At 58.7% G+C, this 92,583-nt stretch carries 86 protein-coding genes and 1 tRNA gene (1 of these 87 running past the window's edge); 41 read left to right on the top strand and 46 right to left on the bottom strand.

Annotation, left to right across the window (positions count from 1 at the left end):
• Window positions 1-586 precede the first annotated feature (586 nt).
• The 3 genes from rpsT to mutM form a co-directional block, all read right to left on the bottom strand.
• Window positions 587-850, bottom strand: coding sequence for a 30S ribosomal protein S20 (gene rpsT / locus ACPF9B_RS14680; protein ID WP_040482918.1), 264 nt, complete (start codon window positions 848-850; stop codon window positions 587-589).
• Window positions 851-998: 148 nt separating this feature from the next.
• Window positions 999-1,775 (bottom strand): enoyl-CoA hydratase, encoded by a 777-nt coding sequence (locus ACPF9B_RS14675; RefSeq protein ID WP_424178343.1) that lies wholly within the window; start codon window positions 1,773-1,775, stop codon window positions 999-1,001.
• Window positions 1,776-1,836: 61 nt separating this feature from the next.
• The gene (gene mutM, locus ACPF9B_RS14670; protein ID WP_424178341.1) at window positions 1,837-2,688 is read right to left on the bottom strand and encodes a bifunctional DNA-formamidopyrimidine glycosylase/DNA-(apurinic or apyrimidinic site) lyase; all 852 of its coding nucleotides are present in this window, start codon (window positions 2,686-2,688) and stop codon (window positions 1,837-1,839) included.
• 85 nt (window positions 2,689-2,773) lie between these two features.
• On the opposite strand from mutM, the gene ubiE reads away from it, so the two are divergent.
• Together ubiE and ubiB are read left to right on the top strand one after the other, a co-directional pair.
• Window positions 2,774-3,526: a bifunctional demethylmenaquinone methyltransferase/2-methoxy-6-polyprenyl-1,4-benzoquinol methylase UbiE gene (ubiE, locus tag ACPF9B_RS14665; protein ID WP_007206063.1), complete on the top strand. Its 753-nt coding sequence runs from the start codon at window positions 2,774-2,776 to the stop codon at window positions 3,524-3,526.
• A gap of 1 nt (window position 3,527) precedes the next feature.
• Window positions 3,528-5,057, top strand: a complete 1,530-nt coding sequence (gene ubiB, locus ACPF9B_RS14660) for a 2-polyprenylphenol 6-hydroxylase (protein ID WP_424178339.1) — start codon at window positions 3,528-3,530, stop codon at window positions 5,055-5,057.
• A 113-nt stretch (window positions 5,058-5,170) separates the two neighbouring features.
• Here ubiB and ACPF9B_RS14655 read toward each other — a convergent pair whose 3' ends face one another.
• Window positions 5,171-5,827, bottom strand: coding sequence for a flagellar hook capping FlgD N-terminal domain-containing protein (locus ACPF9B_RS14655; RefSeq protein WP_081440131.1), 657 nt, complete (start codon window positions 5,825-5,827; stop codon window positions 5,171-5,173).
• A gap of 6 nt (window positions 5,828-5,833) precedes the next feature.
• Window positions 5,834-7,102 (bottom strand): flagellar hook-length control protein FliK, encoded by a 1,269-nt coding sequence (locus ACPF9B_RS14650; RefSeq protein WP_424178336.1) that lies wholly within the window; start codon window positions 7,100-7,102, stop codon window positions 5,834-5,836.
• Window positions 7,103-7,205: 103 nt separating this feature from the next.
• Between ACPF9B_RS14650 and ACPF9B_RS14645 the strand changes: the two genes are divergently transcribed.
• Complete coding sequence (locus ACPF9B_RS14645) at window positions 7,206-7,499, top strand: rod-binding protein (protein ID WP_007206067.1); 294 nt, start codon at window positions 7,206-7,208, stop codon at window positions 7,497-7,499.
• Window positions 7,492-7,833, top strand: coding sequence for a flagellar protein FlgN (locus tag ACPF9B_RS14640; RefSeq protein WP_424178334.1), 342 nt, complete (start codon window positions 7,492-7,494; stop codon window positions 7,831-7,833). The genes ACPF9B_RS14645 and ACPF9B_RS14640 overlap by 8 nt, the downstream gene beginning before the upstream one ends.
• A 384-nt stretch (window positions 7,834-8,217) precedes the next feature.
• On the opposite strand, the gene ACPF9B_RS14635 is transcribed toward ACPF9B_RS14640, so the two are convergent.
• Complete coding sequence (locus ACPF9B_RS14635) at window positions 8,218-8,613, bottom strand: hypothetical protein (protein WP_424178332.1); 396 nt, start codon at window positions 8,611-8,613, stop codon at window positions 8,218-8,220.
• 251 nt (window positions 8,614-8,864) lie between these two features.
• Here ACPF9B_RS14635 and chlG point away from each other — a divergent pair, with 251 nt between their 5' ends.
• The 7 genes from chlG to ACPF9B_RS14600 all read left to right on the top strand — a co-directional run bounded on the left by chlG (window position 8,865) and on the right by ACPF9B_RS14600 (window position 16,193).
• Window positions 8,865-9,776, top strand: coding sequence for a chlorophyll synthase ChlG (gene chlG / locus ACPF9B_RS14630; RefSeq protein WP_007206070.1), 912 nt, complete (start codon window positions 8,865-8,867; stop codon window positions 9,774-9,776).
• Window positions 9,773-11,053, top strand: a complete 1,281-nt coding sequence (locus ACPF9B_RS14625; protein ID WP_424178329.1) for a BCD family MFS transporter — start codon at window positions 9,773-9,775, stop codon at window positions 11,051-11,053. The genes chlG and ACPF9B_RS14625 overlap by 4 nt, the downstream gene beginning before the upstream one ends.
• Before the next feature lie 3 nt (window positions 11,054-11,056).
• The gene (locus ACPF9B_RS14620) at window positions 11,057-12,238 is read left to right on the top strand and encodes a geranylgeranyl diphosphate reductase (RefSeq protein WP_007206072.1); all 1,182 of its coding nucleotides are present in this window, start codon (window positions 11,057-11,059) and stop codon (window positions 12,236-12,238) included.
• Window positions 12,235-12,768 (top strand): isopentenyl-diphosphate Delta-isomerase, encoded by a 534-nt coding sequence (gene idi, locus ACPF9B_RS14615; RefSeq protein ID WP_040482922.1) that lies wholly within the window; start codon window positions 12,235-12,237, stop codon window positions 12,766-12,768. The genes ACPF9B_RS14620 and idi overlap by 4 nt, the downstream gene beginning before the upstream one ends.
• A gap of 57 nt (window positions 12,769-12,825) precedes the next feature.
• Window positions 12,826-13,350, top strand: coding sequence for a gamma-glutamylcyclotransferase (locus tag ACPF9B_RS14610; protein ID WP_242601256.1), 525 nt, complete (start codon window positions 12,826-12,828; stop codon window positions 13,348-13,350).
• Between the two features lie 155 nt (window positions 13,351-13,505).
• Window positions 13,506-14,588: a hypothetical protein gene (locus ACPF9B_RS14605; protein ID WP_007206075.1), complete on the top strand. Its 1,083-nt coding sequence runs from the start codon at window positions 13,506-13,508 to the stop codon at window positions 14,586-14,588.
• Between the two features lie 3 nt (window positions 14,589-14,591).
• Window positions 14,592-16,193, top strand: a complete 1,602-nt coding sequence (locus tag ACPF9B_RS14600) for a peptidoglycan -binding protein (RefSeq protein WP_424178326.1) — start codon at window positions 14,592-14,594, stop codon at window positions 16,191-16,193.
• 190 nt (window positions 16,194-16,383) lie between these two features.
• Here ACPF9B_RS14600 and ACPF9B_RS14595 read toward each other — a convergent pair whose 3' ends face one another.
• The 8 genes from ACPF9B_RS14595 to ACPF9B_RS14560 all read right to left on the bottom strand — a co-directional run bounded on the left by ACPF9B_RS14595 (window position 16,384) and on the right by ACPF9B_RS14560 (window position 24,621).
• Window positions 16,384-17,568, bottom strand: coding sequence for a Hint domain-containing protein (locus ACPF9B_RS14595; protein ID WP_424180446.1), 1,185 nt, complete (start codon window positions 17,566-17,568; stop codon window positions 16,384-16,386).
• A 248-nt stretch (window positions 17,569-17,816) separates the two neighbouring features.
• Window positions 17,817-18,803 carry an ABC transporter substrate-binding protein gene (locus ACPF9B_RS14590; protein ID WP_424178324.1) on the bottom strand — a complete coding sequence of 329 codons (987 nt, stop codon included), beginning with the start codon at window positions 18,801-18,803 and terminating at the stop codon, window positions 17,817-17,819.
• A gap of 42 nt (window positions 18,804-18,845) precedes the next feature.
• Window positions 18,846-19,697 carry an ABC transporter permease gene (locus ACPF9B_RS14585; RefSeq protein WP_424178322.1) on the bottom strand — a complete coding sequence of 284 codons (852 nt, stop codon included), beginning with the start codon at window positions 19,695-19,697 and terminating at the stop codon, window positions 18,846-18,848.
• The gene (locus ACPF9B_RS14580; RefSeq protein WP_424178320.1) at window positions 19,694-20,614 is read right to left on the bottom strand and encodes an ABC transporter permease; all 921 of its coding nucleotides are present in this window, start codon (window positions 20,612-20,614) and stop codon (window positions 19,694-19,696) included. The genes ACPF9B_RS14585 and ACPF9B_RS14580 overlap by 4 nt, the downstream gene beginning before the upstream one ends.
• Before the next feature lie 48 nt (window positions 20,615-20,662).
• Window positions 20,663-21,445 (bottom strand): ABC transporter ATP-binding protein, encoded by a 783-nt coding sequence (locus ACPF9B_RS14575; RefSeq protein WP_424178318.1) that lies wholly within the window; start codon window positions 21,443-21,445, stop codon window positions 20,663-20,665.
• A complete protein-coding gene (gene hydA / locus ACPF9B_RS14570; RefSeq protein ID WP_424178316.1) occupies window positions 21,445-22,899 on the bottom strand; it encodes a dihydropyrimidinase in 1,455 nt (484 codons plus the stop codon). Before hydA ends, ACPF9B_RS14575 begins: the two co-directional genes overlap by 1 nt.
• 54 nt (window positions 22,900-22,953) lie before the next feature.
• On the bottom strand, window positions 22,954-23,238 hold the full coding sequence (locus tag ACPF9B_RS14565) for a GIY-YIG nuclease family protein (RefSeq protein WP_424178314.1): 285 nt from the start codon (window positions 23,236-23,238) through the stop codon (window positions 22,954-22,956).
• Window positions 23,239-23,370: 132 nt separating this feature from the next.
• Window positions 23,371-24,621, bottom strand: coding sequence for a Zn-dependent hydrolase (locus ACPF9B_RS14560; protein WP_424178312.1), 1,251 nt, complete (start codon window positions 24,619-24,621; stop codon window positions 23,371-23,373).
• Window positions 24,622-24,783: 162 nt separating this feature from the next.
• Between ACPF9B_RS14560 and ACPF9B_RS14555 the strand changes: the two genes are divergently transcribed.
• Entirely contained in the window at window positions 24,784-25,386 is a 603-nt protein-coding gene (locus tag ACPF9B_RS14555; protein ID WP_007206085.1) for a TetR family transcriptional regulator C-terminal domain-containing protein, read from the top strand.
• Here the strand turns inward: ACPF9B_RS14555 and preA are convergent, their stop codons facing one another.
• The 4 genes from preA to araD all read right to left on the bottom strand — a co-directional run bounded on the left by preA (window position 25,387) and on the right by araD (window position 30,929).
• On the bottom strand, window positions 25,387-26,691 hold the full coding sequence (gene preA / locus ACPF9B_RS14550) for an NAD-dependent dihydropyrimidine dehydrogenase subunit PreA (protein ID WP_007206086.1): 1,305 nt from the start codon (window positions 26,689-26,691) through the stop codon (window positions 25,387-25,389).
• 97 nt (window positions 26,692-26,788) lie between these two features.
• On the bottom strand, window positions 26,789-28,117 hold the full coding sequence (locus ACPF9B_RS14545; RefSeq protein WP_424178310.1) for an NAD(P)-dependent oxidoreductase: 1,329 nt from the start codon (window positions 28,115-28,117) through the stop codon (window positions 26,789-26,791).
• A gap of 149 nt (window positions 28,118-28,266) precedes the next feature.
• Window positions 28,267-29,172: a Gfo/Idh/MocA family protein gene (locus ACPF9B_RS14540; protein ID WP_424178308.1), complete on the bottom strand. Its 906-nt coding sequence runs from the start codon at window positions 29,170-29,172 to the stop codon at window positions 28,267-28,269.
• Complete coding sequence (gene araD / locus ACPF9B_RS14535) at window positions 29,172-30,929, bottom strand: L-arabinonate dehydratase (RefSeq protein WP_424178306.1); 1,758 nt, start codon at window positions 30,927-30,929, stop codon at window positions 29,172-29,174. Before araD ends, ACPF9B_RS14540 begins: the two co-directional genes overlap by 1 nt.
• Before the next feature lie 247 nt (window positions 30,930-31,176).
• On the opposite strand from araD, the gene acs reads away from it, so the two are divergent.
• The 9 genes from acs to ACPF9B_RS14490 all read left to right on the top strand — a co-directional run bounded on the left by acs (window position 31,177) and on the right by ACPF9B_RS14490 (window position 41,832).
• The gene (acs, locus tag ACPF9B_RS14530; RefSeq protein ID WP_424178304.1) at window positions 31,177-33,141 is read left to right on the top strand and encodes an acetate--CoA ligase; all 1,965 of its coding nucleotides are present in this window, start codon (window positions 31,177-31,179) and stop codon (window positions 33,139-33,141) included.
• Window positions 33,138-33,824, top strand: coding sequence for an adenylate kinase (locus tag ACPF9B_RS14525; protein ID WP_424178302.1), 687 nt, complete (start codon window positions 33,138-33,140; stop codon window positions 33,822-33,824). Before acs ends, ACPF9B_RS14525 begins: the two co-directional genes overlap by 4 nt.
• A 68-nt stretch (window positions 33,825-33,892) precedes the next feature.
• Window positions 33,893-34,153, top strand: coding sequence for a DUF4212 domain-containing protein (locus ACPF9B_RS14520; RefSeq protein ID WP_007206092.1), 261 nt, complete (start codon window positions 33,893-33,895; stop codon window positions 34,151-34,153).
• A 22-nt stretch (window positions 34,154-34,175) separates the two neighbouring features.
• Window positions 34,176-35,993 (top strand): sodium:solute symporter family protein, encoded by a 1,818-nt coding sequence (locus tag ACPF9B_RS14515; protein WP_007206093.1) that lies wholly within the window; start codon window positions 34,176-34,178, stop codon window positions 35,991-35,993.
• Window positions 35,994-36,082: 89 nt separating this feature from the next.
• Window positions 36,083-37,918, top strand: coding sequence for a DUF294 nucleotidyltransferase-like domain-containing protein (locus ACPF9B_RS14510; protein ID WP_424178299.1), 1,836 nt, complete (start codon window positions 36,083-36,085; stop codon window positions 37,916-37,918).
• 26 nt (window positions 37,919-37,944) lie between these two features.
• Window positions 37,945-38,469, top strand: coding sequence for a hypothetical protein (locus ACPF9B_RS14505; RefSeq protein WP_007206095.1), 525 nt, complete (start codon window positions 37,945-37,947; stop codon window positions 38,467-38,469).
• Window positions 38,469-39,878, top strand: a complete 1,410-nt coding sequence (locus ACPF9B_RS14500) for an exonuclease domain-containing protein (RefSeq protein WP_424178297.1) — start codon at window positions 38,469-38,471, stop codon at window positions 39,876-39,878. The genes ACPF9B_RS14505 and ACPF9B_RS14500 overlap by 1 nt, the downstream gene beginning before the upstream one ends.
• Before the next feature lie 109 nt (window positions 39,879-39,987).
• Window positions 39,988-40,848: an SDR family oxidoreductase gene (locus ACPF9B_RS14495; RefSeq protein ID WP_424178295.1), complete on the top strand. Its 861-nt coding sequence runs from the start codon at window positions 39,988-39,990 to the stop codon at window positions 40,846-40,848.
• 207 nt (window positions 40,849-41,055) lie between these two features.
• Window positions 41,056-41,832, top strand: a complete 777-nt coding sequence (locus tag ACPF9B_RS14490; RefSeq protein WP_424178293.1) for an ion transporter — start codon at window positions 41,056-41,058, stop codon at window positions 41,830-41,832.
• Window positions 41,833-41,933: 101 nt separating this feature from the next.
• Here ACPF9B_RS14490 and ACPF9B_RS14485 read toward each other — a convergent pair whose 3' ends face one another.
• From ACPF9B_RS14485 to ACPF9B_RS14455, 7 genes are all read right to left on the bottom strand, one after another.
• Window positions 41,934-43,346, bottom strand: coding sequence for a methyl-accepting chemotaxis protein (locus tag ACPF9B_RS14485; protein WP_424178291.1), 1,413 nt, complete (start codon window positions 43,344-43,346; stop codon window positions 41,934-41,936).
• A gap of 70 nt (window positions 43,347-43,416) precedes the next feature.
• The gene (gene dxs, locus ACPF9B_RS14480) at window positions 43,417-45,330 is read right to left on the bottom strand and encodes a 1-deoxy-D-xylulose-5-phosphate synthase (protein WP_424178289.1); all 1,914 of its coding nucleotides are present in this window, start codon (window positions 45,328-45,330) and stop codon (window positions 43,417-43,419) included.
• 11 nt (window positions 45,331-45,341) lie between these two features.
• A complete protein-coding gene (locus ACPF9B_RS14475; RefSeq protein WP_007206101.1) occupies window positions 45,342-46,226 on the bottom strand; it encodes a polyprenyl synthetase family protein in 885 nt (294 codons plus the stop codon).
• Entirely contained in the window at window positions 46,219-46,452 is a 234-nt protein-coding gene (locus tag ACPF9B_RS14470; protein ID WP_007206102.1) for an exodeoxyribonuclease VII small subunit, read from the bottom strand. The genes ACPF9B_RS14475 and ACPF9B_RS14470 overlap by 8 nt, the downstream gene beginning before the upstream one ends.
• A complete protein-coding gene (locus tag ACPF9B_RS14465; RefSeq protein ID WP_424178286.1) occupies window positions 46,449-47,372 on the bottom strand; it encodes a histone deacetylase family protein in 924 nt (307 codons plus the stop codon). The genes ACPF9B_RS14470 and ACPF9B_RS14465 overlap by 4 nt, the downstream gene beginning before the upstream one ends.
• An 83-nt stretch (window positions 47,373-47,455) precedes the next feature.
• Entirely contained in the window at window positions 47,456-48,157 is a 702-nt protein-coding gene (locus ACPF9B_RS14460) for a response regulator (RefSeq protein ID WP_007206104.1), read from the bottom strand.
• The gene (locus ACPF9B_RS14455; protein WP_007206105.1) at window positions 48,154-48,660 is read right to left on the bottom strand and encodes a MarR family winged helix-turn-helix transcriptional regulator; all 507 of its coding nucleotides are present in this window, start codon (window positions 48,658-48,660) and stop codon (window positions 48,154-48,156) included. The genes ACPF9B_RS14460 and ACPF9B_RS14455 overlap by 4 nt, the downstream gene beginning before the upstream one ends.
• Before the next feature lie 143 nt (window positions 48,661-48,803).
• Here ACPF9B_RS14455 and ACPF9B_RS14450 point away from each other — a divergent pair, with 143 nt between their 5' ends.
• The gene (locus ACPF9B_RS14450; protein ID WP_007206106.1) at window positions 48,804-49,673 is read left to right on the top strand and encodes a branched-chain amino acid aminotransferase; all 870 of its coding nucleotides are present in this window, start codon (window positions 48,804-48,806) and stop codon (window positions 49,671-49,673) included.
• 42 nt (window positions 49,674-49,715) lie between these two features.
• Here the strand turns inward: ACPF9B_RS14450 and ACPF9B_RS14445 are convergent, their stop codons facing one another.
• Both ACPF9B_RS14445 and ACPF9B_RS14440 read right to left on the bottom strand, forming a co-directional pair.
• Window positions 49,716-49,913, bottom strand: a complete 198-nt coding sequence (locus ACPF9B_RS14445; protein WP_007206107.1) for a hypothetical protein — start codon at window positions 49,911-49,913, stop codon at window positions 49,716-49,718.
• 75 nt (window positions 49,914-49,988) lie between these two features.
• Entirely contained in the window at window positions 49,989-50,909 is a 921-nt protein-coding gene (locus tag ACPF9B_RS14440; protein WP_007206108.1) for a DMT family transporter, read from the bottom strand.
• A gap of 115 nt (window positions 50,910-51,024) precedes the next feature.
• Here ACPF9B_RS14440 and ACPF9B_RS14435 point away from each other — a divergent pair, with 115 nt between their 5' ends.
• Window positions 51,025-52,050, top strand: coding sequence for a fatty acid desaturase (locus ACPF9B_RS14435; protein ID WP_040482924.1), 1,026 nt, complete (start codon window positions 51,025-51,027; stop codon window positions 52,048-52,050).
• Between the two features lie 41 nt (window positions 52,051-52,091).
• Here ACPF9B_RS14435 and queG read toward each other — a convergent pair whose 3' ends face one another.
• From queG to ACPF9B_RS14405, 6 genes are all read right to left on the bottom strand, one after another.
• A complete protein-coding gene (gene queG / locus ACPF9B_RS14430; protein ID WP_424178282.1) occupies window positions 52,092-53,123 on the bottom strand; it encodes a tRNA epoxyqueuosine(34) reductase QueG in 1,032 nt (343 codons plus the stop codon).
• Between the two features lie 66 nt (window positions 53,124-53,189).
• Window positions 53,190-53,855, bottom strand: a complete 666-nt coding sequence (locus ACPF9B_RS14425) for a glutathione S-transferase family protein (protein WP_040483265.1) — start codon at window positions 53,853-53,855, stop codon at window positions 53,190-53,192.
• A 64-nt stretch (window positions 53,856-53,919) separates the two neighbouring features.
• Entirely contained in the window at window positions 53,920-54,672 is a 753-nt protein-coding gene (gene mtgA, locus ACPF9B_RS14420; protein ID WP_424178279.1) for a monofunctional biosynthetic peptidoglycan transglycosylase, read from the bottom strand.
• Between the two features lie 81 nt (window positions 54,673-54,753).
• Complete coding sequence (gltB, locus tag ACPF9B_RS14415; RefSeq protein WP_424180444.1) at window positions 54,754-59,286, bottom strand: glutamate synthase large subunit; 4,533 nt, start codon at window positions 59,284-59,286, stop codon at window positions 54,754-54,756.
• 64 nt (window positions 59,287-59,350) lie between these two features.
• The gene (locus ACPF9B_RS14410; RefSeq protein ID WP_424178277.1) at window positions 59,351-60,022 is read right to left on the bottom strand and encodes a hypothetical protein; all 672 of its coding nucleotides are present in this window, start codon (window positions 60,020-60,022) and stop codon (window positions 59,351-59,353) included.
• Window positions 60,022-61,449 (bottom strand): NAD(P)-dependent oxidoreductase, encoded by a 1,428-nt coding sequence (locus ACPF9B_RS14405; RefSeq protein ID WP_007206115.1) that lies wholly within the window; start codon window positions 61,447-61,449, stop codon window positions 60,022-60,024. Before ACPF9B_RS14405 ends, ACPF9B_RS14410 begins: the two co-directional genes overlap by 1 nt.
• A gap of 215 nt (window positions 61,450-61,664) precedes the next feature.
• On the opposite strand from ACPF9B_RS14405, the gene ACPF9B_RS14400 reads away from it, so the two are divergent.
• Window positions 61,665-62,468 carry an undecaprenyl-diphosphate phosphatase gene (locus tag ACPF9B_RS14400; RefSeq protein WP_007206116.1) on the top strand — a complete coding sequence of 268 codons (804 nt, stop codon included), beginning with the start codon at window positions 61,665-61,667 and terminating at the stop codon, window positions 62,466-62,468.
• Here the strand turns inward: ACPF9B_RS14400 and ACPF9B_RS14395 are convergent.
• Window positions 62,465-63,445, bottom strand: coding sequence for a complex I NDUFA9 subunit family protein (locus ACPF9B_RS14395; RefSeq protein WP_424178274.1), 981 nt, complete (start codon window positions 63,443-63,445; stop codon window positions 62,465-62,467). The two genes, ACPF9B_RS14400 and ACPF9B_RS14395, sit on opposite strands and share 4 nt — an antisense overlap.
• 150 nt (window positions 63,446-63,595) lie before the next feature.
• Between ACPF9B_RS14395 and ACPF9B_RS14390 the strand changes: the two genes are divergently transcribed.
• From ACPF9B_RS14390 to ACPF9B_RS14340, 11 genes are all read left to right on the top strand, one after another.
• Window positions 63,596-63,682, top strand: a tRNA-Leu gene (locus ACPF9B_RS14390).
• A 164-nt stretch (window positions 63,683-63,846) separates the two neighbouring features.
• On the top strand, window positions 63,847-65,034 hold the full coding sequence (locus tag ACPF9B_RS14385) for a tyrosine-type recombinase/integrase (RefSeq protein WP_424178272.1): 1,188 nt from the start codon (window positions 63,847-63,849) through the stop codon (window positions 65,032-65,034).
• Between the two features lie 311 nt (window positions 65,035-65,345).
• A complete protein-coding gene (locus ACPF9B_RS14380; protein WP_424178270.1) occupies window positions 65,346-65,513 on the top strand; it encodes an AAA family ATPase in 168 nt (55 codons plus the stop codon).
• Between the two features lie 57 nt (window positions 65,514-65,570).
• Window positions 65,571-66,328 (top strand): IS5 family transposase gene (locus ACPF9B_RS14375; protein WP_424177528.1). Its coding sequence is split into 2 segments (ribosomal slippage): window positions 65,571-65,895 and window positions 65,895-66,328, totalling 759 coding nucleotides; the frame shifts between segments, so codons are not numbered across the junction.
• A 118-nt stretch (window positions 66,329-66,446) separates the two neighbouring features.
• On the top strand, window positions 66,447-67,478 hold the full coding sequence (locus tag ACPF9B_RS14370; protein WP_424178269.1) for a LacI family DNA-binding transcriptional regulator: 1,032 nt from the start codon (window positions 66,447-66,449) through the stop codon (window positions 67,476-67,478).
• A 120-nt stretch (window positions 67,479-67,598) separates the two neighbouring features.
• Window positions 67,599-68,888: an ABC transporter substrate-binding protein gene (locus tag ACPF9B_RS14365; RefSeq protein ID WP_424180442.1), complete on the top strand. Its 1,290-nt coding sequence runs from the start codon at window positions 67,599-67,601 to the stop codon at window positions 68,886-68,888.
• A gap of 167 nt (window positions 68,889-69,055) precedes the next feature.
• Window positions 69,056-69,994 carry a carbohydrate ABC transporter permease gene (locus ACPF9B_RS14360; protein ID WP_424178267.1) on the top strand — a complete coding sequence of 313 codons (939 nt, stop codon included), beginning with the start codon at window positions 69,056-69,058 and terminating at the stop codon, window positions 69,992-69,994.
• Between the two features lie 11 nt (window positions 69,995-70,005).
• Window positions 70,006-70,839, top strand: a complete 834-nt coding sequence (locus ACPF9B_RS14355; protein ID WP_007206164.1) for a carbohydrate ABC transporter permease — start codon at window positions 70,006-70,008, stop codon at window positions 70,837-70,839.
• A gap of 8 nt (window positions 70,840-70,847) precedes the next feature.
• Entirely contained in the window at window positions 70,848-71,852 is a 1,005-nt protein-coding gene (locus tag ACPF9B_RS14350; RefSeq protein ID WP_007206165.1) for an ABC transporter ATP-binding protein, read from the top strand.
• Window positions 71,849-72,622 (top strand): L-iditol 2-dehydrogenase, encoded by a 774-nt coding sequence (locus tag ACPF9B_RS14345; RefSeq protein ID WP_007206166.1) that lies wholly within the window; start codon window positions 71,849-71,851, stop codon window positions 72,620-72,622. The genes ACPF9B_RS14350 and ACPF9B_RS14345 overlap by 4 nt, the downstream gene beginning before the upstream one ends.
• Window positions 72,622-74,118 (top strand): mannitol dehydrogenase family protein, encoded by a 1,497-nt coding sequence (locus ACPF9B_RS14340; RefSeq protein WP_424178264.1) that lies wholly within the window; start codon window positions 72,622-72,624, stop codon window positions 74,116-74,118. The genes ACPF9B_RS14345 and ACPF9B_RS14340 overlap by 1 nt, the downstream gene beginning before the upstream one ends.
• A gap of 933 nt (window positions 74,119-75,051) precedes the next feature.
• Here ACPF9B_RS14340 and clpA read toward each other — a convergent pair.
• On the bottom strand, window positions 75,052-77,370 hold the full coding sequence (gene clpA / locus ACPF9B_RS14335; protein WP_424178262.1) for an ATP-dependent Clp protease ATP-binding subunit ClpA: 2,319 nt from the start codon (window positions 77,368-77,370) through the stop codon (window positions 75,052-75,054).
• A gap of 176 nt (window positions 77,371-77,546) precedes the next feature.
• Complete coding sequence (gene gloB, locus ACPF9B_RS14330; protein ID WP_424178260.1) at window positions 77,547-78,323, bottom strand: hydroxyacylglutathione hydrolase; 777 nt, start codon at window positions 78,321-78,323, stop codon at window positions 77,547-77,549.
• 61 nt (window positions 78,324-78,384) lie between these two features.
• Here gloB and ACPF9B_RS14325 point away from each other — a divergent pair, with 61 nt between their 5' ends.
• Genes ACPF9B_RS14325 through ACPF9B_RS14315 form a run of 3 tightly spaced genes read left to right on the top strand, consistent with a single transcriptional unit; the run spans window position 78,385 to window position 81,194 of the window.
• Window positions 78,385-79,149, top strand: a complete 765-nt coding sequence (locus tag ACPF9B_RS14325) for a class I SAM-dependent methyltransferase (protein WP_007206171.1) — start codon at window positions 78,385-78,387, stop codon at window positions 79,147-79,149.
• 43 nt (window positions 79,150-79,192) lie between these two features.
• Window positions 79,193-80,293, top strand: coding sequence for a THUMP domain-containing class I SAM-dependent RNA methyltransferase (locus ACPF9B_RS14320; protein WP_424178257.1), 1,101 nt, complete (start codon window positions 79,193-79,195; stop codon window positions 80,291-80,293).
• A gap of 10 nt (window positions 80,294-80,303) precedes the next feature.
• Window positions 80,304-81,194 carry a dihydrodipicolinate synthase family protein gene (locus ACPF9B_RS14315; RefSeq protein WP_424178255.1) on the top strand — a complete coding sequence of 297 codons (891 nt, stop codon included), beginning with the start codon at window positions 80,304-80,306 and terminating at the stop codon, window positions 81,192-81,194.
• Between the two features lie 7 nt (window positions 81,195-81,201).
• Here ACPF9B_RS14315 and ACPF9B_RS14310 read toward each other — a convergent pair whose 3' ends face one another.
• The 3 genes from ACPF9B_RS14310 to ACPF9B_RS14300 form a co-directional block, all read right to left on the bottom strand.
• Window positions 81,202-82,527 carry a UDP-glucose dehydrogenase family protein gene (locus tag ACPF9B_RS14310; protein ID WP_040482934.1) on the bottom strand — a complete coding sequence of 442 codons (1,326 nt, stop codon included), beginning with the start codon at window positions 82,525-82,527 and terminating at the stop codon, window positions 81,202-81,204.
• A gap of 282 nt (window positions 82,528-82,809) precedes the next feature.
• The gene (locus ACPF9B_RS14305) at window positions 82,810-83,211 is read right to left on the bottom strand and encodes a hypothetical protein (RefSeq protein WP_424178253.1); all 402 of its coding nucleotides are present in this window, start codon (window positions 83,209-83,211) and stop codon (window positions 82,810-82,812) included.
• A 63-nt stretch (window positions 83,212-83,274) separates the two neighbouring features.
• The gene (locus ACPF9B_RS14300) at window positions 83,275-84,846 is read right to left on the bottom strand and encodes a flagellin (RefSeq protein ID WP_424178251.1); all 1,572 of its coding nucleotides are present in this window, start codon (window positions 84,844-84,846) and stop codon (window positions 83,275-83,277) included.
• A 216-nt stretch (window positions 84,847-85,062) separates the two neighbouring features.
• On the opposite strand from ACPF9B_RS14300, the gene ACPF9B_RS14295 reads away from it, so the two are divergent.
• Window positions 85,063-85,740 carry a hypothetical protein gene (locus tag ACPF9B_RS14295; RefSeq protein WP_424178249.1) on the top strand — a complete coding sequence of 226 codons (678 nt, stop codon included), beginning with the start codon at window positions 85,063-85,065 and terminating at the stop codon, window positions 85,738-85,740.
• Here the strand turns inward: ACPF9B_RS14295 and ACPF9B_RS14290 are convergent.
• The 7 genes from ACPF9B_RS14290 to ACPF9B_RS14260 form a co-directional block, all read right to left on the bottom strand.
• Window positions 85,692-86,018, bottom strand: coding sequence for a hypothetical protein (locus ACPF9B_RS14290; protein WP_424178247.1), 327 nt, complete (start codon window positions 86,016-86,018; stop codon window positions 85,692-85,694). The two genes, ACPF9B_RS14295 and ACPF9B_RS14290, sit on opposite strands and share 49 nt — an antisense overlap.
• Window positions 86,019-86,138: 120 nt before the next feature.
• Complete coding sequence (locus ACPF9B_RS14285) at window positions 86,139-86,408, bottom strand: hypothetical protein (RefSeq protein ID WP_424178245.1); 270 nt, start codon at window positions 86,406-86,408, stop codon at window positions 86,139-86,141.
• Window positions 86,408-86,746: a flagellar biosynthesis anti-sigma factor FlgM gene (locus ACPF9B_RS14280; RefSeq protein ID WP_007206181.1), complete on the bottom strand. Its 339-nt coding sequence runs from the start codon at window positions 86,744-86,746 to the stop codon at window positions 86,408-86,410. Before ACPF9B_RS14280 ends, ACPF9B_RS14285 begins: the two co-directional genes overlap by 1 nt.
• A gap of 35 nt (window positions 86,747-86,781) precedes the next feature.
• Window positions 86,782-87,495, bottom strand: a complete 714-nt coding sequence (flgA, locus tag ACPF9B_RS14275; RefSeq protein WP_424178243.1) for a flagellar basal body P-ring formation chaperone FlgA — start codon at window positions 87,493-87,495, stop codon at window positions 86,782-86,784.
• 1 nt (window position 87,496) lies between these two features.
• A complete protein-coding gene (locus ACPF9B_RS14270; protein WP_007206183.1) occupies window positions 87,497-87,838 on the bottom strand; it encodes a type IV pilus assembly protein FimV in 342 nt (113 codons plus the stop codon).
• A 5-nt stretch (window positions 87,839-87,843) separates the two neighbouring features.
• Window positions 87,844-88,962, bottom strand: a complete 1,119-nt coding sequence (locus tag ACPF9B_RS14265) for a flagellar assembly protein T N-terminal domain-containing protein (RefSeq protein WP_424178240.1) — start codon at window positions 88,960-88,962, stop codon at window positions 87,844-87,846.
• A 50-nt stretch (window positions 88,963-89,012) separates the two neighbouring features.
• Window positions 89,013-89,261, bottom strand: coding sequence for an LPP20 family lipoprotein (locus tag ACPF9B_RS14260; protein WP_424178238.1), 249 nt, complete (start codon window positions 89,259-89,261; stop codon window positions 89,013-89,015).
• 429 nt (window positions 89,262-89,690) lie between these two features.
• Here ACPF9B_RS14260 and flhA point away from each other — a divergent pair, with 429 nt between their 5' ends.
• Entirely contained in the window at window positions 89,691-91,796 is a 2,106-nt protein-coding gene (gene flhA / locus ACPF9B_RS14255; protein WP_424178236.1) for a flagellar biosynthesis protein FlhA, read from the top strand.
• Between the two features lie 40 nt (window positions 91,797-91,836).
• Window positions 91,837-92,583: the 5' portion of a hypothetical protein gene (locus ACPF9B_RS14250; protein WP_424178234.1), read on the top strand. 675 nt of this gene lie beyond the right edge of the window; 747 of the gene's 1,422 nt are visible here — the first part of the coding sequence; the start codon lies at window positions 91,837-91,839; its stop codon lies off the right edge, out of view.

The following is a 92,583-nucleotide window of genomic DNA, read 5'->3' as shown; positions in this document are numbered from 1 at the left end:
TCTTTTCTTTACCCTAACCCCGCACAACCCCACAGCAGAGCCGCACCCATCCTCGCGATGTCACATCAGCGCCGAAAACGGCAATCTCTTCGCCCGAGGTCCCCACCCCAACCGAAATGCCATTTGTCAAACTAAGGTCCATTCAGGGCACACGACGAAAAGTCGCGCACCAAAACGGCAGACGAATGGTGACACAGCAGCACAGAACATCAAAGAGCAGCCCTTGATGTCCACACAGACACAAATGTCGGGACCCTACGTTGTCGCAGTGTACCCCCGTCACATTTGCATGAAGGCCGACCCTTTTATTCTGACAGCAGCCGCCACAGCAATGGGCGCACGGATGTCAAACTGGATCGATCCCCCCATGTCCCCCCGGAACGATGTGAATCGCTGGGTCAAGCTAGCAAGGGGTTTGGGGCTGCTTCAACACAACAACGTGCTTGACTCTGACTTTACCTAAAAAGAATCTCTGGCCTCTGGGTTTTGCGTCAAAATCTTGGCCAGCCTGCAACACCTGCACAAAAAAAGACGCGCCCCAAAAAAGGACGCGTCTTGTCAAATCTCGCCGATAGTCGCCGGTGGTTCAGCCGATCGCTTTGACACGGGCCGACAGGCGCGACATTTTCCGCGCTGCGGTGTTCTTGTGAACAACGCCTTTGGTCACGCCGCGCATCAGCTCTGGCTGGGCAGCGCGCAATGCTGCGATTGCGACGGTCTGATCGCCAGTTGCGATTGCCTCTTCGACTTTGCGCAGGAATGTGCGGATGCGCGAACGGCGCATTTTGTTAACCTGGAAACGAGCGTCGTTCTGACGGGCCCGTTTTTTGGACTGTGGTGAGTTTGCCATGGGTCTTTCCCTTCGTCGGGTCAAATTAAAACTGTTAAGCGCAAAAAGCCCCGACCGGGTTCAGTACCGGTGATTCTGGCCTAAGCGGGCCTCTCGCGCATGTGGTGTCGGCATTAGTGCAGTTTTCCCGCAAAGGAAACCCGAAATATCAACGATCGCGGAACTGCGCCTCGCGCTTTTCCAGAAAGGCGGTCATGCCTTCGGTCTGGTCATCAGTGGCGAACATCGACTGGAACAGCCGGCGTTCGTACTGCAGCCCTTCGGCCAGCGTGGTCTCGAAAGCCCGGTTCACCGCATCCTTGGCCGCCATTGCCGCAATCTGCGACTTTGCAGCGATCTTGACCGCAGCTTTGCGCGCCTCGGCAAGCAGATCCTTGGCGGGGACAACGCGGCTCACCAGCCCGCTGCGCTCCGCCTCGGCTGCATCCATGAAACGGCCTGTCAGATGCATGTCCATGGATTTTGATTTGCCGACGAAACGGGTCAGGCGCTGGGTACCACCCAGCCCCGCAATGACACCAAGGTTGATCTCGGGCTGGCCGAATTTCGCGGTATCGGCGGCGATGATGAAATCGCACATCATCGCCAGTTCGCATCCGCCGCCCAGCGCATAGCCTGCGACAGCAGCGATAATCGGCTTGCGGGTGCGGTTGAAACGGTCGGTTTCATTCTCAAAGAACCGTGTTGTGTAAAGATCGACGAATGTCTTGTCCGCCATCTCGGCAATATCCGCACCTGCGGCGAATGCCTTTTCCGATCCGGTGATGATGATGCAGCGCACCTTGTCGCTGGTGTCGGCCTCTTCCAGCGCGGTGCATAATTCGCGCAGCAGATCGCCGTTGAGCGCATTCAGCGCGTCGGGCCGGTTCAGCGTGATGGTCGCCACGTCGTCGCGCGTATCCACGATGATGTTCTCGTAAGCCATGCTGCCGTCCTTTGCTGATGGTCAGGCCTTTGTGCTTAACAAAGGCTGCGGCTGGTTCAAGTTATCTTTGGCATTGCGCACAAAAGAAAGATGACCGGCCCGATTGTACGATTCGGCTGATCGGGCGGGCACAGTCTGGGGTGACACAGGGCGCGCCTTCACGGTCATAAACCTGAAACCCGTGCTGGAAATAACCCAACTCACCATCACTTTGCCGGTAGTCGCGCAGGCTTGATCCGCCCGCGGCGATCGCCTCGTTCAGCACATCGCGGATCAGCGGCACCAATGACGCCACCCGGCGCGCGGCGATTTGACCCGCCTTGCGCCGTGGGTCTATACCCGCGCGGAACAGCACCTCGCAAACATAGATATTGCCCAGACCTGCCACGATCCGCTGGTCGAGCAAGGCCGATTTGATCGGCGTGTTGCGCCCTTTCAGCCGGGCGACCAGGTAGGTTTCGTCGAACGCATTGCCCAAGGGTTCCGGCCCCAGATCGCGGATCAGCCAGTGATCGTCCTGCGCTGCTGTCGGCATCAGGTCCATCGCGCCGAAACGGCGGGCGTCGTTAAACGTGATCCGGGCGCCACCATCCATATGCAGGACAACGTGGTCATGTTTGGCGGGTGCCGGATGCGGGTGGTAGAACGCGCCCTGTGCCGCCCCAGACACCAGCATCCGGCCCGACATGCCCAGATGGATCAACAATGTCTCGGCACTGTCCAGATCGACCAGTATGTATTTCGACCGCCGCCGCAGGCCCAGAACGCGCCGCCCGGTCAGACGATCTGCCATGTTTTCAGGGAAAGGCCAACGCAGGTCGGGGCGGTTCACCTCGGCCTTTGCGATCAACTGCCCTGTCATGACGGGGGCTATTCCGGCCTTGACGGTTTCGACCTCGGGCAATTCGGGCATGGCGGACTTTCTATCGGCAGGTCGGCGTTGTAAGCCTTTGTCTGCGCCCTATAGTTGGGACGAGCGCAAAGGACCACAAGCACCGATGACCGACGATACAGAAAAGACCACCCATTTCGGTTTCGACACCGTCCGCGAAGATGAAAAGGCAGGCCGCGTGCAGGGCGTGTTTTCCTCTGTCGCCAGCAAATATGACATCATGAACGACGTGATGTCCGGCGGTATCCACCGGATCTGGAAAGATGCCATGATGGATTGGCTTGCCCCACGACCCGGGCAGCGGTTGCTGGATGTCGCAGGCGGCACCGGCGATGTGTCGTTTCGGTTTCTCAAACGCGCGGGGCGCGGCCATGCGACCGTGCTGGACCTAACCGAATCCATGCTGGTCGCCGGGCGCAAACGCGCCGAAGCGGCACAGATGTCCGACAGCCTCGACTGGGTCGTGGGCGATGCGATGGCCCTGCCATTCGAGGCGAACACCTTTGACGTCTATACGATTTCTTTCGGGATCAGAAACGTGACCCGTCCCCAAGACGCGCTGGCCGAGGCGTTTCGCGTGCTCAAGCCCGGCGGGCGCTTGATGGTACTGGAATTCAGCCAGATCCCGAACCCGATGTTGCAGGCCGCCTATGACGCCTATTCGTTCAACGTGATCCCTCGCATGGGCCAGATCATCGCAGGCGACCGTGATAGTTACCAATATCTTGTCGAATCGATCCGGCAATTCCCCGATCAGGACACTTTCCTTGGCATGGTCCGCGATGCAGGATTCGGGAATGCGAAGTACCGCAACCTGACCATGGGTGTCGCCGCCCTGCACTCAGGGTGGAAGATTTAGGGTGCGCGGACCTCACAACATCATCCGGCTGATCCGGACCGGGGCGACGCTGGAGCGTACCGGTGCAATGAAGGTGATCCTTGACGCCTTTGATGTCGGGTTGTTGCTGCGCATCACGCTACGATCCTTGGTCTGGCCGTTCCAATGGCTGGGCTACAAGGGCGATCCGTTGATGCCGCCCGCGCCCCGCGCGCTGACGGCACTTGGCCCTGCTTACATCAAATTCGGGCAGATCCTGTCGACACGCCCCGACGTCGTCGGTGAGGACATGGCCGTGCAGCTGCGCGTGCTGCAGGACAAGCTGCCGCCCTTTTCCATGGCCGAGGCCAAGGCCGAAATCCACCGCGAGCTGGGGATGCCCGTGGAAAAGCTGTTTTCCACCTTTTCTGCCCCCGTCGCCGCCGCATCACTGGCGCAGGTCCACAAGGCCCATCTGGCCGACACGGGCGAAGCTGTCGCCGTCAAGATCCTGCGCCCCGGCATCGAAAAGGCATTTCGCCGCGACATTGACGCGTTTTATTTTGCGGCCCGCACGATCGAGGTGCTGTCACCCTCGTCGCGCCGCCTGCGCCCGATGGATGTGATCACCCATTTCGAAGGCGTGGTAATGGGCGAACTTGATCTGCGGCTGGAAAGCTCTGCCGCAGCCGAATTCGCCGCAAATACCAAGGATGATCTGGGTTTCACCGTGCCACAGGTGCGCTGGCATCTGTCAGGGCGGCGGGTGATGACGCTGGACTGGGCCGAAGGAATCGGGATCGGGGATAATGCAGCACTAGATGCCGCCGGACACGACCGGCGGGCGCTGGCAGACCGTGTGCTGGGGTTGTTTTTGAATCATGCGCTGCGCGACGGCTATTTCCACGGCGACATGCACCAGGGGAATCTCAAGGTCAGCGCGACCGGAGAGATCATCGCCTATGATTTCGGGATCATGGGGCGGATCGACGAATATACCCGCCGCGTTTATGCCGAAATCCTGTTCGGGTTTATCCGCAAGGATTACCAGCGCGTGGCCGAAGTGCATTTCGAGGCGGGTTATGTCCCTGCCAACCGCGACGTCGATGAATTCGCCCGCGCCCTGCGCGCAGTGGGCGAACCGATATTTGGCATGGATGCCAGCCGCATTTCGATGGCGCGGCTTTTGGCCTATCTGTTCGAGGTGACCGAGCGTTTCGGCATGGAAACCCGCACCGAGCTGATCCATTTGCAGCGCACAATGGTCGTGGTCGAAGGCGTGGCCCGTTCGCTCGACCCGCGGATGAATATCTGGGAAGTCGCGAAACCTGTGGTCGAAGACTATATCAAGCAAAGCATTGGGCCAAAGGCCCTGCTGCGCGACCTTGGCCGCACGGCAATGATCCTTTCGCGGTTCGGCCCACAGCTACCGCGTCTTGCCGAACAGGCGTTGATCCGCCTGAACAACCCCGCGCCCGAACCCAAACCACAACGCCGGATCGCGCGCCTGTCGTGGATGGCGCTGGGGGGCGTGTTGGTTGGCGGTGCAATGTGGCTTGGCCAGATGATGTAGCGTGTTGGATTATGTCGTGTGTGTGTCCGTCCGCCAGTGCCTTGGTTGGCGATTTGCGCGCCATAATCTGCGGTGATTTGTCCATGAGGACCGCAGACACGCATCGTCACTGATCATGACGGACTGCGCAGAGCCGTCACGTCGCCTACTCGAATCATGATACCGCCATGTGCGACAAGGCTGGTTTGACCGGCAAAAGACTGGACCTCTGTTACCGTGTTATAGGTCTCGACCGGGTTTTCACCCAAAACCTCACCATCGCTCAGGCTCGCAAAGGCGAAGCTGTACACACCATCTGGCACGACCACCCCGTTGCGGCCGACACCGTCCCATTGCACAGGATCGGTCGTGGCGGGTGACGCAAAACGGTGCACCACTGCTCCGCTGGCATCGCGAACGACAATTTCGCCTGCGGTCGCAGCCGCCATAGGGTTGGGATGCAACGTGACAGGCGCGCCATCAAAATAGACGGGCGCAGGGGCGCGCACCTCCTTGCCGACCCAGGAAGCCAATCCGGAAACTCCGATTTGCAACGAAAGCCCCCGCAACAGATCGTTCGTCAGTACGGCCTGTTCAACACCTGAAAATGTCGCCAACTGCGTCGCGAAATCCGCTGATTCAACTGGATTGAGCGGATCTTGATTTTTCATTTGCGCGGTCAGCATTCGCAAGAAGGTTTCAAAATCCGAACTGATCGCAGATTGGGACTCCGCTACCGACGGCGAGCGATTCGTTGTAATGGCGCTGCTAGATTGGGGGATTTCCATCATTTCTCCTTAAAGGCGCAGGTCAAGGCCGCCACGCGGCTGCCGCATGCCCGTTTGTTCAGGCGCCTGTGTTTCGGTGGTATCCTCGGCATTTTCGGTCAACGGACTGGCGTCATGGCGCGCCTCGTCCTGTGTGCGTCCGTCGCCGAAATCGAAGGAAATATCGTTATATCCAAGGCTGCGAAATTCCTGTGCCAAGGTATCAATGTGACGCCGCAGCAAATCGGCCGTTTCTGGCCGTTCGGCGTTGATATGCAACATAAGGGTACCATCGGTCAGCGACATGCTCATCCGGACCCGCCCCAATTCTTCGGGGTTGAGCGCGATTTCGGTCGGTTGCCCCGCGGTCTGCGTGATGGTGACGGCCAGCTGCTGCGCAACATGACGGGCAATACCAGGCGCAGATTGCGCTTCCGACGCCTTGGCCACGCCCGAAGCCGTGTCGCCAGCCGGGGCAAAGGGCAAGGTGGATTCGTCACCACCCAAAGCAGCGTCCACCTTGGGGTCCAGCCCTTTGACAATCGGGATCACAAGTTCAGGCCGCTTGATCGCTGTGGCAACAGGCGGCATTGGCACTGTCCGATCCATGACGGTTGCTGGCGGCAAAGGCTCGGGGATGTCGCGCGTCGCCAGCGGCGCAGACGAGGGCATCTGCGCCGCAACAGGCGACGGCGCAATTGTTGGCTGAGCCGCAACAGTACTCGCGATACGCGCAACTGGTGCGCCCTCCTTGATGGCGGTCTCGCGCTTGGTCGGACCAGCATCTGTATCAGCCAAACCGGCCCGGGCAATTTCCTCTGCGGATACGGGCTGACGCGCACCGGGCAGCACCGTCACTAGCGCTGCTACATCAGCCGCATCGGCAGGCGGCGGTGCTGCGGGCGCGGCTGGCTGATCGAACATCATCTGGATCAGTGCATGTTGGGTGATTTTAACCGGCAGGCGGGGGTCACCCGCAGGCAAGAAGGGAACGGCACCTTTCTGGTCAGGGCTGCCAGCAATCTTCACAGGCTCCGCCGTTGTAAGCGGCACCACATCAGCACCCATTTCCCCCGTCACGTCATCGGCAAGCATCAGCATGTCCGGATCAGAGCCCACAGATACTGTCTGGTCAGGGGGCATGATCACCACCTCGATCAAAGGCTGTGGGTCAACCGCTGCCAATCCGGCAGCGGCATCATAGGTCAGTTGAAAATCGTTCTGCCCTGCCAGCGCGACAGCCCCTGCAGGGGCCACAGGCAGCGCCGACGCGGCGGGGATCAAATGGGGCACAAGCATGCAAAGTCCTGTCAAATAAAGTTCGACAGCTTGTGACATAAGAAAATTACTGAATGTTTACGGCTTTATCGCAGGATGAAAAAAATCACTGACGGAGCCGGACATGACCATCATCCCCGTATTGTCACCCCCACGGGGGCCGATCGCCATACCCGAATCGCTGCGCGGCGATACCAAACTGCGCGAAGCCGCTCAAAAACTCGAAGCAACGTTTCTGGCGGAAATGCTGAAATCGGCAGGGCTCGGGACCAGCCGACCAGCTTTCGGCGGCGGCATCGGAGAGGATCAGTTTTCATCCTTCCTACGCGATGCACAGTCGATCGAGCTGGCAAAATCAGGTGGAATCGGGCTTGCCGAATCGCTGTTCAACGCAATGAAGCGCAGCATTGATGCGTGACACTACGGTATCCGAATTGCGCAGCGTGTTAGCGGCAGAAACTGCAGCGATCCTTGCCGGGCAATATGCACAGCTTGACGATCTGGCCGCGCGCAAGGACCAGCTGTTCAACGCATTGCAACAGGCACCGCGCGCGGCTGCGGATCTGCGCACGATAGCGCGGATGCTTGCGCGAAACCAGGCGCTGCTCGCGGCAGCGTTGAAAGGCATCAGCGCGGCGCGCCTGCGGCTGACGGCGCTCAAGGCGGTGCGTGACGGCTTGCAGGTCTACGATCAGTCAGGGCGCTTTGCAGCCAGCCCTATCACACGGCCTGATCTGGTCAGGAAGGCCTGATTTGACTCGAATTGGCTGAATCAGCGTTCTGGAGATTAATCCGTTGTTCAGAATCCGACGATTAAGTCACAGCACTGCCCGAATGGCAGGATGACAGGCACCAAGGTGCCCGGATCAACGTCAGAATGGCGCGACAACCTGCATATCCGCAGCTTTATGAACCAACCCGGCGCAAAGCGCCTTATGAAGGACCTACAATCATAGCGACCTTCCAAGCGCCACCGTGGTGACCGCCGCCAGAGATCACCTTTTTACGTTTTATGATCGTCGGCGTGTTTTTATCTTTTGTCATCCCGCACCTCTGCCACCCGGTGCCACGTTTAGCTTCACGGGTGTGAAGAGGAAATTAATGCCGCAATACGATTAAAATATCAGGAAATACGCTCAGGAATCGCGCAATACCCCTGTCGCCGATCCTGCGACGTGGCGCGCATAGCATTGGTTGATGCCTGTGCGCGCCTCGGCCGCCGACGCGATGGTCGCCAGCAAGGCCTGCGACAAAGCAACGAAAGCGATGCCATATTCCTTACTGGCGTCGCAATTCTGAAGATCCTTGATCAGCGTCATCTGATCCCGGCGCGCATCGCCAAGTTGCTGGATCAGGTCTGCCAATACATCATCGGGCGGCATGATCCGGTCGGCAAGACGCGAGAGCAGCCCATGCTGGCGGCGAAGTTCTGTTTGCAGCACCGGATCGTCCGCAGCATCCAGTCGCAGTTGCAGGTCAACAATCCGGTCGATCAGGTCGGCAGGGTCGGCCGGGACAAGAATATCGTTCATTTGAACTGTTCCACTTCGGGTCACGTCAGAAGGCCGGTCGTGCGGTTGCAGGCCGCGCCATGCGACAAGACCGTAAACGGAAATCCTTGTCAAAAGACCCACCGTACGGTGGTATTGACACAGCACTTGATCGGTTAGGGATTTTATGGCAACCGCCGCGCGCCACGGCCATCCGCAACGCGACCGATTGGCGCAGTGTAAGCTTTAGTTTACACTTGCCCTGACCACTACTGTCATCTTAGACTGACAGTATGAGCGTCATGTCCGATCTTCCGCTAAACCGTACCACGCGCCGCTGGCCAGAGCCGCGGGCGATGGTGTGGTTGATAAAGCCTGTCACGTGGTTCCCGCCAATGTGGGCGCTGCTCTGCGGGATCGTATCCTCGGGCGCAGCCTTCACTGGCAATTGGACCCTGATTCTGCTGGGCGTGCTGTTGGCTGGCCCGATTGTCTGCGGCATGAGCCAGGCCGCCAACGATTGGTGCGACCGGCATGTGGACGCGATCAACGAACCTGACCGGCCGATCCCGTCAGGGCGGATACCGGGGCGCTGGGGCTTGTGGATCGCGCTGGCGATGACGGGGCTGGGGCTGGGTGTCGGCTATACCTTGGGGCCTTGGGTTTTTGGCGCGACGGTTCTGGCTGTGCTAGCGGCTTGGGCCTATTCGGCCGAACCGGTGCGCGCCAAGAAATCGGGAATCTGGGGGCCAGCGCTTTGCGGGCTGGCATACGAGACGCTGCCATGGATCACGGGGGCGGCTATCCTGACATCGGGTGCGCCATCTGTGCCTGTCATCATGATTGCCGTCCTTTACGGGCTGGGCGCGCATGGGATCATGACGCTGAACGATTTCAAGGCGGTCGAGGGCGACCGCGCCATGGGCCTGCGGTCCTTGCCCGTCACGCTGGGGGCTGACCGCGCGGCGCGTGTCGCCTGCTGGGTCATGGCGGTGCCGCAGATCGCGGTTATCGGGTTGCTGGTCACTTGGGGCTATCCCTTCCACGCGCTGGGCATCGGCGCGATGCTTGCCGTGCAACTGGCCGCGATGCGGGTGCTGTTGCGCGATCCATTGGGCAAGGCGCAATGGTATCAAGGCATGGGCATCCTGTTCTATATCAGCGGCATGATGATCGCTTCCTTCGCATTGGGGGCGATGGCATGAACCTGACTTGGGTCCAAATTATCCGGCTGGGTCTGGTACAGATGGCGCTGGGCGCGATTGTTGTACTCATGACATCAACGCTGAACCGCCTGATGGTCGTGGAACTCGCCCTGCCTGCGGTGATCCCCGGCATGCTGGTGGCGCTGCATTACGGCGTCCAGATGTCGCGGCCCAAATGGGGCCATGCGTCTGATGCCGGTGGGCAGCGCACGCGCTGGATCATCGGCGGGATGGTGGCGCTGGGGGCAGGTGCCATGGCCGCAACTGTCGGGCTGGTGGTGCTGGAAGCCTCTTTTACATGGGGCATGGTTCTCTCCATCGCCGCCTATGGGCTGATTGGCGTCGGCGTCGGCGCGTCGGGTACATCATTGCTGGCGCTACTGGCGACCACGACTGCGCCACACCGGCGCGCGGCGGCGGCGACGATCACTTGGCTGATGATGATCTTCGGGATCGCCATGACGGCTGGCATCGTCGGCACGCTGATCGACCCTTACACCCCGCTGCGCCTGATCGAGATCGTGGCCGCTGTTGTCCTGATCGCCATCGGCGTCACCACCCTTGCCGTCTGGGGCGTCGAACGGGGCCTGAAAGTCACCCGCGAGCCCGACCCTACCCCGTTCCGCGAAGGGCTGGCCGAGGTTTGGGCCGAACCAAAGGCGCGCAATTTCACCATGTTCGTGTTTTTGGCGATGACCGCCTATTTCATGCAGGAACTGATCCTAGAACCCTATGCAGGGCTGGTTTTCGGCCTGACGCCGGGACAGACCACGTCGCTGTCGGGCGCGCAGAACGGCGGCGTGTTTATCGGCATGCTGACCGTGGGCATCATGGCAACGGGGCTGAAAATCGGGGCGCTGCGCAACTGGGTCATGGCGGGCTGTCTGGGCTCGGCGGGCGCGCTGGCCATCATCACGCTGCTGGGGCCATTGGGACCGGGTGCACCGATCCTGCCAGCTGTCATGACGTTGGGTTTTTTCAACGGCATGTTCGCCGTCGCGGCGATCGGGTCGATGATGGCGCTGGCAGGCGAAGGCCGCGAACGCCGCGAAGGAACGCGGATGGGCCTTTGGGGCGCGGCGCAGGCCATCGCTGCCGGTTTCGGCGGACTGGTCGGGGCTGCGATGGCCGATATCCTGCGCCTGACGCTGACCGATACCCAAGCCTTTGGCGCGGTGTTCCTGTTCGAAGCCAGCCTTTTCATTGCTGCCGCAGTCGTGGCCGCCAAAATCATGGACCGCAAGATGCCGTCCGCAACACTCGTTCCGGGAGAATAGCCAATGCAATATGATGTCGTCGTCGTAGGTGCGGGGCCTTCCGGGGCCACTGCCGCCGAAGATCTCGCCCGTTCCGGCCACAAGGTCGCGTTTATCGACCGCGAAGGCCGGATCAAACCCTGTGGCGGCGCAATCCCGCCCCGCCTGATCGCGGATTTCTTTATCCCCGATGACCAGATCGTCGCCAAGGTGAACACCGCGCGGATGATCTCGCCTACCGGGCGGCAGGTCGATATCCCGATCGAGAACGGCTATGTCGGCATGGTGGACCGCGAACATTTCGACTCATTCCTGCGGCAACGCGCGCAGGATGCGGGCGCGCACCGTTATGCCGGTACGTTTACCAAGATCACCCGCGACGCGGATGGCACCCATGTCGTCTATCGCGACAAGATCAGCGGCAATGACATGCGGCTGACGACGAAACTGGTGATCGGCGCCGATGGCGCGCGGTCCAATGTCGCGCGCGCGGAAATCAAGGATGGCGACAAGATTCCCTATGTGATCGCCTACCATGAGATTATCGAGGCCCCCGCCGCCAATGCGACCTATGATCCGCTGCGCTGTGATGTGGTCTATGACGGGCGCATCTCGCCCGATTTTTATGGCTGGGTTTTCCCGCATGGGGCGCAGGCGAGCGTCGGCATGGGATCGATGCTGAAATCTGTCGATGTCAAACAGGCAACCGCCGATCTGCGCGCGGCATCTGGCCTGACCGATTGCAAGACGATCCGCCGCGAAGGCGCGCCGATCCCTCTCAAACCACTGGATTGTTGGGACAATGGTCGCGATGTCGTGCTGGCCGGTGATGCGGCGGGTGTCGTCGCGCCGTCGTCTGGCGAAGGCATCTATTACGCGATGGTCGGCGGGCGTGTGGCGGCGACGGCTGCGGCGGCCTGCCTTGCATCCGGCAGGGTCAAGGATTTGCAATTGGCGCGCAAATTGTTCATGCGCGAACACAAGCAGGTGTTCCGCGTTCTGGGGGCCATGCAGAACGCCTATTACCGCAGCGATGAACGGCGCGAACGGTTTGTGTCCCTGTGTCATGATGTCGACGTGCAAAAACTGACGTTCGAGGCATATATGAACAAGAAACTGGTAAAGGCCCGCCCCATGGCGCATTTGAAAATTGGGATCAAGAATCTCGCGCATCTGACGCGGCTAGTGTCGCCGCTGCGGACGTGACAATCATGATCCCGGCCTGGGTGAACGGCAAACTGCAACCGGTGGAAAAGCTGGACGCGCATCAGCGCGGGCTAAAACACAAGGCCGTCAGCGTCTTTGTGATGAACCGCGGGCGGGTGCTGATTCAGCAACGCGCGCTGGAAAAATACCACACCCCGGGGTTGTGGGCGAATACCTGTTGCACCCATCCGGAATGGAACGAAGACCCCGCCGCATGCGCGCTGCGCCGTCTGGACGAGGAATTGGGCATCACCGGGTTGTATCCGACGCACCGCGACCAGATCGAATATCGTGCCGATGTTGGCAACGACCTGATCGAACATGAACTGGTCGAGGTCTATGTCGCCGATGCGCCGAACAATCTGCGCATCACCCCTAACCCATCAGAGGTGATGGCGACGCGCTGGGTCGACTTCTATGACCTGTCCGCAGATGTGACGCGCCACCCCGAGCATTATACCCCATGGCTGCAAATCTATCTGCGTGATTATCAGGATGCGATCTTTGGCGATCTGATGCGCGCGGTCTGACCCCTTTCCGTCAGCGCCTAAACGGTGTTTATGGGCATGACAGGAAAGGGCAGTTTTATGTGGGTTTTCGGATATGGGTCGCTGTTGTGGAACCCAGGCTTTACGCCGGTGCGGCGCGTCACTGCACGCCTGCCCGATTATCACCGCAGCTTCTGCATGCTGTCGATCCATCATCGCGGCACACCCGACCATCCGGGCCTTGTGCTGGCGCTAGACCATCAGCCCGGCGGGCAATGCACCGGCGTCGCGTTTCAAGTAGCACCGCAGGATCAGGACGAAGTGCTGGCGATGCTGCGCGAACGCGAATTGGTATCATCGGCCTACGTCGAACAAGAGGTTCCGCTGATCTGCGACACGGGTGACCAGGTCACGGCACTGGCCTATGTCGTGGACCGCACCCATATCCAATATTGCCAGTTCGATCTGGAACAACAGGCGCAGATGATTGCCCATGCGACAGGCGGCCGTGGGCCGAATACGGAATATCTTTACAACACTGTCACCCATCTGGCCGAGATCGGGATCAAGGATGCCGACATGGCATGGCTGGCAGACAGGGTCCGTGCCTTGACGGCAACATAAGATCACTACGATTTTGTTTGGGTTGGTCCCTCTGCCGCCATATGCTGCTATGGGTGCAGTGACCGACCCCCAGATAAGGATGAACCTGCGTGTCAGACAAACGGGCAGCCAAGGCAGCGCCGCAGTTTTCCCAGCCGATCCGCCAGCTTTTGTTCATGTTGATCGTGATTGGGCTGCTGGGCGCGGGGATCTACCTTGGGCTTGAACAGATCACCGCGATTTACCTGTCAAACCCCTATCTGAACGGGGTGATCCTGGGCGTTTTCGTGCTGGGGGTGCTGTCATGTTTCAATCAGGTGTTTCTGCTGATGAACTCGGTCCGCTGGATCGAGCTGTTCGCGCGCGAAACCGGCGGGCATAGTTTTACCGCAGCACCGTCCTTGCTGGCGCCATTGGCCACATTGCTGCGGTCGCGCGGCGCGCGGACGCAGGTTTCGTCAAGTTCCGGCCGGTCGATCCTCGATTCTGTCGCCCAGCGCATCGACGAAGACCGCGAGATAACGCGCTACATCGGGAATTTGCTAATCTTTCTGGGGCTTCTGGGCACATTCTATGGGTTGGCAACCACCGTTCCTGCATTGGTGGAAACCATCAAATCGTTGAACCCTGGTGACGGCGAATCCGGTGCTGACATCTTTGGTCGGCTGCAGGTCGGTCTGGAAAACCAGTTGGGTGGGATGGGCACCGCCTTTTCCAGCTCTTTGTTGGGGTTGGCGGGGTCTTTGGTGGTTGGCTTGCTGGAACTTTTCGCAGGACATGGACAAAATCGGTTCTACCGCGAACTGGAAGAATGGATGTCCACCATCACCCGCGTCGGTATTGACGGCGACGACAGCGCTGGCACGGGCGGGGCTGCAACCACGGCCATGGTCGAACAGATGGGCGAAGTGATGGACACGATCCAGCTGCTTTTGGCACAGAACGAGGCAGACCGCGCCGCGACTGACAACCGCTTCCAAGCGCTGGCCGAGGCGATCACGACGCTGATGCAGGTCACAACCACGCAAGACACATCCGCCTCTCTGGCCCGTGTGGCCGACGGACAGGCCACGCTGATCCAGAAACTGGACGACAGCGGGATGGACGGGATCGATGCCGAAAGCCGGATGCGGCTGCGGTCGATCGACGTGCAATTGCTGCGGATACTTGAAGAGCTTTCCGCAGGTCGGCAGGAAAGCATCGGCGCGCTGCGGCATGATCTGGCCACCCTTGCCAGCGCGATACGGGACAGAGGCTGATTCATGGCGCTGAGCCGCAGATCATCCAACCGTTTTCAAAACGCGATCTGGCCGGGCTTCGTGGACGCAATGACCGGCATCCTGCTGGTGCTGATGTTCGTGCTGAGCATTTTCATGGTGATCCAGTTCACGCTGCGCGAAACCATCACCGGGCAGGAATCGGAACTTGATCTGCTGTCAGGCGAAATGACTGCGCTTGCCGCAACGCTGGGGCTGGAACGCGCACGGACAGCGACACTGAGCACCGATCTCGACGCCGCCAATGCGCAGGCGGCACGGCAGGCCAACCAGATCGCCAGCCTGATCGCGCAGCGCGCGGCACAGGATCAGGCGCTGGCACAGGCGCAGAACCAGATTACCAGTTTCGAGGCGCAGGTCGCAGGGCTGCTGTCGGACCAGCGGCAAGCGCGCGATACAATTTCGGGACTGGAGGCGGCGCAGGACCAGCTGCTGTCAGACCAAGAGGCGCTCAACCTTGCCCTTGCGCAGGCGCGTGATGAAATCGACGCAGGTGCCGAGACCGCGCGCCTAGCAGCCGCAAGGCGTGAAGCGTTGGAAGCCTTGATCGTCGATCTTGAAACCGCGCGGGACGAAAACGCAGCGCGGATCAGCACGTTTGAGGCAGAACGCCTTGCCGATGCCGCCGCGGCCGCAGCCCTGCGCGCACGACTGGAAAACGCGGATGCGGAACTGACCGCGATGACCCTGAACCTGGAACGCCAGCGCCGCGAAGCCGAGGAGACACTGACGCTTCTGGCCGCCGCCCGAACCGCGCAGGCCACACTTGCCGCAGACCGCACCGAGGCCCTGACAGAGGCCGAACGCCAAGCCGCCCTGCTGGCCACAGCGACTGCTGCGCTGTCCGAACAAAAAGCGCAGTCCGATGCCAGCCAGCGGCAGGTTGCCGTTTTGAACGAACAGATCCTTGCGCTGCGCAATCAGGTGGGCAATCTGCAAAGCCTGCTGAACATTGCCGAAGATTCAGACCGTGCAGCACAGGTGCAAATCGAAACGCTCGGCGCGCAGTTGAACACCGCCCTCGCGCGGGTGGTGTCCGAGGAAAGGCAGCGCATTGCGCTGGAAGAAGCCGAACGCTCTAGGCTAGAGGCCGAAGCCGCCCGCCTGCAGGCCGAGGCTGAAAACCTTGAAAGGTTCCGGTCGGATTTCTTTGGTCAGCTGCGGCAGGTGCTGGAAGGTCAGGACCGGATCAGGATCGAAGGTGACCGTTTCGTGTTCTCCTCCGAAGTCCTGTTCGAAGTCGGGCGCGCCGACCTTTCACCGCAGGGGCGCGACGAAATCGCAAATGTCGCGGGTATTCTGAACGACATCGCCGACGATATTCCCGCTGGGATCGACTGGATCATCCGCGTGGACGGGCATACCGACGACAACCCGATCGCCGCTGGCGGCCGCTTTGCGGACAACTGGGAATTAAGCCAGGCGCGTGCGCTGTCCGTAGTGCGGTTCATGGTCGATGATCTGGGCATCCCACCAATGCGGCTGGCCGCCAATGGTTTTGGCGAATACCAGCCGCTGAACACAGCGGATACGGCACAAGCGCGCGCCCAGAACCGCCGGATCGAGCTGAAGCTGACCGAAAGGTAGGGGCGGGGCGTTCCGCTTGGTCAACTTGCACCAGCGGCTTGGAGTGCTGGTCCGGCATCACCAAATCGGCAGAGCAAGACACCAAGAAACATCCTTTGAGTTTCGGGAAAAAAAATCCGCTGTTCACTGCCGCTCGTTGCGCTCGAACGTCAAAAGCGGCAATCGGTTTTCCACTATTTCCCGAAACGTGCTATGCAAAAACCAATGGCTGCGCATTGCGTTGATGGCGCGAGACCAGATTGCGCGCGGGCCCACCAGTGACGACGGGGCGGGCGAAAGCAGCCGTTTCATTTTCCATGTCTGGAAACAGTTCAAGAAGTTCGTTGCGCGTCGCTATATCCAGGCTGCGCAGCACCATAGGTCCAAGATAGAAACTTTCCATCGGCGCGCCTTCGGCCAGAACGATCCGGTGCGCATCAAACATCAAATGGATGTAATCTACGTCAGTAATGTCGTCTGCGCGCGCGATACCTTCCAGACCGACAAGGTCTTTGGCCGCAACCAGCACCTCGTCAGCGTCGAACATCCGCTGGGCGATACGCGAACGGATCAAGACCCGATGCTGAGGCGACACCATCATATCCCGCTTTGGCAAACCAACGCCAAGCGCGCCGGCGCTGATGCGAACGGGGCACCATTTCGGCATGCGAGACAAGACGTCCGAACTGATATGGCGGCGACCGACCCATCGCAATTCCTGCAGCCCCGCATCGCAGGTCAGGATGCGATCACCCGGCAATAATTCCTCGATTAGGCGTGGGCCGGTCTCGGTTTCGATCAGGGTTCCCGCAGCAAAGCAGAACGGGAAAAAGCCGGTTTTCAGGACAGGTGCGGCAACGCCAGACCCAAGGCGCACATCGTTGGAATACGGGTTAAATCCAGTCGGCCCCTCGCGCAGGCCGCCGCCACCGCGTTGCCAGGGATTGAAGCCCCCGGGATAGTCGTTGCCAACCGAAATCAGGGTAAAGGTTGTTCCGATCGGCGGTGGCCCAACCCATTCCTGGGTAACCGGATTCCAGCCTTCGGACATGACACTGCCGTTATACAGGGAATCTGCCAGAACGCTGACCTTTACCTTGCCGACAAAATAATCGATGCCGTTACTGTCACGGACGATAAACCCATAATCCATTTCGACCGACGAGCCGGCACCAAAGCTGCGCCCGCTGATCGTATAGGTCTGGGATAGTCCCCTTGCCGCAGAAGGACTGTCTGCGAGCCCGTCGCCACGGACAGTCACGACCTGCCCCGATTCAGGGTTCCTGAGCGTTATCTGGTCGCCCGTTCTTGCTCTTCCCAGGTTGTCACTTTGGTTGAGCATGCTACGCGGATCATCCCATGCATCACGGTTGAACAAATAAAAACTGTAAGACATCACGCGCCTCCTACAGCTATCCCTAAGAGCAAAAACTTAAAAAACTCTTTCGATGCGAAAGCACGTCCATTTCGAAAGAAATTTTGTTTAGTTTTGATTCACACAGGAACGTCATGTCGCCATGCAGAGGTCGCCTGCCTTTGGCGATTAGCGGCCCGATCAGAACTTGCGCCATGCAGTCAGTTGCCCAACAAAAACGGGCGCCAGCATCACGCCAGCGCCCGCATTGCTCGTCATGACAGGTCAGATCAGTTCAGCGCCTGATCCGTGATCAGATGCGTCCATGCGCCTGTGGGTGCAGCCGAGATCACGGGGTCGGACCCGCCACCCAGCAACGTCGCGACCGTACGTTCGTAATCGGCCGGGTCCAGCGCGCCGTTCGATCCAGCGGTCAGTTTGGCGACTTCCTGCATCATGCGGACCTGTGCGGCCTCTGACTGGGCGCCAGTTTCGTCATACTCGATGATGATGGCGCCTGCCGCTTCGGGGTTTTCCTCGGCCCATTTCCAGCCCTTCATCGAAGCGCGCACGAAACGGACCATCTTGTCCACGAATACGGGGTCTTCAAGGTTCTGTTCCAGCACATAAATGCCGTCTTCCAATGTGGCAACGCCCTGATCTTCGTACATAAAGGTGATCAGTTCGTCCGGATTGACGCCCGCATCCAGCACCTGACCATATTCGTTATAGGTCATGGTGGAAATGCAATCGGCCTGCCGCTGCAACAACGGGTCAACGTTGAAACCCTGCCGCAGCACGGTCACACCATCCGGGCCGCCATCGGTCGGGATACCGGCCTGCGCCATCCAGCTCAGGAACGGGTATTCGTTGCCAAAGAACCACACCCCGATGGTGCGTCCGCGGAAATCCTCGACCGATTCAATGCCGGTGTCTTTCCAGCAGGTCAGCATCAGGCCCGATGTCTTGAACGGCTGCGCAATGTTGACCACCGGCAGACCGCGTTCGCGCGCGGCAAGGGCGGATGGCATCCAGTTCAGCATCGCATCGGCACCACCACCGGCCAGCACCTGCGGCGGCGCGATATCGGGACCACCGGGCAGGATGGTGACGTTCAGCCCTTCGTCTTCGTAATATCCCTGATCGAGGGCAACGTAATAGCCCGCAAACTGGGACTGCGTGACCCACTGCAATTGCAGCGACACGTCATTGTCTTGCGCCTGGGCCACGCCGCCCAGACCGGCAGCAAGAGCCGCCGCAATCATCGTCTTTTTCATTTTGACCTCCTAGTCAGTGTGATGCCCTCTTGGCGGGGCTTGTTATTTGCGTTGCGATGGGTGCCAGAAAGTCACCCGCCCCTCGATCCATGCGACAGCACCATAAAGCGTGCTGCCCGCAATCGCTGCGACAACAATTTCGGCCCAGACCATATCCAGCGCAAGCCGTCCAACGGATGTGGATATCCGAAAGCCCATACCCACCGTGGGAGAGCCGAAAAATTCAGCAACAATCGCCCCGATCAGCGCCAAAGTCGTCGCAATTTTCAGCCCGTTGAAAATGAACGGCATCGCCGCAGGCAGGCGCAACTTGAATAAGGTCTGCCAATAGCCCGCGCCATAGGTGCGCATCAGGTCGCGCTGCATCGCGGATGTATCGCGCAGCCCCGCGACGATATTCACAAGGATCGGGAAAAACACCATCACCGCAACAACCGCCGCCTTGGACTCCCAATCGCTGCCCAGCCATTTTACGAAAATCGGGGCGATCCCGACAATGGGCAACGCCGCCATGAACCCACCCACCGGCAAGATGCCACGTGTCAGGAAATCCGACCTGTCCGCGAGTACCGCTACGGCAAAGGCGCCGATCATCCCGATGACATAGCCGGTCATCGCACCCTTGACGATCGTCTGTTCGAAATCCACCCAAAGTATCGGCAGCGAATTCGCAAAACGTTCTGCGATCATACTGGGCGGCGGCAGGACAATGGGGCTGACACCTGTCATGCGGACAAGAAGCTCCCAGATCAAAAGCAAGGTCAGCCCGAAAATCACCGGCACCAGCACGCGTATGATGCGCGCATCAGACATACGGCTGACTGCCAGCCGCGCATTAATGAACCAGCCCACCGCCCAGACCGCCAGAACAGAGATCAGCGCCGGTCCCGTCATGCCGCTGCCATCCCCATCCGGCGCAGCGTCAACCGCTCCATTGCGGTGAAGATAGCGACAAGTGCCGCCGCCGTGATCGCCGCGGCAAACAGCGCCGCCCACGTCACCAGCGGATTGCCATATTGATCCCCCACCAGCATCCGCGCGCCAAAACCGGCCCGCGCACCTGTAGGCAATTCGGCCACGATCGCCCCCACCAGCGCCGCCGAAATCCCGATCTTGAACGACGCGAACAGATACGGCACCGAGGCGGGCAACCGCAGCTTCCAGAATCCCTGCGAAGAACTGGCATAATAGGTACGCAGCAAGTCCATTTGCATCGCATCGGGACTGCGCAAGCCTTTGACCATGCCGACGACAACAGGAAAGAAACTCAGATAGGCGCTGATCACGGCCTTGGGCAGCAGACCTTGAATGCCAAACTGGCCCATCATGACGATAATCATCGGCGCCAGCGCCAGAATCGGAATGGTCTGGCTGGCAATTGCCCAAGGCATCACGCTCATGTCCATGGCGCGGTTATGCACAATCCCCACCGCCAGCAGAATGCCCAGCGTGGTGCCAATGGCAAAACCCACCAGCGTCGCCGACAATGTTACCCAGCCATGATAAACCAGCGACTGGCGCGAGGTGACATTGCGCAGTGCAATCGTCTCCCACATCTCGCCTGCCACCTGATGCGGCGAGGGCAGGCGCGGACGGTCCAGCGTATAGGTCAGCGGGATCAGACCTGCATTGGCGAAACTCAGCCCCAGCCCCGAATAGCTCTGCCGTTCCGCAGGCGTTTGGGGCATCACCATCAGACCATCCCGCTGCGCCTGATCGGCGGTCAGATGCATGTTCATCGGCACCACGGCCAGCACCCAGATCACGAGGATCGCAGCAACAATAGTGAGGATCGGCAACAGCGATTTCACAACGCCCCTCCCTCGCTTTGGTCAAAATACTCCCGCCGGAGGCAGCGCCTAGTCATCCACATGCCCCGCCCGCAATCCTTCACGCACACGGTGCGCGATGTCGATGAATTCCTTGCTGTCACGAATATCCAGCGGGCGTTCCTTGGGCAGCGGGCTGTCGATCACATCGGTAATCCGGCCGGGACGCGGTGACATGACGACAATTTTGGTGGACAGATAGACCGCCTCGGGGATCGAATGGGTGACAAAACCGATGGTCTTTTCTGTGCGCGCCCAAAGGGCAAGAAGTTGCTCGTTCAGATGGTCGCGCACGATTTCATCCAGCGCGCCAAAAGGTTCGTCCATCAGCAGGATATCCGCATCAAAGGCCAGCGCGCGGGCGATACTGGCGCGCTGCTGCATCCCGCCAGACAATTGCCAAGGAAACTTCTTCTCGAACCCCGCCAAGTCGACCAGCGCCAGCACACGCGCCACGCGCTCGGCCTGTTCGGATTTAGAAAACCCCATGATCTCCAACGGCAGTTTCACATTGCCGCCGATAGTGCGCCACGGATACAGCCCCGCCGCCTGAAACACATAGCCATAGGCCCGCGCGCGCCGCGCCTGATCAGGCGTCATGCCGTTGACGGACAAGGTACCGTCCGTGGGCGTCTCCAACCCTGCGATACAACGCAGAAACGTCGTCTTGCCACAGCCGGACGGACCGATAAAGCTGACGAATTCGCCTTTGCGGATATCCAGATTGACGTCTTTCAGCGCATGCACTGGGCCATCATTGGTCTGGAACGTCAGGTTCAGCCCTTGCGCGCTGATTACAGTATCGGCAGTCATCAAACCCCCGTCGCGGGAATGCCCGTCCGTTCAACCGGGCGGGGTGCGGTCAGTTCTTTCCACTTGGACAAGGCCGTATTGGTCGGCGTATTGGGCGCGCGCTTGACGAATTGGCCGTGGCCTTCGCGCGTGCGCATCTCGCCATCATGCACCGCGACATGGCCACGCGTCAGGGTAAAGCGCGGCAAGCCCGTCACTTCCTTGCCCTCGAAAACATTGTAGTCGATGGCGGATTGCTGGGATTTCGCCATGATCGTCTTGGACTTTTCAGGGTCCCAGACCACCAGATCGGCATCGGCACCGACCAGCACCGCGCCTTTGCGCGGATAGCAGTTCAGGATCTTGGCGATATTGGTGGATGTCACGGCAACAAATTCGTTCATCGTCAGCCGCCCCGTGCGCACACCATGCGTCCAAAGCATCGGCATCCGGTCCTCCAGCCCGCCCGTGCCGTTCGGGATCTTGGTGAAATCTCCCACGCCATAACGTTTCTGCGCCGTGGTAAAGGCGCAATGATCCGTCGCCACCACCGACAGGCTGCCCGATTGCAAACCGGCCCACAGGCTGTCTTGATGCATCTTGTTGCGAAACGGCGGCGACATTACGCGCCGCGCGGCATGGTCCCAGTCCTGATTGAAATATTCGCTTTCGTCCAAGGTCAGATGCTGGATCAGCGGTTCACCCCAAACGCGTTTGCCCTGCATCCGCGCGCGCCGGATCGCCTCATGCGCCTCCTCGCAGGACACGTGGACGATATAAAGCGGCACACCGGTCATGTCGGCGATCATGATCGCGCGGTTGGCGGCCTCGCCCTCGACCTGCGGGGGGCGGGAATAGGCATGGGCCTCTGGCCCAGTGTTGCCTTCGGCCAGTAGCTTGGCAGACAGTTCCGCAACCACATCGCCGTTTTCGGCATGGACCATCGCGATGGCACCCAAGGATGCGAGACGGGCGAAGGAGGCATACATCTCGTCATCATTGACCATCAGCGCGCCTTTATAGGCCATGAAATGCTTGAAGGTGTTGATACCACGGTCGCGCACGACGCTTTCCATTTCATTGAAAACCTGTTCGCCCCACCATGTCACCGCCATGTGGAAGGAATAGTCGCAAGACGCGCGGCCCGATTTGTTGTCCCACATCTGGAGCGCATCATGCAGGCCCTGACCGGGGGCAGGCAGCGCGAAATCGACGACCATCGTGGTGCCGCCCGAAAGGGCCGCACGCGTGCCGGATTCGAAATCATCCGCCGAATAGGTGCCCATGAAGGGCATTTCCAGATGCGTATGCGGGTCGATCCCGCCCGGCATGACATAGCAGCCCGTGGCATCGAGCTTTTCGTCGCCCGACAGGTTCTGCCCGATCTCGATGATCTTGCCCCCGTCGATCAGGACATCCGCCTTATAGGTCAGGTCCGCCGTGACGATGGTGCCGTTCTTGATGACTGTTGTCATTGGTCTCTCCCTGTCTTCACCCGTCCCGGCCAAAAGCCGGGACCTGTGCCCGGATCAGACAGGTATATGGATGGTGATGTCCTGCCAATGCGGATTGGCCGTGTGGATCAATTGGTTTTTCCATGCGCGCCGCCACCGCTTGATCGCGCGTTCGCGCTGCACGCTGGTGTCGAAATCGTCGTGCGTTTCGAACCAGACCAGCGTCTTGATCTTGTATTTCGCCGTATGCACGGATCGGCCGTCGCGGTGGTGTTGCACGCGGGAATGCAGATCGCGGGTACGACCGATGTAGATCGCACCATTCGGGCGAGAGGCCATGATATAGACGAAATGGGTCATGTCGCAGTTTTGGCTGGATCTGATGACCAAGTGGTAAATGCTCATCGCACCCCGGACTTGATCCGGGGTCTCGGGCAAAGGTTGGCGAGAGGCCCCGGATCAAGTCCGGGGCGCAGAGGTGTGCACCGACGCTCACCCGACAATCTCCGCCGTTTCGACCACGGCATGGAACAACACATCCGTCCCTGCGGCGGCCCATTTCGGCGTGATTTCTTCAGCCTCGTTATGGCTCAACCCGTCTACACAAGGGCACATGATCATCGCTGTCGGATAAATATCATTGATCCAGCAGGCGTCATGGCCCGCACCCGACACGATATCCATGTGGCTATAGCCCAGCCGTTCGGCCGCCTTGCGCACGGCGGCCACGCAGGTTTCATCAAAGGCGGGCGGGTCGAACTGGCCCACGATCTCGGCCTCGAATTCGACGCCGATATCGGCGCATATTTGCGGCGCGCGCTCCATCAGTTCGGTCACCATCGCGCTCAGCTTGTCCAGCAAATGGCTCCGCATATCGACGGTAAACACCACCTTGCCCGGAATGATGTTGCGGCTGTTGGGATAGACATCGATATGGCCGATCGCCCCCACCGCATTGGGCTGGTGCTTCATCGCGATCTCGTGGACGAGTTCGGTAATCAGCGCCAATCCGCGCCCAGCGTTCTTGCGCATATGCATGGGCGTCGATCCGGTGTGGCTTTCCTTGCCGGTCACCGTGCATTGCACCCAGCGCAGACCCTGCCCATGCGTGACAACGCCGATCTGCTTGCCTTCAGCCTCCAAAATCGGGCCCTGCTCGATATGCAGTTCAAAGAAGGCGTGCATCTTGCGATCGCCCACCTTTTCCGGGCCTTTCCAGCCGATGCGTTCCAGCTCGTCTCCGAACCGTTTGCCTTTGGCGTCCACGCGGTCGAGCGCCCAGTCCAACGCATGTTTGCCAGCAAACACACCCGACGCCAGCATCGCAGGCGCATAGCGTGTGCCTTCCTCATTGGTCCAGTTGGTCACGACGATGGGGTGTTTGGTCTTGATATCAAGATCGTTCAGCGTGCGGATGACTTCTAGCCCACCCAAGACCCCCAGCACTCCGTCGTATCTGCCACCCGTGGGCTGTGTATCAAGATGCGACCCGACATAAACCGGCAGCGCGTCAGGGTCGGTGCCGTCGCGGCGGGCAAACATATTGCCCATCTCGTCCACGCCCATCGTGCAGCCTGCGGCGTCACACCAGCGCTGGAACAGATGCCGGCCTGCGCTGTCTTCATCGGTCAGGGTCTGTCGGTTGTTGCCGCCCGCCACGCCGGGGCCGATCTTGGCCATCTCCATCAAACTGTCCCAGAGGCGTTCGCCGTTGATCTTGAGGTTCTCACCGGGGGATGGCATCACGCTTTCCTTTTTCTTGGTTTGACCAGATGGTCAAAACAACGCTAACAGAGGAATAGTACCAGTCAAGTTTTCTGCGCGAACCTTTGGCAGCTGCCTATTTTGCCAGCAAGACAGACCCTCCACCGGCGGCACCGCCTGAAAATTGAGCGTTGTGTGATCATGACCAAACCACCAACCAGAATCCAAAAACGCAATCAGGCGGCGATCATGTCTGCGGGGTTGGATATCTTTTCGCAATTCGGGTTTCGCGGGACAACCCTGGACCAGATCGCCGATGCGGCCGGGCTGTCGAAACCCAACCTTTTGTATTATTTTCCGTCGAAAGAGGCGATCCATACCGCCTTGCTGGAACGGTTGCTGGAAAACTGGCTTGACCCGTTGAAGGCGCTGAACAGCGGTGGCGATCCGGTGCAGGAAATCATCGCTTATGCCCATCGAAAGCTGGCATTGAGCAAAGATTACCCGCGAGAAAGCCGCCTGTTTGCCAATGAAATCCTGCAAGGCGCACCACGGATCGAAAACATCCTGCATACTGACCTCAAGCAGCTGGTTGATGAAAAGGCCGCCGTGATCAAAGGCTGGGCCGATAAAGGCAAAATCGCGCCTGTCGATCCGTATCATCTGATTTTTTCGATCTGGGCGCTGACACAACATTACGCTGATTTCGATGTGCAGGTGCAAGCGGTGATGCCGGGCAGCGACCCCTATGCCGGGGCCGCCACCTATCTGGATCATGTGATCAGCAGGATATTGCAGCCCTGATCATTCTGCCGCGACAGCACCGGGATTGTTCGGATGTGTTGTCCAGTTGGCGTATTCTTTCTGCACAACCTTGCCAGTGCGCGGATCAACCTGACCAGGTTGCATCGCCTCCATCGTGATGCAGTTTTCCACCGGACAGACATCGACACACAGGTTACAGGCAACACATTCCGCATCGATCACGGTAAACGTCCGGTCGGCAGACATCGCAATCGCCTGATGGCTGGTATCTTCGCAGGCAGCATAGCAGCGGCCGCATTTGATACAATCGTCCTGATTGATCTTGGCTTTTGCGACGTAATTCAGGTTCAGGTATTTCCAATCGGTGACATTAGGGATGGCACGCCCGACCACCTGTTCGACCGAAGTGTAGCCTTTTTCATCCATCCATCCGGACAGGCCGCTGATCATTTCCTGCACGATCTTAAAGCCATAGGTCATCACCGCGGTGCAGACCTGCACGTTGCCGCAACCAAGGCTGATATATTCCGCTGCATCGCGCCACGTCGTGACACCGCCAATGCCGCTGATCGCCAAACCGCGTGTTTCGGGATGGCGCGCGATTTCGGACACCATCGACAGCGCGATGGGTTTCACCGCAGGCCCGCAATAGCCACCATGCGATCCTTTGCCGTCGATCGATGGTTCGGGCGACATGGTGTCAAGGTTCACAGATGTGATCGAATTGATCGTGTTGATCAGGCTGACCGCATCCGCCCCCCCGCGCATCGCAGCAGCGGCAGGCTGGCGGATGTCGGTAATATTGGGCGTCAGTTTCACGATCACCGGCTTGTCGTAATATTGTTTGCACCAGCGCGTGACCATTTCGATATATTCAGGCACCTGCCCCACGGCAGCCCCCATGCCGCGTTCGGACATGCCATGTGGACAACCGAAATTCAGCTCGATCCCGTCGGCACCGGTTTCCTGCACACGCGGCAGGATGTCTTTCCACGCCTGTTCCTCGCAGGGGACCATGATCGACACGATCATCGCACGGTCGGGATAGTCGGCCTTGACGCGCTTGATCTCGTCAAGGTTCGTTTGCAAAGGCCGGTCTGTGATCAACTCGATATTGTTCAGCCCCAACAGACGCCGGTCCGCCCCATAGATCGCGCCATAGCGCGGGCCGTTGACGTTGACGACAGGCGGCCCTTCGGACCCCAGCGTTTTCCAGACGACACCGCCCCAGCCTGCATCAAAGGCGCGGCGGACGTTATATTCCTTATCCGTAGGTGGCGCAGAGGCCAGCCAGAACGGGTTGGGGGATTTGATCCCCAGAAAATTCGTTGTCAGATCAGCCATGGCTTTATCCTTTGCTGTCCGCCGCGTCCCGGGCGTGACCCGGGAACTCGTGCGGTAATGTTAGAGGTCCCGGGGCGGGCCCGGGACGCCGCCTTGTTCATGCGGTCAGGGCCGCGTGTATATCCATTGCCGCATCGCGCCCTTCGGCCACGGCGGTCACGGTCAGATCGTCGCCACCGCTGGCGCAATCGCCACCGGCCCAGACACCTGCGCGGCTGGTGCGGCCTGCTGCGGTGACCGCGATCTTGCGCCCGTCGAGCGCCAGCCCTGCGCCTGTTTCCAGCGTCTGGCCGATAGCCTTGAACAGCTGGTCGACGCGCAGGCGGATGGTTTCACCTGTCCCTTGCAGCCCAGCGCCGGTGTCGGCGGTATATTCCAGTTCCACCTCGCGTACGGACCCATTACCGTGGATCGCAACAGGCTGGACGTTGAACATCAGCCGCACGCCGTGAGATGCGGCAAGGTCCTGCTCATAACGACTCGCGCTCATCGCCGCGCGGCTGCGGCGATAGGCGATGGTGACGTTCTGGGCGCCAAGCAGTTTGGATTGCACGGCGGCATCCACCGCCGTCATGCCACCGCCTATGACGACGACATCGCGGCCAACGGGCAGGCTGGTCAGGTCGTTGGCCTGGCGGAGTTCGGCAATGAAATCGACAGCGTTGCGCACGCCATCCTTATCCTCGCCTGCCGCCTGCAGCGCGTTTACACCGCCAAGCCCGACAGCAAGAAACACCGCGTCGAAATCACCAGCCAGCGCATCCAGCGACAGATCGCGGCCCAGCGCCTTGCCGGTCTGCAGGGTTATGCCGCCGATGCCCATCAGCCAATCAACCTCACGGGCGGCAAAATCATCGGTGGATTTATAGGCGGCGATGCCGAATTCGTTCAGCCCGCCGGGTTTGGTCTGGGCATCGAAAATGGTGACATCGTGGCCGTACATCGCCAGACGGTGCGCACAGGCGAGACCGGCAGGGCCAGCGCCGACGACAGCAACCGTCTTGCCGGTGGGTGCTGCGCGGTCATAAGGATGGCTTTGCTTGGCCATCAGCGTATCGGTGGCATAGCGTTGCAGGCGGCCGATTTCGACAGGTTTGCCTTCGGCGGCTTCGCGCACGCAGGCCTGTTCGCACAGATCCTCGGTCGGGCAGACGCGGGCGCACATGCCGCCGAGGATGTTCTGATCAAAGATTGTTTTCGCCGCAGCATCTGGTGTGCCGGTGCTGATCTGGCGGATGAACAGCGGGATGTCGATGCTGGTCGGGCAGGCCGTCACGCAGGGCGCGTCATAGCAGAAATAGCAGCGGTCCGCCGCGACGCGGGCTTCGTGCCGGTCAAGGGGGGCGTGCAGGTCGGCAAAGTTCTGGGCAAGTGTTTCAGCGGGCAAGCGGGCCGCTGCAATTCCGGGAGTCATCGGGTTGGACATGGCTGGATCCTGTCTGGCGTGTTACCATCAGCCTGCCACAGTTTTATTTTTTATCAAACGGTAAATTTTTGGCAGTTTGTGAACGACGATTTCTTCGCCGAGGGCGCGCCGCACGAGGATATTTTTACTCTGAAGAAGCAAGGGTTTGGTCAGAAATCGAAAGCGTCGACCACGTGTCTTTTACCCAGGGTGAGCGCATCTGCGACATGGATCATCGGGGTGATATCAACCTCTGACGCCGCTGTTTTGACCAGTTCCGCCATCCGGTCATAGAGGGCGGGATATTCACGGTCGGCGCCAGATTCGACGTCTTTCCCATCAATCACAAGCCGCGCACCGCCGTCGTGCAAGGCCAGCGTGCCATTGTCGGTCTGCACCACGATATCCCAGCTTTGCGGGCCGGTTTGCCGCCAGTCGAAGCTGCCGGTGACATTGCCTGTCCATGTCAATTCGGCCGCAATCGGCGTGTCGCGGTTGGCGGGGAAATAGAGGTCGGCATGGCGCAGATGCACGGGCTGCGGCAGGATCTCTGTCATGATCGACAGCGCATTGCTGCCCGGATCGAACACGCCCATGCCACCGGGCGCAAAGACCCAGTCCTGACCGGGATGCCAGCGGCGCACATCTTCTTTCCAGGTGATGTGGGCGGCGGTGACTATCTTGTCCGCCAGCCACGCCTTGGCGGGGGCGACGCCTTTCGCCATCCGACTATGCCATGTCGTATAGAGCGTCACACCTGCATCCTGCGCCATCCGCGCCAGCGCCTGCACCTCGGCCAAGGTGGCACCGGGGGGTTTTTCCAGCATCACATGGCGGCCTGCGGCGATGGCCGCGGCGGCGTAATCATAGCGCGGCACCGGCGGCAGGCAGAGCGAGACCGTGTCTATATCAGGCCGTTCCGCCAGCATGCGCGCAAAATCCGCATAGGCTGGCACGCCGTCCACCGCGCCCGCGCGGCTAACGGTCGCCGCAAGCATCCAATCGGGGCTGGCGATGGCGGGGATGTGTTGATCAACAGCGATCTTGCCGATACCCACAAGGCAGATGGCGCGCATCAATGCGCCTCTTTGCCGACGGCATTGCCGCGATGTCCGACAAGGAAATCGAAATCCGCACCCGTGTCAGCCCCCATCACGCGGTCATGATACAGCATCGCGTATCCGCTGGCAGGGCGCGGGTTGGCACCTGATGTCTCTGCCGACCATGCCGCCAGACGCGCCTGCAATTCGGCATCCGTGATATCCAGATGCAGGCGGCGACCGGCGACATCCAATTCGATCATGTCGCCGTTCTGCACGACAGCCAGCGGGCCGCCCATCGCCGCCTCGGGCGAAGTGTGCAGCACCACGGTGCCGAATGCCGTGCCTGACATGCGAGCATCCGAGATGCGCACCATATCGGTGATGCCTTTTTTCAGGATCTTGGGCGGCAGGCCCATATTGCCAACCTCGGCCATGCCGGGATAGCCGCGCGGGCCGCAGTTTTTCAGAACCATGACGCAGGTTTCGTCGATATCGAGATCATCATCGTTGATGCGCGCCTTGTAATCGTCGATATCCTCGAACACCACAGCACGCCCGCGATGCTGCATCAGGGTTGCGGTCGCCGCAGAGGGTTTCAGCACTGCGCCACCGGGGGCCAAGTTGCCGCGCAGCACCGCGATGCCGCCCGAGGCCGTCAGCGCCTTGTCTACCGGAAGGATCACATCCTCGTTCCAGTTGCGTACATCCTTGACCTCGTCCCAGATCGTGCCGCCCGACACGGTCAGCGCGTCGCGGTGCAGCAGCCCTGCCTCGCCCAGTCGTTTGATGACGACGGGCAGGCCCCCGGCGTAGAAAAATTCCTCCATCAGGTATTTGCCCGATGGCATCAGGTTCACAATCGTCGGCACGTCGCGGCCCAGCCTGTCCCAATCATCCAGCGTCAGGGTCACGTCCTTGGTGCGTCCTGCCATTGCCAAAAGGTGGATCACCGCATTTGTCGATCCGCCAATCGCGGCATTGGTGCGGATCGCATTTTCGAACGCCGATTTGGTCATGATATCGGAGGGTTTGAGATCATCCTTGACCATCTGCACGATACGCCGTCCGGTCAGATGCGCCATCACGCGGCGGCGGCTGTCAACGGCAGGAATCGCAGCATTGCCAGACAGGGCCATACCCAAAGCCTCGGCCATGCTGGCCATCGTGCTGGCCGTACCCATCGTGTTGCAGGACCCGGGCGAACGAGACATCGACGCCTCGGCCTCGACAAATTCTTCTTCGGTCATTTCACCCGCGCGCACCGCTTCGGAAAATTTCCACAAATGCGTGCCGGACCCGACCCGTTCACCGCGAAAATGGCCGTTAAGCATCGGCCCGCCCGAGACCATGATCGCGGGCAAATCGACCGAAGCTGCGCCCATCAACAGCGCAGGCGTGGTTTTATCGCAGCCTGCCAGCAACACGACGCCATCGATGCATTTTCCGCGCAGCGCCTCTTCGACATCCATGGCGCAAAGGTTGCGATACATCATCGCCGTCGGGCGCAGGGTGCTTTCCGAAGGGCTGAAAACAGGGAATTCCACCGGGAAACCGCCGGCTTCGTAGACACCGAATTTCACACGCTCGGCCAGATCGCGCAGATGGGCGTTACAAGGCGTCAGTTCCGACCACGTATTGCAGATGCCGATCACAGGACGCCCATCCAGCAGATCGGCGGGCAGACCCTGATTTTTCATCCATGACCGGTGGTAAATCGCGTCTTTTGACGAGCCGCCGAACCATTCCTGCGACCGTAGTTTGCGTGGCCATGTTGCGGGTATGAAGGTCATGATGAATTCCTGCTATGATTGCGCTACCATTACAATGGGCCAAAGGGGAATCCAAGCGGTGCGCGCGCCTGCTGGTTTACAATGAGGTCAATTGGTTGCAAATTTATTTACAACAGAAAAACTCCAAATCCTTATCTTATTTGAAACTTCTGCCAATATGCTAACCTGACGGCGGAGGAGATGGCACGCGTTCACCTTGGTGAACCGCGCCATCGGCTAAAAAGCCGGGATGATAAACGGAGGTTCCATGACACACGCACCCAGCGCCGACGATCGGTTTGCGCCTTCTGCGGCATTTGCCGCCAAGGCCCATGTCACCGCAGACCAATATCAGGCGATGTATAACGCGTCGATCCAAGACCCAGAGCGTTTCTGGGCCGAGCATGGCAAGAGAATCGACTGGATCAAGCCTTTCACCAAGGTGAAAAGTACCAGCTTTGTTCCCGGCAAAATCGACATCAAATGGTTCGAAGATGGCACGTTGAACGTCAGCGCCAATTGCATCGACCGGCATCTGGAAACCCGTGGCGACCAGACCGCAATCATCTGGGAACCCGATGATCCAAAGGACGCCGCACAGCACATTACCTATAAAGAACTGCACCGCCGCACCTGCCGGATGGCCAACATTCTGGAAACCATGGGCGTGCGCCGCGGCGACCGCGTGGTGATTTATCTGCCGATGATTCCCGAGGCTGCCTATGCCATGTTGGCCTGCGCGCGGATCGGCGCGGTCCATTCGATCGTTTTTGCCGGCTTCTCGCCCGATGCTTTGGGTGCGCGCATCAATGGCTGCGACGCCAAGGTCGTGATCACGGCTGATCACGCACCGCGCGGCGGCCGGTCCACACCGCTGAAATCGAACACAGATGCGGCCCTGCTGCATTGCAAGGACAGTGTGAAATGCCTCGTCGTGCGTCGCACCGGCGGGCAGACCAGCTGGGCGGACGGACGCGATTTCGACTATAACGAAATGGCGATGGAGGCCGATGATTACTGCGCCCCCGCCGAGATGGGCGCCGAAGACCCGCTGTTCATTCTGTACACTTCAGGGTCCACCGGGCAGCCCAAGGGGGTCGTGCATACATCTGGCGGCTATCTTGCCTATGCCGCGATGACGCATCAATATACGTTTGATTATCATGACGGCGACATCTTTTGGTGTACCGCCGATGTGGGTTGGGTGACGGGCCACAGCTATATCGTCTATGGCCCGCTGGCCAATGGCGCCACCACAATCATGTTCGAAGGCGTGCCAACCTATCCCGATGCCGGCCGGTTCTGGGAAGTCTGCCAGAAACACAAGGTCAACCAGTTTTACACCGCCCCCACCGCGCTGCGCGCGCTGATGGCGCATGGTAACGGACCGGTGGAAAAATACGATCTGTCCAGCATCAAGGTGCTAGGCACCGTGGGTGAACCTATCAACCCCGAGGCATGGAACTGGTACAACGATGTTATCGGCAAGGGCAAATGCCCCATCGTCGATACCTGGTGGCAGACCGAAACCGGTGGCCACCTGCTGACGCCGCTACCCGGTGCAATTGCGACCAAACCCGGATCGGCCACGCTGCCGTTCTTTGGCGTGCTGCCTGTCATTCTTGACCCGCAGACAGGTGTCGAAATCACCACGACTGCTGCCGAAGGTGTGCTGTGTATCAAGGACAGCTGGCCCGGCCAGATGCGCACCGTTTACGGCGATCATGAACGGTTCGAAAAGACATACTTTTCCGACTACAAAAATTACTATTTCACCGGTGACGGGTGCCGCCGCGATGAAGACGGGTATTACTGGATCACCGGTCGCGTTGATGATGTGATCAACGTATCCGGGCACCGCATGGGCACCGCCGAAGTCGAAAGCGCGCTTGTCGCGCATGCAGATGTCGCCGAGGCTGCTGTCGTCGGCTATCCCCACGCGATCAAGGGTCAGGGCATCTATGCCTATGTCACGCTGATGAACGGGGTCGAACCGTCAGAGGATCTGCGCAAGGACCTGGTGAAATGGGTCCGATCCGAAATTGGGCCAATCGCCAGCCCCGATCTGATCCAATGGGCGCCCGGCCTGCCGAAAACGCGATCGGGCAAGATCATGCGCCGCATCCTGCGTAAGATAGCGGAAAACGATCATACCACTTTGGGCGATATCTCGACCCTTGCTGATCCGTCCGTGGTCGATCATCTGATCGAACACCGGATGAACAAGGTATGAGCGGTGCAGAAACCATAACCGGGCCCGCCGTCCTGATTCTTTTGGGGCCTCCAGGTGCGGGCAAGGGTACACAGGCGCGGATGTTGCAGGATCGTTTCGGCCTCGTGCAATTGTCCACCGGCGATCTGTTGCGTGCAGCCGTCGCCGCAGGGACCGAGGCTGGTCTTGCCGCGAGATCGGTGATGGCGGCAGGCGGTCTGGTGAGCGATGATATCGTGCTGGCGATCCTCAAGGACAGGCTGGCGGCGGCCGACACTCAAAAAGGCGTAATACTGGACGGGTTTCCGCGCACCACGGTGCAGGCTGAAGCGCTCGATACATTGCTTGCCCAAAGCGGACAGCGGATCAATGCGGCCATCTCTCTTGACGTGGATGATGCCGAAATGGTGACGCGTATTGCCGGGCGTTATACCTGCGGCGGCTGCGGCGAAGGGTATCACGACAGCTTCAAGACGCCGGCCGTTGCGGGTGTTTGCGACAAATGCAGCGGCACCGACATGCAGCGCCGCCCCGATGACAATACGGCAACGGTTGGCCAGCGGCTGGCGGCCTATCACGCCCAGACCGCGCCGCTGATCACCTATTATGAGAACAAAGGCACTCTGCAACGGATTAACGCCATGGGCGCAATCGGGCAGATCGCCGAAGAGTTGGGCACGATCGTCAAACAAGCGGTCGTGTAGCAGGGAGGGGAAGAGGGCGCAAAAATCGGTGCGCCTTCAGTTAAGTGCAACAAGAGAGGATGCCAAAAATGGCAGAGGAACCACAAAACAACAACGCCTACTGGGCCGCGAACGTGCGGATCATTCTGATCAGTCTTACCATCTGGGCAAGTGTATCATTCGGCTTTGGCATCATTTTGCGGCCAGCGCTGATGGGTATCTCGGTCGGCGGTGCTGATCTGGGATTCTGGTTCGCGCAGCAAGGCTCGATCCTGACATTCCTCGGGCTGATCTTTTTCTATGCCTGGCGGATGAACAAGCTCGACGCTGAACACGGCGTCGAAGAATAAGTTTCAGGGACAGGAAAAACCAATGGATCAGTATACACTCAACCTGCTGGTGGTTGGCGCGACTTTTGCGCTTTACATCGGCATCGCGATTTGGGCCCGTGCGGGTTCGACCGCAGAATTCTATGCAGCCGGTCAGGGCGTTCCGCCCGTGATGAACGGCATGGCGACGGCGGCAGACTGGATGTCGGCGGCGTCGTTCATTTCAATGGCAGGCATCATCGCGCTGGCACCTGCTGGCGGCTATACCCAATCGTCCTTCCTGATGGGCTGGACCGGTGGATATGTGCTTTTGGCTCTGCTGCTGGCACCTTACCTGCGCAAGTTCGGCAAATTCACTGTGCCGGAATTCGTCGGTGACCGGTTCTATTCCAACGGGGCACGGGTCGTTGCCGTTATCTGTCTGATCGTCATCTCGGTGACATACGTGATCGGGCAAATGCGCGGCGTCGGCGTCACCTTTGCCCGCTTCCTCGAAGTGTCGACAGATACCGGCCTTTACATCGGTGCGGCGATCGTTTTCGCCTATGCGGTGTTCGGCGGGATGAAGGGCATCACCTACACGCAGGTCGCACAATATTGCGTTCTGATCGTGGCTTATACCATTCCTGCGATCTTCATCTCTTTGCAGATCACCGGAAACTTCTTGCCACAATTGGGGCTGCTGGGGGGCTACGCACCCACAGGCGGCGACGTTGCATTCCTCGCGAAACTTGACCAGGTCGTGACCGAACTGGGGTTCACGCAATACACGTCGCATACGACATCGACGCTGAACATGGTGTTCTTCACGATGTCGCTGATGATCGGCACCGCCGGTCTGCCACATGTCATCATCCGCTTCTTCACCGTGCCAAAGGTTTCTGACGCACGTTGGTCTGCGGGCTGGGCGCTGGTTTTCATCGCACTGCTTTACACCGTGGCACCAGCCGTGGGGTCGATGGCGCGCTTGAACATCTCGACCACATTCTGGCCAAACGCCGTGGAAGGCAACGCGCTGGATGGTGAAGCTCTCTCGCTGGAGCAGATCAATACCAATCCGGAGCTTGCCTGGATCAACACGTGGAAAAACACCGGCCTGTTGAACTTTGAAGATAAGAACGGTGACGGGTTCATCCAGTATTACAACGAAAACAACGCAGGCATGCAGGCGATCGCAGCCGAACGTGGCTGGACCGGTAACGAGCTGACAAAGATCGACAACGATATGATGGTTCTGGCGAACCCAGAGATTGCAAAGCTTCCGGGCTGGGTGATCGCACTGGTGGCGGCAGGCGGTCTGGCGGCAGCGCTGTCAACAGCAGCAGGTCTGTTGCTGGCGATTTCGTCGGCAATCTCGCATGACCTGATCAAAGGCTCGATCAACCCGAACATCAGCGAAAAAGGCGAATTGCTGGCCGCGCGGATTTCGATGGGCTTTGCTATCCTGCTGGCGACATGGCTGGGCCTCAACCCTCCGGGCTTTGCTGCCCAGGTGGTGGCGCTGGCCTTTGGTCTGGCTGCGGCGACGATCTTCCCTGTGCTCATGATGGGGATCTTCTCCAAGCGCGTGAACAAGGAAGGCGCAATCGCAGGGATGTTGGTCGGTTTGATTGCAACTGCGATCTACATCTTCCTGTTCCTGGGCTGGTTCTTCATCCCTGGCACGGCGATGCTGGCCAACACGCCTGACAACTGGCTGTTCGGCATTTCGCCTGCGTCCTTCGGGACTGTTGGCGCGATGCTGAACTTCGGGACCGCCTATATCGTGTCGGGCCTGACCAAGGCGCCACCGCGCGAGGTCCAGGACCTGGTTGAATCGATCCGCGTGCCAAAAGGCGCGGGCGCGGCAACCGGTCACTAAGACCACAGGGCGGGCAGTCCGCAAGGGCTGCCCGCTTTCACTTTTCAGATGTCCGCGGCCTGTCCCATGGCCGGACAAGGATTCATCAGATGCCCCGATCCATGCTTGATCTGCGCCGGTTTCTTTTGTCGATCCACCCTTATGACAGTCTGCCAGATGTCGATTTTCAGAATGTGCTGACGCAGTTTATTCGCGTGCCAATGGCGCCGGGCGATGTGATCTATGCCTTCGGGACCCCCTGCGAAGGGCTGTACATCATCCTTGACGGCGAGGTCGAGATCACCACCGAAAACGGCGAGATCGTTTCGCATCTGGGCAGCCGCAATTCCTTTGGCGAACGCGGGCTGATGCGCGACGGCACCACCGGCACCCATGCCCGCGCACTGAGCGATGGCGAATTGCTGTTGCTGCCGACGGATGATTTTCATGCCCTGATTGCCGCGAATGCAGGCGCGCACCGTTTCTTTACCCGTGGCCGCACCCGCAATGATGCCGATGCCACCCGCCCCGCCACGTTGACCGAAACCCGTGTCGATCAACTGATGGCCGCTGATCCTGTCACCTGCACCGCGGACGACACGATCACTGCCGTCGCCAAGCTGATGCGCCAGTACCGGATATCCTGCCTGCCCGTGATGGCAGGCACACGGCTGGCCGGAATCGTGACGCTGCATGACATCAACAACCGCGTCGTGGCCGAAGGGCTGGACACGGGATTACCCGTCAGCCGGATCATGACGGCAAACCCCGAAACCTTGCCACCATCGGCCATCGGGTCGGACGTATTGCATATGATGATGGAACGCCGGTTCGGCCATGTGCCGATCGTCGATCAGTGCAGGCTGGTTGGGATCGTCACCCAGACAAACCTGACCCGGTTTCAGGCGACCAATTCTGCATCGCTTGTGCATGACGTTGTGCGCGCCACCACAGCGGACGACATGGCCGGCGTCAGCGCCCGCATTCCGCAATTGTTGGTGCAACTGGTCGGCGCGGGCAACCGGCATGAGACCGTCACCCGCCTGATCACCGATATCGCCGATGCGATCACTCGTCGCCTGCTGACACTGGCCGAGGAAAATCTCGGGCCACCGCCAGTGCCCTATCTGTGGCTGGCCTGCGGATCGCAGGGGCGGCAGGAACAGACTGGCATTTCGGATCAGGACAATTGCCTGATGCTGGATGACAGCGTGACCGATGCCGATATGCCCTATTTTGCAGATCTGGCCAAATTCGTCAGCGACGGGCTGAGCAAGGCCGGATATTTCTATTGCCCCGGCGACATGATGGCGACCAATCCGCGGTGGTGCCAGCCGGTGCGCGTCTGGCGCAGGTATTTCCGCCGCTGGATCGACACACCCAATGCCGAGGCGCAGATGCTGGCCTCGGTGATGCTCGACCTGCGCCCCATCGGCGGCACAAGGTCGCTGTTCGCGGATCTGCACCGCGAAACATTGGCACAGGCAGCGCGCAACTCGATCTTTGTCGCGCATATGGTGTCAAATTCGCTGAAACACACGCCGCCGCTGGGGCTGTTGCGCGGTTTTACGACCCTGCGCAGCGGCGAACACAAGCACCATATCGACATGAAAATGAACGGGGTGATCCCGATTGTCGATCTGGGCCGGATCTATGCTTTGCGCGGACAGTTGGACAGCATCAACACCCGCGCACGGATCGCCAGCGCGCATGGGGCCGGCCAGATCAGCCAATCGGGCGGGCATGACCTATTGGACGCCTATGATCTGATCGCACAGGCACGGCTGGACCATCAGGCGATGCTGATCCGTGCAGGGGCCAAACCCGGCAACTTTATGTCACCCAACGTGCTGTCCGAATTCGAACGCAGCCATCTGCGCGATGCTTTCGTCGTGGTGCGCACGATGCAATCCGCTGTTACACAGGGACTTGGCATCATCGGCTGAAGCGACAACAACCAAAGGACCCAAGAATGTATGTCGATATCATCACCATCGTCGCCGCAGGCTTTGCCGCTGCAGGTGTTGCGCTGATCCTCAACCGGCTGAGCGGGCGCCGCCTGCCGCGCTGGGTCGTCCCTGCATTTGCCGGTACAGGCATGATTGTGATGAGCCTGACCAACGAATACCGCTGGTATCCAAGGACGTTAACGCTGCTGCCCGCTGGTTTCGAGGTGATCTCGACCGCGGATTATTCCGCGCCGTTCAGCCCTTGGACCTATGTTATACCTTATGTGAACCGCTTTGCTGCGGTTGATGTGGCGGGCGTGCAGCGCAATGCGAATGCACCCGACATGCGGCTGGCCAACGTCGTCTTTTTCCAGCGTTGGCAGCCAATGCAATTGCGCAGCGCCCTGTTCGATTGCGCACAAGGGCGGACTGCCCTGCTGCAGGATAATGCTATGTTTAACGAGGACGGCACCGTACGAGTCCCGCGATGGGACCAGACCGGCCTTGACGATCCGGCAACGGCATTGGTCTGCGCAGGGCCGATCTGATGCTGGGCCGGCTTCGCCCACGCCAGCGCACGCTTGCTTTCTTCGCCTTGCTGGCCTTTGGCAGCATTGGTGTTTTGGCGGCTGCTCTAGTGCTGGCCGAGGCACGGCTGGAACAGCCCGAAGCGCGGCAAGCCTTCATCACTGCAGGGATTATCGGCGGGTTCGGGATTTTTGGCTTTGTTGCGGTGATGTGGTTGGTTTTCGATGACATGGTCGTGCATCCGATGGAGCGGCTGGCCGCAGCGATGCAGGCGCATGCCGCAACAGACATGCACCGCGGCATCGACGCGGAGACAGCGCGCCATCTGGGCGATCTGGCCAAAGGGGCAGCGGCGCTGACATCGCGACTGGCCTCTGCGCGCGCCGAGGCTGATGCCAACCTCGCGCGCTATACCAGCAAGCTCGCGACCGAACGCGAACATCTGACGCGCATCCTGTCGGCTATTCCGGCCGCCGTGCTGATGGTCAGCCCCGACCACCGGATCGCTCTTTACGATGGCCATGCCGCCCTGATGCTGGACGACCAGCACCATCTGGGGCTGAGGCAAAAGATCTTTGACTATTTTGACGAAACTTATCTGCGCGCCGCCCTGGCCAATCTTGCCCGCAGCGGACAGGCGACGCTGGACCAGCAGATCGCCACCGCAGATGGCGCACGCCTGCTGGATGTCAGCCTGCACAATCTGGGGCGAGATCAGGGCTATATGCTCAGCTTTCCGGTTCCCAGAGAGGCCAGCCCCGCCCGCCCTGTCGTGTTCGATTTCGCGATGACCACGCGCACAGAGACCCGCGATATTCAGGACGTGCCCCTGCGCGACCTGACCTATGTGGTCTTTGACACCGAAACGACCGGCTTTCTGCCCAACAAGGACGAGGTGGTGCAAATCGGCGCGCTGCGTGTCGTGAACGGACAACAAGCGCCGGGCGAGGTGCTGGACCTGCTCGTAAACCCTGGCCGGCCGATCCCTGCCAGTTCAACCGCCGTCCACAGGATCACCGACGCCATGGTGAAAGACGCCCCCGACATGGTGCATGCAGGCCGCAAATTTCACAGCTTCGCCCGCGATGCCGTGCTGGTCGCGCATAACGCACCGTTCGATCTGTCGTTCTTTCACCGCTACGCGCCAAAAATTGGGATGAAATTCGATCATCCGGTGCTGGACACAGTGCTTTTGTCTGCCGTGCTGTTCGGGATCACCGAAGGGCATACGCTGGACGAGCTGGCTAAAAGGCTGGGCATCGAATTACTGGACAAACACCGGCACACCGCGATTGGCGATGCGATTGCCACACGCGACATATTCCTGCGGATGATCCCCATGCTAGAGGCGCGCGGGCTGACCACCTTTGGCGCGGTGGTGGCCGAAATCCGCAAGCACAAGCGCCTGCTGCCAGACATGAACACATAGCGGTTCGCGCGAACCCGCCGCCGGCCTGCACGATCAAAACAATCGTTCGTGCCGTGCTATCGCCATTTTGGGGCCTTGCACACGGTCTCGCACTGCGGCACCAAGCCTTATGACCCAAACGCTTTTATCATTCGGACACGGCTTTAGCGCGGATACGCTCGCGCGGATATTGCTGCCACAGGGCTGGCGGATCATCGGCACAACACGGTCAGAGGATAAGGCCGCGCGCCTGCATCAGGCCGGAATAGAGCCGCGAATCTGGCCCGGTGCGGACATGCGTCCAGCGCTTGATGCTGCCACCCATCTGCTGGTCTCGGCCGCGCCAGACGACAACGGCGACCCAGTGCTGGCACAGCTACAGGCCGAAATTACGGCCCGTGCCGGCCAATTCGCCTGGGTCGGCTATCTGTCAACAACAGGGGTTTACGGCGACCACGCCGGCGACTGGGTTGACGAGACGACCCCCCTGACGCCCGCCACAAAACGCGGCATCGCCCGGGTGCAGGCAGAAGCAGCGTGGGCCACTATTCCCGATCTGGCGCTGCATATTTTCCGGCTTGCAGGGATCTACGGGCCGGGGCGCGGCCCGTTCGCCAAAGTACGCGACGGCAGCGCGCGGCGGATCATCAAGCCGGGGCAGGTGTTCAGCCGCACCCATGTCGCCGATATCGCGCAGGTGCTGGCGGCATCCATCGCGCGGCCCAATCCGGGCGCTATCTACAATGTCTGTGATGATGATCCCGCCCCACCCGAAGACGTGATAGGCTATGCCGCCGAGCTGCTTGGCCTGCCGCTCCCCCCCGCTCAGGATTTCGCCACCGCGGAAATGACACCGATGGCGCGCAGCTTTTATGCCGAAAGCAAGAAGGTACGGAACGACCGGATCAAGGATGAACTGGGCGTGCGGCTGATCTATCCTGACTATCGCCGCGGCCTGCAGGCATTGCTGGTGCAGGAAGACGGTACCTGACCACCAAGGCGATATCCGCATGGATGATCTGCGGTATCTTATCGGTGTTATGAAAACCTGAAATCAAAAAATTTCACCCTATGGTAGAGATATGGGATCCAAATCTGCCATTTTTTTTGCTATGCTAAGTCCCGACATAAGCAGTCCCACTTGCTGTTTTGTGCTCGAACGCTCATATGAAGGCAAGATTTTCGCAAGGGTATGCCCATGAATTTGCGCGCCAGAACATCCGCCTTTCTTGACCGACCCGCGGTAGGGCAATTCATCTTTGGCGTGATCGTCTTTAACGCGATCATTCTGGGGCTAGAGACGTCGGATAACGTGATGGCACGGGCGGGCGGTCTAATCCTGTTATTGGATCAGATCTGCCTTGCGATCTTTGTGGCCGAACTTGCGGTCAAACTTTTTGCCTATGGGCCACGGTTCTTTCGGAGTGGCTGGAACATATTTGATTTCATCATCGTCGGCATCTCACTGGTGCCGGGCAATGGCGCGCTGTCGGTGCTGCGGGCCTTGCGCATCCTGCGCGTGCTGCGCGTCATTTCGGTGGTGCCATCGCTGCGCCGCGTGGTCGAAGGTTTTGTTACCGCTTTGCCGGGCATGGGGTCGGTCTTTTTGCTGATGGGGATCGTGTTCTACATCGGCGCCGTCATGGCGACCAAATTGTTCGGCAACAGCTTTCCCGAATGGTTCGGGACCTTGGGCGCATCGGGCTATTCGTTGTTCCAGATCATGACGCTGGAAAGCTGGTCGATGGGCATCGTCCGTCCAGTGATGGAAGTCTATCCCTATGCCTGGGCGTTTTTCATCCCCTTCATCATGATGACGACCTTCGCGGTGGTGAACCTGCTGGTCGGTCTGATCGTCAATTCCATGCAGGACGCCCATGCCGAAGAAGGCAATGCTGCCACCGATGCCTATCGTGACGAAGTGTTAGCCAAGCTCGCCGCCATTGAACAGCGACTGGATCAGGCGGGCAAGTGATCTGAACTGGACAGGCAAACCGCCCCGATGGGATCGGATTTCAGTGCTGCCCGCCAACATGCCCTGTTACCGGCACGACACCGCATATAGCAGTCGGCGGATCACACCAGATACGCCAGCCTCACCCCACCCCAATGACGTCCGTTGACCATGATCGGGGCCGAGACGTCCTTCATCATCGCAAAGGTTCCGTTACCCATGTCCCGCCGATAAGCCTGCAGCAAGAACGGGCGCGTACTGCGCCCAGCGGCCAACCCCACACGGTCGTTAAAGATGCGGCGGTTGCGGCAGTGGGCGGCGTTCCAATCGGGATCATCGGGGCGCTGTGGCTGGCTGAACTTGACGTTATGCGTAGGCAGATATCCGTCGGCATTGACCGCCGCGCAAAATACGACGCGGTCCGAAAGCGTCAGCAGCGGTTCTTGAAGCGCGGGCAGCACCCGGTCGGTAAACCGCACACAGCGTAAAACCACCTGCGCAGGGTTACTGCCGGGAACAGGGCGATAATCGCGGTCGAAAAGATCGGCCAGCGCCACTTCTCCGCCTTGGACGGCCTGTTCGAACCGCGCGCTGATCCGCTGTGCCAGATCCTGCGCCGCCGTGATGTAGGGCGTGTCAATCGTTTCCAACCCGATCAACGCTGTCATCGCTGTCAGCGTTTCGGAACTGTTCGTCAGGTCGCGCATTTTCTCACGCGCGTTTGCGAGGCTTTGGTCGGATGCGGCGATCCCCTCCGACAATTCATCGATGCCCGATTTCATCTGCACGATTTCCGTCGCGATGCTAGTCGAGGCACCGACGATATCGCGTTGCGCCGCTATCACAGTACCCATAACGCGCGGCATGTTTTCGACCAATGTGCTGACATCGTCGATCTGTGTCCGGATCACGCTCGCACTGTCCAGCGCGCGAGCAGTTTCACCACGAAGTCCGGCCAGTTCACGATCAAGCGTCGTGATCGTGCTGGCGATTTCTTCGGTCGCCTCGCGCGTGGTCTGCGACAGGTCTTTCACCTCGCGCGCCAACACCATGAAACCGCGTCCATGCGCCCCGGCGCGCGCCGCCTCGATCGCAGCATTCAGCGATAGCAGGTTCGTCTGGCGTGAAATTTCACCAATTTCGCCCGAAACGCGCGCCACGCTGGTCAATGTGTTCTGCAAACTGCCGAACTGGCCTGCGATATGTGTGACCATGTCGATCAAGGCCGCCACATCGGCCACCATCGATTGCAGTTTGCTGCCGCTTTCTTGCGCGTTTTCTTCGGCCTTGGCCGATATCGCCTGCGCCGCCTCGGCCGAGGTCAGGACCGCCTGTGCGCGGCTGGAAATATGATCAACCCGCTGCGCGAGTTCTATGCCAGTGCGCGATTGCTGCCCAACCTGTTGAGACGTATCGTCAACATGGCCTGACACCCTGGCGATATCGATAGAAAGATCACCCAAACGCCGCGCAAGATCTGCCATCAGCGCGTCGGACTTGTCTTGTTCAGGCATATCCTGTTGCAGATCTTTCATCATCGATTCCCGTGCTGATGTTCCCCAACCTAGACTGAAACCGACAATGATCCGTTAAGACCCGCTTGCCTTAGGCGCGTTTCTCCAGACGGGCGATGCCCAGCGCCTCCAGCACTTTTGCCTCGATATGCGCAGCATTCATCCCCGCCACATCATACATCGCCTTGGGGCTGGCCTGATCAATGAACGTGTCAGGCAGCACCATGGACCGGAACCGCAACCCGTGGTCAAAAACGCCTTCATCCGCCAGCAATTGCGCGACATGGCTGCCAAAACCACCCACAGCCCCTTCTTCGACGGTGATCAGCGCATCGTGATCCGCCGCCAGTTGCAGGATCAGGTCGCGGTCCAGCGGTTTTGCGAAACGCGCATCCGCGACGGTCGGTTTTATGCCTTTGGCTTCCAGCGTCTCGCAAGCCTTCATCACTTCGGACAGACGTGTGCCGAAGGACAGGATCGCGACTTGTGTGCCTTCGCGGATCATGCGGCCTTTGCCAATCTCCAGCGGGGCGGCGTTTTCAGGAACCTCGACCCCCTCACCTTCGCCACGCGGAAACCGGAACGCGATGGGGCCGTCGTCATAGGCGGCAGCGGTGGCGACCATGCGGACCAGTTCAGCCTCGTCCGCAGCGGCCATCACCACGAAACCCGGCAGATTGGCAAGGAACGCCACATCAAACGACCCCGCATGTGTCGCGCCATCCGCCCCCACCAGCCCAGCACGGTCGATAGCGAAACGCACCGGAAGCCGCTGGATCGCGACATCGTGGACGATCTGATCATAGCCGCGCTGCAGAAAGGTCGAATAGATCGCACAGAACGGGCGCATCCCGCCAGCAGCCAGACCCGCGCTAAAGGTGACAGCATGTTGTTCGGCGATACCGACGTCAAAACACCGGCTGGCATAGCGTTCCATGAATTTCGACAGACCCGTGCCATCGGGCATGGCGGCGGTCACGGCACAGATACGCGGATCGGCGGCTGCATGTTTCAGCAGGCTTTCGGCAAAGACGGATGTATAGCTGGGGGCATTGCTGGGTGCCTTGGCCTGTTGGCCAGTGACCAAGTCGAATTTTGCGGTGGCATGCCCCTTGTCGCTGGCGTGTTCGGCTGGGGCATAGCCCTTACCTTTTTTCGTGATCGCATGGATCAGGATCGGGCCATCGGCGCGCGCCTTGACCGTGCGCAGGACAGACAGCAATTGGTCCATGTCATGCCCGTCAATCGGGCCAACGTAGGAAAAGCCCAATTGCTCGAACAAGGTGCCGCCCACCGTCATATGCTTGAGCACATCCTTGGCCCGCTTGGCCCCTTCGCGGAACGGCTCGGGCAGCAACGACACCGCCCCCTTGGCAGCGGCCTTGAATTCCTGAAACGGCGCACCGGCATAGAGCTGCGACAGATAGGACGACATCGCCCCCACCGGCGGGGCAATCGACATCTCGTTGTCGTTCAGAATAACGATCAGCCGCTTGCCCAGATGGCCCGCATTGTTCATCGCCTCATAGGCCATACCAGCCGAAATCGCGCCATCCCCGATAATGGCAATCGCATCGCCCGGATCACCGCCCAGATCACGCGACACGGCAAACCCCAGCGCCGCCGAAATCGACGTGCTGGAATGCGCGGCACCGAACGGGTCATAGGGGCTTTCCGACCTTTTGGTGAAGCCCGACAAACCGCCTTCGGTACGGATCGTGCGGATGCGGTCGCGCCGGCCTGTCAAAATCTTGTGCGGATAGGATTGGTGCGACACATCCCAGATGATCTTGTCCTTGGGCGCATCGAACACGGCATGCAGCGCCACGGTCATTTCCACCACGCCAAGCCCCGCCCCCAGATGCCCGCCTGTCACGGACACGGCGGCGATCGTTTCTGCGCGCAATTCATCGGCCAGCGTGCGTAACTGCGCATCCGACAGCGATTTCATATCGGCCGGGGTCTGGACCTTGTCCAAAAGCGGGGTGTTGGGCTGGTCCGACATGGCGACCCTTCCTAATGCGTGCGCGCGGTCACAAAACGTGCGGCGTCCTTTAATGTTTCGGCATCATCGCCATAATCAGATAGCGCATCGCAAGCTTGCGTGACCAGATCGACAGCGCGGCGTTTCGCCCCATCTAGCCCAAGAAGCGACACGAAGGTTGCTTTGCCCGCCGCTGCGTCCTTGCCCAATGCCTTGCCAACAAGGGCGGCGTCACCGGTCACATCCAGCACATCGTCAGCAATCTGGAAGGCAAGGCCCAGACAATCGCCATAGAGGCGCAGGGCCGCTTGATCGGCCAGCGCCATGCGCGGCCCGACAAGGGCGGCCCATGACATCAACGCGCCGGTCTTGCCCGCCTGCAAGGCGATGATCTGGTCCAGCGTCAGCGGCACATCCGCCGTTTCCGCCGCGATATCCGCTGCCTGCCCGCCCACCATGCCGCGCACGCCTGCCGCCTGCGCCAAGCTCAGCGTCAGATCGAGCTTTGCCGCATCCGCACAATCGAGCCTGCCCAAGAGTTCAAACGCCAGCGCCTGCAAGGCATCCCCCGCCAGCACGGCCGTCGCTTCGTCCCAACGCTTATGCACCGTAGGTTGGCCACGGCGCAGGTCGTCGTCATCCATGCAGGGTAGATCATCATGGATCAGCGAATAGGCGTGGATACACTCGATCGCCGCCGCCGCATGGGCCGCCACCTGCGGCGGCACACCATGCAGACGGGCCGTCTCGATCGCCAGAAAGGCGCGCAATGCCTTGCCGCCGCGCGCGGCATAAATCATCGCGTCCGGCACAGGTCCTGACAGGTCCGACAGCTGCGCCTCTATCATCTGGGTCGCGATCCGGGCGGCCTGCGCCAAGGCGTCAGGCAGCGGTCGCCGCGTGATCAGGTCAACCATCCAGCGGCGCTGTCCCTGTCGGGTGACCATTCTCGCCCAAAGTGATGCGGGCGACCTTTTCTTCGGCTTCTTTCAGTTTCGCCTCGCAGCGGGCCTTCAACGCGGCGCCACGCTCATACAGCGCGATGGACTGGTCCAGCGCGACATCGCCACGCTCCAGCTGGCCCACGACGGTTTCCAACTCTTTGATAGCGTCTTCGAAACTCATCTGGTCAACTTCGGTCATCGGCCTCTTTCCTCCAAAATCCTGACATGGGCTGCCGCGGATGCGCCCAGCGCCGGCAGGTCATAGCCGCCTTCCAGCGCCGACACCACCCTGCCGTGGCAATGGCTGTCCGCCAGATCGCACAGGCGCGCGGTCACCCATGCAAAATCATCCTCAGTTAATTCCAACCCCGCCAGCGGATCATCGCGATGCGCATCGAACCCCGCCGAAATCAGGATCAACTCTGGCGCAAAGGCATCGACACGGGGCAGCACCACGCGGTCCATCACGTCGCGAAAGGTCCTTGACCCAGTGCCTGCAGGCAAAGGCACGTTCAACACATTGCCAACACCGGTTTCATCAGCCGCGCCCGTGCCCGGATAGAGCGGCGATTGATGCGTGGAACAGAACAAGATGCGCGGATCATCCTCGACCAGATCTTGTGTGCCATTGCCGTGATGCACATCAAAATCCACGATGGCGACGCGGGCCAGCCCATGATGGTCCAGCGCATGTTTCGCCCCGACCGCGACATTGCCAAAAAAACAAAACCCCATCGGCGTCTCGCGCTCGGCATGATGACCAGGCGGGCGGACGGCGGCAAAGGCGTTCGCGACATCGCCCGCCATGACCAGATCGACTGCCAGCACGACCGCCCCGGCTGCGCGGTAAGCCGCTGCCAGCGTGCCGCGCGACATATGCGTATCGGCATCCAGTGCGTGCCACCCAGTTTCGGGTGCTGCGGCATGCAAAGCATCCAGATGCGCCTGTGGATGCGCGCGCAACAGATCATCCTGGGCCGCCAATGGCGCCTTAACGCGCATCATATCCATCCCCGCAAGCGCACCCAGCACGGCATCAAGCCGCGCCACCTGTTCGGGATGGCCGGGCGGGGTCACATGGCCATGGCAATCATCATGAAAGATCAGCGCAGTTGTCATGCTCCCAAAGAACCCAATTCCATGCGAAACCTCAACCACCTTCTTATTTCCCAAAATACTCCCCGCGCGGAGCGCATCAAAGTCTACTCCGGTGCCAGCATATACCCTTCGCCGCGGACAGTTTGCAGAAACCTTGGCTGTTTGGGGTCGATTTCGATCTTGCGACGCAGGCGGGTGATCTGGACATCAACCGCGCGCTCCTGCGTCTGACCGCCGGACCGGCTCAATTCCTCAACCAGCTTGGTGCGGGTGACAGGCTCTCCCGGACGGCCCGAAAATATGCGCATCAGCTGACTTTCGGTCGCGGTCAGCCGGACTAGGTTTGTGCCGTGCCACATTTCACCACGTTCGATGTCATAGCGCACAGGCCCCATATGCAGCACCTTGGGCAAAATCGCGACGGGTTCGGCAGCGGGGACGCGGCGCAAGATCGCGTTGATCCGCAACAACAACTCCTTAGGCTCGAACGGCTTGACCAGATAATCATCCGCCCCCGCTTCCAGCCCAGTGATACGGTCCATCGTTTCACCCTTGGCGGTGAGCAGCATGATCGGCGTCGTGATCGTCCGGCGCAAATCACGGCATAGCGCAACCCCGCCCTCGCCAGACATCATCACATCCAGCACGATCAGATCAAATTCCAGCCCCGCCAACACACGGCGGGCATGGGCGGCATCACGCGCCGTTGTCACCAGAAAGCCCGCGCGCATCAGGAATTTCTGCAACAAGCTGCGGATACGGGCGTCATCATCGACGATCAACAGGTGGGCATCGTCAGCACTCATTCAGGTTTGTCCTTCATCGCCTCGTAATGCTGGCGCGCCTCGGGGTCCATCATCGCCTCCAGCACCTGCCGGAAACCGACCACGGCAGCAGGTCCGGCCGCACGATACGCGGCGCGCATCCGGTCCCTTTGAGCGTCCGACAAGGCGCGTTCCAGCACGGCACCGGCGGGTGTCAGGTGTAGATGGCGTTCGCGCTTGTCCTTGTTGCCGACGCTGCTGATGACCAGACCGTCCTCGATCAGGCTGCGCAACACACGATTAAGCGATTGTTTTGTAACACCAAGTATCGACAACAGGTTGTTGACCGTCGTGCCGGGGCTGCGGTGAATGAAATGCAATGCCCGGTGATGGGCGCGGCCATAGGATTTCTGCGCAAGGATACGGTCGGGATCAGCCGTGAAGCCGCGATAGGCGAAAAACATCGCCTCGATCCCCTTGCGCAACTGTTCATCCGTCAGGAACAGCAGGTTTTGCCCCATCTGGGGTCGCGCGCCTTCGGCCATCCTGTCCTCCCTTGTTACCCGTCCGACAATACGTCAGCTTTATTGACATTCCAAGAATCAACTGTTAGCGATTTGGGGAAATTGCGCAACTTTATATCCGAAACGGACCTTGTTGCGACATAATTGCAAAGTGTGGAGGAACCATGGCAGGCGCATACGACGACAGAGACGGCAAGATCTGGCTGGACGGCAAACTTGTGGAATGGCGCGATGCCAATGTGCATATCCTGACACATGCGATGCACTATGCCTCTTCAGTGTTCGAAGGCGAACGTTGCTACAACGGCAAGATTTTCAAATCCCGCGCACATTCCGAACGTCTGATCAAATCTGGTCAGCTGATCGATTTCCAGATCCCGTTTTCCGTGGATGAAATCGAGACCGCGAAACAGGCAGCGCTTGATGCCAACGGCCTGAAAGACGCCTATGTCCGCCCCATCGCTTGGCGCGGCTCGGGCGAGGATATGGGCGTGGCTGCCGCACGCAATCCTGTGCATCTGGCAGTCGCTGTCTGGGAATGGGGCAATTATTACGGCGATGCGAAAACCCGTGGTGCCAAGCTCGACATCGCAAAATGGAAACGCCCCAGCCCCGAAACCGCACCCAGCCAGGCCAAGGCGGCCGGCCTTTACATGATCGCCACCATGTCCAAACACGCCGCCGAAGCCAAAGGCTGTTCGGATGCCATGATGTTCGATTATCGCGGCTATGTGGCAGAGGCGACGGGCGCCAACCTGTTCTTCGTCAAGGATGGCGAAGTGCATACACCCGCTGCTGATGCGTTCCTGAACGGGATCACCCGCCAGACCGTGATCGGCATGCTGCGCGACAAGGGCATCACCGTACATGAACGCGTGATCATGCCGGACGAGCTGGAAGGCTTCCAGCAATGCTGGCTGACCGGCACCGCGGCCGAGGTCACGCCGGTGGGCCAGATCGGCGATTATAATTTCGAGGTCGGCGCACTGACCCGTGACATCGCTGCGGATTATGAAAAACTGGTCCGTGCCTAGGCGGACAATACAAAGGGCGCCAAACGGCGCCCTTTTTCACATCTAGCGTTGCCAGATCGCAGTTTCTTCTTCGCGGGCGATCCGCACGAATTCAGTCGTGCGGCGCTCAGTGACATGGCTACGGGGCCGCTTTTGCAGATCAAGCGTGGTGCGGCGTGGCAAGGCATCCTTCTTCAGGCCAATTACCCGCTGCAATTCGTCATTGGACCCTGATTTCGCACGATCAAGTGGATGTTTCATCGACTCCTCCTTTTCGGTTGCGGACTTCAATGATAGCACAGATGCGCGCTCTATTCATAACCTTTATGGCTGTGCTCAACTTCCCATGTTGCCTGTTGCTTTGCGCTGCTGCGCGCGCTGTAGGCCCAATTTGCGTTCGCGCCAGATGATCAGCACGCCAGCAAGGATGACGATGCCCGCCCCGATCAACATCGTGCCGGTCGGGACTTCGTCAAAGATGAAATAGCCGATGGCCAACGCCAAAATCATCGAGGTGTAGTCAAAAGGGGCCACCAACGACGCATCGGCAAAGCGGTAGCTGGAGGTCAGGAAAATCTGCCCGACCCCGCCCAACAGCCCCGCCATGACCAAGAGTGCCGCGATGGGCCATGTGGGGGTGACCCAGCCCCAGGGAATCGTCAGCAGCGCCAGCAAGGATGATGTGACAGTGAACCACAACACGATGGCCGAGGTTGTTTCAGTGGCCACCAGTTTACGCACGAAAACCTGCGCCAAAGCGGTCAGCACCGCCCCCATCAGCACGACGACCGCGCCCAAGGTTTCGGCCGTGTTCAGCGACGCGCCCACAGACAGGCGCGGCGACAGCACGACGAGCACGCCAATCATGCCCAGCGCCACAGCAGACAGGCGAAAGGCGCGCACATCCTCGTTCAGAAACATCGCGGCGAAAATGACCACCAACAGCGGGGCAGCATAGCCAATCGCTGTCACCTCGGGCAAAGGCAGCAGGCCCAGACCGGCGAACCCCAATCCCATGGCCGAGGTACCGACCAGACCGCGCCAGAAATGACCCACAGTATTCGTGGTTTTCCAGCCGTGCCGCAATTCACCGCGCAGGGCCAGCCAGCCAAAAATGATCGGCAAGGCAAAAAACGACCGAAAGAACACCGCCTGCCCCGGTGGCACAGTTTCCGACGCGGCCTTGATCAGCCCGGCCATTGCCATGAACATGCAGACCGACACGACCTTGAAGACAATTCCCTTAAGCGGCTGCATGGCGTTCCCCTTTTTGTCGTGACACTATGGCGGCGCATTGACACAATGAAGCCCTTTTCGCTTGCTTCTCGCTCCGGCTCGGTTACCGCTTACGAAACGGGACAAGAAGAACAATATGAGCAGAACCACAGACCGCCCTTCCACCATGACCGCACGCGACTGGGTGCATGTGCTTGCGCAATACCGCGAGCCAAACAACTGGCGCAGCAGCTTTGAATTGGCGGTCAGCCTGATCCCGTTCATCCTGTTGTGGGTACTTGCAGTCTGGGTATCCCAATTCAGCTATATCGGTGCTTTGCTGATCTCGGCGCTGAACGGGCTGTTCCTGCTGCGGCTGTTCTGCATCCAGCATGATTGCGGGCACGGGTCGTTCTTTGGCAACCGCAAGGTCAGCGACTGGATCGGGCGGGCTTTGGGTGTTGTCACTCTGACGCCCTATGACGTCTGGCGACGGACTCATTCGATCCACCACAGCCATGCGGGCGATCTGGATCAGCGCGGCATCGGCGACGTGATGACCCTGACGGTCGAGGAATACCACCAGCGCACGCCGTTCGGGCGTTTTCTGTACCGCGCCTACCGGCATCCGCTGGTGATGTTCGGGCTTGGGCCAACCTATATCTTTTTTCTGCAAAACCGCATGCCACATGGCCGGATGCAGCGCGAAAGCAAATATTGGGTCAGCGCTATGGGAACCAATCTTGCCGTCGCAGTTCTATTGACAGTGATCGGCTATGTCGGCGGTTTCGCGGCGTTGTTTCTGGTGTTCCTGCCCACGACATTGATCGCCGCATCCATAGGGGTCTGGCTATTCTATGTGCAGCACCAGTTCGAGACGACGCATTGGGACGCTGCCGATGACTGGCAGCTGCATGACGCGGCTCTGCACGGCAGTTCACATTACGACCTGCCCCCGATCCTGCGCTGGTTCACCGCGAATATCGGCATTCACCATGTGCATCATCTTTATAGCCGCATCCCGTTCTATCGTTTGACCGAGGTGCTGCGAGACCATCAGGATCTTGTTGAATGCAGCCGCATGACACTGCTGCAAAGCCTCAAATGCGCAAGTCTTGATCTCTGGGATGAAAAATCACGGCGGCTGGTATCTTTTGCCGCCGCGCGCCGCGCCGCCGCCTGAACATCCACCTCGGGGTGGTCATGGTGGGTAGCTCAAGGCTATCAACCTGCCCTCTGCAGCCGCAAAACAGCCCAGCGCGCGGCATCGGCCACGGTTGCATCCGGATCATCAACCAGATGCGACAGGTGTGCCGCCATCGCCGGATCACCGGAATTGCCTAGCGCATAGGCGACATTGCGCACGAAGCGGTCCCGCCCGATCCGCTTGATGGGCGATCCGGCAAAACGGGCGCGAAAGGCGGCATCATCCAGTTGTGCCAGCTCTGCCAAGGGCGGGGCCAGCAAATCATCGCGCGCGGCAAGCCGTGCATCACGACCCGACGCTGCGAACTTGTTCCAGGGACAGACTGCCAGGCAATCGTCACAGCCATAGATCCGGTTGCCCATCAGACGGCGCAGGTCGGGGTCCACCGGCCCCTTGTGCTCGATGGTCAGGTAGGAAATGCAGCGCCGCGCATCCAATTGGTAAGGTGCGGGAAAGGCCTGCGTCGGACAAATATCCAGACAGGCGGTGCAGGACCCGCAATGGCTGATTTCGGGTGTATCAGGCTCCAACGCAACGGTGGTAAAAATAGCGCCCAAAAACACCCAGTTGCCCAGATCACGACCCAAAAGGTTGGTATGCTTGCCTTGCCACCCCAACCCCGCCGCCTGCGCCAGCGGCTTTTCCATCACGGGGGCTGTATCGACAAAAACCTTGATCTCGGCCTCCGGCACCTGGTCGATCAACCAGCGGCCTACAACTTTCAATCTCTTCTTGACGACATCGTGGTAATCACGCCCCTGCGCATAAACGCTGATCGCGGCGCGGTCGCGTTCGTCCAGCACAGCAAGCGGATCATGGTCGGGGGTATAGACCTCGGCCAGCATGATGACAGACCGCGCCGCGGGCCAAAGCGCCGTGGGATCGCCGCGCCACTGCATCCGGTCCGCCATCCACGCCATCTGGCCATGGCGGCCGTCCGCCACAAAGGTGGCCAGCCGTTCGGCCATCTCAGGCACGGCATCGGGACGGCAGATACCGATCTTGGCAAAACCGGCCTCAAGCGCAAAATCTTTCAGACGATCCTTCATCGATCTTCCGAGCAAAAATATCTCGGGGAAATTGCCCCTTTGGGGGCAAGGGGGCAGAGCCCCTTCTTAAAAATCCAGATCGGCATAATGCGCCGCGGGCTGAAAGCCCGGCACCTCATCGGCCAGCAAGGACCGGAACGCGGGGCGGGACTTGATCTTGGCATACCAATCCTTGACCACCTCATGCCGGTTCCAATCAACATCACTGGTGTAATCAAGACAGGACAGATGCGCCGCCCCCGCAAAGTCCGCCAGCGTCATGTCATTGCCCGCCAGCCAACGGCGGTGTTCCAGCAGATGCGCCATGTAATCCAGATGGAACTTGATAGCGCGCGCACCCGCTTTGACATTGGCGCTGTCGGGATAGCCGCGCGCCATCACCTTGCGATAAACGCGTTCGCCCGTCAGCTTGAATGTGACCTCATGATAGAACTTGTCATCAAACCAACCGACCAAGCGACGCACCTCATACCGGCCTTCTGCGTCACGCGGCATTAGTGGCGGGGTGGGGTACACTTCTTCAAGGTATTCACAGATCGCCGTGCTTTCCGACATCAACCGCCCGTTCATCTTGAGAACCGGCACCTTGGCGGCAGGGTTGCGACGCAGGAATTCGGGGCTTTGCTCCCAATATCGTTCCTCGACCAGACCGACCTCGATCTTCTTTTCAGCAAGGCAAAGCCGGACTTTGCGCGAAAAGGGCGACAGCGGATAATGGTAGAGCGTGTTCATGGCAAACCTGACTTGGACAATGGAACTTCCATGCCGCAACAGGTCGCGGGGTTCAATGCCTGCCTCATCGTTCAAAGCACTCCGCGCGGCCATCCGCCGCGATGGTATCGGCGCCCTGCATGATCTGCGCGGCCCGGTTGCGGGTAAAACTGCTGGGGTTAGATGCAGACCGCTCCTTGGGCGCAGGCAGGATCGCGGCCAGACGTGCCGCCTGTGTCGCGGTCAGATCACCGGCATCGACGCCGAAATAATGCCGCGCTGCGGCCTGCACGCCGAACACGCCCGTGTCGAACTCCGCCACGTTGAGATAGATTTCAAGGATGCGCCGCTTGCTCCACAAAACTTCGATCACGGGGGTCCAGACGGCCTCAATGGATTTGCGGGCCCAGGACCGACCATGCCATAAAAACAAGTTCTTGACGACCTGCTGGCTAATGGTCGATGCCCCGCCCCGCCCGTTTTCCATCGCATCACGGATTGCGTTCACGTCCAGCCCCCAATGCAGGCAGAAATTCGCATCTTCGGCTGCAACAGCTGACCGCGCCATGACAGGCGCAATCCCGCCCATCGGCACCCAATCCTGCTGCACCCCGCCAAGCCTGCGGCCCTCGGACAGCATATAGGCATTGGTCGGCGGATTGATCAGCGCATAAAGCAGCGTCCAGACCAGAACAAAGCCCGCGATCCCCACGCCACCCCACACCAGCGCCCGCCGCGCAGCGCGCAAAACCCGGTGCCGAAGGCCCGGTTTCTTTGCCGCTGTGTCGCGGGTGGATTTACGCGCGCGGCGCTTGGGGGGTTTGGGGGTGTCTGCCATCGCCCTGTATAGCCACAAGCCGACCGGCAGGGTCAAGCAAAGGGCGCGCCCCGCGACTGAATTCAGCGCGGGGCGTCGCCATTATTCTGCCGGAATCGCAGTTTGCGCGATGGTCAGCGGATGCTTAAGGTTGATCAGCATTTCTTTCGGGCAGACCTGCACGAAATTGGCTTTCTCCAAATCCCAATGTTGCAGGATGTCCGCAGCCTTGCGGCTGCCGGTTTCCTTGGCATGCCGTATGATCAGGTCTTTCAGCTGGTCATGCCAATGCGCGACCGTCACGGGGCAAGTGACCAGCGATTCCATGTTGATCAGCGGGGCAGACATCCCCTTGGGATCGTAAAGATAGGCCATACCGCCGGTCATGCCCGCGCCAAAGTTGGCGCCAATGCTGCCAAGGATCACCGCGACACCACCGGTCATGTATTCGCAGCCATTAGTGCCGCAGCCTTCGATCACGACATGCGCGCCGGAATTGCGCACGGCGAACCTTTCACCCGCACGGCCAGCGGCAAACAGATAGCCCGCAGTCGCACCATAAAGCACCGTATTGCCGATGATCGTGTTTTCTGATGCGACCAGCGGGCTGATCATCGGCGGACGCACGACGATAGTCCCTCCCGACAACCCCTTGCCCACATAGTCGTTGGCGTCGCCTGACACCTCAAGCTTCAGCCCCGGTGCTGCAAAAGCGCCCAAGGATTGCCCCGCCGATCCGCGCAGTTTTACCGTCAGATGGTCGGGTTGCAGCGCGTTGCGCATCCCGAACTTCTGCACGATGTGGCTCGATGTGCGGGTACCAATGCTGCGTAACGTGTTCTGCACCGCGTAATCCAGCTGCATCTTTTCGCCATCGTTCAGGAAACGCGCGGCATCCTGCACGATCTGGGCATCAAGCGTATCATCGACCGCGGTGCGCGGGCGGTGGCGGTCATACCGGATGTTATGCGCGCCATCGACAGTGATCAGCAGCGGGTTCAGGTCCAAATCATCCAGATGCGCCGAACCGCGCGAAACCTGCGTCAGCAGATCCGCCCGCCCGATCACGTCATCAAGGCTGCGTGCCCCAATGCTGGCCAAGATTTCGCGCACTTCGGTCGCATAGAAGGTGATCAGGTTCACCACCTTTTCGGCATTGCCGGTGAACTTTGCGCGCAGGGCGTCGTCCTGCGTACAAACACCGACAGGGCAGGTGTTGGACTGGCACTGGCGCACCATGATACAGCCCATCGCGATCAGCGCAGCGGTGCCGATGCCGTATTCTTCGGCCCCCAGCATCGCCGCCATGACGATATCGCGCCCGGTGCGCAAACCGCCATCGGTGCGCAAGGTGATGCGGTCGCGCAGATTGTTCATGGCCAGCACTTGGTGCGCTTCTGTCAGGCCCATTTCCCATGGCAGACCCGCATATTTGATCGAGGTGCCGGGCGATGCGCCGGTGCCGCCGTTATGACCCGAAATCAGGATCACATCGGCCTTGGCCTTGGCCACGCCCGCCGCAATCGTGCCGACGCCGGAGGATGCGACGAGTTTCACCGTCACCTTGGCGCGCGGGTTGATCTGCTTGAGGTCATAGATCAGCTGCGCCAGATCCTCGATCGAATAGATATCGTGGTGTGGCGGCGGTGAAATCAGCGTCACGCCTTTGGTCGAATGGCGCAAGCGTGCGATCAGCTCGGTCACTTTCATGCCGGGCAATTGCCCGCCTTCACCGGGCTTGGCGCCTTGGGCGACCTTGATTTCCAGTTCCTCGCAGGCGTTCAGATATTCCGCCGTCACGCCAAACCGGCCTGATGCCACCTGCTTGATCTTGGCAGATGGATTGTCGCCATTGGGTTCCGGCACGAAATGCGCTGGGTCTTCACCGCCTTCGCCGCTGTCGGATTTCGCGCCGATTCGGTTCATTGCGACGTTCAGCGTCTTATGCGCCTCGGGCGACAAAGCACCCAAGGACATGCCAGGTGTCACGAACCGTTTGCGGATCGCGGTGATGCTTTCGACCTCTTCGATTGGCACAGGCGCCCCAAGCGGTTTGATCGCCAGCAGATCGCGCAGATGGATCGGTGGATTGGCCTGCATCGATTTGGAATATTGCTGCCAGAGCGCATAGGACGCATTATTGCAGGCGGCCTGCAACATATGCATGGTCTGCGCTTCCCAAGCGTGTTTTTCACCCGACCTGCGCGCCTTGTAGAACCCGCCGATGGGCAACACATCGCTGCCGCCTTTCCAGCCCTTGGCATGGACCTCTTCGGCCTTGGCCTGAATCCCGGTCGTACCGATGCCGGAAATGCGGCTATGCATGCCGGGGAAATATTCGGCGACCATGGCGCGCGACAGGCCCACAGCCTCGAAGTTCAGACCACCGCGATAGGAGGACAGGACCGAAATACCCATCTTGGACATGATTTTCAGCAGACCCGCATCAACAGCCGCACGATAGCGGCGCACGGCCTCGGTCAGGGTGCCGTCGATCAACCCGCGCCGCAGACGATCGGCAATCGAATCCTGCGCCAGATAGGCGTTGACGGTGGTCGCACCACAGCCGATCAGCACGGCGAAATAATGCGGGTCGATACATTCCGCCGAGCGGACGTTGACAGAACAGAAGGTGCGCAGCCCCTTGCCCGTCAGCCCAGAATGCACAGCAGATGTCGCAAGGATCATCGGCATCGCCACACGGTCAGCCGATTGGTGCTGATCAGTCAGGACCAGATGGCCGGCACCAGAGCGCACGGCATCTTCTGCCTCGGCCCTGATGCGTTGCAGGCCTGCGTTCAATGCACCCCGCCCCGCCGCGAATGTACAGTCGATAAACGCCACGCTGTCACCAAATTGGCGTACCATTTCGTCAAATTCGGCATTCGCAATGAACGGGCTGTCCAGCACCAGAATTTCGGTCTGTGACGAATCTTCGTCCAGCACGTTCTTGAGGTTGCCGAACCGCGTTTTCAGGCTCATCACGCGGCTTTCGCGCAAACTGTCGATCGGCGGGTTGGTGACCTGGCTGAAATTCTGACGGAAGAAATGCGACAACGGACGATAGGTCGTCGACAGCACGGCAGATGGCGTGTCGTCGCCCATCGAGGCGATCATTTCCTTGCCATCTTCGGCCATGGGCGCGAGCACCTGTTCCAGTTCTTCGATGGAATAGCCTGCTGCGACCTGCCGTTTGCGGAGCTCTGCACCGTCGAACAGCGCCTTTTCGGGCATATCGCGCATCAGGTTGTTCAGGTCCACGACCTTTTCCACCCAATCGCTGAATGGCTGGGCAGCGGCCAGTTTGTCCTTGAGCTCGCGGTCGCGGTAAAGCCGCCCTTCGAGCATATCGACAGCGATCATCTGACCGGGGCCAAGCGCGCCTTTTTCGATGACGGTTGCTTCGTCCACGGGAACCATGCCCATCTCGGAGCCAGCCACCAACAGGCCATCACCGGTGACGACATAGCGCAAAGGACGCAGACCGTTGCGGTCAAGCCCGCCACAGACCCAGCGACCATCCGTCATGGCCAGCGCAGCGGGGCCGTCCCATGGTTCCATGACCGCATTGCAATACCCGTACATGTCCTGCCAGGCCTGTGGCATTTCCACGGCCTGTTGCGACCATGCCTCTGGCACCAGCATGGTTTTTGCCATCGGCGCGTTGCGGCCTGCACGGACCAGCACCTCGAACACCGAATCCAAGGCGGCGGAATCGGACGCACCCGACGGGATGATCGGTTTGATATCCTCTGCCTTGTCACCGAACGCGCCCGACGCCATGCGGATTTCATGGCTTTTCATCCAGTTGACGTTGCCCTTGAGCGTGTTGATCTCGCCGTTATGGGCCAGCATGCGGAACGGCTGCGCCAGCGACCATTGCGGGAACGTATTGGTCGAATAACGCTGGTGATAGATCGCAAAGGCGCTCTCGAACCGCGCGTCCATCAGGTCGGGGTAAAACTCGGCGACCTGCTCGGCCAGCATCATTCCTTTGTAAATGACCGACCGGCAGGACAGCGAGCACAGATAGATGCCCGCGATCTGCGCGGCAGCGGCGGCCTTTTCGATGCGGCGGCGGATGATATACAGCTCGCGCTCGAATTCTTCTTCGGTCATGTCCTTTTCGCAGCGGATCAGGATCTGTTCGATCTCCGGGCGGGTGGCATTGGCCTTTTCGCCCAGAACTTCGGTGTTCACCGGCACATGGCGCCAGCCGTAAATATAGTGACCCATGCGCAAGACTTCGGATTCCACGATGGTCCGGCAGCGCTCTTGTGCGCCAAAATCGGTGCGGGGCAGAAACACCTGACCCACTGCGATCATCTTGTCATCGTCGGGTTCGTGACCGGTACGGCGAACTTGATCGTAAAAGAACGGAACGGGAATCTGCAAATGGATACCCGCACCGTCGCCAGTCTTGCCGTCGGCATCGACAGCGCCACGGTGCCAGATCGCTTTTAGTGCGTTGATGCCTTTTTCAACGACATCGCGTGACGGCGTGCCGTCGATCGCCACAACCAAACCCACACCGCAGGAGGCGTGTTCGTCATCATCGCGGTACATGCCATTTTCGGCCATCCATTTGCGCTTGGCTTCTTCTGCCGCTACCCAGGTCTGGTCATAGGTTGTCATCATAATCTCCTTCGGTGGGTCGGCACCGCTTGCGCGGCCGAGAATATTTGGCAGGGGCGTGGCGCTACGGCCGGAACCCGGATTCAATCACATTGCATTCGTAACGGGGCTGGTCGGTGAAAAACCCGGCCTCGCCAGGATAGATGAATTCGACGGGCGAAGAATCTGTGACCTGATCGGGTGTCACATCTTCCCAACCTTCGCCCAGAAAAAACAACCGATGCGTTTCGCTGACATATTGGCGACCGGACCCTGCGTAAATCTCGTTGCCATCGGCATCGGTTGTGCGGCCCTGGAATTCGGTCACAAGCAGGGTTTCACCGTCGATAACGATTGTTTCACCGGTCAGCATGTCAAAACCGACATGCCGTTCTGTGCCCGCATCGGTATCAACGGTGAAATCCCAAGTATCGATTTGTGCTGCGAACAATTCTGTTAATGACGCGGGATCGGGTGCAGGCAGCTGCAACATTTCGGTGCCTGTCGTTTTATAGCTTTCCAGCCACTGGAACTGGTCATCAACGCGCTGCACGCTGAACACCCCGTTTTGTCCGATCAGGGCCAGCCATTGATCACCAGCGGGGTCCGCATCACAGGTCCAGACATTGACCATAACGCAATTGCGGTGCTGCACGGTCAGCTTGCCAGTGCAGCCCTGCGGCGGCGCAAAGCTTTGCTGCGCCGCGACCGGGGCCGCGACCATGAACACGATCAGCGCTGAAAGCAGCTTTGCCATTATTCTGCCGCGACCGATGCGGATTGCCCGAGATAATCGAGGATCGCTGTCGCCGCATCGCGCCCATCACGGATCGCCCAGACGACCAGTGACGCGCCGCGCACGATGTCACCGGCGGCATAGACACCGTCGAGGCTGGTTTTGCCGGTGGTGAAATCCGCCTTGATCGTGCCCCAGCGGGTCACGGCCAGTTCCGGCACGCCCCAGAGGGTGGGAACATCCTCTGGCTCGAAGCCAAGCGCCTTGACCACCAGATCGGCCTCTTCGATGTAATCGGCACCGGCAATCACCTCTGGCATCTGGCGACCAGTCGCATCAGGCGCGCCAAGGCGCATTTTCTGCACCTTCACGCCGGATACGGCATCACCTTCAAACCCAAGCGGTGCAGACAGCCAAACAAATTCGACGCCTTCTTCTTCCGCATTAGCGACTTCGCGTTGCGATCCGGGCATGTTGGCACGGTCACGGCGATACAGACATTTCACGCTTTCGGCACCCTGCCGGATCGCGGTGCGCACACAATCCATCGCCGTGTCGCCACCACCGATGACGACAACGCGCTTGCCTGCAGCATTCAGCGCGCCGCTGTCGTATTCCGGCACCTCATCGCCAAAGGATTTGCGATTGCTGGCCGTCAGGTAATCAAGGGCGTTCACAATGCCTTCGGCGCTGGAATCGGGCAGATCGCGGGTCTTGTAAACGCCGGTGGCGATCAGCACGGCATCATGCTTGCCGCGGATCGCGTCGAATGACAAATCCTCGCCCACGTTGCAATTCAGCACGAATTGCACGCCGCCATCCTCGAGCTGCGCCATGCGCTGCATCACGATGTCTTTTTCCAGTTTGAAACCGGGGATGCCATAGGTCATCAACCCGCCGCCACGGTCATAGCGGTCATAGACCGTGACCTGCACGCCCTGACGGCGCAGCATATCCGCGGCGGCCAGACCACCGGGACCAGCGCCGATGATGCCCACGCTTTCGGCGCGTTCTGCATGGGGGCGGATCGGCTGCACCCAGCCGTTTTCAAACGCCATATCGGTGATGTATTTTTCCACCGAACCGATCGTGACCGTGCCATGGCCGGATTGTTCGATCACGCAATTGCCTTCGCACAGACGGTCCTGCGGGCAGATGCGGCCGCAAATCTCGGGGAAAGTGTTGGTGGCCTGCGAAATTTCATAGGCTTCCTGCAACCGGCCTTCGGCGGTCAGGCGCAGCCAGTCAGGGATATTATTGTGCAGCGGGCAATGGGTCTGACAATAAGGAACGCCGCATTGCGAACACCGGCTGGCCTGTTCGGCAGCCTTGTCACGCGCGTATTCGGCATAGATTTCGTTGAAATCCTGCTTGCGCAAATCAGGTAGCCGTTTTTCGGGCATGTCCCGGTGAACGGTGGTGAATTTCAACATTTTTTGGCCAGCCATTGCCGTCCTCCCATCCAAGCGCAGACTTGGTTCTAGTGCGGGGGCAAAGAAATGAAAAGGCAGTATTGCTGACCTATATTGAAGTATTTTTATGAAGTTGGCGTTAACACCTGTATTTTTACCTCATATTAGGTAACATATGGGACCTATATCTTTGCTTCCATCAGATTTTCCTGAGGCTAGGGTGCAGAGAACGAATCACCGGGGCGGCTTTTATGACGATGTTCCACCTTCTACTGGTTGCACTGATCCAGGGCGTGACCGAGTTTTTGCCGGTTTCATCGTCGGGCCATCTGATCCTGCTGCCAAGCCTGACAGGGATGGCCGATCAGGGGCTGATCATCGACGTGGCAGCGCACCTTGGCACGCTCACGGCGGTGATCGTGTATTTCTGGCCCGATGTGCGTCTGGCACTTTCCGGGGCGCTTCGCCTGCTACGCGGCAAGATCGATACACAAGGCGCGTTCTTGGCGCTATGCCTGCTGATCGCGACAATCCCCGTCATCATCGCGGGGCTTATTCTGAAAGTGACCGGTTTGGCCGACGCAATGCGCGGGATCGCGGTGATCGGATGGGCGATGCTGCTGTTCGGGATCGTGCTGTATATCGCCGACCAAAAAGGCGAGACGGTCAAGACCGCCGAACGCTGGACAATGAAAGATGCGGCGGTCATGGGGCTGTGGCAGGCGGTGGCGTTGATCCCCGGCACGTCACGGTCTGGCATCACGATCACGGCGGCGCGGATGCTGGGCTATGCCCGCCCCGACGCGGCACGGCTTTCAATGCTGATGTCGATACCGACGATCATCGCCTCTGGCGCATTGCTGAGCCTTGATGTCATTGGCACCGCCACGGCAGCGGACCTGCGCGACATTGCCATCGTCGCTGTCATGTCTGGTGTTGCTGCTTGGGCGGCACTGGCAATCATGATGCGACTGCTGCGCAGCGTCAGCTATACACCTTATGTCATCTACCGCATCGGCCTCGGGATCGTGCTGCTGATGATCGCCTATAGTTAGGAGCGCAGGTTCTTGGCCGATTCCTTGATCGCGTCATATTGGCCCGACGGGCGAAACCGCCACAGGTAATCGGGCAGGACAGCCATCATTGCAGTAGGCACGATGCCCAGATCGGCAAAACCCCTGGCCCCGTCGCTGACGACATTGTCCAAGGCAAGATTTTCGACCTGGTCACGCGTCACAGGCGGCGTCACCAGACCCAGCGACACAACACGCAGAATGTTGAACGCACCCGCCATGATCCGCGCGGCCCAGAAAGGCATATTCAGGATCATCCGGCGGCGGCGCACCACAGCCAGCATCGTCTGCATCAATTCACGGAAGGTCGCGACATCAGGCCCGCCCAGTTCGTAGATGCCACCCGGCACCTCGCCCAGCACGCCCTTGACGGCGGCGGCGGCCACATCATCGACATAGACCGGCTGAAACTGCGTATCGGCACCGATCACCGGCAGCACGGGGCCAAGCCGCGTCATGCCTGCGAAACGGTTGAAAAATTGATCCTCGGCCCCGAAAATGATCGACGGGCGCAGGATCATCGCTTCCGGCATATGGTCCAGCACGCCCTGTTCGCCAGCGGCCTTGGTACGGGCATAGGCGCTGACGGATGTGTCGCTGGCGCCAATGGCCGAAATCTGCACCATACGCGCCACGCCCATCTCGGCCGCAATACGCGCAATGCGTGTGGCACCCTCGGCCTGTACGGCGGCAAAGGTGTTCTTGCGCAGCTCGGCCAGAACGCCGACGCAATTGACAACAGCATCGGCCCCATGCGTGACAGCCGCCACGCTGGCATCATCGCGGATGTTGCAAAAAACCGGCTCGACCTGACCGACGGCACCATAGGTGCGCACGAACATCGCCTCGTTCGTGTTGCGCACGGCGACGCGTACGCGCCAGCCGTTTTGCGCCATGCGGCGGGCGATGTAACGCCCGACAAAACCGGATCCGCCGAAAATGGTGACAAGCTTTGACATAAGACAGCCTTTGTTCCCGTTCGCCCTCGTTTACCGCCCCGACCGGTGCCAGACAAGGCGCAATCAGGCGCTGTGAAAGATCCTACTGATTTCAGATCGAAAGCCGTTGACACGCCCGCGCCGCAGGCTTATTGCCCCGTCAGCACACCTGCCCAGGTGGCGGAATTGGTAGACGCGCTAGCTTCAGGTGCTAGTATTGGCAACGATGTGGAGGTTCGAGTCCTCTCCTGGGCACCATTTACCCCTAACATTGATGAACATAGCGACCTGTAAACATTGATGTTTTCGGCGATTTGTCGTATCCGTTTGACCATAGCTGAACATAAGATACCCCCAGAAAACATGCGATTTGGGGGTATCATTGGGGGTATTAACCCCACAGTGAAAGGTCGATACCCCCAATGGCACTTTCGGATGTAAAGATCAGGAAAGCAGAGATTCGGGACAAACCCTATAAGCTGTCGGACGGCGGTGGTTTGTTTGTCCTGGTGAAGCCAAACGGCTCGAAGATATGGCAGCAAAAGTACCGCCACTTCGGCAAAGAACGACTGCTATCTCATGGGATATACCCCGACGTGACCCTGGCCCAAGCCCGCAAAAAGCGTGATGAGGCTCGGGCAATGGTGGCAAACGGTGACGATCCCGCCGTGCAGAAACGTCTCGACCAAATCGAAGCTGAAACACAATCGCGCACAACCTTTTTGCTTGTTGCCGAAGAATACCTTCAGATGGCCCATGACCGCGAACTGGCCGACGCAACATTGCGCAAGAAAGTCTGGCACGTTGAAACCTTGGCAGCCCCCCTTCACAACCGTCCAATGAACGCAATTACCTCTGCGGAGATCCTTCATCTCCTCAAGAAAGTTGAAGCCAGTGGCAGACGTGAGACCGCGAAGAAGCTACGCGGCACCCTCTCCGGCATCTTTCGGCTCGCGGTTGTAAGCCTTCGCGCCGACAACGACCCAACTTATGCGATCAAAGGCGCATTGTTGCCGGTCAAAGTGACCAACCGCGCCGCAATCACTGATGAAAAGGCGTTTGGTCAGTTTCTACGTGACCTAAACGCATACACTGGTGCGGGAGTGATCAAAGACGCCCTGCTGTTCCAAATCCTGACGATGACCCGTCCTGGCGAAGTTCGTGGTGCAAAGCAGGCAGAATTTGATTTTGAGAAAAAGACTTGGTGCATCCCCGCTGATCGCACGAAAATGCGCCGTGATCATATCGTCCCGCTATCAGATCAAGCTATGGAACTCGTCAAACGAAACTGGATCAGTGTTGAGGGTGTGGAACTGGTTTTTCCGTCGTTGAACTCGAACCGCAAGTGGCTATCCGAGAACGCGTTCAATTCTGCTCTACGCCGGATGGGCTACACCAAGGACGAAGTGACCGCACATGGCTTCCGGTCGACCGCCAGCACAATCCTGAATACGCGGGGTTACGACTCTGACGTAATCGAAGCGGCGTTGGCACACCAAGACAAGAACGTCATTCGTCGGACATACAACCGTGCAACTTACTGGGATCAACGGGTCATACTGATGCAGGACTGGGCAGACCTTGTCGGCAAGTTTCGCGACACAGAGTGAGCAAGAAACCTCAAGCAATGATTTGTAATCAGTAGGTCCCCGGTGCGAGTCCGTGTGGGACACCATTAAAATCATATACTTAGCATGCGCCAGGTTGTCGGTTGGGCTCGCCTCAGGCTCTAAATTGCCTAAGATCGCTGAAGTTGTCAGTGGCGGCCAAAGACCTGTGATATCGAGTTATTGAGGAGAAGGTGTTAACAACGCTGATCAGCGCATTCGAACTGGCTCCCTTACCCGCTCTACTTTAGGATGATTGCAGGTTTTGCAACTATCGACGCGGAATCTGCCTTCTGCTAGTATTGGATGAACAAATGCCCACTATTCGAAAAATTGATATTCAGAACTTTCGAAGCATCAAGAGTTTGTCTTGGTGCCCAAGTGAGGGCTTCAATTGTCTGATCGGCCCAGGGGATGCGGGTAAGACGACCATCCTTGATGCAATAGACCTTTGTCTGGGCGCTAGGGTCAGGACCCATTAAATGCCTTGATGCTGGTTTGTCGTCATGATTCACGACCACCAATGATTTGGGGGTACGATGAGCAATCTTTACTGGCTGACAGAAGATCAGATGGTGCGGCTACGGTCGTATTTCCCAAAGAGCCGAGGTAAGCCGCGCGTCGATGACAGGCATGTTTTGAGCGGCATTATCTTCATCAATCGCAATGGGTTACGCTGGTGTGATGCGCCCGTTGCGTATGGGCCACCCAAGACGCTTTATAATCGCTGGAAACGTTGGAGCGATGCAGGTGTATTCGCTCGGATAATGACAGGCTTGGCAGCGGAGGCACCCGACAATAAGACCATCTCGATCGACGCGACTTACCTCAAAGCACACCGCACGGCCTCAAGCCTGCGGCTTAAAAAGGGGGGCGTGGACGCCTAATCGGTGAGACAAAGGGCGGCATGAACACAAAATTGCATGCTGTCACTGACACCAGCGGCCGCCCAATCCGTTTCTTCATCACGGCTGGTCAGGTCAGCGATTATACCGGTGCCATGGCTTTGCTCAGCAGTCTACCGGATGCTGAATGGCTATTGGCGGATCGGGGTTATGATGCAGATTGGTTCCGGGAAGCCTTAGCAGACAGAGGGACTCGTCCCTGCATCCCAGGTCGAAAGTCACGCAACAAGGTCGTCAGATACGACAAGCGTCGCTACAAACGCCGGAACCGCATCGAGCGCATGTTTGGCAGGCTCAAAGACTGGAGACGCGTCTCAACCCGCTATGATCGTTGCCCCAAGGTCTTCCTATCGGCAATCGCTCTCGCCGCAACCGTCATATTCTGGTTATGAGTCCTGACCCTAGCTCTAAAATTTTCTGTGTTTGAAATTTCCTGTTAACGCGCGTAAATTTTTAACCGACGGTGTCGAATCTTTGACCCAGAGATGCCTTAAAAAACAGGAAGTGACGATGACAGTAGCGAAAATCAAAAACATGGAAGATTTCGCTGCAGTAAGTGGGATTTCACGCCCGACACTTTCCAAATATTTCAATGACCCAAACAGCGTGCGCGCGACAACAAAGCTACGTATTGAAGCCGCTTTGAAGCAGCACGACTATCGCCCGAATGTCTATGCGATCAATCAAAACCGCCGCCAAACGCGCACGATTGGCTTGGTCGTTCCGAACCTGACCGATCCCTTCTTTGCTGGTATCGCCCGCACGCTTGAAGGCTTGATCCTCAGGGCTGGTTTCACCCCTGTCTTGCTCAGCTCGCATGACGGCCCTGATCAGGAATTGGACAATCTCGAAAGTCTGCGTGCGATCAAACCTGCCGGGGTCTTGTTGGCGCCCTTGGGCCGTGCTTCGGACTTGGCAGGTGTTGCCGCATTTGCGCAGGACTGCCCCACGGTTCTGTTTGACTCCAATCTTGACGGCATCGGAGAGGCATTTTTCGGGTCCGACAACCGTCAAAGCGTTGGCCTGATCGTCGACTACCTGTGCCGCAGTGGCGAGCCGCCTGTTTTTTTTGAGATGAAAACGCCCATCAATCCCAACGCCTATAAACGCCGCTCAGCCTATATCGCGGCAATGGAACAGCTTGGGCATGACCCACAGCTTGTTCAGGTTGAAGGCGACGGCTGGGGGTTTGAAGAAATCGGGTTTCGCGGCGGCTCAAAGGCGCTGACAGACCGGCAGTTCAAGACCAATACGGTGCTTTGTTCGAACGACCGGCTTGCCATCGGTTTGTTATCCGCAGCCTTTGAAAAAGGGCTACGGGTTGGCCGAGGCGCCGGCAGCGCATTGCGCATTGCCGGTCATGACGATCACCCGTTTTCGAAATTCACCTGCCCAAGCCTCACCACGATTTCCCAAGACTACGATTCGATATCGACACGCAGTGTCGAGACGGTTTTGGCCTTGATCGAACGGGGCGAGCGCGCGCAAAGCCGTGAGGCTGCGCTATTTTCTGGTACGCTTGTCTTGCGAGGCTCCGCTTAAGTTATTGTCGTGATTGTATTAATATAATATTTTACGCGCGTAAATTCTTTATTGACGGCGCGTATGTTTCTCGACTAGCTTCTCTCCATCATCCAACCTTGGGAGGACTTCGGGATGTCTATGAAGAACGCGTTTTACGGCGCGACAGCGCTAACACTTGTGACAGCGGGCGGCGCGTTTGCCGATGCGCATGCAACAGAGCTGACAATCGCAATTGTGAACAACGGCCACATGATCAACATGCAAACCGTTGCAGAAGCTTACACAGAAGCCACCGGCGTCGCCCTGAATTGGGTTTCACTGGAAGAAGGCGTTCTGCGCGAGCAGGTCACCTCTGACACAGCAACCGGTGGTGGTCAGTACGACATCATCAACATCGGCATGCAAGAGGCCCCCATCTGGGGCGCAGCAGGCTGGATCGAGCCACTTGAGTTTGGCGCAGATTATGACGTTGACGACATGCTGCCAGCAATGCGCAACGGTCTGTCCGCGGACGGCGTTCTGTATGCTGCACCATTCTATGGTGAATCTTCCATGGTGATGTATCGCAAAGACCTGGCCGATGCCGCTGGCGTTTCCATCGTTGACAATGACAGCTGGGACAACGTGAAAGCAGCAGCCGCTGCAATGCACGACCCAGACAACGGCGTTTACGGTGCATGTCTTCGTGGCAAGCCGGGTTGGGGCGACAACATGGCGTTCGTCACGACTGTTGTGAACTCGTTTGGCGGTGCATGGTTTGATGCAGACATGAAGCCAACCTTGGATACCGACGAGTGGAAAGCTGCGATCGAATTTTACGTTGATATGCTGGGTTCATACGGGCCTCCGGGTTCCGAAGGCAACTCGTTCAACGAGATCCTCGCTTTGTATAACGAAGGCAAATGTGGCATGTGGATTGATGCTACAATCGCGGCTTCTTTCCTCGAAGTCGACGGTGTCGCATATGCACAATCGCCAAACGCTGGGAACCCAGTTGGCGCGAACTGGTTGTGGGCTTGGGCGATGGCTGTGCCAACAGGCACGGACAAGACAGATGAAGCAAAAGCATTCATCGAATGGGCCACATCCAAAGCCTATATAGAAGCTGTCGGCAACCACCCAGACTTTGGTTGGGGTTCCGTTCCAACAGGGACACGTACATCCACATATGCGATCCCCGAGTTCCAAGCTGCGGCAGCATTTGCAGACGCCGAATTGGCAGCGATCAACTCCGCGGCACCAGAAGCAACAGACATCAAGCCATATGTTGGCGTGCAGTTTGCCGCGATCCCTGAGTTTCCCGAAGTGGGTTCAGCAGTTGCACAAGAAATCGCAGCCGCCCTGTCAGGTGCAAAAACTGTAGACGAGGCACTTGCAGCGTCCCAATCTGCGGCTGACGCCATCATGCAAGAAGCTGGGTATTACTAAGCCCTTCCTCCGGTTCAGGCCCGCGTCATTTCGCGGGCCTGATACCCTCGACTTTATCGAGGTAAAATCGCATTGCCTGTGCAATGCTACCCCCGATCACAATCCGTCCAGTCATGCCAAACGATACATAATTTCGCAGCTTCGCGTCATCTAGAGAGAATTGAGCCGTGGCCAACCGCACCATTCCCCGCCTGCTCCAGACCCCAGCCATCGTGTTATTGTTGTTCTGGATGCTTGTTCCGTTGAGCATGACCCTGTTCTTTTCGTTTATCCGCTATGTGCTCGCGAGCACCAATCGTCCTGAGTGGACCTCGCCGTCGATCAGTAACTGGCGTGGATTTGGCAATTACCAATATGTCTGGAACCAAGATTCGTTTTGGCTGGCGATCCAGAATTCCCTACTGATCGTTTGCTCGATCCTGTTTTTGACTGTGATCCTTGGGGTGGCGATTGCAATCTTGATCAACCGCACATTTCTGGGGCGTGGGATTGTCCGTGTCCTGTTGATATCGCCCTTCTTTGTGATGCCTGCGGTAAATGCCGTTTTATGGATCAATATGTTGCTCGACCCTGTTTTGGGGTTGCAGGGGGCTGCCGTTGCGGGTGCAAACGATCTTGTCGCACTCCTGCGCGATGCGCCTGTGGTCGGCAGTTTCTTTTCGCTCTGGCCGCAATTCGAGCCTATTTCATTCCGTGCGACGCAAACCTCTGCCTATGCGGTGATCATGATGGTCACATGGCAATGGACGCCGTTTGCGGTGCTGATTTTGATGACATCCCTACAATCCGAGGACCAGCAACAAAAAGAGGCTGCCATTTTAGATGGGGCCAGCCGTTGGTCACAATTCCGGTTTCTGACCCTGCCGCATTTAGCTCGCCCGATTGCGATTGTGGTGATGATCCAGGCGATTTTCCATCTGTCGCTTTATGCAGAAATCGAGATCGTCAGCCGCGGCAACGGGAACAAAAACCTGCCCTATTACATTGGTGAGTTGGTCAACAACAACATTGGTGCCGCCTCTGCAACGGGCATCTTTGCCGTCATTCTTGCGAATATTGTTGCCATCTTCCTGCTTCGGATGCTTGGCAAGACCTTGATGGAATAAGGACAAAACCAATGGCCATCGTCGCACAACATACAAAGTTTTCAAAAGTCGCCTGGCCTGTTTTGGCTTGGGCTGTGGGGTTGCTGTTTTTCTTCCCGATTTTCTTTATGGTGATGACCAGCTTCAAGACGGATGCGGATGCGGTCAAACCCGAATTCCTGTTCCGCTTTACGCCGACCTTGGAAAACTACACCAATATGACGAATAATTATGACTATTGGCGCTTTGCGACCAATTCAGTCATCACCTCGGTTACGGCGACCTTGTTCACGCTGTTCGTGGCCGTGCCTTGCGCCTATGCAATGGCCTTTAACCCGTCACGCGGCACCAAGGATATCTTGATGTGGATGCTGTCTACCAAGATGCTTCCTGCGGCTGCGGTCCTTTACCCGATGATCTTTATGGCCAAATCGCTGGGCATCTATGACACAAAATTTCTGATCGTCATGGTGCTCAGTCTGATTAACCTGCCCATCGCGGTCTGGATGCTGTTCACATACTTCAAGGACATCCCCAAGGATATCATCGAAGCAGGCCAGATGGACGGGCTGAACACCTGGGGTGAGGTGCGCGAAATACTGATCCCGCTGGCGTGGGGCGGCATCGCATCAACCGCTTTGCTGGTGTTTATCTTTTGCTGGAACGAGGCCTACTGGACCGTGCGCCTGACCACGATTGACGCGGCCACATTGTCTAAGCTCATTGAAGGCAACCGCGCGCCAGAGGGGCTATTTTTCGGCCGCCTGTCCGCTGTCTCCACCGCCGCTGTCGGCCCGATCGTGGTGCTGGGCTGGTTCTGCCAAAAACAACTTGTCCAAGGCTTGACCTTTGGCGCTGTGAAATAGGAAATCCGATGGGACGTATTGTACTTCAAAAAGTCAGCAAGAAATTTGGCGAAATAGAAGTCATTCCGCCGCTAGACCTGACGATTGAAGATGGCGAATTTGCTGTCTTCGTTGGCCCTTCGGGCTGTGGGAAATCCACATTGCTACGCTTGATTGCAGGGCTCGAGGATAACACATCGGGCGACATCATCATTGATGGCAACACCGTCACCCAAGTACCCCCGTCCAAACGGGGGCTGGCGATGGTGTTTCAGTCCTATGCGCTTTACCCGCATATGACCGTACGCAAAAATATCGGCTTTCCGCTGCGGATGGAAAAGATGGATCAGGCCGAAATTGACGCCAAGGTGAATACTGCGGCGACATCGCTGAACCTCACAGATTATCTGGACCGCAAACCCGGGCAGCTTTCGGGGGGACAACGACAGCGTGTCGCGATTGGCCGTGCGATTGTGCGCGAACCTTTGGCATTCCTGTTCGATGAACCGCTGTCGAACCTTGATGCGGCCTTACGTGTGGGCATGCGGATGGAAATCCTTGAACTGCACAACAAACTCAAGACCACCATGATCTATGTGACCCACGATCAGGTTGAAGCCATGACCATGGCCGATAAAATCGTCGTGCTGCAGGCCGGTGTGATCGAACAGGTCGGCTCTCCTCTCGAACTGTACCGCGCGCCGCGTAACCTGTTTGTCGCCGGTTTTATCGGATCGCCCAAAATGAACCTGATCACCGGACCACTCGCCGCCAAATATGGCGCCACGACAATCGGGATCCGTCCCGAACATATCGATGTCGTGGCATCAGGCGGAACATGGGAGGGCACAGTCAGCGTTTCTGAGCATCTGGGGTCTGACACGTTTTTGCACGTGAAGGTCGCAGGGTTTGAACAGGTGCTGACTGTGCGCTCTATCGGGGACATTGCCGTCAAACATGGGGACAAAGTATCGCTGTCACCGCGCCTGGGTGAATTGCACAAATTTGGCGCAGACGGATTGCGGATAGGATGACACGCCTACTGGGAAAAACAGCCCTGATCACAGGGGGCGCACGCGGGATTGGCCGCGCATTTGCACAAGCCTATCTGCAAAACGGTGCTCGTGTCGCAATTGCCGATATTGACCGAGACCTTTGCCAAGCAACGGCGACAGCATTAGGTGATCAGGTCCTCGCTGTGCATATGGACGTGTCCGATCCAGCCAGCATCACACAGGCTGTCGATCAAACCATCGCGGCCTTTGGGCAGATCGATATTTTGATCAACAATGCAGCTGTGTTTTCTGCCGCCCCTATCGTCGAGATCTCTCCCGAGGATTATGCCCGTGTGTTCGACATCAATGTCAAAGGCACGCTGTTCACCCTTCAGGCGGTCGCGCGGCATATGATCGACGCAGGGATCAAAGGCAAAATCATCAATATGGCCTCTCAAGCGGGCCGTCGCGGCGAACCCTTGGTCGCGGTTTATTGTGCATCCAAGGCCGCGGTGATCAGCCTGACGCAAAGTGCCGGATTGAACCTGATCAGACATGGAATAAACGTGAATGCCATCGCACCCGGGGTCGTGGACGGCGCACATTGGGACGGTGTGGATGCGTTTTTCGCAAAATACGAAAACAAACCTGCTGGGCAGAAAAAGGCCGAGGTCGGTGCCGCCGTCCCTTATGGCCGCATGGCGACCCCCACTGATTTGACAGGCATGGCGTTGTTTTTGGCAACCAGTGATGCCGATTACATTGTGGCCCAAACCTATAACGTCGACGGTGGGAATTGGATGAGCTGATGAAAGATCACATGCACAAAAACAGCCCGATGAAACTTAACGCTGCCAATCTCGACGCATTTCCCGAAACGATTTTGCGCCCGCGCTATGACAGGGCCGCCCTGCGTGCGGGGATGGTACATATCGGGGTGGGTAATTTTCATCGCGGGCATCAGGCATGGTATCTGCACCGCCTGATGCAACAAGGGCTGGCGCATGACTGGGCCATTATTGGTGCAGGCGTGCGCGCCACAGATGCGACCATGCGGGATAAATTATTGGCGCAGGATTGCTTGACCACTTTGATCGAACTGTCGACCAATAGTTCAGGCGCAGAGATCATCGGATCGATGATCGATTTCTTGCCCGTCGAAGATGGCAATGCCGCGCTGATCGCGCAATTGGCGCAAGCTGATATCCGGATCGTGTCATTGACCGTGACCGAAGGGGGGTATTTCATCCATCCTGCGACCAAAGGATTTGGCGCGGCCCACCCTGATATCGTGCATGATGCCGCCAACCCAACCACGCCGCGCACTGCATTTGGCGCCATTGTCGCGGCCTTGAAGCTGCGCAAAGAAATGGGCCTTGGCGCCTTTACCGCGCTGAGTTGCGACAACCTTGTGAGCAATGGCGATATCCTGCGCCAGACGGTCGTCTCATTGGCCCACCTGTCCGATCCGGCATTGGCAGATTGGATCGACAACACCTGCAGCTTCCCGAATTCGATGGTCGATTGCATCGTGCCTGCTACGGGCCAGAATGAACTGGCCTTGGCCAAAGGTTTTGGTGTTGATGACGCAGCCCCCGTCACCCACGAGGATTTTCGCCAATGGGTGATCGAGGATCATTTTTGCGCAGGCCGCCCCGATTGGGACAAGGTCGGCGCACAATTCACCAATGATGTGCATGCCTTTGAGGCGATGAAAATTCGCATTCTCAACGGTGGCCATCAGGTTATTTCGGTGCCCGCCCAGGTGCTTGGCATCGACACGATTTCGGGCTGCATGGAACACGATCTGCTCGGTCCGCTGTTTTTGAAAATCGCCCACGAGGAAATAGCGCCTCATGTGGATGCGGTGCCCGATATGACACCTTCGGCCTATGTGAAGCTGATCCAGCGCCGCTGTGCGAACCCAATGATTGTAGACACCACGCGGCGTGTCGCCTTTGATGGATCATCACGTCATCCGGGGTTTGTTCTGCCCTCTATCCGTGATGGTTTGGCGGCTGGTACGTCAATTGATGGGCTTGCCTTGATCGAAGCCGCTTGGGCGCGGATGTGCGCCGGAACACGCGGAGATGGAGCTGTTATTGCGCCAAATGATCCTTTCTGGGCTGATCTCAATGTGATCGCTTTGCGCGCAAAAGATGACCCTGCTGCATGGCTGTCGATGACACATATTTATGGTGATTTGGCGGAAAACGCGCGCTTTGTGGCAGCCTTCAAGACCGCATTACGTAGGATTTGGGCCGATGGCATGTCCGCTGCGATCCAAAACTATTTGAGCCGGTAAATCTGTACCACAGCGGAAAATCCGACCAAGACATTGCAAAATCACCCTCGGCATCTTGGGGTTTCGCGTTGCTTTGCGCAGGCGCAGCGAAAGTCTCCTCCACCCTTTACAGTCATCTGTGCTGTTTGCAGCATCGGTCACCCTGAGTTCACACGGGTCTCCCGCTGCGCTGTCCGCCAAGGTCTGCTTCGGCTCAAAACTCATGACGTCTGAGTTCGAAAATCGGGACCGCTTTCTGGACCACTTCCGGTCCGAAGGTAGTCGCTAAGCCTCTATAACTGCATGACAATTAGAGATGGACCACATCCTCTCCTGGGCACCAAAAATCCCAAACACTATCTGTACAAATCGAACGCTTACTCGCGGGGTGGGTCAGGTGTTGTGCATCGGCTTTCACAATTCGGATCGCGATAGAGTTTGTGTTTTCTCGCATTGCCAGCTTTGACGGTCAGAGCTGAACTAACAACTCAGAGCGTGGCCCGCAGCCGGCAACTGCCGCATCGTGGCTGTGGTTGTGGCGCACTGGTATCGATCCGGGTCATCTGCAGGATTTTCAAGTCTCGAAGGGCGTATGAAGCTGGGCATAGGTCGTGGTCTGCTGCGACCCGCGGTCAGGATCGTCAGCCGAGATCGCAGTCATATTCTGAAGACTGGAAACGAGAGCCACCGTGTCAAGGCCAGCCTAGAAACAGCGAAATAGAAGAAGAAGGACACGCGCGCATTGACGACACCATGACACGCGGAACATCGCAATCGGGTGAGCAAGTTCTGACAGTCAATCAACACGGGGTGTTTTGAACGCAGCAGGATGCTGCTGCGGCGTTTGAGATACGCATATCTGCATGTGTCGCGCTGTAATTGCGTTTGTGGCCACGACGCATGAACATCAAAACCATCTGGCCCCGCAATGATCTGCGGGGCAAGATAGATTTGTCATTCCGCCGTCAGCAGCGGTGGCTTGTTGCTGCCGGTGATGCGGCCTTGCTGTGGGGCCTCAAACGTCAGGTCCAGTTCGCCATTTTTGACTCCAACCTTGACGATGCCGCCTTTGACCAGGGTACCGAACAGCAATTCCTCGGCCAGAGGTTTCTTGATGTGTTCCTGAATCACACGACCCAGCGGTCGCGCGCCCATATTCGCATCATAACCCTTGTCGGCCAGCCATTCGGCGGCGGCTTGCGTCAGTTCGATATGCACGTTGCGGTCGATCAGCTGCGCTTCGAGCTGCAGCACGAATTTTTCCACGACCTGCATGATCACCTCTTTCGGCAAAGCGCCAAAGCTGATGATCGCATCCAGGCGGTTGCGGAATTCCGGCGTGAAAATCCGTTCGATAGCGGCAGTGTCTTCGCCTGTCCGGGCCTCGCGGCCGAAACCAAGCGCGTTCTTGGACATTTCAGCAGCACCGGCATTCGATGTCATGATCAGGATCACATTGCGGAAATCCGTGGTGCGACCGTTATGGTCGGTCAGCTTGCCATGGTCCATCACCTGCAACAGGATGTTATAGACATCCGGATGCGCCTTTTCCATTTCGTCCAACAACAGCACGCAATGCGGGTTCTGGTCGACACCATCGGTCAGCATGCCACCCTGATCAAACCCGACATAGCCCGGAGGCGCACCGATCAGCCGCGAGACCGCATGCTTTTCCATGTACTCGGACATGTCAAAGCGCAGCAATTCTACACCCAGCGTATCGGCCAGTTGCTTTGCCACCTCGGTCTTGCCGACGCCAGTCGGACCCGCGAACAGGTAGTTGCCAATCGGCTTTTCGGGCTCACGCAGACCGGCACGGGCCAGCTTGATCGCCGATGACAAGGCTTCGATCGCCCTGTCCTGCCCAAACACAACCCGTTTGAGGCTTTTTTCTAGGTCTTTCAGCACTTCGGCATCATCTTTGGACACGTTTTTGGCCGGGATTCGGGCGATTTTCGCCACGACAGCCTCGATCTCTTTGGTGCCGATGGTCTTGCGCCGTTTGCTTTCGGCAACCAGATGCTGGGCTGCGCCTGCCTCGTCGATGACGTCAATCGCCTTGTCGGGCAATTTGCGGTCGTTGATAAAGCGCGCGGACAGTTCTACGGCGGTCTTGATCGCCTCGGCTGTATATTTGATGTGGTGATGTTCTTCGAAATAGGGTTTCAGCCCCATCAATATCTTGATCGAATCCGGCACCGAAGGTTCGTTCACGTCGATTTTCTGGAACCGACGCGCCAAGGCGCGGTCTTTTTCGAAATGCTGGCGGAATTCCTTATAGGTCGTCGACCCCATGCAGCGCAGTTTACCACCCTGCAAGGCGGGTTTCAGAAGGTTGGAAGCGTCCATCGCACCACCCGATGTGGCACCAGCCCCGATCACAGTGTGGATTTCGTCGATGAACAGGACCGCATCCTTGTGATTTTCCATTTCGGTCATCACAGCCTTGAGCCGTTCTTCGAAATCACCGCGATACCGCGTGCCTGCCAACAGCGCGCCCATGTCGAGCGAATAGATCGTGGCACCGGCCAAAACATCCGGCACGTCTTTGTTGACGATCTTGTATGCCAGACCTTCGGCAATCGCCGTTTTGCCCACGCCCGGATCACCCACCAGCAGCGGGTTGTTCTTGCGGCGGCGGCAAAGGACCTGAATGCAGCGTTCAACCTCATGCGCGCGGCCGATCAGGGGATCAACATCGCCCTTTTTCGACTTGGCGTTCAGATCGACGCAATATTTCGCCAGCGCGCTTTCTTTTTCGGGGTCTGCACCGGTGGTTTGTTCAGTCTCATCGGCAGCACCTGTCACAGGACGGGTTTCGCCAAAAGCGGGGTCTTTGGCGACGCCATGCGCAATGAAATTCACCGCGTCATAGCGGGTCATGTCCTGTTCCTGCAAAAAGTAAGCAGCATTGCTTTCGCGTTCGGCAAAGATCGCGACCAGCACATTGGCGCCTGTCACCTCTGACCGGCCCGACGATTGCACATGGATCGCCGCACGCTGGATCACGCGCTGGAACGCAGCCGTTGGCACGGCTTCGGACCCTTCGACATCGGTGACCAGCGTGGACAGGTCATCGTCGATGAAATCTTCCAGATCCTTGCGCAGGTCGTCGAGATCGACCGAACAAGCGCGCATGACGCGCGCAGCGTCCGGTTCGTCGATCAGGGCCAGCAGCAAATGTTCCAGCGTGGCCAATTCGTGCTTGCGTTCGTTGGCCAGCGCCAGCGCACCGTGGATCGACTGCTCGAGTGTCGTTGAAAATGATGGCACGTCTGTGCTCCTTCACATCGGGGTCGGCCAGCATGCGCTGGTCCCACCTTGGCCTCTACCTCTTAAAGTTTGGTTTTATTTCCCAACCTTCAAGGACTTTTTTTATTCTGCGCTTCACAAATAATGTGAAGATCGAAACAACGCCCGGTTTTCGTCACGCACCGGTCTGTTCGTGGTTAAAATCTGTCCTTGCTTGCGCGGATCTGCGCAAACACATCTACGTCCGGCTGGTTCTGCATGCCCAGATGCGCCTTGAGACCCGCATCATCGGCGCGCAGAAACGGGTTGGTGCGCCGCTCTTCGTCAAGCCCGGATGGCACTGTCGGCCTGCCTGCCGCACGCGCCGTTTCAATTGTCTTGATACGTAACCTAAGGTCTGCATTGTCGGGGTCAAGGGACACAGCAAAGCGTGCGTTCGATTCTGTGTATTCATGCCCTGAACAGACCATGGTTTGCTGTGGCAGCGCCCGCAATTTCAGCAGGCTTTCCCACATCTGCGCAGGCGTACCTTCGAACAGCCGCCCGCAGCCCAGCGCCATCAGGCTGTCGCCGGTAAAGACCAACCCGGCATTCGGCATGTGAAAGGCGATATGCCCGATTGTATGTCCCGGCACGTCGATCACATGGGTGGCCTGCCCGCAGATATGCAGCAGATCACCTTCTGCAACCGCCAGATCCAGCGGCGGCAGACGGTGCGCATCTGCCCGCGCACCGATCACCCTTGCGTCGCCACGCAGGCTTTGCAGCCCGCCGACATGGTCGTCGTGGTGATGCGTCAGTAGGATATCAGTCAGCTGCCAGCCCCGCTGCGCAAGCACAGCCTTGATCGGCGATGCCTCTGGTGCGTCGATCAGGGCGGTTTGCCCGGTCACGGCATTGTGCAGCACAAAGGCATAATTGTCGCGCAGACAGGGCACGGTGACCAGTTCGACAGGGGGTGCTGTGTTTGTCATGGCAAACCGTCCTTTCCTTGGTATTGTTTGCAAAGTGTCGTCCAAGGAGGTCTGAACCGCAATGCACCTTGATGTGCTGGACCTGCGAAACTTCTATTATCGCAGCGCGCTGGGACGCGCGGCGCAACAGGTGATCCGTAACGAGCTTGTCACGCTCTGGCCCGAGGCAAAGGGACAGGTCGTGGCGGGGTTCGGTTTTGCCGTGCCGTTGCTTCGCCCCTATCTCAAAGACGCGCGCCGCGTGATCGGGCTGATGCCGGGTCCACAGGGCGTGATGCCTTGGCCGCCCGAAGGCCGCAATGTCAGTATCTTATGCGAAGACACGCTCTGGCCAATCGAGACGGGGCATATCGACAAACTGGTCGTGATGCATGGCCTGGAAACATCCGAACACCCCACTGCCCTGCTGGATGAAATGTGGCGCGTGCTGGGACCGGGCGGGCGCGCCGTGGTCGTGGTGCCAAACCGCGCGGGCCTATGGTCGCGGACGGATAAGACCCCCTTTGGCTATGGCCGCCCCTATTCGCTGACCCAGCTTGATGCGCAATTGCGCAAGCACCGGTTTGTCACCGAACGGACCCTATCTACCCTGTTTCAGCCACCGTCGCGTAGCCGGTTCTGGCGCAGGTCGGCAGCCATGTTCGAACGGGTTGGTCCCAAAATACCGGTGATCGCGGCAGGGGGTGTGCTGATGGTCGAGGTCACCAAACAATCTGCCGCCCCGACGCGGCCCGGGTTGAAAGAGGCAGTGCGCCGCCCCCTTAAGGCGCTGGAAGGGATCACCGCACCGCAGCCCAAACCGGAATCTGCGCGCACGTCAGACTAGTTTGATATTTGCCTGTCCGCGCCAAAGGCCCTAAGCGGACAGCATGACACAAACATTCGAGATTTTTCTGACCGCAACACCCGGATTCGAACCCGCTCTGCTGGCCGAGGCGCAGGCAGCGGGCTTTGTCGGTGAGCGGACCCAAGGCGGCGTCACCATGACCGGCGGCTGGCCCGATGTCTGGCGCGCCAATCTAGTCCTGCGGGGGGCGACCCGCGTGCTGGTGCGGATCGGCAGTTTCATGGCCTTCCATCTGGCACAGCTGGACAAACGCGCGCATAAATTCCCGTGGGCGGATGTGCTGCGGACCGATATCCCCCTGCGGGTCGAGGTCACGACCAACCGCAAGTCCAAGATCTATCACGCCGGTGCCGCCACCCAGCGGATCGAGACCGCGCTGAAAGCCAATGGCTATCAGATCAGCGCCGAGGCCGAACTGGTCCTGAAACTGCGGATCGATGATAACCGCGTGACGATCAGCGTCGATACATCCGGCGAAAGCCTGCATAAACGCGGCCACAAGCAAGGCGTGGGCAAAGCGCCCATGCGCGAAACACTGGCGTCGCTGTTTCTGCGCGACTGTGGTTATCACGGGACCGAACCAGTGCTGGACCCAATGTGCGGGTCTGGCACTTTCGTGATCGAGGCCGCGGAAATCGCAGCAGGGCTATACCCAGGGCGCAGCCGCAGCTTTACGTTTGAACAGCTTGCCAGTTTCGATCCCGTCGCATGGGACGCGATGCGCCAGCACAGCCCGACACCGACCGACCTGCGCTTTTACGGCAGCGACCGTGACGCGGGAGCGATCCGCATGAGCCGTGAGAACGCCGACCGCGCGGGTGTGGTGGGCCTGACCACATTCGACACGCTGCCCGTCGATGCGCTGACGCGCCCTGACGGGCCACCCGGTCTGGTGATCTGCAACCCGCCTTATGGCGACAGGATCGGTAATCCAAAACTGCTGTTTGGGCTTTATGCATCGCTTGGGCAGACGCTCAAGGCGCAGTTTTCAGGTTGGCGCGTGGGCATCGTGACCAGTGATGCGGCCCTCGCCAATGCGACCGGCCTGCCGTTCAAACCCAAAGGCGCGCCCGTGCCGCATGGCGGGCTGAAGGTATGGCTGTTCCAGACCGGGAAACTGTGAGGATCGCACCATGACCCTGTTCGCTGGCCTGTCCGCCTTTCCGATCACACCCGCGACGCCGGACGGGCAGATCATCGCAGATGACCTTGCGCGCATGTTGCTGCGGCTGAAGGCAGCACAGGTCAATTCCGTTGGTCTTTTGGGAAGCACCGGCACCTATGCCTATCTGGACCGTAGCGCGCGGCAAAAGGCGGTCAGCATCGCCGCCGAAACACTGGCAGGCGATGTGCCCTTGATCGTGAGCGTCGGCGCCTTGCGCACCGATGCCGCCGTGGCACTGGCGCAGGATGCGGCCAAGGGTGGCGCGGATGGTCTGCTGATGGCGCCTGTGTCCTACACGGCGCTGACGCAGGAAGAAGCCTATCAGCATTACCTTGCTGTCGCGGGAGCGACTGGCCTGCCGCTGAGCATCTACAACAACCCCGGCATGACACATTTCACGTTCAGCATCGACCTGCTGGTCCGGCTTGCCGCGATCCCGACGATCACGGCGGTCAAGATGCCTCTGCCTGCGCAAGGTACGCTGGCGGATGATCTTGCCGCTCTGAGGAACTATCTGCCTGCGGATTTCGTCATCGGCTACAGCGGTGACTGGGGCTGTGCCGAGGCGCTGCTATCCGGCGCGCAGACGTGGTACAGCGTGGTGGCGGGCATCCTGCCGGAACCGGCCTTGCGGTTGACGCAAGCGGCACTGGCGGGGGACGCGGCGCGCACGGCAGAGCTGAACGCCACATTCACCCCGCTTTGGGCGCTGTTTCGGGCGCATGGCGGGCTGCGCGTGGCCTATGGCATCGCGCATCTGCTGGGGCTGACGAAAGCCCTGCCGCCACGGCCGATCCTGCCGATGCCAGACAGCGCGATGCCGGACCTGCGCGCCGCGCTGGACATCGCGCTGGCCTGACCGTGGATCAGACCGGCGGCATGACGCTTTTGCGACCGATGCCCGTGTAATAGCTGAACCCTGCGGCCACGGCATCATCGCAATGATAGACATTGCGCAGATCGGCCATGCGCGGTTCGGCCATACTGCCTGCCAGGCGGGCAAGGTCGAGCGTGCGAAAGTCGTCCCACTCGGTCAGGATCACCACCAGATCAGCGCCTTGCACGGCGGTATAGGCATCGTCATGCCAAGTGACACCGGGCAATAAGTCTTCGGCCTCGCGGAACGCCTGCGGGTCTACGACGCGCACATCGGCCCCCTGCCCGACAAGCGCTGGCACGATTGTCAGCGAGGGTGCATCGCGCATGTCATCGGTGCCGGGCTTGAAGGTCAGACCCAGCACCGCAATCGACTTTTTGCGAACATGGCCGTCGCAAAGGTCGATGATCTTGTCGATCATGACGCGCTTGACCTCTTCATTGACCTTGATGACGGTTTCGACAATTTGCAGCGGGGCTGCATGGTCCTGCCCGATCCGCGCCAAGGCGCGGGTATCCTTGGGAAAACACGACCCGCCATAGCCGGGGCCGGCCTGCAGGAATTTGGGGCCGATCCGCTGGTCAAACCCCATGCCATTGGCGACCGCTTTGACATCGGCGCCGGTTCTTTCGCACAAAAGCGCCATTTCGTTGATGAAGGTCACCTTGGTCGCCAGAAACGCATTGGCCGCGTATTTGACCATTTCGGCGGTTTCCAGATCGGCGACCAGCATCGGAAAGCCACGGTCGGTCAGTGGACGATAGATCGCCTGCATGACAGCGGCGGCGCGGTCGGTCTGCACCCCGACGACAACACGGTCTGGATGCATGAAATCATCAATCGCCGCACCTTCGCGCAGGAATTCGGGGTTCGATACCACGTCGAAATCCTGCGCGGGATTGGTAGCGCGCATGAGCTCTGCCACCTTGCGGCTGGTGCCGACCGGCACGGTCGATTTGGTCACGATTACCACATGGTCGGTCAGCACCTCCGCCAGTTCCTGCACGGCAGAAAACACATAGCTGAGATCGGCATGACCATCACCGCGCCGGCTGGGCGTGCCTACGGCGATGAACACCACCTGCACCCCGTCGATCGCAGCGCGCAGGTCGCTGGTAAATGACAGCCGTCCTGCGGCCATGTTACGGGCAAGCAGGGCGTCCAGACCCGGCTCAAAGATCGGAGTCTTGCCGTCGCGCAGCAAGGCAAGCTTGGCCTCGTCCTTGTCGATGCAGACGATCTCGTGGCCGAAATCCGCAAGGCAGACCCCAGACACCAGCCCGACATATCCGGTACCGATCATGGCTATCTTCATCGCAATCGCGCCTTTCGTGACGATGTCGCAGCAGTATCTGATCTTTTCTTATTGCGGTGTGGGGCGCAGGTCCAGTGACCAATACCCGCAATAGTTGTTTTCTGCATCCGCAGAAATTGGCCTGGCAAGCGCCCTGCGCTGGCTGGCCCGTGCCAATGTATGAAAAGCTGCCAAAAAGTGTCCCAGCGGGACCACCACGATATCCAGATGGACCTGGCGGTGGGTCAGCCAGCAGATGCCGACAGCGGCGTTAGGTCGACAAGATGCGCAGATGACAACGGCTCAATTACCGAATTTATCGCCGATCCCGTCCATCACGCCGCGCATCCGCTCGCCACTGGCGCAATCGGCGGTCAAGGTCATCTGCGGTTTGATGCGTTGTTTTTCGCCGCTGAAGGTCACGTCGTCAAAACGGCTGGCCAGCACGATCTGCAGGTACGTGCCTTGTGCACCCTCGATCTGCGCCCTGCCGTTGGAAAATGGAATGCTGCGGCCCGTATCGGTGTTGCGCACAGCAAAGCTGCTGTTGGCAAGCGGGCATTGGTTGATCAATCGCACCTCGGCGCGGATCAAAGCGCCATCGCCGGTGTTCAGCGCATCTTGGACGATGGGAAGCACAAGCCTGACCAGCCCAAGGGCCACCACGGCGGCAAGGATCATCAAAACAATGGAACGTCGGGTCATGGCTGTGGTCCAATCACAACAGGCCCGGAGTAACCCGGGCCTGTGTTTCGCATAGTGGTGCGCTTAGCCTTGCAGCAGGCTCAGCACGCTTTGCTTGGAAGCATTGGCCTGCGCCAGCATCGCGGTGGAGGCTTGCTGCAGGATCTGCGACTTAGCAAGGCTGGTCGATTCCGCCGCAAAGTCAGCGTCTTCGATACGGCCACGACCACCTTCGAGGTTGATGGAGATGTTGGTCAAGTTACTAACAGTGTTGTCCAGACGGTTAGAAACCGCACCAAGCTCTGCACGCTGTGTGTTAACCAATGCAATAGCTGCGTCCATTAGAGTAATCGAAGCCAATGCAGTGTCACGAGTGCTGATGTCAAAAGCGCCTGTCGCCGGCGTTGCAGCTGATGCGGTAACACCGGCTGTAGTTTCAGCTACTGTTACGTCCGCCTCAACACCGTCAGTTGCGGTTGCAGCCGCGGTAGTTACCGTCCCAGTCCCTGCTCCACTTCCACCAGTCCCAGTCACCGTAAACGTCGCTGTAAAGTTCACGCCATCAGCACGTGAGACCGATAAGACCCCGGCAGTGTTAGTAACAGTGTAAACCGATGTATCAGTGTTTGCAGCTTGCAACGCTGCGCCTATAGTATCGGCAGTATCTGCTGCAGCGAGATCACCCGTTGAAATTACAACATCGGTTTCGCCAGCAAACGAAAGTGTGAGCACAACGTTGTCACCCGCAGCAATAGCAGTGCCGGTTGCAATTGTTTGACTTGTTGTGGCTGCTGTTGCAGCGGTTTCTGTGCTTTCTGTTCCACCACCGGCTACCGTGAAAGTGCTAACAGTTGCACCAGCATCGTTGGCTGTTGCAACAAGATTGGTGCCGTCAGCTGTAAATGTCCAATCTGTGTTAAGAGCGTCTTCGTTAAGTGCTGTTGCCACTGCGGCCAAATCTGCAAAATCGCCAGCACCTGTCGCAGCCGCGGTGAGCGTTACTCCGCCAATTGTGACCGTCACATCAGCATCGATGCTAGCAATAGTCACGCCACTGAAGTCAGCGGTCAGAACGGCCGTTGCTTCATCGATGGCTGCTACGGCGGCGGCTGTGGTATCCGAAGCACCAAGCGCAGAAGTTGTCATCGCAGAGATACTAACCGTAATTTTATCCACGTCACCTGTGTTGCCACCAACTTGCAGATTGAAAGTACCATCGCTACTGCCGCCACCGACACCAGTCAGCAGGTCTTGGCCAGCCCAAGTGGTCGCGCCGGCAATGCGGTCGATTTCAGTGGTCAGCGCCGTAAATTCAGCCTGAAGATTGGATCGATCGGTTGTGTCGTTCGTGTCGTTCGACGCTTGAACAGCCAGTTCACGCATACGCTGGAGGATGTTTTCGATTTCCTTGTGCGCGCCTTCGGCCGTATTGATCAGTGCCTGACCGTCCTGGGCGTTGCGGATCGCCTGGTTGGTGCCACGGATTTCCGATGACAGCCGCGATGCAATGGCCACGCCAGCTGCGTCATCTTTGGCAGAGTTGATGCGCTTGCCGGTCGACAGGCGCTCCATCGAGGTTTCCATATCTCTGTTGACGCTGGACGCGGAAGCCGCGGCCATCAAGGCGCCGGTATTTGTTGCAATTGCGAGTGCCATCACATCTCTCCTATTATGTCATTAAGAGAACACAGTCTAAATCCGCGTTCTCAACCAACTGAAGCATGCTGTCGCTATCAACCGGCCTATGAGTGGTAACGGCTTGGATGCCGCAAGCTTTAGCCCCGCAAGGCAACATTCTTTGCCAAGGCCGATTGCTGTAAAGCGGTGAGCCTATTAGGGTTGGACGTGAACCGCTGAAAGGTGCGCATTGCCATGACATTCCTATCCCGACTGCCTATTTGCTTTTGTCGGATCGCGACTGCCAGCTTTTGCGCGATGCTATTGGTCGCCGGAACGGGCCTGGCCGCCCAAGGGTCAGATGCGAGCCCCGATCCTTTTGACGCTGCCGTTGACGCCGTAAAAGCCGAAGATTTCGGTCTTGCAAATGATCTGTTCTTTGCTTTGGCCGAACAGGACGATCACGACGCGCAATTCAATCTGGCGATTTTGCTGGAGGCCGGAAAAGGCACGCCGCAGAATTACACCCTTGCGCTGGAATGGGCATGGCTGGCCCAGCTTGGCGGTGTCGAGCGCGCAAAGGAATTGGCTGACCGGCTGGCTGAAAAACTGCTGCCTGCCACGAAAGATGCAATCGCGGAACGCATCAAAAGCCACCTACAAGACCGACTGTCGCGGGGTAATTCCGCAGCCATCATGCAATTTGTCGCGTTCAACCAAACGATATTGACGCGACCCGATCTGGAAACCGCCTATATCTGGACGCTGATCGGTGCGGCGTTGAATATCGAGAAAGCCGTCCAAACCCGCAATGATATCGAGGCCACGTTAGAGACGCGCGTTGTACTGGCGGCTCAGGAAACGGCACGCGGGATGTTTGTGGATCAGGACATGGCGTCGTTGTTCGCCGGTGACGGCGTTGCATCACGATAGCTGACCGATATGGCGAATGCCTCGTCCTCGGTCAGGTCATATTGCTGCGCGGCCTCTTCCAGACTGCTGCCCGCTTGGCGAGCTGCGATGAACGCCACGATATTGGATGCCGATTTTGCCTGCGGTCCGTGGTTTGCTGCAACCCGCTGCGTCAGTGGCGCAACAACAGGTGTATCGACCTGCGTTACGGTGACTTCTGGGCTATTTGTAGGCGGCACCGACTGAACGATCTGTTTCAGCGATGATTTGATATCCGACAAATCGCGTTGATCCCGCATCACACGGATCAAAAGCCAACCGACCAAGAGTAAATTCAGGGCCAGCAACCAGTTTGTAATGCTTTGGCCAGAGACCAAGCTTGCGTAATCCTGAAGTGTCAAAAAAGTTTTCCTGAATAGTCAATATTTTGACGTTTGCGAACTCGTATTGCCAGCATGGCCCAGTCCGCGCAATTCAGCACATTTTTCGGCGTAAAGAAACTCTTGAGTCAATTTCTGATACAAGTTTGCCAAATCATCGGATGTATTCGGCCCAAGGGGTCCCAATTTCGACATTTCGGCCAGCACATTTTCAGATGCTGCAATATAGTCTTTGTCCGACGCGCGGCACGCTTTCAGTCGGTCAAGCGCCGCATCCAGCTGTTGTGTCGCGACGCCGGTCTCTGACATTAGGTCATGGATTCGAATGAATCGGCCAGACCCTGCGCGATCTTGTCGTAATCGACAGGATATTCATTCGCTTGGATCGACGCCCGGATACGTTCCACAGCTTCGATATCAACCGGTACCGGCATGCTCTGCATCGACGCCAGAACCTCTGCAGCGGCGGAATTGATCTCGACCGCGGGTCTGGACGACGCCGATACCGGATTAACCGGCGCAGCGACACCAAGACCTGCCGTATCGCCACTGCTTGCGGGCGAAATGTTGACTCTTGGAACCGCGTTCACCTCTGGCATTTTCGCGGAAGTGACCGTGCCAGTCAGATTTTGTGTTGCATCAACCATTTTGCATTCTCCTGTCGAAGATAGGTAACGACTGTTCAGGGCGCCATTTTAGAGATGACCTGAACTTTTCTTTCCTGAGAGATCCGTCCGATCACTTCGCTGCCGCTGCTCAGGTTTCTTAGTCGTATGTTATCTCCAATTTGGCCCGGTTCCAAGGCGATGCCGGGACTTTCTATTTCTATACCGCCGTTCACGATCTGCAAAGTGACAATATCGTCAGCATTTATAGCCCAATCGCGCTGCAGATGGCGCGGACTGACCGGCACGCGAGGTGTCAAAGATTGCGACAAAACCCTGCCGACAACATCCTCGATCGTAATGTAGACATTATTGACTGACAACGGATCGATTGGTCGGATTTCCAGATCGTCCAATTGTATCCGATCACCGCTGCGCAGCGGCCGGCGCAGAAAAACTGCTTGTGTCACCTGTCCCTCGGTGACTTTCGGGACTTGAGGAAGTGCGCCTTGGACCTGCGCACGCAATGCAATGCTCCATTCCACTGGCGACGGGCAGCGCACAGTCACACTGCGCCAGCCATTGAAGGCTTGCTCCACCTCCAACGGCGCATCACAGGCATAGAATTGTTTTTCGGCCATGACATTCGGTGCTGCGATTTCGCCAACGCTGGCCAGCCGTTCAATGATTGCCTGCTGGACTTCTTGACCCGTGACAATCCGTGTTGCCGCCTGATCCTGCGCCAAAAGCGCGAACGGCCAGAACAGCATGATGGAAAGCCAGCGCATCATACTAGAATACATAAATATCGTCGGGGACAGTTGGGAAGCCAGAGGCCTCAGGCAAGATCAGGGTTTGTCCCGCCACCATCCTGTCGGGATCGCCCCGCAGAAAAGCGCGCGGATTATCCTGAACGATTTTCTCAATCACCGTTTGCAGACCCGTCGACCCATAGCGATACTGGCGCAGGATCCCCAATAGATTTTCACCCGGCGCAATGATATGGCGTTGGCCTGACGCAGCGGTGTCAGAGCAGTCAGCCATGCACAGCAAAACCCAAGGCTCTTGCGCTTTTGCAACGTGCGGCAGCATGAATACGGCAAGAAGTGGTAAGATCACTTGGCCCAATCGCATGACGTTCAACCTCCTATTTCAAAGCGCACTTTGGCGCCGGCCAAATGCGCGCCGGCACGCCTTGCGTTCATCGGGCTCAGGATAGCTTGGCTTGGGCTTAGTTCCACGATGCGGAACACTATCCAAGGCTGGCCATGGCCCTCGGCAAAGGCAAGGCTTTGACGGGTCAGGCCATCACGGCTGCCCAGGTCAATTCGAAAACGTCCGGTACCCGCGTCCGTAAGAAAGCCCTGCAATGGCGCGCAGGCATAAGACCCCAGCCAAGTCGCAAGCTCTGCTGACACGCTGTCGGCGAGGCTTTTTGCGACCTCATGCGCATCCTTTCGCGCCAACACATTGACCGTGCGCCAAGGCGTATTGGCCGAGACAGCGACCACATGGCTGGTGGTCATCTGCTGTGCCCGTCCAGGCGCAGCAGGATCAAGTACCTGCGCCTGCAAGGTGACCGTTAATGTCGTCGCTTGAAGCCCAGGGGCCGTTGCGTGCCATGACAAATGCAGGCCCCGCGCAGTATCAGGTATCAGGTTTGACCGCGATGCCTCTACTCTGGACTGGCCGCCCATAAGAGTGTCGTAATCAAAACCAGCAGGAACTTTGCTCCCGCCCTGTCCCACCGTCGCAAGCGAGATATCGCGCGCTGAAACATTGATCTGCGGCGTCACCCCAAGACCCATGATAGTCGCGTCATGCGCCAGCTCCAAAGCCTCTGTCGCCCAAAGCGGTGCGGTATACCCAACATGTATCTGTGGATTCCCCGATATCAGATTGATCGCTGGCCGCACGGCGCAGCCAAGCGCAGGTGCAGTGCCGACATAGGCATCAATGACAACTTCATAATGATGGCCAGACGGCCCTTGGCTGACGACAGAATAATCCAGAATGCGGGAATTGGGCCGCAGCAGAATGCTTTCGCCTGTCAGCGCACCGTTATCCGCCATGGAAAAGCCTGACACGTCAGCCCCCCCCTCTAGCGCGGCAAGGTATAGCGCATCTTCCAAAGCAAAACGTTGCGCACGGTCGGTGTCGTTATTGGTCACGGCCGCCCGGCCCGTGACGCGCACGATATCCGCAAAACCCGGCCCACAAGTCAGAACAAGCAACAGCACAGGCGCAAGCAGCCTCATCTGACGACGAAATATTCCTGTCAGCATCCCTGGCCTTACCTCCCGGCGGCTTATCGCACTGCCATCATGATGCGTGCGATCATGTCGCGGTCCAGTTCTAGCACGACCTCATAGGTGTCGCGGCCAACCGGATTGATACGCACCGTGCGCGCACCCCGGATTGTACCATCGACCGATGCGCGTGTTGTGTCGTTTTGCAACACGGCATCGACCACGGTTGTCTGCGCACTTAGCCGCAAGCCATGCACCTGCTCGGTGAGGTCGCGCATGGCGTCCAGACGGGCGACACGGATCGCCATCAAGCGCTTTTGATTGATGTTATGCGCCGGCTGCGCGGAAATCGTCGCATATCCTGTCCCGATAATCGGTGGGACAGTTTGCTGTATAACAGCGGCATCAGTGCCCCTTAGCGCGGTCTCGATTTCAAGAACTTCTTTTGCGGCGGGTGATATGCCCGCAGCGTTGTATGGTGCGTGGGCATTCATGTTGCAGGCGCCCAGCGCCAGAGCAATCGTGAAAGCCGCACAAGTCTTGATCAAATCGGTTAAGGCAAAGTTACGCACAAAAATATCCTCCGCAAGTCGCGTTTTGCCTCTGGTCTTGCATATGTCGTGCCAGTGCTAAGAACAGCGCAAATACGGCGTATTTTTTTACTGGCACAGGAATTGCTTCTTACTTGCCGAAGTGGCGTCTTCCGAGATGCGCCGCCAGATGGAGCAGCAGGTGACATGAGCGCGTCCGAAACAGCAATACCACGGCACCTGCTGGGGCGGAGCCTGACCAGCATCACGCTGCCGCTTGGCATTTTGATGCTGGTGGCGATGATGGTATTGCCGCTGCCAGCCTTCTTGCTGGACATCTTTTTCACGCTCAACATCTTCATGTCGCTGTTGATATTGATGGTGGCACTGCACACTTACCGGCCGCTGGATTTTTCATCTTTTCCCAGCCTCATTCTGGTTGCAACGGTGTTGCGACTGGCGCTGAACGTTGCGTCGACAAGGATCATCCTGAGCGAAGGACATTTGGGAACCAGCGCCGCCGGTGCCGTGATCGAAGCATTCGGTGCCTTCGTCATTGCAGGCAATTATGTCGTCGGGATTTTTGTCTTTGTCATTTTGGTGATCATCAACCTTGTCGTGATCACCAAAGGTGCAGGCCGTGTCTCAGAAGTTTCTGCCCGCTTTACCCTTGATGCCATGCCCGGCAAACAGATGGCCATTGACGCGGACCTGAATGCGGGAGTGCTCACCGCCGAAGAAGCGACCGTGCGCCGCGAGGACGTAGCGCGCGAGGCAGATTTTCATGGCGCGATGGATGGTGCATCCAAGTTTGTCAAAGGCGACGCCGTTGCCGGTATTCTGATTCTGGCCATCAACGTCATCGGCGGGTTGACGATCGGGATGCTGCAGCATGGGCTGTCGATCGGCGAAGCCTCTGAACTTTATATTCTGCTGTCGATCGGTGATGGTCTTGTCGCGCAAATCCCGTCTTTGCTGTTGTCGATTGCGACGGCAATCATCGTGACGCGTGTATCGTCGAGCCAGGATATGGCCGAGCATATCAAAGGCGAAGTCAGCATGTCGCGTGCGTGGTTTCCCGTAGCAGGGGTGCTGCTTTTGATCGGCCTTGTGCCGGGCATGCCCACCATCTTGTTTGGCGGCATGGGGCTAGCTGCCGGTGTCGCTGCGTATTTCTTTCGCAAGCAAGAACAGACCGACGCCACGCAAGACAAGAGTGACGCAAAGACGCCTGTCGAAGACAGCAATCCCAATAGCTTGAACATCACCGACGTCGCTGATCTGTCTGCGGTGACGCTGCTACTGAGCTATCCGCTTTTGTCCATGGTGGACAAAGACGACGGCGGACCTTTGGCGCGACGCATTGTCACCGTGCGCAAAGAAGTGTCGCAAGCTTTGGGTTTTGTCTTGCCCAGTGTCCGCATCCGTGACGATCTTGGGCTGACAGCAAACGAATACAGGATCAAGATCGGCCAAACGGTCGTTGCCGAAGACAAGATCTATCCTGATCAGAAACTTGCCCTGCCCAGCGGCACATCGCGCGTCAAGATTGAGGGCATAGATGTCAAAGAGCCGTCTTTCCGCATCGACGCGACCTGGATCCAGTCGGACCGCGAATTCGAAGCAGAAGCAAATGGCTATATCATCATCGAGCCTGAAACGGTGCTGGCGACACATCTGAGCCAGATCTTGTACAAATATGCGTCAGAACTGATCGGACAGGATGATGTTCAGGAACTGCTCGACAATCTGTCAAAAGTTGTGCCGCAACTGGTCCAGTCCGTTGTCCCCAAACTGATGCCATTGCATAATCTGACGGCGGTGCTGCGGCAGATTTTGCGTGAACGGATACCGATCAGCGACCTGCGACGCATCTTGGAATTGATCTCCGAGATGGCAAGCAAGAACATGAGCGTGACAGAGACCGCAGAGGCGCTGCGGCCCCAACTTGTTGGCCTGCTTATTCAACAGACAACGCCGCTGAACACCCCGCTTCCGGTTGTGACACTGGACAGCGCATTCGAGCATCTGTTGATCAATTCCGCCAAGCGGTCAGAGGGCGATCAGTTGCTGCTGGATGGATCACTGGCAGAGCAGATGGTCAAATCGCTTGTGCGTGTCAACGAGGAACAAACTGAAGCCGGCAAGAAACCATTCTTGGTCGTTTCTCCGCAAATCCGGCGCAAATTATCCAGCTTTCTGCGTCAACATATCGCTGACTTTCCCGTCCTTTCATTCACGGAATTGCCTGACGGGCGACGGGTGGAGGTTGTGGCGACGGTGTCTGGCGACGAGCAAATGGCCACAGAATGAAACATGGTCATTTTTTGATCCCCGATGAGGCGCCCTGGTCATGACTGAATATATCTTCAGAGCATCCGATCCCGATACCGCAATGGAAAAGGCGGTACGCGAACTTGGCGACGATGCCATGATCCTATCCGTCAGAAAGATGGGAGATGTCACAGAGGTCCGCGCGACACGCGAATCTGACATGGCCGATCAGCTGCAATGGGACGATCGCAAGCCGCAATCCTGGCCAAGCGACGCCATGGATCTGGGGGCGGCGATGCGGACTGCCCGCGCGCGGCGCAACGGGTCTGATCCAGCCTCGACCCCGCGACGGGCTGCCGATACCAATGCTGCGCCTACCCGTGAAAAAAGCACAGATATGGGCGTAACTGCAGCACCGGTGGCGCGGCCGGCTGAAGAACCAGAGACGATATTGGATGCAACACAATTCGAAGAATTGTTCCGCCAGCGCCTTGCACAAGCTCCTGACGACCAGCCTGAAATCGTGTCAAATGCGGCAGAACCCGTCAGTCGTCAGCAAGATCCGATCGAGCGAGAGACTGCAACCGCACGCAACAGCTCTGCAGCACAGACCGTACCATGGACTCCTGACCAACCGGACAGCGCGGACACGTGGAACGAGGATCGCGCACCTGCTGCACAAGTACCGGCAGCCGAACGACCTTCTGCTACAATCCTGAACGAAGGCGCAGTCGCCCAGCACCGCATATCTATTTTTGACTACGGCTTCCCCGAGGATATTGCCCAGTCCTGCGCGGTTGCACCGGATCTGCATACTCTGCAAGCA

Source organism: Yoonia sp. TsM2_T14_4 (assembly GCF_049602355.1).
GTDB lineage: Bacteria > Pseudomonadota > Alphaproteobacteria > Rhodobacterales > Rhodobacteraceae > Yoonia > Yoonia vestfoldensis_A.
Note: the sequence above shows the minus strand (reverse complement) of the source record. Positions and strands in the feature narration are given on the sequence as shown.

Excerpts from the sequence above, each read along its gene's own strand:
- rpsT (WP_040482918.1), bottom strand. The coding sequence starts at position 850 with ATGGCAAACTCACCACAGTCCAAAAAACGGGCCCGTCAGAACGACGCT.
- ACPF9B_RS14675 (WP_424178343.1), bottom strand. The coding sequence starts at position 1,775 with ATGGCTTACGAGAACATCATCGTGGATACGCGCGACGACGTGGCGACC.
- mutM (WP_424178341.1), bottom strand. The coding sequence starts at position 2,688 with ATGCCCGAATTGCCCGAGGTCGAAACCGTCAAGGCCGGAATAGCCCCC.
- ubiE (WP_007206063.1), top strand. The coding sequence starts at position 2,774 with ATGACCGACGATACAGAAAAGACCACCCATTTCGGTTTCGACACCGTC.
- ACPF9B_RS14655 (WP_081440131.1), bottom strand. The coding sequence starts at position 5,827 with ATGATGGAAATCCCCCAATCTAGCAGCGCCATTACAACGAATCGCTCG.
- ACPF9B_RS14650 (WP_424178336.1), bottom strand. The coding sequence starts at position 7,102 with ATGCTTGTGCCCCATTTGATCCCCGCCGCGTCGGCGCTGCCTGTGGCC.
- ACPF9B_RS14645 (WP_007206067.1), top strand. The coding sequence starts at position 7,206 with ATGACCATCATCCCCGTATTGTCACCCCCACGGGGGCCGATCGCCATA.
- ACPF9B_RS14640 (WP_424178334.1), top strand. The coding sequence starts at position 7,492 with ATGCGTGACACTACGGTATCCGAATTGCGCAGCGTGTTAGCGGCAGAA.
- ACPF9B_RS14635 (WP_424178332.1), bottom strand. The coding sequence starts at position 8,613 with ATGAACGATATTCTTGTCCCGGCCGACCCTGCCGACCTGATCGACCGG.
- chlG (WP_007206070.1), top strand. The coding sequence starts at position 8,865 with ATGAGCGTCATGTCCGATCTTCCGCTAAACCGTACCACGCGCCGCTGG.
- ACPF9B_RS14625 (WP_424178329.1), top strand. The coding sequence starts at position 9,773 with ATGAACCTGACTTGGGTCCAAATTATCCGGCTGGGTCTGGTACAGATG.
- ACPF9B_RS14620 (WP_007206072.1), top strand. The coding sequence starts at position 11,057 with ATGCAATATGATGTCGTCGTCGTAGGTGCGGGGCCTTCCGGGGCCACT.
- ACPF9B_RS14610 (WP_242601256.1), top strand. The coding sequence starts at position 12,826 with ATGTGGGTTTTCGGATATGGGTCGCTGTTGTGGAACCCAGGCTTTACG.
- ACPF9B_RS14605 (WP_007206075.1), top strand. The coding sequence starts at position 13,506 with ATGTTGATCGTGATTGGGCTGCTGGGCGCGGGGATCTACCTTGGGCTT.
- ACPF9B_RS14600 (WP_424178326.1), top strand. The coding sequence starts at position 14,592 with ATGGCGCTGAGCCGCAGATCATCCAACCGTTTTCAAAACGCGATCTGG.
- ACPF9B_RS14595 (WP_424180446.1), bottom strand. The coding sequence starts at position 17,568 with ATGTCTTACAGTTTTTATTTGTTCAACCGTGATGCATGGGATGATCCG.
- ACPF9B_RS14590 (WP_424178324.1), bottom strand. The coding sequence starts at position 18,803 with ATGAAAAAGACGATGATTGCGGCGGCTCTTGCTGCCGGTCTGGGCGGC.
- ACPF9B_RS14585 (WP_424178322.1), bottom strand. The coding sequence starts at position 19,697 with ATGACGGGACCGGCGCTGATCTCTGTTCTGGCGGTCTGGGCGGTGGGC.
- ACPF9B_RS14575 (WP_424178318.1), bottom strand. The coding sequence starts at position 21,445 with ATGACTGCCGATACTGTAATCAGCGCGCAAGGGCTGAACCTGACGTTC.
- hydA (WP_424178316.1), bottom strand. The coding sequence starts at position 22,899 with ATGACAACAGTCATCAAGAACGGCACCATCGTCACGGCGGACCTGACC.
- ACPF9B_RS14565 (WP_424178314.1), bottom strand. The coding sequence starts at position 23,238 with ATGACCCATTTCGTCTATATCATGGCCTCTCGCCCGAATGGTGCGATC.
- ACPF9B_RS14560 (WP_424178312.1), bottom strand. The coding sequence starts at position 24,621 with ATGCCATCCCCCGGTGAGAACCTCAAGATCAACGGCGAACGCCTCTGG.
- ACPF9B_RS14555 (WP_007206085.1), top strand. The coding sequence starts at position 24,784 with ATGACCAAACCACCAACCAGAATCCAAAAACGCAATCAGGCGGCGATC.
- preA (WP_007206086.1), bottom strand. The coding sequence starts at position 26,691 with ATGGCTGATCTGACAACGAATTTTCTGGGGATCAAATCCCCCAACCCG.
- ACPF9B_RS14545 (WP_424178310.1), bottom strand. The coding sequence starts at position 28,117 with ATGTCCAACCCGATGACTCCCGGAATTGCAGCGGCCCGCTTGCCCGCT.
- ACPF9B_RS14540 (WP_424178308.1), bottom strand. The coding sequence starts at position 29,172 with ATGCGCGCCATCTGCCTTGTGGGTATCGGCAAGATCGCTGTTGATCAA.
- araD (WP_424178306.1), bottom strand. The coding sequence starts at position 30,929 with ATGACCTTCATACCCGCAACATGGCCACGCAAACTACGGTCGCAGGAA.
- acs (WP_424178304.1), top strand. The coding sequence starts at position 31,177 with ATGACACACGCACCCAGCGCCGACGATCGGTTTGCGCCTTCTGCGGCA.
- ACPF9B_RS14525 (WP_424178302.1), top strand. The coding sequence starts at position 33,138 with ATGAGCGGTGCAGAAACCATAACCGGGCCCGCCGTCCTGATTCTTTTG.
- ACPF9B_RS14520 (WP_007206092.1), top strand. The coding sequence starts at position 33,893 with ATGGCAGAGGAACCACAAAACAACAACGCCTACTGGGCCGCGAACGTG.
- ACPF9B_RS14515 (WP_007206093.1), top strand. The coding sequence starts at position 34,176 with ATGGATCAGTATACACTCAACCTGCTGGTGGTTGGCGCGACTTTTGCG.
- ACPF9B_RS14510 (WP_424178299.1), top strand. The coding sequence starts at position 36,083 with ATGCCCCGATCCATGCTTGATCTGCGCCGGTTTCTTTTGTCGATCCAC.
- ACPF9B_RS14505 (WP_007206095.1), top strand. The coding sequence starts at position 37,945 with ATGTATGTCGATATCATCACCATCGTCGCCGCAGGCTTTGCCGCTGCA.
- ACPF9B_RS14500 (WP_424178297.1), top strand. The coding sequence starts at position 38,469 with ATGCTGGGCCGGCTTCGCCCACGCCAGCGCACGCTTGCTTTCTTCGCC.
- ACPF9B_RS14495 (WP_424178295.1), top strand. The coding sequence starts at position 39,988 with ATGACCCAAACGCTTTTATCATTCGGACACGGCTTTAGCGCGGATACG.
- ACPF9B_RS14490 (WP_424178293.1), top strand. The coding sequence starts at position 41,056 with ATGAATTTGCGCGCCAGAACATCCGCCTTTCTTGACCGACCCGCGGTA.
- ACPF9B_RS14485 (WP_424178291.1), bottom strand. The coding sequence starts at position 43,346 with ATGAAAGATCTGCAACAGGATATGCCTGAACAAGACAAGTCCGACGCG.
- dxs (WP_424178289.1), bottom strand. The coding sequence starts at position 45,330 with ATGTCGGACCAGCCCAACACCCCGCTTTTGGACAAGGTCCAGACCCCG.
- ACPF9B_RS14475 (WP_007206101.1), bottom strand. The coding sequence starts at position 46,226 with ATGGTTGACCTGATCACGCGGCGACCGCTGCCTGACGCCTTGGCGCAG.
- ACPF9B_RS14470 (WP_007206102.1), bottom strand. The coding sequence starts at position 46,452 with ATGACCGAAGTTGACCAGATGAGTTTCGAAGACGCTATCAAAGAGTTG.
- ACPF9B_RS14465 (WP_424178286.1), bottom strand. The coding sequence starts at position 47,372 with ATGACAACTGCGCTGATCTTTCATGATGATTGCCATGGCCATGTGACC.
- ACPF9B_RS14460 (WP_007206104.1), bottom strand. The coding sequence starts at position 48,157 with ATGAGTGCTGACGATGCCCACCTGTTGATCGTCGATGATGACGCCCGT.
- ACPF9B_RS14455 (WP_007206105.1), bottom strand. The coding sequence starts at position 48,660 with ATGGCCGAAGGCGCGCGACCCCAGATGGGGCAAAACCTGCTGTTCCTG.
- ACPF9B_RS14450 (WP_007206106.1), top strand. The coding sequence starts at position 48,804 with ATGGCAGGCGCATACGACGACAGAGACGGCAAGATCTGGCTGGACGGC.
- ACPF9B_RS14445 (WP_007206107.1), bottom strand. The coding sequence starts at position 49,913 with ATGAAACATCCACTTGATCGTGCGAAATCAGGGTCCAATGACGAATTG.
- ACPF9B_RS14440 (WP_007206108.1), bottom strand. The coding sequence starts at position 50,909 with ATGCAGCCGCTTAAGGGAATTGTCTTCAAGGTCGTGTCGGTCTGCATG.
- ACPF9B_RS14435 (WP_040482924.1), top strand. The coding sequence starts at position 51,025 with ATGAGCAGAACCACAGACCGCCCTTCCACCATGACCGCACGCGACTGG.
- queG (WP_424178282.1), bottom strand. The coding sequence starts at position 53,123 with ATGAAGGATCGTCTGAAAGATTTTGCGCTTGAGGCCGGTTTTGCCAAG.
- ACPF9B_RS14425 (WP_040483265.1), bottom strand. The coding sequence starts at position 53,855 with ATGAACACGCTCTACCATTATCCGCTGTCGCCCTTTTCGCGCAAAGTC.
- mtgA (WP_424178279.1), bottom strand. The coding sequence starts at position 54,672 with ATGGCAGACACCCCCAAACCCCCCAAGCGCCGCGCGCGTAAATCCACC.
- gltB (WP_424180444.1), bottom strand. The coding sequence starts at position 59,286 with ATGACAACCTATGACCAGACCTGGGTAGCGGCAGAAGAAGCCAAGCGC.
- ACPF9B_RS14410 (WP_424178277.1), bottom strand. The coding sequence starts at position 60,022 with ATGGCAAAGCTGCTTTCAGCGCTGATCGTGTTCATGGTCGCGGCCCCG.
- ACPF9B_RS14405 (WP_007206115.1), bottom strand. The coding sequence starts at position 61,449 with ATGGCTGGCCAAAAAATGTTGAAATTCACCACCGTTCACCGGGACATG.
- ACPF9B_RS14400 (WP_007206116.1), top strand. The coding sequence starts at position 61,665 with ATGACGATGTTCCACCTTCTACTGGTTGCACTGATCCAGGGCGTGACC.
- ACPF9B_RS14395 (WP_424178274.1), bottom strand. The coding sequence starts at position 63,445 with ATGTCAAAGCTTGTCACCATTTTCGGCGGATCCGGTTTTGTCGGGCGT.
- ACPF9B_RS14385 (WP_424178272.1), top strand. The coding sequence starts at position 63,847 with ATGGCACTTTCGGATGTAAAGATCAGGAAAGCAGAGATTCGGGACAAA.
- ACPF9B_RS14380 (WP_424178270.1), top strand. The coding sequence starts at position 65,346 with ATGCCCACTATTCGAAAAATTGATATTCAGAACTTTCGAAGCATCAAG.
- ACPF9B_RS14370 (WP_424178269.1), top strand. The coding sequence starts at position 66,447 with ATGACAGTAGCGAAAATCAAAAACATGGAAGATTTCGCTGCAGTAAGT.
- ACPF9B_RS14365 (WP_424180442.1), top strand. The coding sequence starts at position 67,599 with ATGAAGAACGCGTTTTACGGCGCGACAGCGCTAACACTTGTGACAGCG.
- ACPF9B_RS14355 (WP_007206164.1), top strand. The coding sequence starts at position 70,006 with ATGGCCATCGTCGCACAACATACAAAGTTTTCAAAAGTCGCCTGGCCT.
- ACPF9B_RS14350 (WP_007206165.1), top strand. The coding sequence starts at position 70,848 with ATGGGACGTATTGTACTTCAAAAAGTCAGCAAGAAATTTGGCGAAATA.
- ACPF9B_RS14345 (WP_007206166.1), top strand. The coding sequence starts at position 71,849 with ATGACACGCCTACTGGGAAAAACAGCCCTGATCACAGGGGGCGCACGC.
- ACPF9B_RS14340 (WP_424178264.1), top strand. The coding sequence starts at position 72,622 with ATGAAAGATCACATGCACAAAAACAGCCCGATGAAACTTAACGCTGCC.
- gloB (WP_424178260.1), bottom strand. The coding sequence starts at position 78,323 with ATGACAAACACAGCACCCCCTGTCGAACTGGTCACCGTGCCCTGTCTG.
- ACPF9B_RS14325 (WP_007206171.1), top strand. The coding sequence starts at position 78,385 with ATGCACCTTGATGTGCTGGACCTGCGAAACTTCTATTATCGCAGCGCG.
- ACPF9B_RS14320 (WP_424178257.1), top strand. The coding sequence starts at position 79,193 with ATGACACAAACATTCGAGATTTTTCTGACCGCAACACCCGGATTCGAA.
- ACPF9B_RS14315 (WP_424178255.1), top strand. The coding sequence starts at position 80,304 with ATGACCCTGTTCGCTGGCCTGTCCGCCTTTCCGATCACACCCGCGACG.
- ACPF9B_RS14310 (WP_040482934.1), bottom strand. The coding sequence starts at position 82,527 with ATGAAGATAGCCATGATCGGTACCGGATATGTCGGGCTGGTGTCTGGG.
- ACPF9B_RS14305 (WP_424178253.1), bottom strand. The coding sequence starts at position 83,211 with ATGACCCGACGTTCCATTGTTTTGATGATCCTTGCCGCCGTGGTGGCC.
- ACPF9B_RS14300 (WP_424178251.1), bottom strand. The coding sequence starts at position 84,846 with ATGGCACTCGCAATTGCAACAAATACCGGCGCCTTGATGGCCGCGGCT.
- ACPF9B_RS14295 (WP_424178249.1), top strand. The coding sequence starts at position 85,063 with ATGACATTCCTATCCCGACTGCCTATTTGCTTTTGTCGGATCGCGACT.
- ACPF9B_RS14290 (WP_424178247.1), bottom strand. The coding sequence starts at position 86,018 with ATGCGGGATCAACGCGATTTGTCGGATATCAAATCATCGCTGAAACAG.
- ACPF9B_RS14285 (WP_424178245.1), bottom strand. The coding sequence starts at position 86,408 with ATGTCAGAGACCGGCGTCGCGACACAACAGCTGGATGCGGCGCTTGAC.
- ACPF9B_RS14280 (WP_007206181.1), bottom strand. The coding sequence starts at position 86,746 with ATGGTTGATGCAACACAAAATCTGACTGGCACGGTCACTTCCGCGAAA.
- flgA (WP_424178243.1), bottom strand. The coding sequence starts at position 87,495 with ATGATGCGCTGGCTTTCCATCATGCTGTTCTGGCCGTTCGCGCTTTTG.
- ACPF9B_RS14270 (WP_007206183.1), bottom strand. The coding sequence starts at position 87,838 with ATGCGATTGGGCCAAGTGATCTTACCACTTCTTGCCGTATTCATGCTG.
- ACPF9B_RS14265 (WP_424178240.1), bottom strand. The coding sequence starts at position 88,962 with ATGAGGCTGCTTGCGCCTGTGCTGTTGCTTGTTCTGACTTGTGGGCCG.
- ACPF9B_RS14260 (WP_424178238.1), bottom strand. The coding sequence starts at position 89,261 with ATGGCGATCCGTGTCGCCCGTCTGGACGCCATGCGCGACCTCACCGAG.
- flhA (WP_424178236.1), top strand. The coding sequence starts at position 89,691 with ATGAGCGCGTCCGAAACAGCAATACCACGGCACCTGCTGGGGCGGAGC.